The sequence below is a fragment of the Chromohalobacter sp. 11-W genome (assembly GCF_029889905.1).
Classification (GTDB): domain Bacteria; phylum Pseudomonadota; class Gammaproteobacteria; order Pseudomonadales; family Halomonadaceae; genus Chromohalobacter.
In genome coordinates this window covers 172769-288111 of the sequence record NZ_JARANZ010000001.1, presented here as the reverse complement: position 1 = coordinate 288111, position 115343 = coordinate 172769, and the positions used below count along the sequence as shown (strand labels likewise).

The 115343-nt window shown below is 58.6% G+C and carries 103 protein-coding genes, 1 tRNA gene and 2 pseudogenes (2 of these 106 running past the window's edge); 39 read left to right on the top strand and 67 right to left on the bottom strand.

Going from position 1 to position 115343, the window contains the following annotated elements; genetic code table 11:
• The 21 genes from OP494_RS01320 to OP494_RS01220 form a co-directional block, all read right to left on the bottom strand.
• A protein-coding gene (locus tag OP494_RS01320; protein WP_280538945.1) for a P-loop NTPase fold protein crosses the window boundary here: on the bottom strand, positions 1–2788 show its 5' portion. Its footprint begins 563 nt before the window's first position; 2788 of the gene's 3351 nt are visible here — the first part of the coding sequence; it begins with the start codon at positions 2786–2788; its stop codon lies beyond the left edge, outside the window.
• A gap of 863 nt (positions 2789–3651) precedes the next feature.
• Positions 3652–6852, bottom strand: coding sequence for a DEAD/DEAH box helicase family protein (locus OP494_RS01315; RefSeq protein ID WP_280538944.1), 3201 nt, complete (start codon positions 6850–6852; stop codon positions 3652–3654).
• 436 nt (positions 6853–7288) lie between these two features.
• The gene (locus OP494_RS01310; protein WP_280538943.1) at positions 7289–7927 is read right to left on the bottom strand and encodes an SOS response-associated peptidase; all 639 of its coding nucleotides are present in this window, start codon (positions 7925–7927) and stop codon (positions 7289–7291) included.
• A gap of 53 nt (positions 7928–7980) precedes the next feature.
• A complete protein-coding gene (locus OP494_RS01305) occupies positions 7981–9141 on the bottom strand; it encodes an HNH endonuclease (protein ID WP_280538942.1) in 1161 nt (386 codons plus the stop codon).
• Between the two features lie 18 nt (positions 9142–9159).
• Complete coding sequence (locus OP494_RS01300) at positions 9160–10092, bottom strand: GIY-YIG nuclease family protein (protein WP_280538941.1); 933 nt, start codon at positions 10090–10092, stop codon at positions 9160–9162.
• Positions 10093–10107: 15 nt separating this feature from the next.
• Positions 10108–11505 carry a restriction endonuclease subunit S gene (locus OP494_RS01295; RefSeq protein WP_280538940.1) on the bottom strand — a complete coding sequence of 466 codons (1398 nt, stop codon included), beginning with the start codon at positions 11503–11505 and terminating at the stop codon, positions 10108–10110.
• Between the two features lie 2 nt (positions 11506–11507).
• On the bottom strand, positions 11508–11690 hold the full coding sequence (locus OP494_RS01290; protein WP_280538939.1) for a hypothetical protein: 183 nt from the start codon (positions 11688–11690) through the stop codon (positions 11508–11510).
• Entirely contained in the window at positions 11687–13666 is a 1980-nt protein-coding gene (locus tag OP494_RS01285) for a class I SAM-dependent DNA methyltransferase (RefSeq protein ID WP_280538938.1), read from the bottom strand. Before OP494_RS01285 ends, OP494_RS01290 begins: the two co-directional genes overlap by 4 nt.
• A 116-nt stretch (positions 13667–13782) precedes the next feature.
• Positions 13783–14451: a GntR family transcriptional regulator gene (locus OP494_RS01280; protein ID WP_035410873.1), complete on the bottom strand. Its 669-nt coding sequence runs from the start codon at positions 14449–14451 to the stop codon at positions 13783–13785.
• Positions 14452–14514: 63 nt separating this feature from the next.
• Positions 14515–15714, bottom strand: a complete 1200-nt coding sequence (locus OP494_RS01275; protein WP_280538937.1) for an alpha-hydroxy acid oxidase — start codon at positions 15712–15714, stop codon at positions 14515–14517.
• Positions 15715–15728: 14 nt separating this feature from the next.
• Entirely contained in the window at positions 15729–17009 is a 1281-nt protein-coding gene (locus tag OP494_RS01270; protein WP_280538936.1) for a TRAP transporter large permease, read from the bottom strand.
• Positions 17006–17524, bottom strand: coding sequence for a TRAP transporter small permease (locus tag OP494_RS01265; RefSeq protein WP_280538935.1), 519 nt, complete (start codon positions 17522–17524; stop codon positions 17006–17008). The genes OP494_RS01270 and OP494_RS01265 overlap by 4 nt, the downstream gene beginning before the upstream one ends.
• A gap of 72 nt (positions 17525–17596) precedes the next feature.
• Positions 17597–18601, bottom strand: a complete 1005-nt coding sequence (locus tag OP494_RS01260; RefSeq protein WP_280538934.1) for a TRAP transporter substrate-binding protein — start codon at positions 18599–18601, stop codon at positions 17597–17599.
• 333 nt (positions 18602–18934) lie between these two features.
• A complete protein-coding gene (locus OP494_RS01255; protein WP_280538933.1) occupies positions 18935–20461 on the bottom strand; it encodes a tripartite tricarboxylate transporter permease in 1527 nt (508 codons plus the stop codon).
• A gap of 5 nt (positions 20462–20466) precedes the next feature.
• A complete protein-coding gene (locus OP494_RS01250) occupies positions 20467–20988 on the bottom strand; it encodes a tripartite tricarboxylate transporter TctB family protein (protein WP_280538932.1) in 522 nt (173 codons plus the stop codon).
• Between the two features lie 75 nt (positions 20989–21063).
• The gene (locus OP494_RS01245; RefSeq protein ID WP_280538931.1) at positions 21064–22044 is read right to left on the bottom strand and encodes a tripartite tricarboxylate transporter substrate binding protein; all 981 of its coding nucleotides are present in this window, start codon (positions 22042–22044) and stop codon (positions 21064–21066) included.
• Between the two features lie 521 nt (positions 22045–22565).
• Positions 22566–24308: a sodium:solute symporter family protein gene (locus OP494_RS01240; protein WP_280538930.1), complete on the bottom strand. Its 1743-nt coding sequence runs from the start codon at positions 24306–24308 to the stop codon at positions 22566–22568.
• Between the two features lie 332 nt (positions 24309–24640).
• Entirely contained in the window at positions 24641–24832 is a 192-nt protein-coding gene (locus OP494_RS01235) for a hypothetical protein (RefSeq protein WP_247619666.1), read from the bottom strand.
• 260 nt (positions 24833–25092) lie between these two features.
• On the bottom strand, positions 25093–25530 hold the full coding sequence (locus OP494_RS01230) for a type II toxin-antitoxin system VapC family toxin (RefSeq protein WP_280538928.1): 438 nt from the start codon (positions 25528–25530) through the stop codon (positions 25093–25095).
• Positions 25531–26190: 660 nt separating this feature from the next.
• On the bottom strand, positions 26191–26598 hold the full coding sequence (locus OP494_RS01225; RefSeq protein ID WP_280538927.1) for a VOC family protein: 408 nt from the start codon (positions 26596–26598) through the stop codon (positions 26191–26193).
• 49 nt (positions 26599–26647) lie between these two features.
• Positions 26648–27388, bottom strand: coding sequence for a glucose 1-dehydrogenase (locus tag OP494_RS01220; protein WP_280538926.1), 741 nt, complete (start codon positions 27386–27388; stop codon positions 26648–26650).
• 170 nt (positions 27389–27558) lie between these two features.
• Between OP494_RS01220 and OP494_RS01215 the strand changes: the two genes are divergently transcribed.
• On the top strand, positions 27559–28161 hold the full coding sequence (locus OP494_RS01215) for a TetR/AcrR family transcriptional regulator (protein ID WP_280538925.1): 603 nt from the start codon (positions 27559–27561) through the stop codon (positions 28159–28161).
• Positions 28162–28200: 39 nt separating this feature from the next.
• Here the strand turns inward: OP494_RS01215 and OP494_RS01210 are convergent, their stop codons facing one another.
• Complete coding sequence (locus OP494_RS01210) at positions 28201–29178, bottom strand: saccharopine dehydrogenase NADP-binding domain-containing protein (protein ID WP_280538924.1); 978 nt, start codon at positions 29176–29178, stop codon at positions 28201–28203.
• The gene (locus OP494_RS01205) at positions 29175–29591 is read right to left on the bottom strand and encodes a VOC family protein (RefSeq protein ID WP_280538923.1); all 417 of its coding nucleotides are present in this window, start codon (positions 29589–29591) and stop codon (positions 29175–29177) included. The genes OP494_RS01210 and OP494_RS01205 overlap by 4 nt, the downstream gene beginning before the upstream one ends.
• 187 nt (positions 29592–29778) lie before the next feature.
• Between OP494_RS01205 and OP494_RS01200 the strand changes: the two genes are divergently transcribed.
• Positions 29779–30666, top strand: coding sequence for an AraC family transcriptional regulator (locus tag OP494_RS01200; RefSeq protein WP_280538922.1), 888 nt, complete (start codon positions 29779–29781; stop codon positions 30664–30666).
• A 354-nt stretch (positions 30667–31020) separates the two neighbouring features.
• Positions 31021–32277, top strand: a complete 1257-nt coding sequence (locus OP494_RS01195) for a site-specific integrase (RefSeq protein WP_075369939.1) — start codon at positions 31021–31023, stop codon at positions 32275–32277.
• A gap of 179 nt (positions 32278–32456) precedes the next feature.
• On the opposite strand, the pseudogene OP494_RS01190 reads toward OP494_RS01195, so the two are convergent.
• The 9 genes and pseudogenes from OP494_RS01190 to OP494_RS01150 form a co-directional block, all read right to left on the bottom strand.
• Positions 32457–32757 (bottom strand): annotated as a pseudogene (locus OP494_RS01190) (IS3 family transposase); the annotation flags it as partial.
• A gap of 5 nt (positions 32758–32762) precedes the next feature.
• Entirely contained in the window at positions 32763–34049 is a 1287-nt protein-coding gene (eno, locus tag OP494_RS01185; RefSeq protein WP_075369938.1) for a phosphopyruvate hydratase, read from the bottom strand.
• Positions 34050–34051: 2 nt separating this feature from the next.
• Positions 34052–35563, bottom strand: coding sequence for a pyruvate kinase (gene pyk, locus OP494_RS01180; protein ID WP_075369937.1), 1512 nt, complete (start codon positions 35561–35563; stop codon positions 34052–34054).
• Positions 35564–35565: 2 nt separating this feature from the next.
• Positions 35566–36879, bottom strand: coding sequence for a glycerate kinase (locus OP494_RS01175; RefSeq protein WP_075369936.1), 1314 nt, complete (start codon positions 36877–36879; stop codon positions 35566–35568).
• A gap of 64 nt (positions 36880–36943) precedes the next feature.
• Entirely contained in the window at positions 36944–37834 is an 891-nt protein-coding gene (locus OP494_RS01170) for a 2-hydroxy-3-oxopropionate reductase (protein WP_075369935.1), read from the bottom strand.
• Positions 37835–37944: 110 nt separating this feature from the next.
• Entirely contained in the window at positions 37945–38400 is a 456-nt protein-coding gene (locus OP494_RS01165; RefSeq protein ID WP_075369934.1) for a tripartite tricarboxylate transporter TctB family protein, read from the bottom strand.
• On the bottom strand, positions 38397–39932 hold the full coding sequence (locus OP494_RS01160) for a tripartite tricarboxylate transporter permease (RefSeq protein ID WP_280538920.1): 1536 nt from the start codon (positions 39930–39932) through the stop codon (positions 38397–38399). Before OP494_RS01160 ends, OP494_RS01165 begins: the two co-directional genes overlap by 4 nt.
• A gap of 84 nt (positions 39933–40016) precedes the next feature.
• Positions 40017–40976, bottom strand: coding sequence for a tripartite tricarboxylate transporter substrate binding protein (locus OP494_RS01155; protein ID WP_075369932.1), 960 nt, complete (start codon positions 40974–40976; stop codon positions 40017–40019).
• Between the two features lie 207 nt (positions 40977–41183).
• A complete protein-coding gene (locus tag OP494_RS01150) occupies positions 41184–42245 on the bottom strand; it encodes a tartrate dehydrogenase (RefSeq protein ID WP_075369931.1) in 1062 nt (353 codons plus the stop codon).
• 104 nt (positions 42246–42349) lie between these two features.
• Between OP494_RS01150 and OP494_RS01145 the strand changes: the two genes are divergently transcribed.
• Positions 42350–43255, top strand: coding sequence for a LysR family transcriptional regulator (locus OP494_RS01145; protein ID WP_075369930.1), 906 nt, complete (start codon positions 42350–42352; stop codon positions 43253–43255).
• 135 nt (positions 43256–43390) lie between these two features.
• On the opposite strand, the pseudogene OP494_RS01140 reads toward OP494_RS01145, so the two are convergent.
• The 6 genes and pseudogenes from OP494_RS01140 to OP494_RS01115 all read right to left on the bottom strand — a co-directional run.
• A pseudogene (locus tag OP494_RS01140) lies at positions 43391–43588 on the bottom strand (transposase); the annotation flags it as partial.
• A 79-nt stretch (positions 43589–43667) separates the two neighbouring features.
• Positions 43668–44279 carry a lambda exonuclease family protein gene (locus OP494_RS01135; RefSeq protein ID WP_280538918.1) on the bottom strand — a complete coding sequence of 204 codons (612 nt, stop codon included), beginning with the start codon at positions 44277–44279 and terminating at the stop codon, positions 43668–43670.
• A 42-nt stretch (positions 44280–44321) separates the two neighbouring features.
• Complete coding sequence (locus OP494_RS01130; protein WP_280538917.1) at positions 44322–45083, bottom strand: ERF family protein; 762 nt, start codon at positions 45081–45083, stop codon at positions 44322–44324.
• 12 nt (positions 45084–45095) lie between these two features.
• The gene (locus tag OP494_RS01125; protein ID WP_280538915.1) at positions 45096–45281 is read right to left on the bottom strand and encodes a hypothetical protein; all 186 of its coding nucleotides are present in this window, start codon (positions 45279–45281) and stop codon (positions 45096–45098) included.
• An 84-nt stretch (positions 45282–45365) separates the two neighbouring features.
• Positions 45366–46334 carry a DUF932 domain-containing protein gene (locus OP494_RS01120; protein WP_280538914.1) on the bottom strand — a complete coding sequence of 323 codons (969 nt, stop codon included), beginning with the start codon at positions 46332–46334 and terminating at the stop codon, positions 45366–45368.
• A 142-nt stretch (positions 46335–46476) separates the two neighbouring features.
• Complete coding sequence (locus tag OP494_RS01115; protein ID WP_075369925.1) at positions 46477–46800, bottom strand: hypothetical protein; 324 nt, start codon at positions 46798–46800, stop codon at positions 46477–46479.
• 690 nt (positions 46801–47490) lie between these two features.
• Between OP494_RS01115 and OP494_RS01110 the strand changes: the two genes are divergently transcribed.
• A complete protein-coding gene (locus OP494_RS01110; RefSeq protein WP_075369923.1) occupies positions 47491–48183 on the top strand; it encodes an inovirus-type Gp2 protein in 693 nt (230 codons plus the stop codon).
• Between the two features lie 372 nt (positions 48184–48555).
• Positions 48556–50223, top strand: a complete 1668-nt coding sequence (locus OP494_RS01105) for a YfjI family protein (RefSeq protein WP_280538913.1) — start codon at positions 48556–48558, stop codon at positions 50221–50223.
• A gap of 37 nt (positions 50224–50260) precedes the next feature.
• Here the strand turns inward: OP494_RS01105 and OP494_RS01100 are convergent, their stop codons facing one another.
• The 5 genes from OP494_RS01100 to OP494_RS01080 all read right to left on the bottom strand — a co-directional run bounded on the left by OP494_RS01100 (position 50261) and on the right by OP494_RS01080 (position 53256).
• A complete protein-coding gene (locus OP494_RS01100) occupies positions 50261–50545 on the bottom strand; it encodes a hypothetical protein (protein WP_280538912.1) in 285 nt (94 codons plus the stop codon).
• A 93-nt stretch (positions 50546–50638) separates the two neighbouring features.
• Positions 50639–50905: a hypothetical protein gene (locus tag OP494_RS01095; RefSeq protein ID WP_075369920.1), complete on the bottom strand. Its 267-nt coding sequence runs from the start codon at positions 50903–50905 to the stop codon at positions 50639–50641.
• Positions 50905–51492 (bottom strand): hypothetical protein, encoded by a 588-nt coding sequence (locus OP494_RS01090; RefSeq protein ID WP_075369919.1) that lies wholly within the window; start codon positions 51490–51492, stop codon positions 50905–50907. Before OP494_RS01090 ends, OP494_RS01095 begins: the two co-directional genes overlap by 1 nt.
• Before the next feature lie 101 nt (positions 51493–51593).
• Entirely contained in the window at positions 51594–52106 is a 513-nt protein-coding gene (locus tag OP494_RS01085) for an opioid growth factor receptor-related protein (protein WP_075369918.1), read from the bottom strand.
• A 385-nt stretch (positions 52107–52491) separates the two neighbouring features.
• Positions 52492–53256, bottom strand: coding sequence for a hypothetical protein (locus OP494_RS01080; protein ID WP_280538911.1), 765 nt, complete (start codon positions 53254–53256; stop codon positions 52492–52494).
• A 368-nt stretch (positions 53257–53624) separates the two neighbouring features.
• On the opposite strand from OP494_RS01080, the gene OP494_RS01075 reads away from it, so the two are divergent.
• The gene (locus OP494_RS01075; RefSeq protein WP_075369916.1) at positions 53625–53819 is read left to right on the top strand and encodes a hypothetical protein; all 195 of its coding nucleotides are present in this window, start codon (positions 53625–53627) and stop codon (positions 53817–53819) included.
• 79 nt (positions 53820–53898) lie between these two features.
• Here OP494_RS01075 and OP494_RS01070 read toward each other — a convergent pair.
• A tRNA-Ile gene (locus OP494_RS01070) sits at positions 53899–53975 on the bottom strand.
• Positions 53976–54070: 95 nt separating this feature from the next.
• On the opposite strand from OP494_RS01070, the gene OP494_RS01065 reads away from it, so the two are divergent.
• The 10 genes from OP494_RS01065 to fhuB all read left to right on the top strand — a co-directional run bounded on the left by OP494_RS01065 (position 54071) and on the right by fhuB (position 67815).
• Positions 54071–54679, top strand: coding sequence for a hypothetical protein (locus tag OP494_RS01065; protein WP_280539175.1), 609 nt, complete (start codon positions 54071–54073; stop codon positions 54677–54679).
• Between the two features lie 3 nt (positions 54680–54682).
• On the top strand, positions 54683–55423 hold the full coding sequence (locus OP494_RS01060; RefSeq protein WP_280538909.1) for a 4'-phosphopantetheinyl transferase superfamily protein: 741 nt from the start codon (positions 54683–54685) through the stop codon (positions 55421–55423).
• Positions 55424–55632: 209 nt separating this feature from the next.
• Entirely contained in the window at positions 55633–57726 is a 2094-nt protein-coding gene (locus OP494_RS01055; RefSeq protein ID WP_280538908.1) for a TonB-dependent receptor, read from the top strand.
• A 235-nt stretch (positions 57727–57961) separates the two neighbouring features.
• Positions 57962–59551, top strand: coding sequence for an aspartate aminotransferase family protein (locus OP494_RS01050; RefSeq protein ID WP_280538907.1), 1590 nt, complete (start codon positions 57962–57964; stop codon positions 59549–59551).
• Positions 59552–59579: 28 nt separating this feature from the next.
• Positions 59580–60959, top strand: a complete 1380-nt coding sequence (locus OP494_RS01045) for a lysine N(6)-hydroxylase/L-ornithine N(5)-oxygenase family protein (RefSeq protein ID WP_280538905.1) — start codon at positions 59580–59582, stop codon at positions 60957–60959.
• Positions 60956–63484, top strand: coding sequence for a GNAT family N-acetyltransferase (locus tag OP494_RS01040; protein ID WP_280538904.1), 2529 nt, complete (start codon positions 60956–60958; stop codon positions 63482–63484). Before OP494_RS01045 ends, OP494_RS01040 begins: the two co-directional genes overlap by 4 nt.
• 38 nt (positions 63485–63522) lie before the next feature.
• Positions 63523–64017 carry an RNA polymerase sigma factor gene (locus tag OP494_RS01035; RefSeq protein ID WP_280538903.1) on the top strand — a complete coding sequence of 165 codons (495 nt, stop codon included), beginning with the start codon at positions 63523–63525 and terminating at the stop codon, positions 64015–64017.
• Between the two features lie 85 nt (positions 64018–64102).
• Positions 64103–64870, top strand: a complete 768-nt coding sequence (locus OP494_RS01030) for an ATP-binding cassette domain-containing protein (RefSeq protein WP_280538902.1) — start codon at positions 64103–64105, stop codon at positions 64868–64870.
• 10 nt (positions 64871–64880) lie between these two features.
• On the top strand, positions 64881–65813 hold the full coding sequence (locus OP494_RS01025) for an ABC transporter substrate-binding protein (protein ID WP_280538901.1): 933 nt from the start codon (positions 64881–64883) through the stop codon (positions 65811–65813).
• A complete protein-coding gene (gene fhuB, locus OP494_RS01020) occupies positions 65806–67815 on the top strand; it encodes a Fe(3+)-hydroxamate ABC transporter permease FhuB (RefSeq protein ID WP_280538900.1) in 2010 nt (669 codons plus the stop codon). The genes OP494_RS01025 and fhuB overlap by 8 nt, the downstream gene beginning before the upstream one ends.
• A gap of 129 nt (positions 67816–67944) precedes the next feature.
• Here the strand turns inward: fhuB and OP494_RS01015 are convergent, their stop codons facing one another.
• Both OP494_RS01015 and OP494_RS01010 read right to left on the bottom strand, forming a co-directional pair.
• The gene (locus OP494_RS01015) at positions 67945–70011 is read right to left on the bottom strand and encodes a TonB-dependent siderophore receptor (RefSeq protein ID WP_280538899.1); all 2067 of its coding nucleotides are present in this window, start codon (positions 70009–70011) and stop codon (positions 67945–67947) included.
• A gap of 129 nt (positions 70012–70140) precedes the next feature.
• Positions 70141–71814: a multidrug ABC transporter permease/ATP-binding protein gene (locus OP494_RS01010; RefSeq protein ID WP_280538898.1), complete on the bottom strand. Its 1674-nt coding sequence runs from the start codon at positions 71812–71814 to the stop codon at positions 70141–70143.
• Between the two features lie 264 nt (positions 71815–72078).
• Between OP494_RS01010 and OP494_RS01005 the strand changes: the two genes are divergently transcribed.
• The 3 genes from OP494_RS01005 (at position 72079) to OP494_RS00995 (ending at position 73856) form a co-directional block, all read left to right on the top strand.
• Complete coding sequence (locus tag OP494_RS01005; protein ID WP_280538897.1) at positions 72079–72954, top strand: AEC family transporter; 876 nt, start codon at positions 72079–72081, stop codon at positions 72952–72954.
• Positions 72955–73073: 119 nt separating this feature from the next.
• Positions 73074–73271, top strand: a complete 198-nt coding sequence (locus OP494_RS01000; RefSeq protein ID WP_280538896.1) for a CsbD family protein — start codon at positions 73074–73076, stop codon at positions 73269–73271.
• Between the two features lie 66 nt (positions 73272–73337).
• Positions 73338–73856, top strand: a complete 519-nt coding sequence (locus tag OP494_RS00995) for a PRC-barrel domain containing protein (RefSeq protein WP_280538895.1) — start codon at positions 73338–73340, stop codon at positions 73854–73856.
• Positions 73857–74081: 225 nt separating this feature from the next.
• Here OP494_RS00995 and OP494_RS00990 read toward each other — a convergent pair whose 3' ends face one another.
• From OP494_RS00990 to OP494_RS00980, 3 genes are all read right to left on the bottom strand, one after another.
• On the bottom strand, positions 74082–74477 hold the full coding sequence (locus OP494_RS00990; RefSeq protein ID WP_280538894.1) for a DUF4168 domain-containing protein: 396 nt from the start codon (positions 74475–74477) through the stop codon (positions 74082–74084).
• A 90-nt stretch (positions 74478–74567) separates the two neighbouring features.
• Positions 74568–75899, bottom strand: coding sequence for an aminotransferase class I/II-fold pyridoxal phosphate-dependent enzyme (locus OP494_RS00985; protein WP_280538892.1), 1332 nt, complete (start codon positions 75897–75899; stop codon positions 74568–74570).
• Positions 75900–75954: 55 nt separating this feature from the next.
• A complete protein-coding gene (locus OP494_RS00980) occupies positions 75955–76872 on the bottom strand; it encodes a MurR/RpiR family transcriptional regulator (protein ID WP_280538891.1) in 918 nt (305 codons plus the stop codon).
• A gap of 159 nt (positions 76873–77031) precedes the next feature.
• Between OP494_RS00980 and OP494_RS00975 the strand changes: the two genes are divergently transcribed.
• On the top strand, positions 77032–77472 hold the full coding sequence (locus tag OP494_RS00975; protein ID WP_280538890.1) for a DUF4174 domain-containing protein: 441 nt from the start codon (positions 77032–77034) through the stop codon (positions 77470–77472).
• Positions 77473–77497: 25 nt separating this feature from the next.
• On the opposite strand, the gene OP494_RS00970 is transcribed toward OP494_RS00975, so the two are convergent.
• From OP494_RS00970 to OP494_RS00960, 3 genes are read right to left on the bottom strand one after another with little or no spacing between them, the layout of a single operon-like run.
• Positions 77498–78421: a biotin-dependent carboxyltransferase family protein gene (locus OP494_RS00970; protein WP_280538889.1), complete on the bottom strand. Its 924-nt coding sequence runs from the start codon at positions 78419–78421 to the stop codon at positions 77498–77500.
• The gene (locus tag OP494_RS00965) at positions 78418–79149 is read right to left on the bottom strand and encodes an allophanate hydrolase subunit 1 (protein ID WP_280538888.1); all 732 of its coding nucleotides are present in this window, start codon (positions 79147–79149) and stop codon (positions 78418–78420) included. Before OP494_RS00965 ends, OP494_RS00970 begins: the two co-directional genes overlap by 4 nt.
• Before the next feature lie 4 nt (positions 79150–79153).
• The gene (locus OP494_RS00960) at positions 79154–79906 is read right to left on the bottom strand and encodes a 5-oxoprolinase subunit PxpA (RefSeq protein WP_280538887.1); all 753 of its coding nucleotides are present in this window, start codon (positions 79904–79906) and stop codon (positions 79154–79156) included.
• Positions 79907–80120: 214 nt separating this feature from the next.
• On the opposite strand from OP494_RS00960, the gene OP494_RS00955 reads away from it, so the two are divergent.
• From OP494_RS00955 to OP494_RS00935, 5 genes are all read left to right on the top strand, one after another.
• Complete coding sequence (locus OP494_RS00955; RefSeq protein WP_280539174.1) at positions 80121–80558, top strand: VOC family protein; 438 nt, start codon at positions 80121–80123, stop codon at positions 80556–80558.
• A gap of 75 nt (positions 80559–80633) precedes the next feature.
• Positions 80634–81578, top strand: a complete 945-nt coding sequence (locus tag OP494_RS00950; protein WP_280538886.1) for a LysR family transcriptional regulator — start codon at positions 80634–80636, stop codon at positions 81576–81578.
• Positions 81579–81664: 86 nt separating this feature from the next.
• Entirely contained in the window at positions 81665–82654 is a 990-nt protein-coding gene (locus tag OP494_RS00945) for a TRAP transporter substrate-binding protein (protein WP_280538885.1), read from the top strand.
• Positions 82655–82763: 109 nt separating this feature from the next.
• A complete protein-coding gene (locus OP494_RS00940) occupies positions 82764–83321 on the top strand; it encodes a TRAP transporter small permease (RefSeq protein WP_280538884.1) in 558 nt (185 codons plus the stop codon).
• 28 nt (positions 83322–83349) lie between these two features.
• The gene (locus OP494_RS00935; protein WP_280538881.1) at positions 83350–84651 is read left to right on the top strand and encodes a TRAP transporter large permease subunit; all 1302 of its coding nucleotides are present in this window, start codon (positions 83350–83352) and stop codon (positions 84649–84651) included.
• Between the two features lie 112 nt (positions 84652–84763).
• Here OP494_RS00935 and araD1 read toward each other — a convergent pair whose 3' ends face one another.
• The 5 genes from araD1 to OP494_RS00910 are packed head-to-tail and all read right to left on the bottom strand — an operon-like array spanning position 84764 to position 90216.
• On the bottom strand, positions 84764–85771 hold the full coding sequence (araD1, locus tag OP494_RS00930; RefSeq protein WP_280538880.1) for an AraD1 family protein: 1008 nt from the start codon (positions 85769–85771) through the stop codon (positions 84764–84766).
• A 42-nt stretch (positions 85772–85813) separates the two neighbouring features.
• Positions 85814–86599 (bottom strand): SDR family oxidoreductase, encoded by a 786-nt coding sequence (locus OP494_RS00925; protein ID WP_280538879.1) that lies wholly within the window; start codon positions 86597–86599, stop codon positions 85814–85816.
• Between the two features lie 6 nt (positions 86600–86605).
• Positions 86606–87607: an L-arabinose ABC transporter permease AraH gene (gene araH, locus OP494_RS00920; RefSeq protein WP_280538878.1), complete on the bottom strand. Its 1002-nt coding sequence runs from the start codon at positions 87605–87607 to the stop codon at positions 86606–86608.
• Between the two features lie 52 nt (positions 87608–87659).
• Entirely contained in the window at positions 87660–89153 is a 1494-nt protein-coding gene (gene araG, locus OP494_RS00915; RefSeq protein ID WP_280538877.1) for an L-arabinose ABC transporter ATP-binding protein AraG, read from the bottom strand.
• Positions 89154–89208: 55 nt separating this feature from the next.
• Positions 89209–90216 carry an arabinose ABC transporter substrate-binding protein gene (locus OP494_RS00910; RefSeq protein WP_280538876.1) on the bottom strand — a complete coding sequence of 336 codons (1008 nt, stop codon included), beginning with the start codon at positions 90214–90216 and terminating at the stop codon, positions 89209–89211.
• Positions 90217–90375: 159 nt separating this feature from the next.
• On the opposite strand from OP494_RS00910, the gene OP494_RS00905 reads away from it, so the two are divergent.
• From OP494_RS00905 to OP494_RS00890, 4 genes are all read left to right on the top strand, one after another.
• Positions 90376–91314, top strand: a complete 939-nt coding sequence (locus tag OP494_RS00905; protein WP_280538875.1) for a LysR substrate-binding domain-containing protein — start codon at positions 90376–90378, stop codon at positions 91312–91314.
• A 250-nt stretch (positions 91315–91564) separates the two neighbouring features.
• Entirely contained in the window at positions 91565–92416 is an 852-nt protein-coding gene (locus OP494_RS00900) for a cytochrome b/b6 domain-containing protein (protein WP_280538873.1), read from the top strand.
• Positions 92403–93188, top strand: a complete 786-nt coding sequence (locus tag OP494_RS00895) for a molybdopterin-dependent oxidoreductase (protein ID WP_280538872.1) — start codon at positions 92403–92405, stop codon at positions 93186–93188. The genes OP494_RS00900 and OP494_RS00895 overlap by 14 nt, the downstream gene beginning before the upstream one ends.
• Before the next feature lie 119 nt (positions 93189–93307).
• Positions 93308–94075 carry a hypothetical protein gene (locus OP494_RS00890; protein ID WP_280538871.1) on the top strand — a complete coding sequence of 256 codons (768 nt, stop codon included), beginning with the start codon at positions 93308–93310 and terminating at the stop codon, positions 94073–94075.
• A 97-nt stretch (positions 94076–94172) separates the two neighbouring features.
• Here OP494_RS00890 and OP494_RS00885 read toward each other — a convergent pair whose 3' ends face one another.
• Both OP494_RS00885 and mtgA read right to left on the bottom strand, forming a co-directional pair.
• Complete coding sequence (locus OP494_RS00885; RefSeq protein ID WP_280538870.1) at positions 94173–95102, bottom strand: Gfo/Idh/MocA family oxidoreductase; 930 nt, start codon at positions 95100–95102, stop codon at positions 94173–94175.
• Positions 95103–95160: 58 nt separating this feature from the next.
• Positions 95161–95865, bottom strand: a complete 705-nt coding sequence (mtgA, locus tag OP494_RS00880; RefSeq protein WP_280538869.1) for a monofunctional biosynthetic peptidoglycan transglycosylase — start codon at positions 95863–95865, stop codon at positions 95161–95163.
• Between the two features lie 496 nt (positions 95866–96361).
• On the opposite strand from mtgA, the gene OP494_RS00875 reads away from it, so the two are divergent.
• Together OP494_RS00875 and OP494_RS00870 are read left to right on the top strand one after the other, a co-directional pair.
• A complete protein-coding gene (locus OP494_RS00875) occupies positions 96362–97915 on the top strand; it encodes a DHA2 family efflux MFS transporter permease subunit (protein ID WP_280538867.1) in 1554 nt (517 codons plus the stop codon).
• 77 nt (positions 97916–97992) lie between these two features.
• A complete protein-coding gene (locus OP494_RS00870) occupies positions 97993–99159 on the top strand; it encodes an HlyD family secretion protein (RefSeq protein WP_280538866.1) in 1167 nt (388 codons plus the stop codon).
• Positions 99160–99187: 28 nt separating this feature from the next.
• Here the strand turns inward: OP494_RS00870 and gstA are convergent, their stop codons facing one another.
• From gstA to OP494_RS00850, 4 genes are read right to left on the bottom strand one after another with little or no spacing between them, the layout of a single operon-like run.
• The gene (gstA, locus tag OP494_RS00865; protein ID WP_280538865.1) at positions 99188–99793 is read right to left on the bottom strand and encodes a glutathione transferase GstA; all 606 of its coding nucleotides are present in this window, start codon (positions 99791–99793) and stop codon (positions 99188–99190) included.
• 46 nt (positions 99794–99839) lie between these two features.
• Entirely contained in the window at positions 99840–100649 is an 810-nt protein-coding gene (locus OP494_RS00860) for an MBL fold metallo-hydrolase (RefSeq protein WP_280538864.1), read from the bottom strand.
• Between the two features lie 32 nt (positions 100650–100681).
• A complete protein-coding gene (locus tag OP494_RS00855) occupies positions 100682–101485 on the bottom strand; it encodes an HAD-IIB family hydrolase (RefSeq protein WP_280538863.1) in 804 nt (267 codons plus the stop codon).
• Complete coding sequence (locus tag OP494_RS00850) at positions 101482–102318, bottom strand: DeoR/GlpR family DNA-binding transcription regulator (RefSeq protein ID WP_280538862.1); 837 nt, start codon at positions 102316–102318, stop codon at positions 101482–101484. Before OP494_RS00850 ends, OP494_RS00855 begins: the two co-directional genes overlap by 4 nt.
• 198 nt (positions 102319–102516) lie before the next feature.
• Here OP494_RS00850 and phnD point away from each other — a divergent pair, with 198 nt between their 5' ends.
• The 4 genes from phnD to phnE (OP494_RS00830) all read left to right on the top strand — a co-directional run bounded on the left by phnD (position 102517) and on the right by phnE (OP494_RS00830) (position 106042).
• Positions 102517–103572, top strand: coding sequence for a phosphate/phosphite/phosphonate ABC transporter substrate-binding protein (gene phnD, locus OP494_RS00845; protein WP_280538861.1), 1056 nt, complete (start codon positions 102517–102519; stop codon positions 103570–103572).
• Between the two features lie 81 nt (positions 103573–103653).
• Entirely contained in the window at positions 103654–104445 is a 792-nt protein-coding gene (phnC, locus tag OP494_RS00840; RefSeq protein ID WP_280538860.1) for a phosphonate ABC transporter ATP-binding protein, read from the top strand.
• Positions 104442–105242: a phosphonate ABC transporter, permease protein PhnE gene (gene phnE, locus OP494_RS00835; RefSeq protein WP_280538859.1), complete on the top strand. Its 801-nt coding sequence runs from the start codon at positions 104442–104444 to the stop codon at positions 105240–105242. Before phnC ends, phnE (OP494_RS00835) begins: the two co-directional genes overlap by 4 nt.
• Complete coding sequence (phnE, locus tag OP494_RS00830) at positions 105239–106042, top strand: phosphonate ABC transporter, permease protein PhnE (protein WP_247639307.1); 804 nt, start codon at positions 105239–105241, stop codon at positions 106040–106042. The genes phnE (OP494_RS00835) and phnE (OP494_RS00830) overlap by 4 nt, the downstream gene beginning before the upstream one ends.
• 182 nt (positions 106043–106224) lie before the next feature.
• On the opposite strand, the gene OP494_RS00825 is transcribed toward phnE (OP494_RS00830), so the two are convergent.
• Positions 106225–107946 (bottom strand): thiamine pyrophosphate-dependent enzyme, encoded by a 1722-nt coding sequence (locus OP494_RS00825; RefSeq protein ID WP_280538856.1) that lies wholly within the window; start codon positions 107944–107946, stop codon positions 106225–106227.
• Positions 107947–108248: 302 nt separating this feature from the next.
• On the opposite strand from OP494_RS00825, the gene OP494_RS00820 reads away from it, so the two are divergent.
• On the top strand, positions 108249–108899 hold the full coding sequence (locus OP494_RS00820; RefSeq protein WP_280538855.1) for a hypothetical protein: 651 nt from the start codon (positions 108249–108251) through the stop codon (positions 108897–108899).
• Between the two features lie 65 nt (positions 108900–108964).
• On the opposite strand, the gene OP494_RS00815 is transcribed toward OP494_RS00820, so the two are convergent.
• Positions 108965–109942, bottom strand: a complete 978-nt coding sequence (locus tag OP494_RS00815) for an AraC family transcriptional regulator (protein ID WP_280538854.1) — start codon at positions 109940–109942, stop codon at positions 108965–108967.
• 80 nt (positions 109943–110022) lie between these two features.
• On the opposite strand from OP494_RS00815, the gene OP494_RS00810 reads away from it, so the two are divergent.
• Positions 110023–111243, top strand: a complete 1221-nt coding sequence (locus tag OP494_RS00810) for an MFS transporter (protein ID WP_280538853.1) — start codon at positions 110023–110025, stop codon at positions 111241–111243.
• A 48-nt stretch (positions 111244–111291) separates the two neighbouring features.
• Here the strand turns inward: OP494_RS00810 and OP494_RS00805 are convergent, their stop codons facing one another.
• Together OP494_RS00805 and OP494_RS00800 are read right to left on the bottom strand one after the other, a co-directional pair.
• Positions 111292–112020: a tellurite resistance TerB family protein gene (locus OP494_RS00805; RefSeq protein ID WP_280538852.1), complete on the bottom strand. Its 729-nt coding sequence runs from the start codon at positions 112018–112020 to the stop codon at positions 111292–111294.
• Positions 112021–112370: 350 nt separating this feature from the next.
• On the bottom strand, positions 112371–114674 hold the full coding sequence (locus tag OP494_RS00800; protein ID WP_280538851.1) for a CehA/McbA family metallohydrolase: 2304 nt from the start codon (positions 114672–114674) through the stop codon (positions 112371–112373).
• Between the two features lie 166 nt (positions 114675–114840).
• Between OP494_RS00800 and OP494_RS00795 the strand changes: the two genes are divergently transcribed.
• On the top strand, positions 114841–115343 hold the 5' portion of the coding sequence (locus OP494_RS00795) for a cation transporter (RefSeq protein WP_280538850.1). 151 nt of this gene lie beyond the right edge of the window; the window shows 503 of its 654 coding nt (coding positions 1–503); the start codon lies at positions 114841–114843; its stop codon lies off the right edge, out of view.

The window sequence follows — 115343 nt, the reverse complement described above, 5'->3', positions numbered from 1 at the left end:
AATCCTGAAGATGCCTAGCAATCTTTCCATATAAAACCGCAAGTTTTTTATTATTAATGCAAGGGTACAAATCTATTACAAACGCAGAAGGCACTTTACTGAAGTCTATATCCAGCCTGTCACTAAACCTCTCACCAATATCCCTTATAACATCACTACTCACTTCTTTACCGCAAGCTGCAATAATACTTTTATAGTTATACACCAAGTACAAAGCATTAACCCTTCCAATGCCAGTGGTTAATAGCATATACTTTAAAACAATCTTATACAGACCGCTTCCATTTTTAATAGCATAGCCAGCGATCTTGTTGAAAAAACCGTTATCTCTCGCAAACTCTGATAGTCTTTTTATAGCAGAATCTGGGCATTTTCCTTCAAAAATTCTCGCCGTGTGATCCCATCCTGACTTTGCCCCTGGAACTGAATTTTGAACGTTGGGATTTGGTGCAACGCTAAGCGTAGGTGCCGAGTTTTTATTCAGAACAATCCAAATCAAAGACGCTAATGATTTATCATCTTCCAAATCAGAAAGCTTTTCAATATGAATATAAATTTTCCCATTACTAAAATAACTCTCTAAGGCAGAAAAATCTTTACTATCATCGGACAACTGCCTAACAGCTTCAATCACATCTGCCAGGCCTTCAACATCCTCAGAATTCAGGCGATTTATTAACTTCTTGTAGTCCTCATTGATATTGCTTTCACTTAATACGCTCTCTCGCAACTGATTGTAAGCACTTAGATAGGAGGCAGCATCTTCATCTATAAGACCGGAAAGCTGTTTATGAATTTCATCTTTATTATGCACAAGCTTTAGATCATCAAATGCAAAATATTGATCTTGCTCACAGCAAATCGCCACACCTATCGCGAAGCTTTCTCCCCGGGGAATCTCAACCTTATTTATAGGAAAGTCTTTCAGCTCAGAGCGAGAACATTTACAAGCTTTTTTTATGACAGAAAAAACAAAGCTAGACCATAAAACACCATGATGCACGCCTAGATTTTCCTTATCTATAACGGACCGCCTAAGAGCAAGGAAAAGTATTAAAGACGCATTGAATGGATGCTTACTTGCCTGAACTATTTCAAGCAGGCCTTTGAGCTTATCCAGTCTCTCTAGCGGGCCAAACTGAACTGTGCGCAACGTTTTCTCTAGCTGTAGCCACACGTCCAACTCCAAACTTCTTGAAAGATCAATAGCACTCAAATTTCTAGCCACATTGGACAACACCAAGTCCCCTTCCTCTGCCCAAGACTTTGAGTTTTCATGCACTACGTTAGCAAGTATTTCATCAAAACCCTTGACTTCAGACAAGTCTTTTATTTCAGAGTCTTCATCTTTAACGAGCGCCCCGTTAACGGGATCTGTCAGCAAAACCTCATTAGCATCTTTAGGCTCAACATTAAAAATCAACGCGGCTAGATTCTTTCTCCATTCAGAGTCGTTTGCCACATGTAAAAATCTCTCACTTATGCAACTACTCTTTTCTAAAAACAAGGGGTCATTATCAACTTCACTCCTATGCAACACATATAATGCCATTGTTTCAATGGGTATATTTGAGCCCCACTGAGTATACAATGACCCTATTTCATTAACATAAGAAATAACAACCCTAGGGGTGGGCAACACTGAATCTTCTTGAATTTTTCTTTGCAGAAGTCTAAACAAACGATCAAGAACATCAGAAGGAACTTCTTCTTCCAGCGCATTCGCAACATTAAATGAAAGATATTGCTTCCAGTCAGTAGCCAACGGAGGAGAAACTTTAATGGTTCTATCAAAAGTCTTGTTAAATATATCCTCCTCAACTATGCATTCGGAATTTTGCAAAGCGCTTTTAAACGCATCCATTATCAACTTTTTATCGTAAGGCACGACCGCAACAACATTAACTGGCTCTTTCCCCGGTTCACACACTGTAAATATTGATCTAACCTCTGACCAAACCTCTGGTATCTTTTCCATAGGAAGGCGATCAATATTATCAAAAACCAAAACTATTTGAGTATTTTTAGAGCAGCCAACCAACCAAGCGAAAAGATCGTAAAACTCGGCAGAAGTAGGATCCTTGTCTCTTATGTACTGATCCAAAACCTCTTTATCAACTTCTTTCGAGAAAACGTTGACCGATTTAGAAATCGCCTTTAAAACCCCTTCCTTTCTTTTTGACAAGAAGTTAATAAAGACACTAGAAGCTAGCACCCCATAAATAACATACACAAAACATTCCGCATATTCTGTATATTTGCTTTTGGGGGCTATAGGGTCTTCACTAAAAGCAAACGGACTTAACCACATATATGCTAGCGGTATCAAGGGAACAACAGCTATAAAAAAAGCACCAGCCCAACTATAACTAGACTCTTTTTCGTATACTATCGTCTTAACTTTATCTCTGATCCGCCCCCTTGCATCATCTGCTAAGGAGTCACTAAACCCTTCAACCTTTTCCTGCTGCATCCAAGAAACCAAACTTTCAAGAAAGGATCTTCTAAAATCCTCCGTATAATGTGACCACAAATCAAATGTAAAAACCTTTGCTATATTTCGCTCGTTAGCCAAGCTATTCTCGGCCATCTTTATAACTGATGATTTACCAGCCCCCCAGGGCCCCTCTAAACCGACAGCCCCTCCACTATCTGAAAGCTGAACTATTGTTTCTGATAATGCGTGCGCAGACCTTTTGTGCCCTTTCCCACTAAAAAAATCCTCATCACTTGGTGAATCTTTTATTATTTTAACCTTACTCGTCGGAAATTCGCTCTTCATATTCATATCACCCCCTTACCCAGATTCCATGCATTGCCAAAAACAAACAACTTAATACTTTTTTATGATTTATTCGAATCCTTTTAATAATTAACCTAATGACACAAAGACTTTATTAAGAATCCTGTCACGCTTTTCTGTCTTTTCTCTCATGAGTAGCATCATCGAATTCTAGTGCGAAAAAAGTACCAAAACCTTTTTTAAGCATAACGCAAATCAAGATAGCACTGCTACAACTGTCTAAAAAATTGTATATCCTTTGTTTTTCGAGTGATATTTTGCGCATCTGGCTGAATCAGGTCAACCACACGCACCTGGCAAAAGACATGGTATTTTTCACAACACCTTCCCCTGCTATGAATTTAAAGAATTCTCTTTCGGAGGGGGCATTAGATGAGTTCGTTCAGCATAGGCGTCACCGCGCTCAATTAGTATTTCAGAGTAGTTCTTATTTTTTAATCTCCGCTTATTTTTTTCTGTCTCCCGAACAAGGTTTGCAGCAGTGCCACAGCAATCAAAAGCAGTACACCGTAAATAACATGGGTCACGACTGTTTCGCCTATATCCTGAATGGCTTGGTACATAGCCACGCCCTCCGTGGTTTGTCATCGTTATCCACTTTGTTTGTTCCCTGCTCAAGGCCGACCTCCTATTTTGAGAGCCTGCCACCCTGGTATCACCTTGCAGCTGCCTTTCCGGCTAGTCGGTATCCGTTGTCTACTTGAGCGCCTTTTGCGCCTGCTCTATCTCCGGGCTGATCTGCCCGGCTTCCTCGTTCACCTGATCCGTCATCAGCCACATCGTGCACTGTGGGAAAACTTGGATAAGTTTGTGCATCAGAAACAGCCTCATTACCCTTTGGTCAAGCATCACATATTTGACTGTACTTCTCGTCCGCTCCTCCCCGCCAACAGCTTGAGAATCAACAGCGCAAACTGCCTGCCCGTTTCCTCATTCTCCAGTAGCGGCATGCTGAGCTTTTCTTGATCGCTCATGCTATCGAGTACGGCGTCGGTGACCTTCTTGGGAAATAGGCCGTGCATCACTTGGTCTTCGCTGTGATTGCGCACTTGCGCCATCACCGCTTCGTCGCGTTCGATGCGGTCGGCGATGCCATTGGCGAAGTGCAGCTTGTCGTCGTCGCTGACTTCGGACCCATAAAGATCGTTGAGCCGTTCGATGATCTCGGCGAGGCGTTGTTTCTCAGGGTCATGGGGCTTGCCGGAGCCAACGTCGGTGCCAGGTTTGAGCGGCTTTCCCTCGGCGACTTCCAGCTTCAGTTGTTGTTCGGCACGCTTGGTCATGCGGTAGTGGGTCAGTTCCAGTTCGCTGACATCGACCGGGTCTTCGTCCGTCAGTCGCTCACTGCGCAGTAGCGGCTGGAGGTGCTTGGCGTAAACGCACAGTTCTTCCAGTTCGAGATCGTCGAAGGTGATGATCTGGCTGAGAAACTCGTAGGAGCGTACGAAGCTGGTGAGGTTCTTGCGAAAGAGATCGAGCTCGTCAAGGGAGGTGCCGGCGTCCTTTAGCTCCTGCTCGGCGCGTAGCCGGCCTTTTTCATCGCCGTTTTGCTCGTCCTGTTGGCGTGCCTCGGTCCAGGTGTCGATCTGGTCGAGCAGCGCGCTATAACGCTTCTGAAAACGGTCCTGCGCGGGCTGGCAATGGTAGCTCAGGCTGGAGGCCGGCGCCTTGGGGTCATAGAAAGCCTTGGCGAAAGCATCGACTTCCTCCCAATGGTAGATACCGGCAGCGTCCAGCGTGCGCTTGAGATCGAACACCACCTGAGGGTCGGAGACGCCCTCCAGCTCGGCCTGCCGGTAATACGGCGCGAAGGCATCGAGAATATCCTTGGCATCGTTGTAGAAGTCGAGAACGAAGGTTTCCTTGCCAGGATACAGCCGGTTGAGCCGCGAGAGGGTCTGTACGCAGTCGACACCCTGGAGCTTCTTGTCCACGTACATGGCGCACAGCTTGGGCTGGTCGAAGCCGGTCTGAAACTTGTTGGCGGCGATCATGACGTTGTAGTTATCAGTATCGAACGCTTCGGCCAGATCGCGGCCATTGAGCCCTGGATTGAGTCGCTGACTGGTCTCGGTGACCTCCTCGGGAATCACCTCATCAGGCGGCACGCTACCCGAGAAGGCCACCAGCGGATACACGTTGTCATAGCCTTTGTCGGCGATGTAATCGCGCATGGCCAGTTGATAGCGTACGGCCTCTTGTCGACTAGCGGTGACCACCATGGCCTTGGCCTGGCCATCCAGCAGGTGGCGTACATTGGCACGAAAATGCTCGACGATGATCTCGACCCGCTGGGAGATATTGTAGGGATGCAGACGCACCCAACGCGCCAGGGTTCGAGACGCCTTCTTGGACTCCACCTCCTGGGCGTCGGCCTCCGGGTGGGCCAGTCTCCACGCGGTACCGTAGGTAACGTAATTCTTGAGCACATCGAGAATGAAACCTTCCTCGATGGCCTGCCGCATGGAGTAGAGGTGAAACGGTTCGGGCTTGTTATCGTCACCTGCGGGTAACGTCGGGTCGGGTGGCCGGCCGAACAGCTCCAGCGTCTTGGCCTTGGGGGTGGCGGTAAACGCGTAATAGCTGATGCGCTCACTCGGGCGACGAGCCGCTACGGCGGCATCCATCAGCGCTTCTGAACTCACTTCATCTTCATCTGCCAGGTTTTCTCCCGCTGCCGCCAACAGAGCCTTGAGCTTGCTGGCCGAGCTACCGGTCTGCGAAGAGTGGGCTTCGTCGGCGATCACCGCGTAGCGACCCTCGGCGAGCTTGGGCCGCTTGTCCAGGGCATCGAAGAGCGCAGGAAACGTCTGGATGGTGACGATGATGATCCGCGTGTTGCTGGCCAGAGCCTCGGCAAGCTGCTCGGATTTGCTCTGGCTCCCAACATCACGTGTGATCGGACACACCACGCCGTGGGCATGCTCGAATTGATAAATGGTGTCCTGCAACTGGCTGTCGAGCACAGTGCGATCGGTCACCACGATCACCGAGTTGAAGAGCTTTTTCCCGTCCTCAGCGTAGAGGTTGGCCAGCTGGTGGGCACACCAGGCGATGGAGTTGGACTTGCCGGAGCCGGCGCTGTGCTGCACCAGATATCGCTGGCCGGCCCCCTCCTCGCGCGTGGCGTGAATCAGCCGATTGACCGCTTCCCACTGGTGGTAGCGCGGAAAGATGAGGGTTTCCTTGGTGTGGCGGCGGCCGTGGAAATCCTCGCTGGTCTTTTTCTCCAGGTGCAGAAAACGCCCCAGAATCTTCAGCCAGGCATCCGGTTGAAGCACTTCCCGCCAGAGGTAATCGGTTGCGTAGCGGCATTCATCCTCAGGCAGAGGATTACCCGCGCCGCCATCCTCGGTGCCCCGATTGAAGGGCAAGAAGAAGGTTTCCTTACCCGCCAGCCGAGTCGTCATGGCGACTTCCGACTGACTGACGGCGAAATGCACCAGAGCACCGCGCTTGAAGGTAAGCAGCGGCTCAGCCTTGCGCGTGACCGGGTCCTTTATCGGGCGGTCGAAGCGATACTGACGTTTGGCGTTCTCCACGGACTGCTTGAATGCGCTCTTGAGTTCCAGCGTCGCGGTGGGAATACCGTTGACGAACAGTACAAGGTCGAGGCGGGGATTATAGGCCTGCCCGCCCTTGCCTTGCTCGCGGGCATGCGGGGAATAAGAGACCTCCGGCACCACGCGCAGGCGGTTGGCGCGATAGCGGGCCAGAGAGTCGGGATTCATGGCATGGTCGGGCTTGAAGCTGCACAGATCGAGCTTCACCCCCGGCACCTTGAAGCCATGGCGCAACACGTCGAGCGTATCGGCCTTTTCCAGCTCGCGGACGAGCTTCTGGATCAGCACGGTCTCCGGCGCGCGGGGATTGGCCTGGCAGAACTTTTCCCAGCGCTCGGGCCACGCTTCCCGTTGATAGGCAATCACGTCTTCCGTGTAGAGCGCCGTGGTGCGGTCATAACCATTGGAGGTGCCGACTTGCCACCCCGCTTCGGTCATGGCCTCGATGATGTCCTGCTGGAATCGGTGTTCCCGGCTGTCCGCCATATCATTCCCTGCGTTCGGCGTAATCTTTTGAAACAGCCTAACGGTTTGAGAACATAAGGAGAAGCCTACTTAGGACGATGCATTGCCCATAGAGAGCAGTCTCGCCAGTCTTCAGAGAATCCCATTTCAGCCATATTGATGGCGTGGTGATCGATGAATCCTCAGCCGTTCTCGACAATGGAGAAACTGGGGCTCTTGCTGCCACCGCACAGCTGGAAAAGTAGCCCCCAAGGTGCGCTTACGTGAGAGGCGTGGGGATGTTGTCGACTGAGGTGATAGCTGGACACAGCAACCAAGGTGAATGGATTCCCCTGCACCGATGGGCAGTCCCTAGGCTGGTTTAATTCTTTCTCTGAAAGTGGCCTTTAAGAGCGATTCAGAGCGCATTTCTAAACCACACCTCGCCACCTGGCACCAGAACAGCACTGATGGTGCTTCAGCCCACCGCCTCGATCAGCACCGGATCATCCTCTACCGGCTTATTAACCCGGATGCTCACCGGCCAGTGGTTTAGCCGATCCTGCGGAAGGTGGTGGACGAGGTGGCGGATCGTCTCACGGTCCGTCAGCCAGGGCTCCAGGCTCCATTGACCCAGAATCAGCAGCATGCGCGGGTGGACCGCCTTGGCGACACCGCGGGCAGGCTCGGTAAGGATCGTGCAGCCGGACTTGCCGTCCGGGCGTTCCGTCCAGATGCCGGCGAACCATAGCGGCTTGCCGTCGTGGCGGGTCAGGTAGTGGGGCTGCTTGCGGTCTTCCACAGCCAGCCACTCGTACCAGCCATCAGCAGGTATCGGACATCGGTGATGGGCGAAGGCGCCATGGAAGTAGGGGGAGGTGGCGACCTTCTCCACGGTGGCGTTGATGGGCTGCGGGACCTTGTCGTCAGCCAGTGCGGCTGATAACCCCACCAGAGGGCATCCAGGCTCAGCTCTGTCGTCATGCCTGCACACTGCCGACATCCAGGTGCCGGGTGCGGCGTTGTAGCGAGGCGTCAGCTCGACCTCTGCCAGCGGCAGCTTGAGGGAGCGTGCCAGACTGAGGAAGTCGCTATAGAGGGCGAAGCGGCCGCACATAGCCCCCATATTTTAGAAAGTTAATTAAAAGCCTTTGCATTGAATACAGCCACCTAACCGACTTGGCGCTTAACAAATGTCCTAAAGTGCTGGCTCAACAAATATTTTGAAGCTTTAACTCGCCCTTTTGTAACCTGTAACCCTTCAAGCTCCCCATATTGGCGATCTTTTTTTATGACGTCGCTGAGCCTTACTACGCTGGACTCAGGGTCGATGCTTAGCAAAAATTTATCAAACAGACGGTGAATATCCACTCGCAAGCACAACGAATTATCTAACCTATTTGATTGAGGCCCTGAGTACGGGCTTATATGCGCAGCTTCCAACACCTCAACAACACCACTATTAGTTATGCAACAACCCCCATAATAATTATCAATAACTGAAAGCCGAAATTCTCGCTGACCTTCCCTAACCACATGGATTCTCTGCGCTCGCTTTCTCAGGTCAACGGATGACGCACCTTTACTTTCGACTCTTACATCTTCAAAAAAATCATCTAAACCGGCCTCGACTGGAAGGTCATCTTTTATTTTTTCTATCTCTGGATGGCTCATCACCCCCTGCCAATTACTGACGGCTACGACGCCGGCCCTTTCTCTTAATAATGCAAGAGCTTGGCAAGCTGCTTGAACACTCGAAAAGCTGTTGGGCCTGTTCTTCCAGGCCGCCTTAAGATCATCATTGCCTAGCTCTAAAACCTGAGCTCTTGTCAAAGCGTTTTTTTCAATCACTCTAGCATAGCTTTGCTCGGAATCATCAGATAAAAACGGAGCCTTTAACGTGACAACTTCATCTCTGTTTATATAAGCTTGCCATCCTTGATAGCTTTCCACTACCCCGGCTGAAGCCTCAACAATAGCAAGAGCCTCCGCAGCAGCTTCTTTGGATCCACATAGCTGCTCCCTGTGTTTCCAAACCTCATCAACCTGCTCAATCGACATGCCGTCTAAATCTGCTGGTTCAAAAACCCAAAGAAAATAAACCTCATCATCGGAAGATGGTTCTGAGCCTCGCTTAGCTTCAACATCTACAGCCAAGTCGTCATCATTGTCACTTACATCATCATGGATATTTTCAGCCACCTGCCAGGCCACTCTTTTATCTCGTGTCGTGGCCCCAATTTTATTCTGATGATCCTCAATTCTTCTCCTGATTTCTCCTAGGCGACCCGCTTCCTCTTTTCTTTTTTTGTTTCTTACTTTTTTCGACATGCCATCTCCTCAACATCACTATTCCGGAGCGGTCTCTGCTGCCGCACTCACCTGCTGATCCTGCCAGTCGCCGTAGGTCAGGCCACTATCTTCCGCCTTCCAGGAGATCCGACCATTGGCGCTGCGGCCAGAAACCACCGCGGCGGCGGCGCTGGGGCTGCTGAAGCTCTGGTCCTCGTTGAACACTCGGATGCTGTTGCTGCCTTCCACCAGCACCCCGTCCTCGCAGAGCTGGTTATAGAGGCTCTGATAGCCGCGCTCGGTGCCGACCCAGCCACCCCGGGCTAGGGAGCCCTTGAAGACGTAGAACTCACCGTCGATCTCCTGGCCGGTGGCGCGGATGCCGTGCCGGGGTACTTCCAGAGTGAAGCGTGGTGATGCCTCGGGCTCGGCAGCCGTAGTCGCTTCGGGCTCTCTCGAGGGGCGGGAGGTCTCGCGCAGGAAGTCGAGGCCCAGTACCGGCAGCACGGTGCGGATCTGCTCCAGGAAGAACGCCATGTCTGCGCGGTCCGACTCGGGCAGGTTGATGTACTCATGGGCGGTGCCGTTGATCAGCTTGCAGCGGCCGACCTGGCCGGCGCTCTGAATCAGCAGGCTTTCCAGGTACTTCACATGGGCCTTGGTGAGGTTCTGGTCCTTGCTGGTGACCAGGCAGACCTTCTCCCAGAAGTCCTTGCCGCCCTTCTCCTCGGGGCGGTTATGCTGCTTGAGGCGAGTGCCGACGTCGTCGCTCTCGCCGATATAGACCAGCGGGCGCAGGCTGTTCTCGGGATCCGGCCCCACCAGGAAGTAGATCCCGGTGCGGCCACACTCCGGGCGCTGCACCAGCTCACTAAGCTTGCTGCGCGGCCCGGTGAGCACATGGCCGGTCCAGTTCATGATCTCGGCGGTAAGCAGGCCGTTGGGCGTGCCATCCACCAGGAAAAGCCGGATACTGCGTCCTTGGGTCATCAGGATTCCTCGTTATTAGCCGTAAGTGGCCCGCGCTTCGGCAGCCATCAGCATCTCGGATTGATCAGCTTGTTGATCGGTCTGCCAGCCGCGCACATCGATCTTGCCGGTCACGGCGGCGGAGATCAGAGCGGAGCGGCGTTCGACCAACAAGCGTGAAGCCTTTTGGGCTTCAGCTATCAAACCATCCAGCCTGTCTCGTTCAGCTAACACATAATCGACCACTTCCTTTTGCTCCGGGAGGGGTGGTAAAGGCATGCTCAATGAGCGGACATCTGGCATGCCGATGGTCTTTATCGTTGCTCCGAACGTATAGCGATCAAGCTCCTCTTTCATCGCATAGAAAACCAGGAGAAGATATTCTGAAATAACAGCATCTTCACGACAGACCCATGCAATCAAATGCTGAGAAACCGCCATCTCCTTTGTGGTTATAGCCGAAACCCCTATAGTGGCATCGCGCGTAAAAACCACCGTCCTAGGTGGAAGAAGGCGCGCAGAAGAATTGGAAACACCAAGACAACTAATCGAAAACTTAGTCTCATCAATATAATCGGAACGCGCCAACTCCTTGCTGTCATTTAACGACACCCAAGGTATACCACCATCCCAGTATTCAGCTTTTTCCTTATTAGGAGTATGTCCACTTTCAAGCTTGGCTGCGTGCTTGACCCGCATCACCTCCCAATGCTCAGGCACTTCCCCCAGCCACTCCACCCCGGAGTCCTTCAAAGGCACATCGGGGGCCAGCCCCTTGGTGACGACATGGGAGATCACCGCCTGTCGCTTCTCCTTGAGCAGTTCGATCAGGCGCTGCTGCTCCTCCACCAAAGAGTCGATACGGGCGGTTTCGTGGTCGAGGAAGGCAGCGATGCTGGTCTGCTCTGGGACAGGTGGCCACGCCAACTCGAAGTTACGCAAGAAGTCATCAGGCACACGCTTCTGGCCGCCCGCGCCATACATATGCGACTCTCCCAGCTCTCTAAAAGGCCGCGAGGAGATCACTCGATAAAGATAGCCCCCGGTCACCTGAGAGGTATCTGGGCGTGCAACAGTCAGCTCTGTTGTACCGAAACCGACCCCTTCACAGAGGCCCTGCATTATCGCTCCCTTTCCGTTTTCAAAGCAGGGGGTGATTTTTGCAAAAGTGACATCGCCTTCGCTGAGGTAGGTGTAACCACCAACAACTTCACCTAGAGGGCGGGTCTGGGTGAGATCTAGGGAGCCATCTTCGCCAACGGCCTCCATCGGAATGAAGCTGACTTCAGCTGTGTCAGGCCAGTGCCGAACTTCTGACTTGGAGGGGTTTAGCGTGGCAACAAACCGCATTCGTTTGACTTGCCAATGTGCCGGTACCTCCCCCAGCCACTCGACGCCGGAATCCTTGTATTCGGGATATTTCGGGAAGCTCATGCCTACACTTCCTCCACTTGATTTTCGCCTGCTTCCTTCAAGTGAGAACCAGTTGGCCCGCTGCCAGACACAAAAAAACCGCCAAAGTGTGCATCGATGAGAGGCATGGCGGGTATGTCGTCCATCATGCTGTAGCGACGAAGCCTGACTGTCAACGCACTATTCAAGTGACTATAACTACTCATGCCGACAGATCCTCGATCATCTGCTTGATCCGGTCGGTGCAGGCCTTGAGGTCGGCGTCGATCTCTTCCAGCGGACGCGGCGGCGTGAACTGGTAGAAATGCCGGTTGAAGGGAATCTCGAAGCCGACGATGCCGATGCGGCCATCCAGCGGGTCGCGCTTCTCCTCGTCGATCCAGGCGTCGGAGACGTGGGGCTTCACCTCGCGCTCGAAGTAGTCGAACACCGACTCATCCAGCGGCACGTTCTCGTTATCGCGCAGGCCGGTGTCGGGCTCCGGATTGCCCTTCTTGTCCAGGCAGATATCCGCCTCTAGATCGCGCTCGGAGAGGGCGTTGAGAATGGCCTTTTGTACCGGCGCGCCGACCTTCAACCCGGCTTCCGCCAAGGCGGCTTTCAGTGCCTGGGTGAAGGCGTCGCGGTTGGTATAGACCTGCTCAGGGTCGAAAGTCGCGCAGGCACCCTTGAGCGCTTCGCGCTCTCCCACGTCGAGTTTCTGGATGGCCTTCTCGTCATCGAGTCGGGCCAGGCGCTCGGGGCTAGCCTGGAAGTTGAGGCGCAACGGGCGCTCCACCGTGATGCGGCGGTAGCCGAAGGCCTCGACCGGGAACAGCTTGCTCTCCTCGCTTTCCTGAAAGGCGCCGTAGAGCCGTACGATCTCCTCGATATCTCGGTCGGCGACGAACTGGCGCTTGCTGCCCAGAGACTTGCGCATCTTGCTGGCGCGACCGGTGGCATCGATCAGTTGTACCTGGCCCCGGCGCTCGGCGGACTTATTGTTAGAGAGAATCCATACGTAGGTGGCGATGCCGGTGTTGTAGAACATGTCCGTGGGCAGACCGACGATGGCTTCCACCAGATCATGCTGCAGTAGGTAGCGACGAATTTCGGATTCGCCGCTGCCGGCGCCGCCAGTGAACAGCGGCGAGCCGTTTAAGATGATGCCGATGCGTGAGCCGCCTTCCTGCCGGGGGCGCATCTTGCTCACCAAGTGCATCAAGAACAGCAGCGAACCATCCGAAACGCGCGGCAAGCCAGGACCAAAGCGGCCATCGTAGCCCTTGTGCTTGTGCTCGTCGGTGATCACCTTCTGTACCTTCTTCCACTCCACCCCGAACGGCGGGTTGGAGAGCATGAAGTCGAAACGTTCACCGGCCAGTTGATCATTGGAAAGCGTATTGCCCAGCTTGATCTGATTGACTTCCTGACCCTTGATCAGCATGTCAGCCTTGCAGATCGCGTAGGACTCAGGGTTGAGCTCCTGTCCATGCGGTGAAACGCTCATCCCCCCGCTGACCTGCTGCATGTACTCGTCGCTCTCGGAAAGAAAACCGCCTGTACCCGCCGTCGGATCATAGACGGTGGCGATGCCGCCCCCCTTGAGCTTTTCGTCTTGGCCGGTGAGGACCAGAGAGGTAGTAAGGTGAACGATATCACGTGGCGTGAAGTGTTCCCCCGCCGTCTCGTTGGAGCTTTCGGCGAACTTACGAATCAGCTCCTCGAACACCAGCCCCATGCCGTAATTCGATAAGCTTTTGGGGCTCATGTCGATAGAAGCGAATCGCTGCACCACCTGATAGAGCAGGTTATTGGCCGTCAGTTGCTGGACGAAGCTCTCGAACTCGAAGTGCTCGAAGATTTCCCGTGCATCCTGACTGAACGACCGCACATAGTTCAGCAGGTCATCGGCCGTTTGGGTATCGGACAGCGTGCCCAAGCTCAGCGGTGATGCGTTGAAGAAGGGTTGTTCGGCCACCCGTAGCATCACCTTCTCGCGAACGGCGTCGGACTTAAACTGGTACTCATGAGCGGCGCTCAGCACTTCAGCCTTGGTGGGCTCCAGAACGCACTCCAGGCGCCGTAACAGCGTAAACGGCAGGATAATGCGGCCGTACTGGGACTGCTTGAAGTCGCCGCGCAGTAGGTCCGCCACGGACCAGATGAAGGCGGCCAACTGAGAATGACTCTCCGTATTCAAGGTGCTTCCCCGCGTGCTTGATGCTCATTGGTGGGCAACATCATACACAGGCAGGCACGGTAACGGGGAGGTCTACGGTCCGCCCTCGCTCGATGATGAGCCCAGGCCCTCCCCCCTCAAGACAGATATTCCGAGTAGCTTTCGGCGAGTTTCTGGATGTTCTCGTCCATGTACTGCAAATGCGCTTTCATGGCGCTTTCCGCAGCGTCAGGATCGCGGTTGGCGATGGCGTCGATGATCCGCGTGTGTTCCTCGACGATGGCGGGCACGCGCTGTTCGTTGAGAAACAGCATCCGCACTCGGTTGATATGCAGCTGAACGTGGTAAATGATTTGCCAGACTGAGGGTTGCCCAGCGATGTCGGCAATCTTCTGATGAAGCTCTTCGTCGAGGGTTTCGATCTTGTAGTACTGCCCTTGCCGATACACGAGCCGCTGATGCTCGAGGTTGTCGTACAGATCTCGAGCATCGCGGTCGCTGCACTGCATGGCGGCATCGCGTATCAGGGCGCATTCCAGCACCGAGCGCGTGTAGTGGGCCGCCTTGATGACATCGAGGCGAATGGGCGTCACGAAGGTGCCGCGCTGGGCGAAGATATCGACGAAGCCGTCGTAGCGCAGTCGCATCAGGGCTTCACGAATCGGCGTGCGGCTGATGCCGAACTCTTCCGACAGCGCTTTTTCATGAATCCTTTCACCGGGTTTCAGTACGGTGGTGATGATCTTGTCGCGTATATCGCTATAGGCACGATCACTCGACGACCGTTCCTGCACCCCTTTCATCATGCTTTTGGCTCCTGGCTGACGCGGCAGATTACGCTCTGTTACCGCCCATCCTACCCTGCCGCCCTAGGCGGGGCTAACCGTTTGCGGCGCGCACGCATTGCGTATCAAGGAGCGGTCGAGCTCCTGCAGGTTGCTGCACCCGAGAAGCCCCAGGGTGCGATCCATCTCCTTGTAAAGTAAGCCAAGCGCATGATCGACGCCCGCCTGGCCGCCTGCGCCGAGCCCGTAGAGGGTCGTGCGGCCGAGCAGCACCGCATCCGCCCCCAGAAGCACCGCCTTGAGAATGTCGCTGCCGCGCCTGAAGCCACCGTCCAGCAAGATGGTGAGTGCGTCGCCGACGGCGGCCCTGACCTCGGGGAGGATCTCCATCGGCGAGACGGAGCTGTCCAGTTGGCGCCCGCCATGGTTAGACAGCACGATGCCGTCAATACCGTATTCCACCGCCGTGCGGGCTTCTTCCACCGACAGGATGCCCTTGATCAGCAGGTTGCCGGACCAGTTGTCCCGCAGCCAGCGAATGTCCTCCCAGTTCAGGGAGGGCATCAAGTGCTTGCCTATCTCGGCGGCTGCGCCCTGCACGGAGGAATCCTCGGGCGGCAGGAGGTCCCCCAGGTTCTTGAAGGTCGGCACGCCATGCGGATACAGCACATCCTTCATCCAGCGGGGCCTGCTCAACACATGCAACTTGTTGCGCCAGTTGAGCACGAAGGGGCGCGCGTAATTACGCGTGTCCCACTCCCGGTTGCCGTAAATGGCGCTGTCCGTCGTCACGACGATGGTGTCGTAACCCGATTCACGACAGCGATTGACTAGCTTCTCAACGTAATCATGGTCGCGATAGAAGTAGATCTGCATCCATGGCCGTCCATCGGGGATCTTGGCGATCTCCTCCAGCGGTTCGGTCGAGGCATTGCTCAGCGTGAACGGAATCCCCCGGTCCGCCGCTGCGCGGGCCAACTTGGAGTCCCCATCTTGGGTGACCATGCCATTGAACCCCGTCGGCCCTATCACGACCGGCATGCTCACCCGGTGGCCCAGCAGGTCTCGGCCGAGATCCCGCTGACTGACATCGGTCAGCGTCTTGGGCGTAAACCGGTAGCGGCTGAAGACGGCCCGATTGTTGAGCAGGCTGACTTCGTCGTCGGCGCCACCATGAATGTATTCATAGACGAAGTTCGGAAGCCGTCGGCGTGCAATCTCAGCAAGCTCCGCGATGCTCAGTGCCTGATCGTAGCGCCGTCTACGCGGCATGCTTCTTTTCATGTCAGCTCCATCATTCAACCGTTGTGCAGAATACTTAAGGGATAGGTCACGATCTCAGGGAAGAGAATCAGTGCAAACAGGATCGCCACGTACATCAACAGCATCGGCCATATGCCACGCGAAATGTCGATGATACTGATTCGGCTGATGCTGCATCCCACATAGAGCACTGTGCCTATCGGCGGTGTGATCAAACCGATGGAGAGGTTAATGATCATCACCACACCGAAGTAGATGGGGTCGATACCAAGCTGCTCGACCACCGGGATAAGCACGGGAGCGAAAATCAGCACGGCGGGCGTCATGTCCATCACGCAGCCGAATAGCAGCAGTATGACCATGATGATCAAGAGCATCAGTGTCGGGCTGTCGGTAATGCTCGTGAGCCCTGCCGCGATCTGGGTGGGAACTTGCGCTACCGTGATCGCATATGCCGTGACAATGGCCGCCGAGGCAATCAACATCACGATGGCCGTCGTCTTGGCGGTATTGGTGAGCACATCGAAAAGCTGTGTCAGGCGAATTTCTCGATAGCAGAGGCTGATCAACAGCGCGTATACCGCGGCGACCACGCCCGCTTCTGTCGGCGTGAACACGCCGCCACGCAGTCCGACGATGATGATCAGGGGCAGCAGCAAGGCCCAGAAGGCACGCTTGAAGCTGTGAAGCCGCGCTTGCCAGCTTGCACGCTCGAGCCGCTTGGTATCAGCTTTGCGCGCGACCAGCCACCAGGTGAACGTCATGCCGATCGCCATGATGATCCCGGGCACGATGCCGCCCATGAACAACCCGGTAATCGAGACACCGCCCACGACCCCGTAAAGAATCAAGGGGATGCTCGGCGGAATCACGGTGCCCACGATGCCGACGGATGCCACCAGCGCAGTCGAGCGCTTCTTCTCGTAGCCTTGCGCCACCATCATGGGAATGAGGATCGAGCCCAGCGCCGCGGTATCGGCAACGGCGGAGCCGGATAACCCGGCAAAGATAACGCCTGCCACGATGGCGACATAGCCCAGGCCGCCTTTCACATGGCCCACCAGTGACGAGGCAAAGTCGACGATGCGCTTGGAAACGCCCCCTGCATTCATGATCTCGCCGGTCAGGATGAAAAAGGGAATGGCCATCAAGGCAAAGCTGTTAGCCCCGGTGATGAAGTGCTCAGCCAGGGTCGTGACATTGAACATGTCTTGGGTCCACATCATCACCACGGCGGAGCTAAGCATGGCGAAGGCGATCGGCATGCCGATCAACATCAACGAGAACAGCACGGCGAGGAAGACGACGACCATCATGACACCGACTCCTGGTCATGATCGTATGCCCATGTGGGGCCATTGCGGCCGGTCAGGACAAAGCTCAACGCCTGGTACGCCATCACTGCGGACATCAGAATGGCCGCGATCATGCCAGCATAATAGTAATTGTTGATGGGAATATCGGTGGCGGGCCCGGTAATCCCCACGTTCAGCTCGATCAGGACCAGAAGCCCTTTGACCACGAGGGTCATCACCGCCACGGTCAGGGCCGTCGTCAGCAGGAAAAACAGCTTCTGAAGCCAGCCGGGAATGTGGCGCACCAGGATATCTACGCCCAGGTGGCTATGTTCCACCACCGCAAGGATGGAGCCCAGGAACACGACCCATACGAAGAGGTATCGCGCCACCTCACTGGACCATGTCAACCCGCTGTCGAAGGCATAGCGGAGCACGACATTGGTAAAGACGAACCCCACCATGAGCACCAGGGCCACGGCAATGGCCAGCCTGATGGATGTTTTCAAGAAACCGAATAAGGTCGTCATCGACATGAAACCACCTCTTGTCCACTCGGTATCGCCATGCGAACTCCTGGAGTTCGCATGGCATGCGTATGACGCACCTCAGGAGCCTTCACGTACCATGTTCACCATGTCTTCAGCCCAGTCGTACTGACTGTAAAAGTCGTCATAGATCGGCTGAACGGCTTTCACCATTTCATCGTGAAGTTCTTGGCTCGGCTCCGTCACTTCCAGGCCAGCCTTCTCGAGATCCTTCTTGATCTCAGAGGCGGATTCGCGCATCAGCTGCCACTCCATCTCCATGGATTGACGAGAGGCTTCCTGGATGACGTCTTTCTCGTCATCGCTCAGATTGTCGTAAAACTGTTGGTTCATCAGGTACACGTTGGGGCTAAACATATGCCGACTTTCCAGCACGTTGTTCTGCACCTCGTACCAACCCGAGCGATAAAGCGTGGCGAGAGGGTTATCCTGCCCGTCGATCACCCCCTGTTCGAGCGCCGGGTAGACTTCTGACATCCCCATGGTTTGCACATTGGCGCCTAATGCCTGCCCCACTTTCACGTACAGCTCCAAATTAGGCATTCTCAATTTGAAGCCATCGAAATCGTCCATGCTGTCGATTTTTTCCTTGCTCGAGAAAACCCGGAACCCATTCGCCGTCCACGCCAGGGGTTCTACACCCAGCTCACGGAAATAGGGATCGATCTTCTCGCCGACAGGGCCATTCAGCATCGACTGCGCTTGATCATAGTCTTCGAACAGGAAGGGCCACTCGGGAAATCCGATTTGCGGCTTGGCGGTCTGCAGCCCCATGCCGGCAATCGCCATTTCGATGCTGCCGGTTCTGACGCCATTGGTGTATTGCCGCTCATCGCCGAGCGAGCTGTTGGGGTAGATCTTCACCTGCATGCCGGAATGGCTTTCGACATACGGTTTGAATTTTTCGCGGATAGCCACGTTTTGCGGATGATCTTCCGCGAAGTAACTCGCGACCTTGATGGTCGCCGTGCTTTGTGCGTAAACATGTCCGGCAAACATGGTCGTTCCCAGCAATGCGGAACCAACCAGAGTGCGGCCTATGATGGCTGAGAGTGAGTATGTCATTTGTTGTGCTCCCCGTTAGCTGATACAGGCGCTGGCATCGAAGGCTCTCTATGGAGCCAGCTGATATACTAGTATTCACTATACGGAGCGCCTAGAAAGACTTTTGTCTAAACACCCCCTGTCAAGCCTGTTGAAAGGTCAATCGGGCAGAAGTGGCAAGGCCCATCCTACGACGACAACTCAAGAGACGGGCATTGACCGGTGGAGGGGTGGAGGTAATGACACGAACCTGAACGCCAGCTGCTGCCGCCAGCCGCCCCAGTGCGAACGACGCATACAAAAACGCCGCAATCGCCAGAAATCACGATTGCGGCGTTCCCCTCCGGCAGCGGCTTAGCCAGACGTCGTGTTGAGCGTTTTTTCCCCAGGCTTGCGAATCACCATGAAGTAGAAGAAGACCGCTGTCAGGGCGATGAAAAACAGGCTATCCGGACTGGTCAGGAAGACCATTGGACTGCCGTCATTGATCGAGAGCGCACGACGGCAGTATTCCTCAAGACTTGGCCCAAGCACGAAGCCCAGCAGCAGGCAGACAGTGGGATATTTCTGCTTGCGCAGGAAGTAGGCCAGCACGCCGAACACCAGCGCCAGGGCCATCTGGAAAGTCGAGTAGGTAGCGACATAGCTACCCACCAGTGCCACCACGGCGATGCTCGAGTAAAGAACGTCGCGACGAATCGACACGATCTTCAGAAAGTACGGCCCCAGCAGGAAGAGCGTCAGAGGCACCAGAATCAGTGCACTAACGAACAACGCGGCAAACATCGGAGCGATCAAGTCGAGCTGCTGGGTCATGAACTGAGGCCCGGGCTGCAGGCCATTGATCACCAGCACGCCGAGAACGATAGCCGTCGTTGGATCGCCAGGAATCCCGAAGGTGAGCATGGGAACGAAGGCACCGCCACACATGGAATTGTTGGCACATTCGGCAGATGCAATGCCTTCAGGATGCCCTTTGCCATAGCGCTCCGGGTGCTTCGAAGAACGCATGGATTCTGCGTAGGAGACGAAAGCCGCCATCGAGCCGCCAGCGCCGGGCAGGATACCGACCGAGTAACCGATGAGTGCGCTCTTCAGGTAGCGCAGAATGCCGATTTCACGGACTTCCGACAGCGGTGGAATGAAGTCACGCCGGCGCACCTTGGCGGCCTGCAGCTTGCTGGGGTCTACGGTGCGAGCACTGCGGCTATCAGCTTGAATCAGCAGCTCGCTGATGGCGAACGTGCCGATGATCAGCGGCATCATGTCGATCCCTTGAACCAGCACGCTGCTACCGAAGGTGAAGCGCGCGACCGGCTGCACCACATCGATGCCAATGGTGGCAACCATCACACCGAGCAGAGTGGCCACCATTCCCTTCGTGATCGATCCTCGCTGGGAGATGATAATCACGACGAGGGCAAAGGCAATCAGGGAAAATTTCCCAGGCGTACGGATCAGCAAGGCGACATCGGCAGCCAAGGGAGACAACACCATCAACAGCAGAGCGCCCACGGAACCACCGATCATCGACCCGAGAGCGGCATGGCCCAATGCCTTGGCACCTTCGCCGCGCTGCTGCATCGGATAGCCTTCCAGCGCTGTCATCATCGACGCAGGCGCGCCAGGAATATTGATCGTCGTCGCCGTGATGCTGCCGCTGCACATACCCGCCATGAAGATACTCGCGCATGCCACCAATGCCGTGGTGACATCGAGACTGTAGGTAAGGGGGAGCAACAACGCGATGGCTAGCACTGACGTCAGCCCCGGCACAGCTCCGAACAGAGTGCCGATCAGGAAGCCGCCTACCATATAGAGAAGCGTTTCGGGGTTGGCGAGGGCAGAGAACCCACCCAACAGTCCATATAGCGATTCCATGATCATTAACTCCACAGGGTCGGCAGGCGAACCTGGAAAAAGACTTCGAACATCAAGAATCCGGCTCCGGTGATGATCAGCGTGGCGATCAACTTCATCGGCCACTTCTGCACGGAACCGCTACCGAACTGAAACATCAGCATCAGCACGTAGAGGAATGTCGATACGAAATAACCGATCAAATCAAAGGCCAGCAGATATAAGGCTGTAAGAACAACAACCCTGATGGCACCAAACGAGATACCACCAATGCTCTTGCTCACCTGGTCCGCATCTTCAGCGCCAGCTTCATCGTCAGACTTCTCGACCCCCTTACTGCGTGCTCGACGAACCTCCTGGGTCATCACGCACACCAGGGCTATCAGCATGAGCAGTGCTGCCGTTATAGGAAAGAAAGAGGGAGTCATGTTGCCCTCTTTCATCGGCGGGCCGAGTTGTATCGCCGACAATAGATAGACAAGCGTGATAATCGCCAGCACTGCCGGAACGTAGAACCCACCGCCTAGAGAAAGCCGTTTGGGAGACATATCAGAACCTGTTAGAAAACCGCTGCGCCATGCAATGTGCACGGCGCAGCGACAGCATGAGCACGTAGGGGACTTTTACTTTTCCAACACGCCCTTTTCGACCAGATCATCCATGGTCTCGAAAAGCCGCTGTTGAGTATCGTGCGACCATTGCGTCACATCATCAGAACCCAGCCAGGCGGGGGTCACGCCGATTTGCGTCAACCATTGCTGGAACTCGTCACTCTCATAAGCCTCGTGATAGGTTGTTTCCAGTTTTTCAATCACATCGTCAGGGGTACGTGCAGGGGCCACCAGTGTAATGAAGCTCCCCATTTGCAGATCCAATCCGGTATCGGTTTCCGTCACAGGCGGAACGTTCGGAAAGCCTTCGTTCTGCGTGTCAGAGAACTCGACCAGGCCGCGCGCCTGACCAGACTCGATCAAGGGTGCGAGATCGCCCAGGCTGGTAACAACCGCGTCAACCTCACCGTTGAGAAGCGCCTCTTTCTGAGTGGCCGCACTGTTATCGTAGGAAACTATCTTGAATTCGGCGCCTGTCTGATCCTGGAGTTGCAGCAGCGTCAGATGCGTTCTGGCCCCCATGTTCTGGATGCCGATACGGATACTGCCGGGATTTTCCTTGGCGGCTGAAATCAAATCGCTCAGTGACTGATAAGGTGCATCCTCCGCCACGGTAATCGCATCGGCCTCTTGGGTGATGCGAGCGATCATCTTCATCCGGTCCATGTTGAAGCCGGGCAGCATATCCTTCCAGGGGATTGTGATGATGCTGTCATACGTAATAGCCGCAATCGTTTGGCCATCCGGACGCGCATCCATCAGTTGAAGCAAGCCGGTAGCCGTCATACCGCCCGCGACATTTTCCACGTACATCGAGACCGGTACGGACTCTTCCGCAATATTTGAGATCTTGCGCACGATGGCATCAGTACCGCCGCCGGCAGCAGCGGGGACGATGACGCGAATATCACGATTTGGAAAATCGGCCTGAGCAGTACTGGCAGCAAACGTTGCCATGCAAGCCATTCCCAAGAGTGTTTTTTGTAGCTTCATTATCTCCCCCTTGCTGAGTTCATCGTCTTGCCACATGCCTCCAGACGAAGCACCTTTACTGCATCCATTTGCATCTCGTTCAATCGGTAGAGATGCAAAACAAATTGCAATACTCGACGCTCACATCTTCAGGTTTGACCCTGTAGCTCGAACCGAGTGAATCAGTCTTGTCTGCTTTAATGTCATACATCATACAACAAAGCTAGAGGCCCGTTCCGTGAGGAGCAATACACCGAAGGTCTCATATAGACTAAAGTAACGCATGGCGAGCACTTGGGACGGCGTCAACCCAGTGCCTGGCCGCCGATGACTGGCAATCATTCTGATCAGGGGCGTCCCCGCCAACCAGCACAGGCTACCCTGCTCGGCGGCTAAGTGATCCTACTATTAGGGGATGATGGCTCGGGGGTGATGGCTAGGAAATTATGTCGGATACAGCAAACGATGTTGGGCATGCTGATGGGACTGGCAACGGGCTAGCGCTGGCGATGAGGCTCGATCACCAGCGCTAAGAGGAACACTCAGGACTTCGCCATGCGGGCGCTACCGGCATCCGCACTGCGTGCTCTCACCAGCCAAAAGCCCACGGCGCCAGCGATCACTAGCATGGTGCCGCAACCCGCTGCGAGCAGGTAGGCGCCAGTAACCACGTTCTCAGCCACTCCGAAGCGTCCGGCCAGCGCCGCCAGCGAGCCAGCGTACTGCCACCATAAAAAGGCCCCCACCGCGACGCCGGTAAGCATGGTCGCCACGGCTACCCGTCGGCTGACCGCCGCCCAACTGCGCTCGTTCTCCACCGGGCTGCGATGCAGGAAGGCGCGGTACTCACTCTCTGCCTGGCTGACGCGGGTCAACTTGGAGGAGATCACGATCGCCACCAGCGCCACCAGGGTGCTCAGTATTACCGGGTGGAGATATACCGGCAGCGAGACCCACTCAGCCTGCACCATCAGCGACAGAATCAAGTTGCCGACAAAACCGACCCCCAAGCCCCAACCGGCACCGGCGGCGGTAATTCGACGGCTCCAGATGCTCATCAACGCCACCGGCCCCCAGGATGAAGCGAACAGCGTGGCGGCGAACCACACCACTGCCATCACCGCCGGCGGTTGGAAAAGCGCCAGCAGCAGCGCCACCAGCCCGGCCGCCAGCACGCCGATGCGGCTCGCCCGCATGGCACTGCGCTCGTTGCGCGAAGAAGGCAGGATGTCGTGGGCAAGGCTAAAGCCGATGATCGACAGAAAGGTCGAGCAAGAGGAAAGTCCGGCGGCAAACACGCCGGTGAGGATAATCACACCGAGCCAGCTCGGCAGCACATTGAGCGCCGCCCACACCATGGCACGCTCGCCGTCGAGCGTCGGGTCGTAGAGGTTGATCGCTGCGCCGGTCATCATCATCAGCGCATAGAAGATCGCCAGCACCACGGCGGTGAGCATGGCCGAGCGCATCACTACGTGCTCGTTGCGCGCCATCAGATAACGGCTCGACTGCCAGGGGCTAGCCGCCAGCACCGTGGCCCATACCAGCCCCAGCGTCAGCCCCCAGATGAGCGCTTCCCCGGGCGAGGAGAAGTTCGCTCCCTCGCCTTCGATCACGCCGTGCCACAGCGCGATGCCGGGCTTGTCGGACTGCGCCAGCAATCCCTCGATCACCCCCGACCAGCCGCCGAGATCGTTGATGATATAGAGCGAGCCGCCCACCGCGGCGACAGAGAAAATCACGAACATCACGGTGTCGGTCAGCACGACGCCCTGGGAACCGGAGTAGAGAATGAAGCCCGTATAGGTGAGCCACACCAGCACCAGTCCAGCCCAATAGGGCAGCCCGGTGAGTTCCTCGAACATGATGCCGGCGCCCTGCATCACGCCCAGCAGGTAGGCACCCAAGCCAAATACGGTGGTGAGTCCGGCGATCATCTGCACGCGCTTCGAGGCAAAGCGCTTGCCGAAAAACTCGGGCACCGTCAACGCCTCACTGCGACGCAGGTAGCGGCCGAACACCAGCGCACCAAGCAGACAGCCCGAAGTGCTGATCGCGGCGAAGATCAGCATGACAAAGGGATAGCCATCGTAGGCGAAACCGGTCTCGCCCAAAAAGGCGCTGGTACTCAGGTAGCTGGCGACCAACGTACCGAGAATCATCAGCGTGGGAGCGTTACGCCCGGCGACCAGGTAGTCGTCGAGATCCTTGACCCGGCGGCCAGCCAGGTTGCCGATAATGAAATAGCCGACGAGGCTCAGCACGATGGCAGCGGTATAGACCATGGCGAATGACACTTGTTGTTGAAATTCGCAGTCATGCTAAGCACTTATATATGGATCACTATCTTCTTTGCGACATACACCTCAATCAACGCGACTCGTCCTTGGTATCCAGGGCGATCACGCGTCGAGGACCGGAGCGCGAGGCTTATCAGTCCTGGCTGGCACCTCCAGCCTGACACCTCTCGCTGCCGCAAAGCGCTCCTGTATACGCCTGCTCGACAGAGGGCATGATTGATGTTCTATGACGGGAGATGAGTGGCTAGTGGCAGCCTTTGATGAGTGTCGCGCAAATAGATGCCGACGCGCTGCGAAACTGCACACTTGGAAAGAAATCAGTCCAGTGCCTGGCCGCCAGGTGATTGTCGATCAACCTGATCAGGAGCGTCTTCGCCAACTAACATAGGCTTATCGTCCTGCCAGATAACAGCATAGTGGCCCAAACGCTGCTTGCGCTCCAAGGTTTCCGACACAGCAGCACGGAGGCTATCCAACATTTCCTGAGTATCAGGTGTGAGCTGAGTCATGATCGCGCCTCCCGAGTGAGAACATTAAACAGCATTTCATTAAGAACTTGCCGATCTGCATCGCACTGCTCAAACACAGGTTCCGGCGCCCCACCGCTATTCATGAAGCAGCGCGTGCGGCTAACCAAAGGTGCATACAACGTCAGCAAATATGCAGGCTACGCGGAAATCGACGCTGAAGACGCTGACCGATGAACTGCGACATGAAGCTAGGGCTTTTACTGAAACCTGAAAACAATAACGCGGGAGTGCCCCGGCGTTTAAGATCTTGGCGCTGAGCGATGCTCCCACGGATTGAGTATGTCGATGCCAAGCGACTCGAAGTCCTTCACATTGCGTGTAGCCAGCGTCGCGTGATGCTGTCGACAGATCGCGGCGATTTGAGCGTCAGCGGTATGCACTACCCTGCCTGCACGCTCACTGATTGCTACTTGTTCTGCATAGTGTACCGCCGCAACTTCATCGAAAGGCAGAATGCGGCCTGCAAAATCTTCCTCGAACATCGCTGCTGCCATGGCGGCGAAACGGCGTTGGCGCTTGCCACTGGGCAAGCGCTCGATGCCATAGAGAATTTCCGCCACGGTAATAGCGGTAATAGTCACGGCACTCGCATCCTGGCTATCCAACCAGTCGGCAACGCACGCATCTGGTGTGGGACGCATAAGCTCGGATAGCACGTTGGTATCCAGGACGATCATGCGTCGAGGTCCAGAGCGCGTGGCTTATCAGACCTGGCTGGCACCTCCAGCTCGACACCTCCCACTGTTGCAAAGCGCTCTCGTATACGGCTGCCTAGTCCCCCTTTTTGAGGTTGGCTCAAGGCGCCGCGGAGAATAATACGCACCTCCTCTTCCATGGAGTGGCCATGCCTCGCCGCTTCCATACGAAGCTGAGCCTTTATCTGCTCGTCCAAATTACGAATCGTTATCGATGCCATACTAACCTCTTCCATAGGATCTCAATGCAATCAATGATAGCACCAAGCTTTCAAAAGCGCCTGCTCGACGGGAGGCATGGTCGATGTTCTATGGCGGGAGATGAGTGGCTAATAGCAGCCAAATCCGCTCACCAAGCACCTCCGCGGCGCTTTCCAGCGTTTCGGCACCTACCTCTCACCGCGTACAAACAGCAAGTCTGCCGGCTTCTGCTACGCGGTCATTCGGCCAAGTCCAACGCCAGAAAGCTCGACATTTCACCGGAAACGGTGTGCATGCATCGCAAGAGTTTCTATGCCAAGTTTGCTGTGAGTTCAGGCCGAAAATGCACCATGACAACGCCTTGTGACTTTCTTCACCACACCGCCGCCAGCAAGGCATCTAACGTTTATAGCCTACCCAGGCATAAAGGTCCTCCTGCCGTCACGGGGGGCTGGCAGTAGAGTCCTGGCACACCACTTCCACATTGATACCGTCCGGGTCCAATACGTACGCCGCGTAGTAATGCTCGTGGTAGTGCGTTCGGACGCCGGGCGGGCCGTTGTCGGTCCCGCCCGCTTTTACTGCGGCCTGATAGAAGGCATCGACGATGGCCCGATCCCGTGTCGCGAAGGCAATGTGCGTGCCGGCGCCTGGGGGCTCGTTGTCATGGATCCAGAGGCTCGGGTAGCCGTCCTTGCCGAAACCGTGGCGCGTCCCTCCTGTACGGGTACGCTCGGGCCCGACGGTGATGACCCGGACGATATCTAGCGGCGCGAGGGCAAGTTCATAAAAGCGCCGAGATGCCTCGGCGTCGCGCACGGCGAATTCGATGTGGTCGAGAATGCTCATGGTTTTGCGCAGAGGCTCCAGTGGTATGGATAACCGGCTCGGGGGTTGATCAGACCTGGGACGCCCCACCATCGGCGAACAGCTCGACGCCGTTGATATAGCTCGAGGCATCGCTCGCCAGGAACGCCGCCGCCTTGCCGATTTCGTGTGCCTCGCCTATCCGCCCCAGTGTGCTTTTTTCGCTGAACGCTTGAATGATCTGCTCGGCGTCATCGGCCAGCATGCTCCGCAGGGACTGCGTATCGACAGGGCCGGGACTGAGGAGATTGATCCGCACGCCGGAACCCTTGATATCCAGAATCCAGCTTCTGACCATGGCGCGCAGAGCCGCCTTGGTGGCGCCGTAGACACTCAGGCCAGGGCCGGGGTTCATCGAGGCGGTCGAGCCGATGATGACGATGCTGGAGCCCCTGGGCATCAGGGGCAGTGCGCCCTGGACGGTAAACGTCACCCCTTTCACATTGATATCGAAAAGCCGATCGAAGCTTGCTTCGGTGATCGCACCCAGTGGCGTGATTTCTCCCGTCCCGGCGTTGGCGATCAGGACATCGAGACGGCCATGCAGCGACTCGATACGACCAAAGAGCGAGGCCAGATCGGAGGTGTTCGAAACATCGGCGGCAAACGCGACCGCGTTGTCGCCCAAGCTGGACAAGGCCTCGTCCAGCGCCTCCTGCCGGCGCCCGGTTATGACTACTCGAGCCCCCTGCGCGGCGAACTCCTGCGCAATCGCGAGCCCCAGACCGGATGACCCACCGGTAACCAGCACAACCTTATCTTTGAATGACATGGAGATTTCCCTGTACGAGGAAGTAGACGGGAACAACCCATATAGTGAACGCTATATATCACGATGTGTCACGCACTTTATTTAGTGGTCGATATATAGAGGTCCTTGCTAGAGCGCCCGAGCTCTGATATAGCAGTCGCTATAATGCAACTTTCATCCAGCGAGGTCCCATGAACGCAAAGACTCGGCAACGCCGTCCTGCTTTCGATCGCGAAGCAGGGGTCGCTATCGCCCAGGCGCTTTTTCATGAGCGTGGTTATGACGCGGTCAGCCTTGCGGATCTGACCAACGCCATGGACATCAAACCGCCCAGTTTTTATGCCGCCTATGGCAGCAAGGCAGAGCTGTTCGAACGGGCGATGCTGCGCTACGCGCAGGAAAACGCCCTGCCGCTGGACGAACTTCTGGCACCAGACCGCCCCCCTGCCGAAGCGCTTCCCGCGCTGCTGCTCGCCGCCGCTGAACAGTACGGGCGAGATAGCGTGCTGCGTGGCTGCATGATTACGGAGGGGATGCGAGCGGATGACCCGGCCGCCCGCCAGATGGCCGAGAGTCTTGCCAGCGGCGGACTCCAGGCGATTCGCGCTTACCTCGATCAGGTCCATCCGCAGGGTGCACAGGCCCTGGCCGACTATGTGTCGGTCACCTTGCGAGGATTGTCGGCCTCAGCCTGCAACGGCATGCCCTACGAGTGCCTGACGCAAGTCGCCCGGACCGCCGGCCGATTTATCGCTCGTGAACTGGAAGCCGACGAGCCCACAGTGGCTTCTTGAGCCGTAAGGCCATGCCATCGTGGGGTTTCGCATCTGTTCCTATAGATCCGTGATGGTCGTCCCTTCGATCGTCTCAGCGAATTTGCCACCGAACATTCGTGCCGGGGTCTCGAAACCGGGTCGACGCTCCCCTTCGAGTACCCGGCGCGCGGCCTCTACGGCCGCCAGCGGCGTGTAGGAATAGCCGTTGACGGTTTCGATCATCGATCGAGCCACCGTGCCATCGGCTCCCGTCACCTCGGCCACAGCGCGGGCGCGATGGGCATCGCGATGCTCCGCCGTCGGGCCGTCAGGCAGTTGTGACAAATCGCCCTCGGGAAACGCATCGCCACTGACATGCACGAACATGGCGATATTGGGAATGCCGGCAGAGTGCCAGCCGGTGACCAGATCCCCGAACGACAGTGGCGCGCACGGCACCAAACCCTCGCCGAAATCGAACTCTTGCGGCTGCGCGTCGGGGATTGGTACGAGATGGCCATCGACCCTCGCCATCAGGCCTGCGCCGATGATCTCGCTGACGCTCATGGCGGAGCCTCGCGACATGGAACCGGGAACCTGAAGCGCCACCTTCAGCGACTGTGGCTCATGCACGCGCTGCGCGACGTGCACCGCCAGGCAATCGGTCGGCACCACGTCCCAGCCGACACCCGGCAGCAGCATGACGCCGGCCTCGGCCGCTTCGGCGCCCAGTCGTTCCGCTAGCCGGTAGACGTTAATCTCGGCGGTGATATCCAGGTAATCGACACCGGCCTCGAGGCACACCCGCATCAATAGCTCCGCGGTTTTCGCGAAAGGGCCTGCGAAGTTTAGCAATACATCGATATCGGCCAGAGCTTTCGCTGCCCCATCGAAGGCTTCAAATACCCGCAACGGAACTCCCAACTGCTCAGCGAGGGCGGTTAGCCTTTGCTGATTGCGTCCGGCGATCTCGAAATCGAGTCCCAACGCTTTGGCACGCTCTGCCGCCATGCGGCCGGTGTAGCCGGTCGCGCCGTAGATCAGAAGTTTTTTCATTGGGCGTGCTGCCAGTTCTTGTAGACGAATTCGAGACTGTAGCCATCGGGATCCAGAACGTTGGCGGCGTAATAGTCGGGGTCATAATGCAGCCGTGCCCCGGGCACGCCGTTGTCGATAGTACCGTTGTTGATAGAGCCGTTCTCGATGGCCGCGGCGTAGGCTGCCTCAACCTCCGCCTTGCTGTTCGCCACGAAACCGACGTGAACGGCTTTTCCTTCGACTACACCCTCACGTAGCCAGAAGAACATCCGGCCATTGGCGCCGAAACCCTTGAGATCCGGATGGCCCGGCGGGCCGTCTTTGCCGTCGTAATCGAGCCGCGCCGTGATCCCCAGCGGGGCGAGCACGGCCTCGTAGAAACGGATCGAGCGTTCGATATCGCTGACGGAGAGAAAGAGATGATCAAGCATGGAGTAGCCTCGCGATTCAGACGATGTCGCCAGCTACTACCGTAACCCTTACCCTCATCGCGGGCTCAGCCGTTCCTGCCCGAAACCTGCCCGTTTCTGCTTTTTGCTTGCGCAGACGTGGGGCCAAGATCAGCATATCTCTCCATGAACGACCAACCGCTCTCCATACAACGAAAAACTGCCCGCCATGAACGACCAACTGCTCGAGCTTCGCTCTTTGGCTGCCAAGGCCGAGAACCGCCGTACCGAAACGGGCATCCCACGCGTGGCCATGATTCAAGGCGAGGTCCCGGAGCATATGCTGGCCGCCGTCTACGATCCGATGATCAATCTGATCCTGCAGGGCAGCAAGACGATGACCGTCGGCGAGCGCACGCTGCGTTATGACCCGGCCACGTACTTCGTCATGTCCATCGAGTTGCCGGCGGTGGGTACGATCCATCCTACGGTTTCGGGGGAGCCCTACCTCGCGCTGAGTTTGACGCTCGATCCCACGGTGCTCTCGACACTACTGACCGACCTGCCCTCGCCCGCCGAGCGCAACGAAAGCGACGCTGGCTTTTCGGTGGCGGCTACCACACCAGCATTGATGGACGCGTGGCTACGCATGCTGAGATTGATGGGCAAACCCGACGAAATCGCGGCCCTCGCACCGGTATATGAGCGAGAAATTCTCTACCGTGTCCTGCAAGGCCCTCACGGCTGGATGCTGCGCGACATAGCGGCTCCGGATACCGCCATGGCGCGGGTCAGCCTGGCCATTCAACGGATTCGCCGGGATTTCGCCGAGCCGATCCGAGTGGAGACGCTGGCCGAGAAAGCGTCGATGAGCGTGTCCGCCTTCCATCGACACCTCAAGGCAGTCACCACCCTGAGTCCGTTGCAGTACCAAAAGCGGGTTCGATTGCTTCACGCAAGGATGCTCATGGTGGCCGATGCCAAAAGCGTGACCAACGCAGCCTTCGAGGTCGGCTATGAAAGCGCCACACAGTTCAGCCGCGATTACGCCCGAGTCTTCGAGCTCTCTCCCGCCCGGGATACGTCAAGAATTCTGAAGGAGATGAAAAGCCAGTGAGCTTGATGGGTCGGTAAATGCTCACCGTGTGAGCGTCGCTTGCTCGCTGGATAACTGATTAAGGCAGCGACATTCGCCCCCAAGATCCAGCATGGACAAAATGTGGACACTGCACCGGAAGAAACGAATTCAGGAAGGAAAAAACGAAGCTAAGTGCTTGTTTTAATGGTGGGCCCAGGCGGACTCGAACCGCCGACCAAGGGATTATGAGTCCTGTCAGGTGACGGTGTAAGAAGGTGGCAAACTGAGTAAATAAGGGGCCTATCTACTGGCCTCCAGGGGTATCGATGTGTAACCTAGCATCAACGAGGGATATCCTAACAGCCCCCCATATAGCCCCCTAACGGCCCCCTGATGCTCAACGAGAAACAACTCCGCGCACTCAAGCCCCGCGAACGCGAATACACCATCTCCGATGACGGTCAGCGCGGCACCGGGAGACTCTTCATACGCGTGCGCCCCACTGGAGCCAAAGACTGGGTCTACGTCTACTACCTTAATAAGCGTCGCCGGAAAATCGGCCTCGGCGCCTATCCGGAAGTGGCGTTGAAGGATGCCCGCCAACGGGCCGCAGACCTCGCAGCAAAACTCACCGATGGCGTCGACCCCGGCAAGGCCATGAGGGAGCAGCGCGCCGCTGCAAAACAAGAAGAAATCCATGGCTCGCTGGGCGAGCTCATAATCTCCTATACCAACAGCATGCGCGAGCAGGGACGACGCACCGCTGACGAGGTACTTGAGCGCTGTGAGCGTTACGTCAAGAAGCCGTTTCCCAAACTCTGGAACAAACCGGCCAGGGAGGTGACGAGCGCAGACATACGCGATCTGCTCAGCTTCCACATGCGCAAGGGCATCACCACCACGACTAACCGTATCCGGTCATGGCTGCATGCTGCTTATCAGCATGGCCTGAGCGTCGAGCATGATCCTCGGCAAGCCTCCAACCAGACATGGGCTCTCGAGACCAACCCAGTCTCAGTCATCCCTCGCCAGGCAGATTGGGAGCGCCAGGGCGAGCGCGTCATAACCGCGGAAGAGCTCGCCCACGCATGGCACAACCTACCCTCTTATGACCTGACATCCATGGCGATCCGGCTGGTCATCGCCACCGGTGGTCAGCGCCCACTATCACTGCTGCGGTTGGCGCCAGCTAATATCGATTTCGACGCGGACGTGATCGACATCCCAGCCAGTTCGATGAAGTCCAGTCTGGCACATGTCGTGCCAATGGCCTCGCAATCGCGCGACTTGCTGCGCTACTTGGTCGACCAGGCTGAGCGCAACGAATGGGGCCTATTGTTCGCAAGCCCGAAGGATCGCAGCAAGCATATCTCGATCACTGCCCTCCCCTCTGCGCTTGGGAAGTATCAACGCACCGCCGGCATCGAACGCTGGGCGCCACGAGACATTCGCCGGACGGTAAAAACGGTGCTGGGGCAGGAAGGCGTTGCGAAGGGCATCAGGGATCGCTTGCATGGTCATGCCATGCAGGACGTCTCAAGCCGTCACTATGATCGCTACGATTACCTAAAAGAGAAACGTCAGGCGATGGATGTGTGGGAGAAGTGGCTGGATAGCATATTGCGCAATGGGGATGACGGCGGATTTTGAATCCGTTTTCGAGATAATCCATGGCCGCGCTTGCTCCGGCATCTCCCTTTCAAAACAGTCTTTTAAAGCATTCCACTACACACATAACTTAGGCCGATCACGTCTAGTCTGCGACCAAACTGCGACCACTAGCACCAACCGTGTGAATCGACCCGGATATTCTAAACACCCGTCAGGCTCTAGAAGTAACCTAACTTATACCCAACGGGTGACAGATCATCACTCGTCCCATGAGGGCGCTTTGGGTTGTAAAACATCGCCATATAATCGAACACATCTCTCTTGGCAGATTCCCGGGTCGGATAGATTCGCCGCTTTATTCGCTCACACTTTGAGGATTTGGAAGAAGCTTGCAACGGCATTGCCGCGACGGCTCATGCTGCCCACCAGTTGATTGGTCTTCAGAAAGCTCTGCCTGTCGGTGCTGCTGAACTGACTGCCTTGATCCAAATGCACCATCGCAACCCCTTGCGGCTTTCTGGGTTTCATCCTTGGTCCTTGAGCCCCGGGTAGGCGGCCTTGTCGCCGAGTTCCTGCTCGATCACCAGCAGGCGGTTGTACTTGGCGACGCGGTCCGAGCGGCTCAGCGAACCGGTCTTGATCTGGCCGGCACAGGTGGCCACGGCCAGGTCGGCGATGGTGGTGTCCTCGGTCTCGCCGCTGCGATGCGAGATCACCGCGGTGAAGCCGGCGTCCTGGGCCATCCTGATCGCGTCCAGGGTCTCGGACAGCGAACCGATCTGATTGAACTTGATCAGGATCGAGTTGCCGATCCGTTCGTCGATGCCGCGCTTGAGGATCCGCGTGTTGGTCACGAACAGGTCGTCGCCGACCAGTTGAACCTTGTCGCCGAGCTTGTCGGTCAACGCCTTCCAGCCGTCCCAGTCGGACTCGTCCATGCCGTCCTCGATCGACACGATCGGGTACTGCTCGGTCAGCTCGGCCAGGTAGTCGACGAAGCCGGCGGCATCGTAGGACTTGCCCTCGCCCGCCAGGTTGTACTGGCCATCCTTGTAGAACTCGCTGGAGGCACAGTCGAGCGCCAGGGTGACATCCTTGCCCAGCGTGTAGCCGGCATCGGCCACCGCCTGCTTGATCGCCGCCAGGGCGTCGACGTTGGAAGCCAGATCCGGCGCGAAGCCGCCCTCATCGCCCACCGAGGTAGACAGCCCGCGCCCGGCGAGCACCTTCTTCAGCGCGTGGAATATCTCGGCGCCCACCCGCAGGGCTTCGCGGAAGTTCGGCGCACCCACCGGCTGGACCATGAACTCCTGGATGTCGACGTTGTTGTCGGCATGCTCGCCGCCGTTGAGGATGTTCATCATCGGTACCGGCATGCTGTACTGCCCCGGCTGGCCGTAGAGCTCGGCGATGTGCGCATACAGCGGTACCTGCTTGCTGACTGCCGCGGCCTTGGCCGCAGCCAGCGACACGGCGAGGATCGCGTTGGCGCCCAGCTTGGCCTTGTTGTCGGTACCATCGAGCTCGAGCATGGCGTTGTCCAGGGCGCGCTGGTCGAGCGCATCCAGGCCCTTGAGCGCATCCGCAATCGGGCCGTTGGCCGCCGCGACCGCCTTGAGTACACCCTTGCCCAGGTAACGCGACTTGTCGCCGTCACGCAGCTCCAGCGCCTCGCGGGAGCCGGTCGAGGCGCCGCTCGGCGCGCAGGCCACGCCCTTGGCGCCGTCGTCGAGTGTCACCTCGGCCTGTACGGTCGGGTTGCCGCGGGAATCGAGCACCTCGAGGGCGCGGATTTCGACAATCTTACTCATCGTCAGTCGTCCTTTAATCGGTTTGATTCTTTATCCACGCGAAGGACATTTAGGGAGTTGGTGCCGCCGTGGGCATGCATATTGTCGCCTCGCGTCAAAATTATATGGTTACCTGGCTTGGCGATGCCGCGCTCGATCAGCAGCTCGACGGCACATTGGTTAAGCTCGAGCGGATCCATGCCGCTGGTATCGAAGGGCAGCGAGACCACGCCACGGTAGAGCGCCATGCGCCGCTGGGCGGCAGGGCTATGGGCAAGGCCGACAATGGGCAGGCCCGAGCGTATGCGTGAGGCAATCAGCGGCGTGTAGCCGGTAGAGGTCATGCAAGCGATGGCCGCTACACCGTCGAGGTGGTTGGCGGCGTACATCGCCGATAGCGCCACAGTTTCGTCAATCCGAGAAAAGCCCTCGTGGATGCGGTGCTTCGATTCCTGAATGCTGCGCTCGCGCTCAGCACCCATGCATAGACGAACCATGGCCTCGACAGTCTCTACCGGATAATCACCGGCGGCGGTCTCGGCGGACAGCATGACGGCATCGGTGCCGTCGAGCACGGCGTTGGCGACATCGAATACCTCGGCGCGAGTTGGCAGCGGCGCTTGGATCATCGACTCCATCATCTGGGTGGCGGTGATTACTGCACGGTTGAGACTACGTGCGCGCTGAATGATGCGCTTCTGCACACCGATCAACTGGGCATCGCCGATTTCCACACCAAGGTCACCGCGAGCCACCATGACCGCTTCCGAGGCACGAATGATGTCATCCAGCGTTTGCTCGTCGATCACCGCCTCGGCGCGCTCGATCTTGGCCACCAGACCGATATGCTTGCCGGCCTCGCCAAGCAAGTCGCGAGCCAGCTGCATATCGGCGGCGCTACGCGGGAACGATACCGCGAGATAGTCGACTCCGATGTCGATGGCGGTCTTCAGATCTCCGCGGTCCTTGTCGGTAAGGGCCGCGGCAGAGAGCCCACCGCCTTGCTTGTTGATGCCCTTGTTGTTGGACAGCTTGCCACCGACGCGAACGGTAGTGTGCACACGTGGCGGTTCGACGCGATCGACCACCAGCTCGAGGCGGCCGTCATCGAGCAGCAGGATGTCACCCGCCTCGATGTCTTCTGCCAGCGACTTGTAATCGCAGCCGACCTGAGTGGCATCGCCGACGTCACTGTCGAGGGAAACATCGAGAATGAATTCCCGTTCTTCCTCGAGAGTGACCGAGCCTTCGGCGAAGCGAGCGATACGAATCTTGGGCCCCTGTAGATCGCCCAGGGCGGCGACGGTGCGGCCGTGACGCTCGGCGGCCTCACGCACAGCCTGCAGGCGACGTCGATGGTCGTCAGGACTACCGTGAGAGAAGTTCAGGCGCACCACGTCGACCCCGGCCTGTATTAGCTCGTCGAGGACCCCGTCGCGGTCACTGGCGGGGCCCAGGGTAGCGACAATCTTGGTGCGACGGATGGGAGAATGAGCAAGATCATGCTTAGCATATTGCTTTTCGAACACTCTCATGCTTATTCCTCCTCTCCCTTGCTGGGCGGCAATACCAGGATGGCGCGGAAATCGTTAACGTTGGTGCGGGTGGGGCCCGTGATGATCAAGTCATTCAAAGTCTGGAAGAAGGTGTAGGCATCGTTGCGGGCCAAGTAGTCCGCTACCGATAGCTGGGCCGCTTCGGCCCGCTGCCAGCAATCGGGGGAAATCATTGCGCCGGCATTGTCCTCGGAGCCGTCAATGCCGTCGGTATCAATGGCTAACGCGTGGATACCCTCAGCGCCTTTGAGCATCTCGAATAGGCCCAACAGGTATTCGACGTTGCGACCACCGCGTCCCTCTCCATCTACAGTGACACTGGTCTCGCCGCCAGATAGCAGCAGTAGCGGATGCGAACTTTCGAGTTGCAGGTCCAGTGCCAGACGCCCCTGAGCGCGACCAAGCTGGCGCGCCTCGCCTTCCAGATCATCGCCGAGCAAGCGTACCTCAATGCCCTCATGCTCGGCATATTCGAGTGCTGCCTGCAAGGCATCGGCTGCTCGAGCCAGCATATGTGTCTCGTCTTTTGCGAATCCGTCATCTTCACAGCGCGGGGCGCAGGTATCTGCCACAAAATGATGGCGGACAACATCGGGAATCTCGATGCTACGGGCTTCGAGAATGGTCAGAGCGTCGACGGGTGTGGAGCCGTCAGGCAATGTCGGGCCAGAGGCTATCAGGCTAGGCTCATCGCCGGGCACGTCGGAAATCAGGTAGGTGACCACCTGGGCCGGATGAGCGGCAGCAGCAAGGCGGCCACCTTTGATAGCCGAGAGATGGCGGCGGACAGTGTTGATTTCGCGAATCGGCGCTCCACTATGTAGCAGCGCCCTGGTGAGCGCCTGCTTTTGGCTCAGGGTCAGACCCGGGGCTGGTAGCGACATCAGTGATGAACCGCCGCCCGAGACCAGTGCGATAACTAGATCGTCCTCGCCCAGGCCGCGGACAGCTTCGAGCATGCGTTTGGCTGCCTGCTCGCCGAGATTGTCGGGCATAGGATGCGAGGCCTCTAGCACCTCGATCTGTTGGCATACCTCGACATGGCCATAGCGGGTGACCACGACCCCGGACAACGGCGAGTCGGGTTGCGAGTCCTGCCAAGCGGTCTCCAAAGTTTTCGCCATGGCCGCGGCCGCCTTGCCGGCACCCACCACGACGGTGCGACCGCAAGGAGGCTCGGGTAAATGACCCTGAACCAGATTCGCTGGATGCACCTTTGAAACAGCATGCTCGGCGAGTCTTAGCAGCCAGGACCGAATAGATTCACGACTGGCAAAGGGCGTTTGGTCATTCATGGCGTGGTCTCTCAGCAAAGCATAGACATGACGGGTTAAGATCGGCTGTTAACCGAGGGTTCACTTACTGCTTGGCTATCTCATAATTGGAGAGTGTTTCCAGAGCACGTACCAGACCGGCATGATCCCAGTCACCGCCGTCATGGGCGGCACAGGCCTGGAATAGTTGCTGCACATTGGCCGTTCCCGGCAGGGCGAGGTTAAGGCTGCGCGCACCTTCCAGCGCTAGATTGAGGTCCTTCTGGTGCAGGCGGATCTTGAAGCCCGGGTCGAAGGTGCGCTGGATCATGCGCTCGCCATGTACGTCGAGAATCTTCGACTGGGCCAGACCGCCGAGCAGCGACTCGCGCACCTTGGCAACGTCGGCGCCGGCCCGGGAGGCGAACAGCAGGCCCTCGGAGACCGCCTCGATGGTCAGGGCAACGACAATCTGGTTGGCCACCTTGCAGGTCTGGCCGTCACCGTGACCACCAATATGGGTGATGGTCTTGCCCATGATCTCAAGTAGCGGCTTGGCTCTGGCAAATCCTTCCTCGGTGGCACCTACCATGATGGTCAGCGCGGCGTTGATGGCGCCGCCTTCGCCCCCCGAGACCGGGGCATCGACGTATACACCGCCGGCCTCATGAATACGCTTGGAGAATTGCTGGGTGACCAGCGGGGCGATGGAGCTCATGTCGATGACCAGCGTGCCGGGCTGGAGCCCCTCGATGACACCTTGCTCACCGAACAGCACCTGCTCGACGTCCGAGGTGTCCGGCACCATGGTGATGATCACCTCGCTAGCCTCGGCCACGGCCGCCGGCGAGTCGAGTTCGCGCATGCCCATGTCGGCCAGTTCGCTGACTAGCGGCTTGTCGCGCTTGACGGTGACCAGCTCGTGGCCGGCATCCAGCAAGTGGCCGGCCATGGGGCGGCCCATGATGCCCAGACCGATGAATCCAATTTTTTTCATGATTCGCCCCTTACGGGAAATTTGAAAATTGCTTGTATTAGCGTCTAAAAAATTTGGCTTTAGTAGAGGAAGAGGGGAAGGTTGCAAGCACCGCCTTCCCTCCAAAATGGCTAAAAAAACAAACCTTCAGGTAAGCTGACCTGCAATATATCAGTAAAAGCAAAATAAAAGAGGCCAACTATAATAGCGGCAACAGGGAGCCAAGCTAATATTCTATTAAATGAGACACGCTGCTCTATACTCGCCAAGTACCATACGATGCCAAAGAAAACCACAAAAGTTGAAGTAACAAATCCCAAAACCCCAATTAAATACCACCAAGCGAACAAGACTAATATCATTAGCAATATTCGTTTAGGGCTTCCTTCGATAAGGATCTGTCGCTCTGCTGGAGAAGTGAACGCCTTTATAACTAACACAGCTGACACGACTGCGGTGATAAGCAATATTGCACGAGGAAATATAAGGCTTAGCCTGCCCATCTCTTCACGCGGAAACCAGAGCAAAGAAGCGAATAACAATCCAAATATGCCCGCCGCTAAATCTGTATTGACTCTGAGAATCATTGCCCTGCCCCCTTACCTTGATCTACCTTGGCCATCCTCCCAGAACGCTCGAGCCAGACCGGCAACAAAGTAGTTGCCAAGCTGACAATGACAAGAATTGCCAAAACGATCGATAGCGGATTATCTACTAACCGCAGCCAAGGAATTGGATCGACAACCGCTGCCAGCATGGTTTGCACATAGCCCTTCTCTGCAATTACACCCAATATCAGGCCCAATACAATAGGAGCAGCATGTATTCCAATCAAGCGCATAAAATAACCTGCGACGCCAAGTACAAGCATGATAAGCACATCCAACATGCTATTACGCAGCGCATAGGTGCCTAGAATAGTCACCATCGCAATACTAGGGACAAGAAAATAAAAAGGTGTTTTAACAACAACACGGTGAATCAGGCGCCCACCCAGCAAGCCAACGGGGAGCAGGAATATCGCAGCAACGCCCATTGAAAGAATGAAACCGTTCGTCAAAACGCCAGTCTCCGTAAACAGATCCAAACCAGGCCGCAAACCATGCATGAGAAGCACGCCAAGGATAATGGCATCAGGTGGTGCGCCGGGAATTCCCAATGTAAGTAACGGAACCATGCTGCCGGCGACCATTACATTGTTACTGGACTCTGAAGCTATTACACCGTCGACATTGCCTTTTCCGAACGTCTCCGGTTCTTTCGAAAATCGTTTCGCTTCATTGTAGGCGACTAAGCTAGTCACATTGCCACCTGCGCCAGGTATAATAGCAATAATTTGGCCAATGATGCAGGAGCGAATTAGATTAACGGGCTTTCGAAAGATATGTTTCGTCATTTTTTTGACGGAGGAAAGAGCGCCGTCGCTAAGTTGGCCGCTTTCAGGTAACGTGCCACGCCCTTGGGCTACCATTGAGATAAGTTCAGGTATAACGAATAGTCCAATCAAGGCCACTATCAGTTCTATGCCTCCTTGCAACGCTGGGATGCCGAAAATAAAACGTGTTTCGCCGCCAATTGGTGACACTCCAATGGTGCTTATTAGCATGCCCATGCAACCTGCTAATAGCCCCTTCAGGAGAGAACCACTCGCTAGGCTGGCTACAAGGGTCAACCCCAATAGAGCTACCCAAAACATCTCGGCAGGACCGAACACAACGGCCAATCGAGCCAAGGGAGGTGCCAACATCAGAAGAAAGGCAACGCCTACGACCCCCCCGACGACAGAGGCAATTGTAGCTGCAGCAAGAGCTTCGTAGGCACGCCCATTACGGGCCATCGGATATCCATCGAAAGTCGTCGCGATAGAGGACGGAGTCCCCGGGGTATTAATCAAAATCGCAGTAAATGCACCACCGTAAATGGCACCCATATATACTGCACCGAGTGCCATAAGACCTTGCAGCGGCGACATGGTAAATGTAAATGGTAAAAGTACCGCCAACGCCATAGTAGCCGTTAAACCGGGCAGGGAACCAATAAGCAGACCAGCGGCTACACCGGCCAGTATGGTTAACATGCCTTCAATTGTCATGATTGACATGAAGGCTTGTAACATCATGTCCATATAACACCTCGCCTTTAAAGCCTTAGCTAGCAAGTAATAAACAACCGCCCTGTCTAAATATAGGCAGGGCGGTAAAGATTATTTATTATTCAAGGCTTCTTCAAAGATGGGCTTGTATTCTTCCTGAAGCCTTTTAATCTCCTGATCAATTTCCGACCCAGTAATGTCCGTCATGACAAAGCCAAGCGGCTCTTGCTTTTCAGCAATGCGCTTATTCGTCTCAGCGAAAGCCTGCTGGAGCTTGGTCACGATCTCATCAGGAGTACCTTCAGGAACAGCCACGCCTCGGTAGGCGCCGCCTACGACATCATAACCGAGCTCTTTGAAGGTGGGCACATTAGGAAGTGCAGGAACGCGTTCTTCAGATGCGACAGCTAAGACGCGAGCCGTGTCTTGCATTTGGACACCCAGCATGGAGTAGTTAAAGATGCCAGTAACATGCCCGCCCTGAACGGCTGCCGGAAGCGGACCAGTGCCCGTAAATGGAATGTAAGTAACGTCAATGCCTGCTTCCTTTTCGAAGCGTAGCACACCTAGGTGATTGGCGCTGTACGTCCCACTGCCACCAAGAGTTACCGCCTGTGGGTTTTTCTTCGCATAATCAACAAGGTCTTCAAGTTCCTTGAAAGGACTATCTTTTGATACGATCAAGGCGTTTGGTGTGGAATGAAAAAAAGTAACAATCTTCCATTCATCAGTGTCATATCCCGCCTGTTTCCTCATGATTGGCTGAGCAATAATATGAGGTATATTAACCCCGATCATCTCATAACCGTTTGGCTCTGCATTATTCTGAAATTCGCTCCAAGCAACGGCACCGCCGCCGCCAGGCCGATTTTTTATGACGACATCTGTGCCCAGCAGTTCTTCAAGGTGTTTTTCTTGGAAGCGTGCAGTAACATCAGACTCGCCACCTGGGTCAAAGGGGATGGTATAGGTAATCGGCTTTTCCGGGTAAGCTGCAGAAGCCACTCCGGGCAGGCCAAGCACAGCAACGATAGAAGCCGTGAGTGCGATTTTGTGAGCTGAGATTTTCATTTGGCGTCTCCAATATGTCTTGATTTTATTAGCTTTAATTACCAAAAAGAAATTCTTATTTTTTTTAAAACAACCTCCTAATTATTCACCCATGAGAATACATCTCTTCCTCCACAGAAATTTTCCTATTCTATCGCGATAATATCCAATTATCCTGTGGCACAATTAAACGTCAGACGGACCAATTTTTTATTCACTCCAAACAACTCACTGTCCTTCGATATCTTTGCAAATTGATTCTGTAATATCTCTTGTGGTTGCCTTGCCACCTAAATCGGCTGTTTGGATTCCAGAATCTGTTTGGCGCTCAATGGCAGCCATTAACTGTTTTGCAGCCTTCTCTTCTCCGAGGTGCTCCAACATCATTACAGCAGTCCAAAAGGATCCTATGGGATTTGCAATACCTTTACCGGAAATATCAAAAGCTGAACCGTGAATTGGCTCGAACATTGAAGGGAATTTGCGTTCAGGATTTAGATTTGCGGTCGGTGCTATGCCTAAGCTCCCAGAAAGAGCTGCCGCTAGGTCAGAAATTATGTCTGCATGTAGGTTAGTGGCTACAATAACATCCATTGTTTCAGGCTTAAGGACCATCCTAGTGGTCACTGCATCTACTAACTCACGGTCAATTTCTACTTCCGGATAATCTTTCGCCACTTCAAAAAAAACCTCATCCCATAAGACCATACCGTGACGCTGGGCATTGGATTTTGTCACCAATGTAAGTTTTTTTCTTTGACGTGACATCGCCATTTCAAAGGCAAACCGGTGTATGCGCTCAACTCCTTTTCTGGTGAATACTGAAACCTCCGTGCCAACTTCTTCGGGAAGCCCTTGGTGTACTCGCCCCCCATTACCGGAGTATTCGCCCTCACTGTTCTCACGTATGATAATCCAGTCGATTTTTTCAGAGCCATGTAAACGGCTTTTTACACCTGGTAAAACACGTGCTGGGCGGACATTGGCATATTGATCGTAGCCTTGACAGATGGCAAGCCTGAGATCCCAGAGGGACACATGATCGGGAACTTGCTGGCTGCCTACAGCACCAAAATATATGGCATCAAACCCCGCAAGATGCTGAAGCCCTCCTTTAGGGATATACGAGCCTTTTTCTAGGTACCTATCAGAGCTCCAATCAAAGTCTTCAAAATCAAAGGTAAACTCACCACTTTTCTTTGCTAGCAAGTCAATGACTTGCTTACCAGCCTCGATAACTTCTTTTCCAATTCCATCACCCGGGATCACAGCAATACGATGGTTTCGCATTTTTCCTCCTGTAGCGTTGTATGTGAACATTACAGAACCTAGGTGAAAAACCTTCGCGTATACAATAAGATAAAGGTCATCCCTTCCTTAACCTGGAGGTTAATGTGAGATCTGTCGCGGACCTGGAATTCTTCATAACCCTCTGTAAAGTGGATAGTCTTGCTCAAGCTGGAAGGGATCTCGACATCTCCTCTGCTGCCGTCAGTAAGCGCCTTTCAGGCATCGAGAATGCCCTTGGTTGCCAGCTGATATCGCGTGACAGCCGGTCGATGAGCCTGACCGCCGATGGTCATGTATTTCTCGAATATGCATATTCGATAATTAACTCTTTTGATAAAATGACTGCTGAAATTGGTCGAAAAAAGAACACTCCGGAGGGAGTTATAAGAATAAACGCCCCGTTTGGGTTTGGGCGAAAGCACATGGCCCAATTTATTTCGAAGTTTGTCGAAGAATACCCCAAAATTGAATTTAAACTATATTTATCAGATCATCCCTTAAGCCTGACTGCAAACTCTTTCGATCTTGGCGTCCGGTTTGGAGAATTGGCTGATTCAGGCCTGCATGCACGTAAAGTCGCATCTCACAAGCGAGTAGTTTGTGCTACGCCTGGATACTTAAAAAAGTATGGCACGCCTAAGCACCCCAACGACCTGAAAGATCATTCCTGCATAATGCACAACCAAAATGAAGAAATATATAGCGCCTGGAGATTTGAAAATAACAACGAATACTTCAATATCCGAATCAAGGGAAATTTAGTCTCCAATGATGGCGGAACCGTGCTGGGCTGGGCTCTAAATGGCCATGGTATAGCAATCCGAGCCGAATGGGATGTATATAGTTATATCAAAGATGGCACCTTAATAAGAATTATGGAAGATTTTTCACTACCGAACGCAGACATCTACATTCTATACCCTTATAATAATAAAAACCTACCACTGAGAATAAGAATATTTATTGACTATCTGATAAAAGAAATGCAAGCAATGCCCTTTCTCGACTAAGGAATCGCTGAACAATTCAGCACCCGGTCTATGGAGCTGCCAGAGACGAATTTTCTGCTTCATCAGCTTGGTTCAGGCCACCACAGAGCGACCTCTATGACATGGCAGACTTGCTAATAGGCTGCCATACCAGATTCAGGGCGCACTGGCCCCGTTAACTCGGCCCTTACATCGTGTCGGCAGCACCAAGTTGGCCAGTCCGAACAGACTGAATAGCTGCGCCTGGTTCTTGGCCAGCCCCTTATAACGATCCTTCCGGTAGCCGAAGAGGGTCTTGATGACATGAAACGGGTGCTCCACCTTGGCACGGATGCTGGCCATGGCCTTCTCGATCGCCAGCAGTAGCAGGTAAAGTGGTAAGTGTCGGCGACTTCGCCGGCCACCAGTTTGCAATGCATCATGGTCTTTCTCCTCAGGTGGCCATTACCAGGGCCATGCGCTGTTCCAGTTCCTCGTAGAACGCCTCGACGCGCTCGGCGATAGTGCGAATCATCGCCTCGTCCCGGTAGGCCCGCTTGACGAACAGCGGCATGCCCGGCCAGTAGCTGACGAAATCGATCCACTCCCGCTCGCTGACCCACAGGCCTCCCTGACACTGCGCCACATGCTCCTGGGGCAGCTCATCGGCCAGCAGCAGTTCGATCTGGTACTTGGGCAGCTTGGTCTTGACCTCAATAAGGCCATCGCTGCCCACCAGGCTATCCGGGGAGTAGCCCGCACCGTGATTGAGGATGATCCCGACCTGCTCCAGGTGGAAGTTTCCCGTCGCCTCGCCGTAGAGCTCGCGGGCCACGGGCTCCAGCGCATGGCCACGCTGGGTATGGCTGTTGCCCTGGAAGGCATCACTGGGCTCGCCGGTGATGCGCTCGCCGATCAGCTGGTGCAGGTAGCTCAACGCCCCGGCACCGAAGCCGCTGGGGTCCTTACCCTTCACCAGCAGGGTCTTGAGCTCGGACATGGTGACGATGCCCAGCCTTGCGGCATGCCATTCGGGCGTGCCCTGTTCCAACGTCAGTATCTGCATAACGCTCTCCTGAATGATCAGACGGCATAAAGAGCGAGGGCGCTACCCCTCGCGTGCCGGATGGTGTGATGTTTGCTGAGGATTGGCGCGCTTGTGCAACGACGCGCGCAGCTTGTCGAAGTCGCTGCGGGGAACCTGCTCGGCACTGGCGTACTTACCGACGAACCACTCCTGGGTGGCCGGCGGACACACCGCGATAAGCTGCTTGATCTGTCCCGCCTGGAAGGGCGTGACGAGCTTCACCGTTGCCGCAGCCTGGCCGTTATCGTCCTGACCCCGTGTGGTGATGTTGAGCAGCGCGCACAGCACGTAGCGCTTGCCGTAGCTGGTCGATGAGCCGAAGGCTTGTACGGCATTCTTGTTGCCGCTGACATCGGCGGGCAGCAGCATGCCGGTCTCCTCGCGGTGGCCGTCCTGGTGCATCAGCACACCGGTGATCTGGATGCCGCGTTCCTGGGTCTGGATGCGGAAGCTCACCGCAAAACCGTGCTTCTGCATGATCGGACGTACGGTATCTACGATGTCCTCCAGAGTGGCGTAGTGGCCGTTGTTGCCCTTGCCGCGCTCGGCAATACTCGGCAGCTCGGTCTGCATGGCTGCCATGGCGGCGCTGTAGGCCATCAAGGCCTGACGATCCAGGACGCGCTCCTGCATCTGCAGCAGGCGCTCCATCTTGTCGATATCGACGTCCGGGTTGAGTGCCGCACGCTCGATCACCTGGATGATCGCAGTGCTGTCGTTAATGGGTTGGGATGGCGTAGTTGGCAGATCGGCTACCTGCCGATTCATGGGTTGCGTATTCATAGTGTCGATCTCCTACAGATAGTCCTGCATGACAGTGTTGATCTGGTCAGCCGGGATGGGCTCCAGCACCACAGCGACCCGGTAGACCTGGCCGCGAGCCAGGACGTGGGTCTGTACCTGCGGCTGGTCTGCACCGAGTAGCTGACGAGTCAGGAGGGTCAATGACCGGCAGATCTCCAGCGTGAGGGGTTGTGGCATGGGAAATACCTCCAGAAAAGACAACGCCCGGTCAGTTCATTGCCTGACCGGGCACTATGCTGTTGATGGGTCGAGTCGGCGTGTTCAGGCCACCAGTGCGAGGGCTGCCTCCCGTGCCTTATCCTTGAGATTGGCGCCTTGGCCGAACCACGCGGAATCCAGACGCGTATCGGTACTGCGCGCGCGTTTCTCATGATCGACGTACTCGGTGACGGCATTGAGCAGGCCCCAGGCGGTGTCCCTGGCGGTACACAGATCGGCACCGCGGCCTTCACCGTGGTAAAGCTTCTGTATCCGGTTCAGTGCCCGGTAATTGGGCAGCTTCGAGGGATCGTCCAGGGGCTCGTCCGCGTTGCAGATGACCGCCTGAAAATACGCCGTGGCCTCATCCCGGCTGATCTTGCGCTCGGCCAGGGTTTTCATGCGGTACATGAAGTCATCCCAGAGCGACACGGAGATCCCCAGCTGCTGCTTGACGCGCCGAGCATCGAACTCGGTGCTGTGCGGCACCCTCACGCCCTGCGTCATGCCATCCACGGCGATGGTCAGGGTGTTGTTACAGACCACCCGTACCGTGGTGGGCGTGGCCACCGTGGCCAATGAGCCATCGCACGATGTGGCCAGCAGCAGATAGCCGTTGACCTCGTCCTGCCCCTTGAGCGAGGTACTCAGGCCGCTGCGGGCCAGCGCCCAGAACTTCCTGCCCGATTTCAATATTCCCGCCGTCTCTAATTCGTAACCGGCGTACTCCGTGAGGTCTCGATAGAACTCCAGCACTTCCTGCGGCTGGACGACCTTGTAGCGCTGGGAGACCACCGATAGCGGCGCCTTGGTATCGGAACGATAGAGTACCTTCTGCTCGGGGAAGGAATGGATGCTGCCCAGATGAGACGCAGAATCGGCGATAAAACGCACCGAGGCTTCATCGATGTGCCAGTCCATGCCGGCTTGCTGCTGCCACACCTCCAGCGGTTGATGGGGAGAGAGCTGTTGCCCCAGGCCGTGCCAGGGGGTATCGCCGACGTAAGCCATTTGTTCGACCAGATGTGCCATGGGAAAACTCCTTGTATATCAGTCAGACACGGCATAGCGGCCCGCTACCACCAGAGGCAGCGGGCAGACCGTGTTTATTAAGAGATCAAAACCAGGGGTTTGGCCTGAATCAGGGGAAGCTCAGATGTGAGCGTGACGCGGCCTAGGGACGGAACGTACGGCCACAAGCCCGGCACGCATAGTTATCGAGAACCTTGGTATCCAGTTCCTCGCCTAGCTTGGCCCCGGCAACCCCACCGGCGGTACCGCCGACCAGACCACCGAATACCGCGCCGGCAAGGCTGCCCACGGTGATCCCCACCAGACCCGCCCAGGCCCCGACCAGGGCGCCCGTTTCGGCACCGGCCATCGCACCGGCCGCCCCACTGGCCGTGCCTGCGGCTGCCCCGGTGGCACCGCCCGCTTTCCGGCCATAGTTGCGGGTGATGACGTGATGCGAGCCGCAGCTCGGACAATGCACAGACATAAAACCTCCTTCGGGTAGTGAACTGAGAATGCAATACCGGCTTGCTATCAAGGAGGTAATACAGGTTTGAATTTTCTTTGAATCGGATACAGAACCGTCCCTGACACCTTATAGCCGAGCTGTCCTTAAGCCATGGAAAAGCAGTCTCTACGGCCTACGACGGAGCATTTAGGAGTGATGCGCGAAGGAATGTAATTTTTCACATCGCAGAAGGATGAGATGCAGCGAACCATGGCGTAATTCGTCACGGTGTCTTGTTTCGGTTGGCTAACGGAATTTCTTAATAATCCTGAAGGGATGCTTTCGCCGGGTTTCACTTGGGCTTTTAGTTCACGGAATAGACCTGGCCTGGGGTAATTCCCTGCGTCACTGACGGGGGAGTATTATAGAGATTCCATAGGTTTGCATAATGGGCTCACTGGTGAAGCCCATTATGCATACGAGGGGTCATTGTGAGTATGGGCAAACCCGGCCCACTCACTTCATGGAACCATCACGTTCTCACGACATGATGGACAGCGATGATGGATGTGACCATACCGGCGTTCTGATAAACGCCTGGGATTAATGCATCCTGATCCAGAGTGCGTTGTCACAAACCGCGCTCGACCTTCTCCTGCCTTCTAGCCAACCGTTCGACAAGACCACCGCTGCTAATGATCCCTCTAATCCTTTAGCAAGGTGAATCCCATGTTTGAACAGTTTCCTCTGCGTCATCCCTACAATGACAAGCTCCGGCTTTTTTACGAAGAGATCTACCGAGGCTACTCGGTCATGCAGCGCGCCGATGGTCCGCAAATCGAAAACTTTTTGGAAAGGAGTCTCATCACCCTCAATCTGGCCCAGGAGAAAAACCGAACCACCTTTGCATTTCGAGTGGATCTACGCTTCCCCGATGACATGTCGAGACTCCCCATGCACAACGACAATGGCGTCCTGGCCAGATTCTTTCGTTTCTTCTTCTACGAGCTGGAAAAGGCAAATACCAAGTATCCGGCGATGCCTCGCTACCTGTGGGCCCGCGAGCAGGCCAACAGTGTCAAACCCCACTATCACCTGATGATTCTACTCAACAAGGATGCCTTCGATAGCCTGGGTATGTTTGCACCGAATGATGACGGTATCTACACACGCCAGAACCTCTACCACCGTATGATGCGTTCTTGGCTGAAGGCGATGGGCTATGTGGCCGACGAATCGAGTTTCCTCCAGCTGGTCAATGTAAGCGAGAACCCGGTCACGGAGATTCCCTGGTCACGCATCCTGCATCGTCACGACTGGTGTGCCATGGACGAGGCGATGTACATGGCCAGCTACCTGTGCAAGGCCTACACCAAGCCCATCGGCCAGAACGTCCACGTCTTCGATTCAAGCCGTCGCTGAGATGGAAGGGCCCGTCATCGGCGGGCCTAACCATTTTCATATTCAGGAGGACAGCTCATGATTCCCTTTGCTTTTATCATGCCACCATCTTCCCAGCGGTAGCCATACTCAGTTAATTCTACGGGACATACCAACCCATCAGGCCTGTTTCTTCCCATCTCTCCACCCCGGATATAAACGCCTAGTCGTATTAGAGCGCGACGGACCAATGCATCGTTTGATTCGTGATGCCAGAACCCTACGCAAGCAAAGCAAGCTCGCTCACGCAGCGGCCCCTTGGTCTGTAAATGTGCGGTTAGCTTCTGTGAATCCTGCTATAACCGCTATATACTAGCCGTTATAGCAGAAGCTAGTTATTGTTTAGGATAAAAAATGTACGATAGCAACGGCATGGTAGACGAGCCTGTTCAGGTCCCCTTCGCCAATACCCGCCCCGATCACTGGCCTGAGTATCATGAACAGAGTCGATTCTGGTCAGCGGTAGTAGAAGCGGAGTCGGCGCTTCAAGTGCCGAGAGAAATGGCAATAATGTCGGCACTGGGTGCCATGTCTGTGGCATGCCAAGGCTGGATCGATGTGAGATATCCGACAGGGCCTCGAATTCAGACCCCGCTGATGCTACTGACGCTAGCCGAGTCGGGAGAGCGTAAAACAACCGTGCAAAATCGTTTTTTCGCGGCTATTACAGCGCTCAATCGGAAAGCGGTCGAGGTCGCGGATGAGCGCCTCAACATTTACATGAGCGAGCATGCTGTTTGGAAGCAAGAGGTGCGTGCCTGGGAAGGCTCGTTACGAAAAGCCATCAAGAACGGCGATGACACTACCAGCCAAAAAGCAAAAGAGGCGTTAAAGCAACTGAGAGAGAAGGAGCCCGTTTTCCCTCAGCGTCCTCGATTACTTTACGATGACACGACGCCTCAAGCGCTCGTGCAGTTATTGAACGATTATTCCCCCCATGGCTGCCTGCTCACCAGCGAAGCCAACAGCGTATTTAGCGGACGTGCACTCCAGGAGCTCGATAAGCTAAATACGCTATGGGATGGCGCTGACGTGATCGTGGATCGCATGACACGCCCGAGTTTCATTCTTTCCGACGCACGACTTACCATGGCGCTGATGACACAGCCAAGCGTTATTAGTCGCTTTCTCTCCAAGCGCGGCGAGGAAGCTAGAGGCATGGGTTTTTTAGCCCGTTTTTTAGTCGTAAAACCAAAAGAAATGGCAGGGACTCGTCAAACACGCCGGCTTGGCGTGCTTCCTCGCCTTGACGAATTTAATCATCGTGTCGAAGAACTCTTAACTGATTCTATAATCGGAATTCCCTCAGCCAATCAGATGACCAATGAGAAACAAGTCGTAGTTTTCTCGGCATCGGCTAGCCAGCTGTGGGACGAATACAGCCAAGGCATTGAAAATGCCATGCAGGAAAACCAGCCGTATTTTTATTATAAAGACCATGCGTCCAAACTGATGGAGAATATCAGCCGCATGGCGGCCATTCTGCATTATTTCGAAAAGGAAGAAGGCGATATTTCTTCCGACACCTTGAGGTTCTGCTACGAATTCGTCCTAAAGTGTTCGCAGCATTTCCAACGTTACCTTGCAGGAGAACCGCAAGTCGTCTCCGATGCCAACGAGCTAGCAAAGACCCTGCTCGAGTGGGCAGATAACGACGGGCAAAAACCCTATGCATTCTCAACCAGCCTCCCCCAACATCTGGCTCGCGGTAGAGAGTTTGGATTTACCATGACGGACTTGAAGCAATACGGTCCCTACCGCCTGCGTGGCAGAGAAAACGATCAACGCCTTCGCGAAGCAGTGAGACTTCTCCAAAAAATGGGCAACGTCAAAATCAAAAGGCACAACCAATACACGATGCGTGAAAATATTTACGGCGGCCCTGACCTGCCAGCCTTACGCAACGGCGTAGAGTACCGTGTCGAAGCATTACCGTTTTTTGATGAGCAAGAGTATTATCGAGATCCATACGCTAGGGCGCTCGTGGATGCAAGCGGCTATTATTTGATCAAGCCTGAGTAAACTGAGTCGCTCCTCGCCTCTTGATGTGGACGCCACCCTACTCGCCACCGGCCTGCAGCGTGGCCACCAGGTCGAAGTAGGCCCGCTCCGCGTCGCCCTCTTCGACGTTGGCGTCGATGAAGTCATTCAGGGCATCGCAGATCGCGATGGCTTTCGGCGAGTCGCCCAGCCGCTCGACCCATGCGTCGTACAGAGTACGCAGCGCATCGTAGTCCGGCTGATTCATCGACTCGAACAGCAGGTGCTCGTAGCCTTCCAGCGTGGCCAGCAGCTCAGCGCGGGTCGAGGCAGGGATCGGGATGCGGGTATCGGAGTCGGTCATGGCAAGATTCTAGCAGCCCACAGCGGCCAGTGGGCCGCATTTATGCCGTGGTCAGTGCGGCATAAAACGCCGCATGAGCGGCACAGGCAACCTTCACAGTAACTTCGGCTCGGGTGGGGAGAAGTCAGGCGCTTCGTCGTCCTCTTCACCCACCTTCAGCGTGATGAGCGAACCATCCTTCTGCAGATTCATTTCCACCGCAAAGCCCTCATCGCTCAGACTATCCTGCAGCCGTGCACTCACTTCGGTGAAGAGCGCCACACCGGGCTGTTCCGACGGGTGGTGATGCGGCAACAAGACGCTGCCGTCACGGAGCAGAAAAGTGGTTAGCGCTTCAGGCGAGTCATTGCTTCCAATCACTAGCAATCAGCCGTGTCGGGTTCCAAGGCATCTAGCCGCTTTTGCAGCTTTTCTATCCGCTGCTGAGACTGCGCGAAGCCTGCCGCTGCCGTGTTCATGAACCGAAGCATTTTCTGAAGTAGCTGCTCCATCGAGACATCATCATCAACTTTCTCCAGCTCACGCGCGAAGAATTCCTTGACCGACGGTTGCAGTGAATCTTCCAGGTCGTCGACTTCGGCTTCTAGTAGTTCCTTGGGCACATGGGCCTTGCCTGCTGCCTCGGCAAGTTCCAGTTGTAACGCTTCCAGTTCTCCTTGTTTGCGCTGCTTAGCGACCTTCGCCTGGTGCCTGAGAACCTGCTTGACGTATTCGCCGCCCCAGCCATTCAGCGTTTTCATCTTGGTATTACCGTAAGGCCACTCCAGCGAGAAGATGCCCACGTCAACGGGTTCCCCGAAGATACTCAACTTCCACTGATGGAGGGTCATGTCTCCATCAGCCGGTGGCAGCTTGCCCGGCAGGCTATCTAGTACCTCGGGTTCTGCATCGATCAGAATCCCGTATTTTTTCAGCACCCGGACACGTGGGTCATTCCAGTAAGCCATTCTACCTCCGGATTATTAAAATGTTTCTGCAAAGTCGACGAGCGAAGCCCAGCCCAACCGTGAAGCGGCTGGCCACGCCTTAGGCGACGGGATCAGCCTTCCTACGCCTCAATCGCCGCTCGCCAGTAACCCACCGACTGCTCCGACACGAAGCCCTGCTGCGTGCCGATCCCGATCACGGCGGACTGAAGAGCACGGGCCAGTTCCGGCTGATGACACAGATACAGGCTGCGGATCATGCGCGAAATACGCAGGTGGTTGTGCCCGCCGCGCTTTAGCCAGATATGCTCTCTGGGGTTGAGGTGAGGCAAGGCCACGATACCATACGGTTCACGCACCAAGCCGAAGAAGTCCAGCATCATGTCGAGCGATCTACGCTGGCGTTGCCTGAGTTCGTCAGATTCCGCAAACACGATCTGCGCTTCTTCGTCCAATAGCGGCGCAAAACCATTGAAGCGCCCTGCCTCGGGAATCGGAAACAACCACTGGATGTAATCGTGGGTATGTTCCAGCCAGAAGGATGGCATGGCCCAGATGTCTTCAATGGACCGCCCCTTGTGATCGGTACCCTCTTCGGAATAAAAACGAATCAAAGGAAAGATTACGGCATTCATCGCTGCTCCTTGGATCACAGTCTCTGCTAATTCTGATAGCCACGTCTACCCCACACGGCCCCGGTTGTTCGCGCCGATTTCGAACGTCACCGCATCACCGGCTTTGAACGAGCGGCAAGTTTGCGCAACTGCGTAAAAAAATACATTAGGCAGTGATGTTCGAATTCTCACTGGGTCATCTTATCGTGACAAGGACCAGACACATCGCCCAACCAAAATGAGAAGGAGACACATCATGCAGCTTTCACCAATCGACCACGGTTTCGACGTGCTGTCTGAGCCAAGAGATGCGGGCAACCCCCGAATCTCCGGCTCCCTACTTGGCATATCTACCAAGATATACAGCACAAGCGAGTGCCTAACTGCTAAGAAAATAATCCCGCCTCTAGTGGCTACTGCCTCTGTTTACCAAGTAAGCCTCTTTGATAGATTTATTATCCTCAAAGAGCTTATTAACCATATCACAGAGAGCGGCAAACTGATCAGGCAATGGAAACTTAAACTCTTCGATAAGAGGAAGCAGGTTGCCGGTTACTTTTTCTACAGTAGCCGGTTGATTAGACCAACCGCGCCGCGGCGCGTTATTTATAAGCTGGTTTTTGACGAGGCAGGAAAGAAGGACAACCGCTTCATCCACTTTTTCCGCCCTCTTCTTGCCACCTTTAGCAGAGCGCTGTGCAGTAGGTGACCCAGATGTGTAGGTTGCCGCTTCAAAATAGCCCGAATAATAGCTGGCGGACGCCAAGGCTTCCCACGCGAGCTCAGCAGAGCCCTCTTTGAGTGCACGCTTAGCAAGAGCGAGTTTTATTACCGATAAGTTCCAAGCGAGCTGTGCTTTTTCTTCAAGCTTCCATGGACCATTAGTGAAGTCAAACGCAAGGTCAATCACAAGCGACCGGGAGAGCTCTGATTTGTTGAGCCGATCTTCACAAACCAACAAGCCTTCACTGAGTTCTTTGGTCTTTTCGTCAGCGTAGGAGGAAAGATTTTCGAGAAGGGAGCCAATTGTAGCCTCCGGCCCACTAGGGCTTATTAAAGAAGCCAAGGTGGTTTCATCACATTCAACATAACAATCGGAATCAGTAGGCTTAGCCATTGCACTCGTAACCATGAACATTAAAAGAAGAGTACCGACTTTATCACAATCCATAATTCATCAAGCTAACGCTGCGGAAAAAAGAAGGCAGGAGGCTGATATGCCAGATGGGCTACTCGGACCCGAACAGGTCGCCCAGCGCTTAGGCATGAGTGTGGGCTGGGTGTACGGAAACAAGCATCGAATTGGTTACCTGCAACTCGGCACCTCACTTCGCTTTGAGCAGAGCGCAGTGGAGAGGGCCTGATCCCGCTGCTGCGCATGCAGCGCGACAACGCCCTCGGCACTATCGGCGAGTCATCAGGACCACAAGGGATCCGCGAGATCTTCGAGCGCCATCGTCAGATGCGCTAGGAGCAAAAGTGCAAGCGTCAGCGTGACGATTACGACGCCGGCGGCGCCAGGTACTACGGAGAATGAGCATGAAATACAGTGAGAACCAGATCATTCGGATCGGGGAAGGCGCGCGCATCATTGGCGTTAGCCGCAAGACGCTTTACAACTGGTGGGCAAAATACAAGACTTTTCCGCCGCCAACCGAGTACTCTCCGGGCGTGCGGGGATGGAGGAAGGTAGTGTTCGAGCAGGCATTGGAGAAGATGGAATCTGCACGATGATGTTGTACCAACAGCCCCCCATGCAGCCCCCTAGGGGAAAACCATGCGCCCGTTATTTGATATAAACGCTTGATATGTATGGTGGGCCCAGCAGGACTCGAACCTGCGACCAAGGGATTATGAGTCCCCTGCTCTAACCAACTGAGCTATAGGCCCTGACGCAACGGGGCAGTATCATAGCGGATGCCGATAAACGAGACTAGGGGTGATTGGCCCTTGGAGTGTGATTCCATCCCATGGAGGGTTTGGTGATGTATCAAATGAAGCGAATGGTGCGTCGTGTTGCTTGGGCGGCGGCATTGGGCGTGGTCGCGCTGCCTTGCGTGGCGCAGGCGGATTGGCAGTTGGATCCGGAGAAATCTCGCGTCGAGGCGACGATCACCGAGATCACCTCGTCCGGCTCAGAGGTGGCGCATCATCACGCACTGAAGCGCATGAACGGGCATATCGCGGAGGATGGCACGCTACGCTTGCCGGTGCGGCTCAACCAGACCGACATCCTCGATCAGTTGGGTGAGCTGCCGCCGTGGATGTCGAGCCTGTCGGATACCGAGCTGACCACGGTGGTCACGCAACTCGATCCCCAAGTGCTTGACGATCTACCCGTGGGCGAGTCCCGTACCGAGACGCTGATGCTCAGCGTGAAGGATGGCGATGCGTCGCAGCAGGAGCCACTGAAGGTGCGCTTCACGCGGGACAGTGAACACGAGATTCACGTGCGCAATGCCGAATCGGTGTCGCTGGATGGCCGCGCGATCATGCAGAATCAGACCGCACGTACCGTACTCGGGCTACTCGGCTATCAGCAGATCGATGACGAGGTACCGGTCGAGCTGGATGCTGTATTGGTGGACCGCTAAGCAATGCCCGAGGTGTGCGATCTCCCCGCCGGTTGTCAGGACTGGCAAACTCAGTGGCCTTGGCCGCGCCCGCTAGCGGGCGTCGCCTGGCGCGGGGTGAATTTCACGGCGCCCTCGGTGTGCGCAGCGGACTTTGCCACCCGAGGCATCGAATTACCGGCACGGCTGGCCACGGCGATCGCCAAGCGCCGGGGCGAGTTTCTGGCGGGGCGCCTTTGTGCCCGCGAGGCCCTGTACGCCGCCACAGGGCGTGTCGAGGTGCCGGGAATTGCGGCTGATCGTGCGCCTTGTTGGCCCGAGGGCACACTAGGCAGCATCACCCATAGCGGCGGGTTCGCCGCCGCTATGGCGGCGCCGCGTGATGCATGGCAAGGCCTAGGGCTCGATGCGGAAACGCTATTGAGCCCCGCGCGCGCCGAGCGCTTGGCGCCACAGATTCTCACCCCAGAAGAACACGCCTGGTGTAAAAGGCTCGATCATGACGCCCAGGCATTGTTCACCACCCTGGCATTTTCCAGCAAGGAGAGCCTCTTCAAGGCGTTGTATCCCTTGATCGGTGTGCGCTTTTACTTTCAGGATGCCGCACTCATCGACTGGCATCCCGTTACAGGGCACATCACGCTGCAATTGCGTCGTACCCTCTGCGACGGCTGGGCGTCGGGCGTGACGCTCGAAGGTCAATATACCGAGACAGCCTCACGCTTGTTGAGCCTCGTGGCCATTCCTTCGAACTCAGTCCAGTAATCACTTGGCAGCTCGCTACGTTTGGCTTCACTACTGCCTATCTCCTTCTTACGCTCTTCTGTTTCTCTGGCTTCTGGCTTTCTATTGCCTGTCTTTAGCTTCTACCCCCATACAATAATCTAAATAACAATCATTGTTATTGAGTTTTTATCCCTGCTCTGTACCCTAAGCCCTGCTTGAGAACAACTCTCATCACCAAGGGGATACTAATGAAAAAGACGCTTACCTTCGGCCTCATCGCGGCGGCCGGTGGCTCGGCGCTGCATGCCCAAGCACAGGAGACGCAAGACACCATGGTGGTGGTCGGCGCGCGTACGCCCACGGAGATCAGCCAGATCCCCGGCGCGGCATGGGTGGTGGATGAAGCCCAGCTCCAGCAGCAATTAAACGCAGGGCAGTCCTTGAAATCGGCCTTGGGGCGGCTGATTCCTGGCTTCGACTTCGGTTCGAGCACCAATCGCACCAACTATGCACAGAACTTCCGAGGGCGCGATGCGCTGGTGATGATCAATGGCGTGTCGCTGAATAGCTCACGCAGCCTGTCGCGGCAGTTCGATTCCATCGACCCGTTCAATATCGCGCGCATCGAGGTCCTGTCCGGCGCGAGCAGTCTGTATGGCGGCGGCGCTACCGGGGGCATCATCAACATCGTCACCAAGAAAGGCGAGCAAGGTCTCAACTTCGAGAGCGAGCTGGGCGTGACCAGTGGCTTCAACGATTCGGACGATCTCACCAAACGTGCGGCGCAATCCATCTCGGGCGGCAACGAACGCATTCAGGGGCGCCTGGCCATCGCGGTACAGGAGAACGGCTCCTTCTACGATGCCGATGGCGAGATCATCAAGCCGGACATCGCCCAGTCAGGCCTGCAGGAAAACCGTTCCGTCGATCTCATGGGCAATGTCGCCGTGAAGATCAGCGAGAATGAACGCCTCGATGTCACTGCGCAGTATTACGATTCGGCCTACGCGGGCAACAAAGGGCTTTATTACCCGAATTACGATAGCGGCGCGACGTATTCGGACAAGATCCAGGGGAGCGAGGTCCGCGACGGCTACGACTCGGATGTCGATCCCGAGACCGAGCGGCTGTATCTCAATGCTAACTACCATCACCGCGCGCTGTTGGGCCAGGAATTCTACGTTCAGGCCTATCACCGCGAGGAGTCCTCGGTCTTCAATCCATTCCCCGGGGGAAGCGCCTTTACCGTCTCGGAGCAGAACACCGACTTGACCGGCGCCAAGGCGGCGTTCACCGCGCAGCTCAGCGATCCCTTGAGCGTGACCTATGGGCTCGATCTCTCCCGCGAGGAGTTCGATTCCAAGCGTTATACGTTGGCACCTTCCGACGGCGGTCTGGAACTCGACCAGACCAGCGTTCTCGATCCGTATTACCCGTCGTTCCAGGCCGATACCCTGGCCGTATTCGCCCAGGCGGACTATCAGCTCACTCCGAACTTGCAGCTCTCCGGCGGCGCGCGCTTCGAGCAAACCGATGTCGAGGTCGAACCGCAGGGTGGCAACGACGGCGGCTCCAACAGCTACGATGTCTCGCTGTTCAATCTCAAGGCCCTTTACGACTTCCACAACGGCCACCAGACCTGGCTTTCGTATACTCAGGGCTTCGAGATTCCCGATATCGCCAAAGCCTATCGTGGAGTCAGCTTCGACATTTCGGACAATCCTGTGGACGGCATCAAGACTCAACAGCTCGAGACTGGATGGCGCTTCAACGGTGGCAACTGGCAGACGCAGGTTGCCGCCTACTATAGCTGGTCGGATAAAGCGATCGATTACCTCTACAGCAACGACGGTAATCTCGAGATCGGCGTCACCACCATCGACAAGGACGTCAGAACCTACGGAGTGGAAGGCAAGGTCGAGCGCTTCTTCGGTCAACACTGGACGCTCGGTTCGACGTTCAACGCCGTGACCTCCGAGGAAAAGGTCGGCGGCGAATGGGTGGATAGCAGCGTCACCGACGCCAGCATGCCCCAGGCGACCCTCTACGGCGAATGGTCGGACATCGATACCCGCGCCCGCTTGCAAGTTAACCGCGCTTTCGATCTCGACGATGCCTCGGGCAACGAGCTCGACGGCTTCACCACGGTCGACGCCACGGCCAGTCAGGACACGGCCTTCGGCACTTTCAGCCTGGGCATCGAGAACCTGCTCGATGAAGACTACGTGACGATCTGGGGCCAGCGTGCCGCCGTCTTCTATGAAGCCTATGGCGCCCAGTCGCTGTGGGACCTCAAGGGCCGTGGGCGCACCTACACATTGCGCTGGTCCCACGCTTACTAACCCTGCCCTTTCGACCGGCACATCGACAGCGGCCTGCTTCCCAAGCAGGCCGTTTTTCATGGCACGCCAAGCATCACTCAAAAAAATGCGTCTGCTCGGTTCAGAAACCGGGGCCGGCATCGTCTTCCTGTAGGCAACACTGATTTGTTAACGATTATCATTAACATAAGGAAGAAAGTCGCAACCTCATGATGTCCGTTGCGACCTCTTACGCCACCAGGACATAGGTGATGCCATGAGTCAAAACGCTGCCATTCGGATGGCGCCGCTTTCTTCCCGGCCGCTCGCATCTCGGGCGATGAGCGAAGACGCGAACCATGCCCTGTTCATGCCGCGCAATGCCGATGTCTATCGTCAGGGCATGCAGCGCTGCATCGAACTCGTGCAACGCAAGTTGACCGAGACCGGCCAGCCGTTCTCGGGAATTCTGCCCAGCGAGATGCAGCGACGCTTCGAGGGGCTGGATCTGAACCATCGGCTCGACGACCTCGACGCCGTGCTGGCGGAAGTCGAACGGCTGTATCTCGACGATGCGGTGTATTTTCATCATCCGCGTTATGTCGCGCACCTCAACTGTCCGATCACTTTGGCGTCGATCCTCGCCGAAGCGATCGCCACACCGATCAACACCGCCGTCGAGACCTGGGACCAGAGCGCCGGCGGCACCTTCATCGAGCAGGCGCTGATCGACTGGACGGTCCGCCGTATCGGCCTGGGCGATGACGCGGACGGTGTCTTCACCAGCGGCGGCACCCAGTCCAACCTGATGGCCCTGTTGATCGCGCGCGATCATCGCTGCGCAGCCCTCGACGGGCATCAGAATCGCGAACACGGCCTGCCCGCCGACGCGGCCAGGTTGCGCATCTTCGCCTCCGAGGCGAGCCACGTCAGTCTGCAAAAGGCCGCCGCGTTGCTGGGGCTGGGACACCGTGCCGTGGTGCCGATTCCCTGCGACGACCGCTACCGCATGGACACCGGGGCGCTGGCACGCGCCCTGGCCGAGAGCCGGCAAGCAGGAACGATTCCGATGGCCGTGGTCGCCACGGCCGGCACCACGGATTTCGGCAGCATCGACCCGCTGGCGGATATCGCCGCGCTCTGCCGCCAGCATGGGGTGTGGCTGCACATCGATGCCGCGTACGGCGGCGGCCTGCTGACATCGCCACGGCACCGCCACTGGCTGGCCGGTATCGAACAGGCGGATTCGGTCAGCGTCGACTACCACAAGTCCTTCTTTCAGCCGGTCAGTTGCAGCGCCTTCATGGTCGCCGAACGCCAGAGGCTCGGCTATGTCACCCATCACGCCGATTACCTGAATCCTGCCGGCCGGCACGACGACGCGCCGCCGGACCTGGTCGACAAGAGCCTGCAGACCACGCGCCGCCTCGACGCCCTGAAGCTCTGGATGACCTTGCGCCTGCTGGGGCCGGATGCCCTGGGCGAGTTATTCGATCGCGTCATCGCGCTGACCCGCGAGACGTACGACCTGCTGCGGACCGCGCCGGACATCGAGGTGATCACGGCACCACAGCTCACCACGCTGGTATTTCGCTACCGGCCGCGTGGCCACGACCTGGACGACGCCAGCCTGGATGCGCTCAACGCCCATATCCGACAGGCCCTCTCGCGCCACGGCGAGGCAGTCGTCGCGGCGACGCGTGTCCGGGGGCGCCGATACCTCAAGTTCACGCTGCTCAACCCGGAGACCGGCATCGACGATCTGGCCACGATCGTGGAGCGCCTTCAGGCCCATGGTGCCGACTTCCTGACGCGCGACGATGCCGCGCCACCCAGGCGACATGACCTCGCCGCCGCCTTCTCCTGATCCCCGGTCTTCAACGATGAGAGCCACCATGCCAACGCCGATTCACGACTTTATCGCCATCGGACTGGGCCCTTTCAACCTGGGCCTGGCCTGCCTGACGGACCCGCTCGAGGACGTCAACGGCCTTTTTCTGGAGCGCAAGGCCGGCTTCGACTGGCACCCCGGCATGCTGCTGGAAGACGCCACCCTGCAGACGCCCTTCCTGGCCGACCTGGTCACCCTGGCCGACCCCACCAGCCGGTTCAGTTTCCTCAACTACCTCAAGCGCCAGGACAAGCTCTACGCCTTCTACATTCGCGAGAACTTCTTCCCGTTGCGACGCGAATACAACCATTACTGCCAGTGGGCCATCGATCAGCTCACGTCGATCCGCTTCCATCACGAGGTGCAGCGCGTCGACTTCGATGCCGACGACGATTGCTACGTCGTGCACTGCGTGGATACCGCCCGCGATACCGCGACGAGCCATCGGGCCCGCAAGCTGGTACTCGGCACCGGCACGCAGCCCGACCTGCCCGCGTGCTGCCGCCCGCATGCCGAGCGGATCATCCACAGCGCCGACTACCTCGCGCACAAGGCCTGGCTCCAGCAGCAGCCGGCGATCACGCTGGTGGGCAGCGGCCAGAGCGCCGCGGAGATCTACAAGGACCTGCTGCAGGACATCGACCGCTACGCTTACACCCTGAACTGGATCACCCGCTCGCCGCGCTTCTTTCCGCTGGAATACGGCAAGCTGACGCTGGAAATGACCTCGCCGGAGTACATCGACTACTTCCACGCCCTGCCGCAGGCCACCCGCGATGACTTGATGTCGCAACAGGCGAACCTCTACAAGGGCATCGATCTGGCGCTGGTCAACGAGATCTACGACCTGCTGTATGCCAAGCGGCTCGATGGCCCCGTCGACACGCACCTGCTGACCAACGCCGAGCTGCAGGACTGTCACTACGACGCGGCACGCGCCACGTTCGAACTCGACCTTTACCAGACCGAACAACGACGGCCCTACCGCCATACGACCCCGGCGCTGGTGATGGCCACCGGCTATCGCTATCGGGAGCCAGGCTTCCTGTCGCCCATCCACGAGCACATTCGCCGCGACACCGCCGGGCGTTTCGCGGTGGACCGCTTCTACAGCATCGATCATGACCGCTCGCGTCTCTTCGTGCAGAACGCCGAGCGACACACGCACGGCTTGGCGGCGCCGGACCTGGGCATGGCCTGCTATCGCAACGCCTGCATCATCCGCGAGTTGACGGGAATCGAGCATTATCCCATCGAGCGTCGCATCGCCTTCCAGACGTTCGGCACGCCCGACGACGCCGTCTTCCGCCCCGCGCCCCGGCCGGCCCATCGCCAGCCAACCGCCGACGAGTCAGTCCCGTTGACCTGTGAGGTGCCGAAATGACGACATCCGCCTTTCTCAGCCCGCTGTACGATCCAGGCAATACCTACACCGACGCCATTCCCGGGCTCGGCCGCTTTCATCTGCGCGCCATCCACTGCGATGCGGACAGCGCCCTGATTCATGACTGGGTCAGCCGCGACTACGCTCGCTTTTGGGGCATGCGCGGCGACAGCCGCGAGCAGGTGGCGGCATTCTATAGAGGGCTGCACGAAAGTCCGCACAGCCAGGGCTATCTGGGCTTTTTCGAAGGCCGCCCCGCCTTTCTGGTCGAGTGCTACCAGCCTCAACACGATCCCATCGGCGCGCATTACGACGTGCGCCCCGGCGACCGGGGCATGCACGTGCTGGTGGCACCACCGGAAACGCGCATCCCCCGCTTCACCTGGGGCGTGCTCAGCAGCGTGATGGCGCTGATGTTCAGCGATCCCGCCACAGACCGCGTGGTCGTCGAACCCGATGTCCGCAACGAACGTATCCATCCGCTCAACCGCCGGGTGGGCTTTCGCTACGACCGCCAAGTGCGTCTGCCGGAGAAAACCGCGCATCTGGCGTTCTGCACCCGCGCCCAATTCCACGCCGCCTATCACCAGGCGCTGGCAGCGCTCTCCCGCGAAAGTCTGCCAGCCAGAGAACCACTGCCATCCATGGAACAGGAGACCACCGCCATGGAGACGCCTCCGGCAATCGACGCGCGCCTCGCCCATCTCGACCCCGAGCGCTGGGCCCGGGCCAGCCGTCAGTTGATCCGCAAGGCCATCGCCGAATTCGCCCACGAACGCCTCGTGGCGCCCCGCCGGCTCGACCGGCAAGGCGATTGGGGCGACTACACCTTGCCCATTCCCGGTGCGAACGGCCATTACCGCTTCCGGGCACGTCGCATGCAGCTCGATCACTGGTGGATCGCCCCCGGCTCCCTCGCGAAGATCGTCGACGACGAGCCCGCCGAGCTGGATGCGCAGCGTTTCATCATCGAGTTCAGCGCCGTGCTCGGCCTCGACGACGAGACGCTTCCCGTGTATCTGGAGGAGATCGGCAGCACCTTGTCCGGCAGTGCCTACAAGCAGGCGCATCAGCGACTCACGGCGGCCGAGCTGGCACATGGCGACTTCCAGACCATCGAAAGCGCCATGACCGAGGGCCACCCGAGCTTCGTCGCCAACAACGGACGCATCGGGTTCGACGCCGACGACTACCATGCCTACGCCCCCGAGGTCGGCGCCGACATCCATCTGGTGTGGCTGGCCGTGCATACGCAGTGTGCCGAATTCAGCAGCGTGAGCGATCTGTCCTACACCGAACTGCTCGAACAGGAGCTGGGCCGCGACACCGTGGCACGCTTCCACCGTCACTTGCAGGCATGGGGACTGGACCCTCAAGCCTACCTGCTCATGCCGCTGCATCCCTGGCAATGGCACAACAAGCTGGCGATCGGCTTTGCCAGCGAGATCGCCAACCGGCGTATCGTGTACCTGGGCACCGGCGACGACCGCTACCGCGCCCAGCAATCGATACGTACGATGTTCAACACCTCGCAGCCCCGGCGCCGGTACGTGAAGACGGCGCTCTCGATCCTCAACATGGGCTTCATGCGCGGCCTTTCGCCTTACTACATGCAGGCGACGCCGGCCATCAATGAATGGCTCAAGACACTGCTCGACGGCGACGCCTTCCTGGCCGACAACGGATTCACCCTGCTGCGCGAGGAAGCCGCCATCGGGTATCGCAACGCCTATTTCGAGGATGCCGTCGCCCGTGACAGCCCTCACAAGAAGATGCTCGCCTGCCTGTGGCGCGAAAGTCCGCTCAATCATCTGCCGCCCGGTCAGCGCCTGATGACCATGGCCGCGCTGCTGCATCGCGATAAGGACGGTCAGGCACTCCTCCCGGCGCTTGTCGAGGCCTCGGGGCTCACGCCCCGCGACTGGCTACGGCGCTATCTCACCGCCTACCTGACGCCGATCCTGCACTGCTTCTACGCCCATGACCTGGTCTTCATGCCCCACGGCGAGAACGTGATTCTGCAGCTCGATGCGCACGTGCCGGTGCGCGCGATCATGAAGGACATCGCCGAGGAAAGCGCGATCATGGACCCCGACGCCGCGCTTCCCGAAGGCGTGAAACGCCTGGCCGTGGCCGTGCCGGAACACCTCAAGGTGCTGTCGCTGTTCACCGATACCTTCGACTGCTTTTTCCGCTACCTGGCCCCGATCATGGTCGAGCATGGCGAGGCACGGGGCGATTTCACCGAATCCGATTTCTGGCACTGCGTCGCCGATTGCATTCTCGATTACCAGCGCCGCCATCCCGAATTCGCTGATAAGTTCGCGCGTTACGACCTATTCGCGCCAAGCTTTGCGCGCTCCTGTCTCAACCGCCTGCAACTGGGCAACAACCGGCAGATGATCGACCTTGCCGATCCGTCCAAAAATCTGCAGCTGGTCGGCGAGCTGGACAACCCCATCGCCCCCTGGCGACCACCCGCGCATGACACGGACGACGCTCGGCGCCACGCCGAGACGGCATGACGCCATCACGCGACGCTACCCACGGACGGACCCGACATATGGTCGATACACTCGATAGACTGTTCATGGAGCATTCCCGGGAGCTTGTCGGCTATCTGGCCGGCAAGCTGGATACGCCGGAGCTGGCGGCCGACCTCTGCCAGGAGGTGTATCTGCGCCTGCAGCGCGCGAGACTCACTCAGCCGCTCGCCAATCCTCGCGCCTACCTGTTCCGCATTGCCCGCAACCTGCTGATCGATCATCAGCGCCAGGCCAGGGCGCGGCCCGAGACGATTCCCCTGGAAGACACCACCACCGGGCTCGCCTGTGCACGGCATTGCCCCGAGGCAGATGCCTGCCAGACCCAGCGCCTGGCGTGCGTACGAAAATGCCTGAACGACCAGCCGCAGCACATTCGTCAGGCGTTGCTTTGGCATCGTCTCGAGGGAGTGCCGCAACGCGAGATCGCCACACGCCTCGGCGTCTCGGAGCGCATGGCCGGTCGCTACATCGCTCAAGCCGTTCAGGCCTGCCACCAAGCCGTCGACGACTGACCTCGGCGCCCCGGGAGTTTTGATAACCGTTCTTATTTGAATTACGATTACGCTCTAAGATTCTCCCGCTTGGGGTTCACCTGTAATGTTCAACGTCGACGCTGCCAGCTTCGAGGTCAACGGCCAGTGCCTATTGCACCCCACCGACCTCACCTTCGAAGAAGGCAAGGTCTATGGACTGATCGGCCACAACGGCTCGGGCAAGTCGACCCTGCTCAAGCTGCTCGCCCAGCAGCAAGCGCCGAGTCGCGGTCATATTCGCCTCGACCGGCGTCCACTCGCCGATTGGGGGACGCGTGAATTCGCCCGCCACGTGGCGTATCTGCCCCAACATCTGCCCAGCGCCGACAACCTGACCGGTCGTGAGCTGGTGGGCTTCGGGCGCTATCCCTGGCATGGGCTGCTGGGGCGTCTCAACGGCAAGGACAAGACGCAGATCGATCGTGCCATCGCACTGACCCATACCGAAGCCTTCGCCGACCGCCTGGTGGATACGCTTTCCGGCGGCGAACGCCAGCGTGTGTGGCTGGCAATGCTGCTCGCCCAGGAAAGCCGCTTCCTGCTGCTGGACGAACCCCTGGCGGCACTGGACATCGCGCATCAGGTCGAGGTGCTGGCCCTGGTGCGGTCACTGTGTCGCGAGCTAGGGCTAGGCGTCGTCATCGTCCTTCACGACGTCAACATGGCGGCACGTTACTGCGATCACCTGATCGCGCTGCACAGCGGGCAAGTCCTGGCCCAAGGCGCGCCCCGCGACTTGATGTGCGATGCCACCCTGGAAGCCATCTACGGCATCCCCATGCGGGTCATGTCCCACCCCGGCGGCGAGCACCCCATCGCCGTACTGCATTGATGGAGTCGCTGTGACGCCATTGTCGATGCGCGGAGACAATCTCCGCTTTCACCTCCTTGCCCTGGCGTTGCTGGTGCTGCTCGCCGGGCCGCTTACCGCCAGCGCCGCCGATACGCCACGTATCGCCACCGTTGACTGGACCATCGCCGAAACGCTGCTGGCACTCGGCGTAACGCCTGTGGGTGTGGCGCAAACGGATGCCTACCGCGAATGGGTGGGCGCCCCGTCGCTGCCCGCCGAGGTGGCCGATATCGGCCTGCGCGCGCAGCCCAACCGTGAGCTGCTGGCCCAGCTCGATCCCGACCGCATTTTGCTCTCGCCGATGTTCAGTACCCTGGCCCCCAGCCTCGAACGCATCGCCCCGACTGACACCGTCGCGCTCTATACCCCGGGTAGCGATCTGTGGACGCGACTAAAAAACGCCACCCGCGAGATCGCCGCCATTGCCAACCGCGAGGCGGAGGCAGACACGCTGCTCGCCTGGCTGGATGCCCACCTCGCCCTTTTACGGCAATCGCTCGCTAGCCGGGAGATCGGCGACCGCCCCTTGCTCGTCGTGCAGTTCATCGACGACCGTCATGTGCGCGTGTTCGGCGAACATAGCCTCTATAACGCTGTCATGCAGCGCCTGGGGCTGGAAAACGCTTGGCAGGACGCCACCAATTACTGGGGCTTCGCCACCGTGGGCCTGGAAGCATTGGCCAAGCTCGATGATGCACGCTTGGTCGTGATCGAGCCGATGCCCGTCGGCGTCGACGAGCGCCTCGCGTCGAGCGCCCTGTGGCAGCATTTACCTTCCGTGCGTCGCGACGACGTGCTCACGCTGCCACCGGTATGGAGTTTCGGTGGCGCGCCCTCGGCGGCGCGCTTCGCCGACCATCTGAGCCAGGCGCTCATCGACGCGGCCGCAACACCGCCGACCCACGAGGCGCCCGATGCGTGACTGGATCTCCCGTTCTTTGCCGTTCCCGCATTTTGTGCTGACCCCCGCGCGCCTCTGCACACTGCTCGCGCTGGTGTGTCTCGCCCTGAGCGGTCTCTCGCTGGCGACGCAACTACCCGTCGCGCAGTGGGCACAGGCGCTGTTCGCCCCCGATGAAGGCAACATCGACCAGTTGCTGACGCACTACAGCTGGCTGCCACGCTGGACCATCGCCCTGCTGGCCGGTGGCGCTCTGGGGATCGCCGGGGTCTTGATGCAGCAAGTGTTGCGCAACCCCTTGGCCGCCCCCACGACCCTCGGCGTCGCCACCGGGGCACAACTTGCCTTGTTGCTCGCCACGCTGTTCGCCCCTGGCCTGCTCCTCCTCGGCCGCGAATGGGTGGCCGTAGTGGGCGGCAGTCTGGCCATGGGGCTGGTATTCGCATTGGCATGGCGACGCGGCCTCGCGCCCATGGTGGTCGTACTCGCCGGATTGGTGGTCAATCTCTACCTTGGGGCGGTCAGCACGACGCTAATACTCTTTCACCAGGAAGAGCTACGAGGCCTGATGGTGTGGGGTGCGGGTTCGCTTTCGCAGAATAGCTGGGACGGCGTGCTCTACCTGCTCCCGCGTCTGGCCATCGCGCTGGTGCTGGCCGGGCTCATGCTGCGCCCGCTGGCGATCCTTGAGCTCGACGACGTCAACGCCCGTAGTCTGGGAGTCTCGCTCAAGCATCTGCGATTGATGAGCCTCGGCCTGGCGGTTTTCATCACCGCCTGTGTGGTCAGCGTGATCGGCATCATTGGCTTCATCGGCTTGGCGGCACCGGCCATCGTCCGTTTATTGGGCGCGCGCACGCTGCCCCAACGCTTGCTGTGGGCACCGATTTTAGGCGCCTTGCTGCTGACCACGACCGATCAGCTTTTGCAGCGCTTTTCCGGCTCGCTACCCACGATGATTCCCACCGGCGCGACGACCGCCGCCCTAGGGGCACCACTGCTGTTATGGCTGATTCCGCGCCTCAAGCTGGGGGGCGACCGTCCGCATGCAGCGCCCATGCTGACGGCGCCACGTCGTCGCCACCCCGGCCGCTTGCTGATGGCCTTGGGGCTGGCACTCACGATCGCGCTCGCGGCTTCCTTGTTGCTCGGCCAGAATAGCGAGGGCTGGGCCTGGCCCTCGTGGTCGGTGTGGCACGCCACGCATGAATGGCGCTTGCCGCGCACGCTAGCGGCGGCGGGCGCCGGCACGCTGTTGGCCTTGGCCGGGACCTTGATACAACGCGTGACCGGCAACCCCATGGCCAGTCCGGAAGTCGTGGGGATCAGCGGTGGTACCGCCATCGGCCTGATCGGCGTGGTGCTGTTCGTACCCGGCGTAGGCCTGCCGATGCTACTGCTCGCCGGCACCCTGAGCGCGTTGGCGACGTTAGGCATCCTGCTACTGATCAACCGTCGCAGCGGTTTTCAGCCGGAGCGCGTACTGTTGACGGGCATCGCCATCACCGCGCTATTCGATCCGCTACGCAGCATCGTGCTCGCCAACGGCGACCCTCGCACGCAGCAACTTCTGGCCTGGATGTCGGGCTCGACCTACTACGTCGACACTTCACTGGCCATCGTGGTGGTCGCCAGTGCCGTGGTGTTGACGCTGGCATTGCAATGCCTGGCCCGCTGGCTTGATCTATTGCCGATGGGCAACTCCAGCGCCCGCGCGCTGGGGGTCAACGTCAACCGGGCGCGCCTTTCCTTGCTCGGCGTCGTCGCCCTGCTCACCGCCGCCGCGACATTGGTGATCGGGCCACTGTCCTTCGTCGGCCTGCTGGCACCGCATATGGCACGCCTGCTGGGTGCGTCACGAGCACGCGCACACCTGCTCGCCGCCGCCCTGCTGGGGGCGCTCTTGATGGTGCTGGCCGACTGGCTGGGGCGTCAGTGGCTGTTCCCGCAGGAAATTCCCGCCGGCTTGATGTCCTCGCTGCTCGGCGGCGCCTACTTCATGTGGTCGCTGAGGAAGCTGTAGAGAGAAGATGGAAGATGGAAGATGGAAGAAAATAGTCTCGGCATGTGAAATATGACAATCAATCAAAATGGCCCGGGGATTCCCGGGCCATTTTCTTACTCTTCTTTCTGGCTTCTTATAACGTGACGCTTACCAACGATACTTGAGGCTGCCGATTACACTGCGCGACTCGCCGTAGTAGCACCAGAAATCACAACTAGCGACATACTCTTCGTCGGTGATGTTGTTGACGTTAACCTGAGCGGTCCAATGGTTGTTGAAAGCGTAACTCGCCATAGCGTCTCCCACGGTGTAGTCAGGCACGGTGATACTGCCATCGACCGACTCTCCTACATGGCGAATCCCGGCACCGACTGCCAGCCCATTCAAGGCGGTCCCTTCGAAATCGTAGTCCAACCACGTGGATGCCATATGGCGTGGAATCAGCGCCGCACGGTTGTCATCTTCATCACGTGCATCCGTATAAGTATAAGCGGCTGTCAGCTTGAGTGAATCCGTGAGATAGCCCACACCTTCTAACTCAAAACCGGTAGAGGTCTTCTCACCTTCCTGCGTTTGATATCCTGCAGGCGTCGTAGCAAAGGAGTTGGACTCTTTAATATCGAACACTGCGGCCGACACATAGCCATCCCAGCTCGAAGGCGCGTACTTGACACCCGCTTCCCACTGTCGGCCCTCAATCGCTTCGAAAATCGCGCCGTTGGCATTGCTAGTATTGGCACTTGGTCTGAATGATTCGGTATAACTGATATAAGGACTCACACCGTTATTACCCAAGTACATGATACCACCGGAGAAAGATGTCTCGGACTGAGTCTCGTCGACCGTGACATCCGTGCTCCCATCAACATTTTTCACATCAGCGCTATCATGCCGGACACTGCCCAACAGCACCCAGCGGTCATCAATGCGCAGTTGGTCCTGCACATAAACGCCAAGTTGTTGCTTATCGATCTGTCTGCCGGTCAATTGACTATCAGGCACCGGCGTAATGCTCGTGTCAGGCTCGAAGATACCGACGGTGTCATAACCACTAAAATCACTATCATATTCCTTGCCATCGAGACTGAGATCTTGATAATCCACCCCGACTAGCAAGGTATTTTCCGTACGATCGGTGTACCACTTACCGACCATTCGGTTGTCGATGGTAACGCTGTCTATATCTCCATCACGCTGCAGATGGCCACGAGTAGCTGTGCGCTCATCAACACGTGACAAGATGTAGGTACTACGCAGGTCTAGATCGAGATGGCTATAGCGGAGATCCTGCTCGAATTTCCAAGTGTCATCGAGTTGGTGCTTGAATTCGTAACCAATGGCCGTCTGGGTATGCTCGTCCTTGTCGTAGTCAGACGCCCCGTAGTTGGTCTCCGGATCCACCTTGCCGAACGGCGTGTCCTGCACCGTGCCATAGGCAAGCTTGAAGGGGTTTTCGGGAACTCCATCGTCCTTCTGGTAGCTGGCCAGCACGGTCAGTTGAGTGTCATCGGAGATATCCCACTCGAGACTTGGCGCGAAGTAGACCCGCTCATTATCAGTGCCATCCAGAACGCCATCACGTTCCTTGTAAAGTCCCACGAAACGGTAGCGCACATCGCCGCTTTCGGTTACGGGTCCTGATGTATCGATCCCGAACTGGCGATGATTGCGGTTACCGGCTTGGATCTCGATCTCACCTCGTTTCTCAGCGGTGGGACGCTTGCTCACGGCATTGATGATCCCCCCCGAGGGCGCTTCGCCATAGAGGATCGACGCTGGCCCTTTGAATACATCGACACTCTCCAAACCATAGGGCTCGGGCAACCACTGATAGTAACCAGTTCGATAAATACGTAGGCCATCTTGGTAGGTTGCCTGATCAAAGCCCCTGACCTTGAACCAATCCGTGTTGTTGTCCGAGCCATACATGCCAGACAGTACACCGGCCCGGTAGCGAAACGTCTCGTCGAGGCTCTGGACGTTACGCGCTTCGAGTTCTTCTCGGCTCACGCTGGAGACCGAACGCGGCGTCTCGGCAAGCGGCATCGCCACCTTGAGTGCCGTCGCGGTCACGACCACCGTATCGGTCTGGGGCGCGTTGTCTTGTGCCTGCGCCGCTAGCGGGCAGCTCAGCAGCAGCGATGCCATGGCCAGGCGACGTGCCGTGGACGACAACACGTTGATCGGCTGCGATGGGGAGAGGGAGCGGGACATGAGGTTTCCTTGTGAAATTTTATTAGCAGGCGGCTGGGAGCGCGCGTCAAGCAAAGCCTATCGCATATGATAAGAATTGTGATTTGTTTTCACAATGGCGAGCCTTCAACGCTGACCTCTTCTTCCCTCTCACACGTTGCCTGATGTGTCTTCGAGCCGTGCCACGGCGTCGCGACTCACCCGCTCACGCATATCGCCAGTCAATTCGCTCAACTGCCCCGCGCGCATTTCCAATAGCCTGTCGGCGTGCTGGAAGTAGTGATCGTCGTGGCTAATGGCGAAGACGGTCTTGCCGTGTTCGCGCAGCAAGGGCAGCAGCTCGCGGTAGAAAATGCGCCGGAACTGCGGGTCCTGGTCCGCCGCCCATTCGTCGAGCAGTAGGATATCGCGCTGTTCGGCCACCGCCAGCAGCAACGCCAGGCGCTTGCGCTGCCCTTGGGAAAGCTGCGTGTCGGTGACCCGCCAGCCATCGAAATGCAGCTTCTCGCCCATGCCCAGGCGCGCAATCCAGGCTTCGGTCAAAGCCGTATCGGGCGCCTCGCCATCAGGGCCGATCACCTGATCGAAGAGATGAAAGTCGGTGAATACGGCAGCGAAGCGGCTACGAAACGCCTGCCAGCCAGCCTCGTCCACGGGGGTACCATCGATGAAGATCTCGCCAGCATATGGTTGATAAAGCCCGGTCAGCAGGCGCGCCAGCGTCGATTTGCCACTGCCGTTGCCACCGATCAGGAATACCAGCTCACCGCGCGATAAGGTGAGATCGACCGGGCCCACTTCAAACCCTCGGCCATGCTCGCCCGCTGCATAGGCAAAGGTCACGCCGCGCAGTTCCAGTGTCTGCCAGTCGCCATGCGCGGCGTTCTCGCCGAACTCGGCACGATACTCGGTCAATTCCAGTGTCTTGAGCTTGTCGAAGGCGACCTGGGCACTCAACAGCGTGGGCAATGCCCCGACCGCCTGGATCAAGGGCGTGCGCAGGAACAACAGCGTCAGCGAATAGGTCGCCGCCACATTGGTGTTGGCCCACCCCAGGCCATTGGCGAGGAAGAACACCATGCCGATGGCGCCCAGCATCATGATGTTCGACCAGTTCACCGCGCTCAGGTGGAAGGTATCGGAGCGGATGATGTGATGCCGATAGGCCTTGGCATCGCGCTCGTAGACATCCTCGTAAAGCGCCCGGGCACGGTCGCGATTGAGCGCCAGTTCCTTGCGGCCGTCGATCACCGCCTCGTAATCCTTGTAGAGCCGGTCCTCGGTATCACGCACCTGCCCCAGATGGCGGTACACATGCGACACCAGATACCAGCCCCCCACCACGGTCACCGCCACCCAAAGCGCGGTGATGAACAGCATCCCCGGCGAGAGCCAGGCCAGATAAGCGGCCGAGCCCAGCGTCAGGATCACCCCCTGCACCAGTTCGGGAAGTCGCACGAAAGCGATGGTGATATTACGAATGTCGCTGGATAAACTTGCCAGCAGGTGCGCGCTCCCCAGACGCTCGAGCCGTTCGATGTCGGTATCCAGAATCCGCTTGATGAGACGCCCGCGCAGTCGATAGACGAAATGGTGGCCAAGCACGGTCAGCGCCAATTGCGAACCGAGCGTGACCGCCAGCAGCAAAGCGATCAGCCCCAGGAACTGAGGCAGTACCAGAAGCGGGTCGCCTTGGGCCTCGATCAAGTACTGGTTGATGAAGGCGATGACCCCGATACCGAGCCCCGCGCTGGCCAGGCTCAACACCATGACGCCGATGAACGGCCAGCGGTAATCGCGATAGACGACGCGCAAAAGTTCCATGCAGTTCTCTAAACGTTTTTTGAAGGTGGCGACGCGCCGCGTTATACGCGACGCCGATGAGTGTCAGTGTGGTCCACGATTCTTGCCAATTCTCGCGCCACGTCAAGGTAAAGGATTCTCGTTTTCGTATGCACGTTGCAACGATTCACCACGATTGGCGACAATAGCACCCCATATGGCACTTTCCGCGACCCTCATAGTCGCGTTCAACATCGTCCCGTCCACCTCCGCACCGTGGACGCAGACCCTGAATCAGGCTCGCGCATGCTCGCCCAACTCTTCGCTGTCATGGCTCCCGTGTTCGTGGGCGCCAGTATCGGATTTTTCTGGATACGCCTGGGATACGCGTATCCCACTGACTTTGTCACCAAACTGGTCTTCAACGTCGGCACGCCATCGTTGATTCTCGCCTCGCTCTCCGGCGCCAACATCGATGCCCACACCTTCGGGCGTACCATGCTGAGTACGCTGGGCGTGCTTCTGATCATGGCGCTGGCTACCTGGCTGATGGCGCTACTGCTGCGCAAGAACTGGCGCGTGCTATTGGCGCCCATGATGTATCCCAACACCGGCAATATGGGCTTGCCGGTGGCGCTGTATGCGTTTGGCAGCGAGGGCTTCGCCTATGCCATCACCGTGATGGTGACGGTCGCCCTGGTGCAGTTCACCTTCGGCGTGATGATGATCAGCCGCAGCAATCCGCTGAAGAGCCTGCTGCGCACGCCTACCGTGTATAGCATTCTGCTGTCGGTGGCCATCCTGCTGACGGATACCGACCTGCCGTTGTGGATCGACAACACGGTAGAGCTGATCTCCGGCTTCACCGTCCCCTTGATGCTGATCACCCTCGGCGTCTCGCTGGCCAACATCCAGGTACGCAGCCTGTCCTCGGGGCTCGCCTTCAGCCTGCTGCGCACGGCGCTCGCCGTGTGCGTGGCCTTCGGCGTGGGCTGGCTGCTAAACCTCCCGCCCTTGGCGCAGAGCGTGCTCGTGCTGCAAATGAGCATGCCGGTAGCCGTCTACAACTATCTCTTCGCGCAACGTTCACGGCGCGAACCGCAATATGTTGCCAGCCTGGTGTTCTGCTCCACATTACTAGCCTTCATTTACGTGCCGCTGCTGCTGGCGCTGTTCATGTAGCGTGTGTGTCCTGGCGCATGGCATGTAATTGTCAAAGCACACATCTCTGTTATTCTTCGTAATGGACGCGACGCGCAGGAAGCGCTCGCGTTGTTGGCAAACGTTCAGGAGGAACCGCCATGAATTGGGATCAGATAGAAGGCCGTTGGACCGAGGTCAAAGGCAAGGCCAAAGCGTCCTGGGGCGAAATGACCGACGATGAACTCGACCAAGTCGCCGGCAAGCGCGATCAATTGATCGGCAAGCTGCAGGCCAAATACGGGATCACCAAGGAAGAAGCCGAAAAGCGCGCCGATGACTGGGCTCGTTCGATCTAAGTACCCATCTCGCCAGCGATTCGACATCCGTCGAATAGATAGAACCGACGAAGAAGGAGCTTCTCAATGCGCCACTCACTGCATCGCATGACGCAAACCGCCATTCTCATCGGGGGTATCGGGCTAACGGGATTGGCCGTTGCCGATTCGCAACCCCAAGGGCTCTACTCAGGCGATGAGCTGATGGATGCCGATGTTTTCCTCTCGGAAAACCCCAACGAAGACGTGGGTGACGTCGAGGACGTGCTGCTGGGCGAGGACATGAGCGTCCAAGCCTTGGTCATCGAAACCGGAGGCGTTCTCGATCTCGGCGATACGCATCGCGTTGTTGATCGCGACAACTTCACCCTCGACACACAAAACGCCGACGATCTCGACGACTTGGACTATCGCGTCACGCTCGACATGACGCGCGATGATGTCGCCAAGCTACCTGAGTACGATAACGACTGGTGGCAGGATGCCAAAGGGCAGGCCCGCCAAGCATGGCAAGATACCAAGCAAGGCGCCGAAAGCGCTTGGCAGAGCACCAAGTCGGCCACCGCCGATTTGCTGGACGATGCCAGCGATGCCATCAGCGACTGATCGTCAGGTTCTGCGCCCATAAAGGGTGAAAGCATGAGAAGGCCCGCCATCGTGGCGGGCCTTTTTCATGTCGACTTGGCGGCGCATATGAACTCACGAGCCGCTCTCGAGACCTCCTCGAGAACGCTCAACACGAAAAAGACCACCCGAAGGTGGCCTCTTTTGCGAAACTCGTATCACTTGGCATCGACGCTAAGCGCGACGATACTGCAATATCCGGCTCGCTTACTGCTGGCCTTGGACCATGCCCTGAACGCGCTTCATGAGCTCGGGATCCTGCTGGATCGCCTGGCCAATCGAGTTGAACTCTTCAACGCTCATGCCGCTGTCTTCGACAACGCTGACCATCTCTTCATTGGCTTTTTCACGAAGCTCTTTCTGCTTGGCTTCGTCATCCGCATTCTGAAGCTGCTTGGTATACTTCTGGGAAACTTGCGCGATTTCCTCAGACGCATCGGCGAACTGCTGAAGTTGTTCGTCAGAAAAATCTTTAGAGGACGCACCCTGAGTCTGGGTTGTCCCGCTTGCTGCCGGGTCTTCCTGCTGTGCCATGGCAGTCTGTGCCGCTACCAGTCCGGTCGTCAGCATAGCCGCTGAAACAAGAGCAGTGATCCTTTGCATGAATACCTCCAGGTTATTACGTGTGCGTGGCCATTGTGACGCCAGCGTAGTGGGTGAGTTCACATTTTTTATGTAACAGAGTGTGAACATTCAAACAGCACCCAACCAGGCCGTCAACGCCTCGAGCCCATGACGCACCGTGGCAAGCTCAGGCGCGGCCATCGCCGATTCGGGATCGTCGGGGCAGTCGCGCTCCAAAAGCGCCGCGCCATCGAAGTCTACATAGGCCAAACGCGTCGTCAGTTGCGTCGCTTCGCAGCCAAACGCACTGCCCGGCAAGAGCGCGATACCTGCCTCTTCGAGCAGCGTCGCGGTCAGCTCGGAACTAGTGGTAATCCCACGCGCTCGTAGTGTCTCGCGGTATGCGCTGAAATCGGGGAACAGATAGAAGCCGCCATCCGGCGCATGCGTGCGAACCCCGGCCGCTGCGAGGCGTTGCGCGCACCATTGCCCGATCGTGCTCAGCCACTGCCGCTGGGCCTCGAGATACGTCTCCAGCGCTGGCGTGATGCTATACGCAGTGATCGCCGCCGCCTGGACCGGACTCGCCACGCTCGACCAGGTTTCCGAGGCGATACCCAGCAAGCGTGTGAGCAACTCATCGCCCAGCGCCTCGGGCACATTCAACACGCCCAGGCGCCAACCACCCGCACCACACCACTTGGAAAGCCCGCTGGTCGTCAGAGTGCCGTCGGGATAATCGTGTGCAAATGGGCGATGTGCCCCACGATGATCGAGCGGCCCGTAGATCTCATCAGAGAGCACCAACACACCGTGTCGCTTGGCTACCGCGGCCAGCTCACGCTGCATCTCAGGCGCATACGACAGGCCGGTAGGATTGCCCGGCGCATTGAGGATCAACAGCCGCAGACCGGGGCCATGCGCGCGGCAATGCCGGTCAAGCTGTGCCGGTGTGACCAGCCAGCGGCTATCGAAGCTTGTTTCCAGACGTACCGCCGGCTGCCCCGCGAGTCGCGCTTGTGGCGCATAAGAGACCCAGGCCGGCGCCGGAATGAGCACTTCGGCGCGTGGCAGGGCCTTCATCAGCGCAAACAGCAGCAGTTTGCTCCCCGGGGCGATCAACACGCGTTCGGCTCGCCAATCGGTGCCCTCCAGGTGGCGATGGAAAGCCGCCACCTGTTCGCGCAACGTCGCCATACCCTGCACTGGCAGATAAGTCTTGTCGGCGGCGTGTTCGGCCAGCGTCTCCACCGCCGGGGCGAAGACCGGAAACGGCGATTGGCCGAACCCGAACTTGATGATGCGCCGCCCCTGCGTTTCGAGTAGGCGCGACTGCTCGTTGATCAAGAGCGTATCCGAGGCGGCGGTGGCGTTGTGATCATCGGCATAGCCCCGGCCCAGCCATTCGGCAGCGCTGGGTGCGGGCCCGGAGACATTAGGGGAAGTCATGTAAGTAGGCATGGCGATCTCCTGGGAAGCGGCAGAAAAGGGCAAAAGAGCGGTGTAAGCGAATATATCACTCGACGTGCAGACGCGAGATCAGCGCCTCGCGCTGGCGCAGGGCGAGCACCGCGTTGTGCCCCAACTCGCGGGCCACGCGGGACAACAACAGCTCGACGAGCATGAATAGGCTACTCATGGGATTGAAGAAAAAGGCGCCCTCGGCCGGCGCGAGCAAGGTCGATTCGCCCAATGCGGCCAACTGTGAGCTGGGATGGTTCGTCAACGCCAGCAGCGAAGCGCCCTGCTCCACCGCCAGCCGGCAGTAGTCGATGCTCATCCGCGACTCAGGCCTAAAGGCGATGCCGATCACTAGATCATCTTCACCCAGCCGCAAGGCCTGCTCGACGCTGACGCCAGCGTGCCCCGAGACCAGGTGTACACCATCGCGCAGATAATCCAGGTAATACGCCAGGTAATGCGCGGCTCCGAAGCTGGCCCGCAGGCCGATGACGTGGATACGCCGCGCCCGCTGGATGCTAGCCGCTGCTGCGGCCAGTTGCGTCGTATCCAGCGCCTCCACGGTGGCCGAGAGATTCTGCATCTCTTGCTGCCAGAGCGCGCGGTCGTCCGCCAGCGCGTCGCCCTCGGCCCGGGGCGTCTCACCAAAATCCAGCAGGCGCTGGGCACGCGTGGAATAGAAGGCGCTATCGCTAAGATCTTCACGAAACAGTGCCTGTAGCGCCTTGAATCCCTCCAGGCCGAGGGCATGCGCCAACCGCGTCAGGCGCGAAGGGTTCACGCCGTGGTGCTGCGCCAATTGCGAGATACTTGAGAGGGTCACTGTCTCGGGCTGGGCCAATAGGGCTTCGAGCAACGCAAGCCCCTTGGCGGAAAGCTTCAGATCGGCGGCATCACCGCGTCGAGCACGCAGCGCCAACAGTTGCAGATCGGCATAGCGTCGAGGTGGTAAGTCGGCATTGTCGGCGGGCATGGCAGGCTCCTGACGCTTTCTACTGCAAGGATTCTGCCTCAAGACTAAGCATCCATTTCCCGTATTGCAAATTAATTTGCAATACGGGAAATGAAATATCGAAACTACCCAGCCCGCAGGCCTCTGCCATACTGGCACTACTTTCAAAGGAGTGATGCCATGCGAACCGCCTTGCTTGCCTGCTGGATGCTCGTGCTGCTTGGTCCGATGAACATCGCCCATGCCGCCGATCCCGCCAATCCCTTGATCACCGATCACGGGCTTTTTCGTCCGCTGGTGATCGTCTCCCCGCAGCGCGACAACGACGCTTACCAACGTATGAGAGCCCAGCTCAGAACCAGTCACGCCAAATTCCAGGCGCGTGACATGGTGCTCTATCGGGTGGAAAACGGGCAGGGATATCGCAACGACGAGCCGATGACCCGCTTCGAGACGCGGGCGTTGATGAAGGCGCTGGCGCTAGACGATGACGCCCCGTTCACCACGGTGCTCATCGGCAAGGATGGCGGCAAGAAAATGCAGCTCGAAGGCTTCGTCGCGCCGGAGACGGTGTATCACATTATCGATCAGATGCCGATGCGGGCGGCGGAGCGCGACTGATCGCTCCGCCTCGCCATTTCACGCATCAGCGCCAACATGCCAACTGGTGCAGATGGGCGTCACGCGCCTGCCCCGCCGCCACCGGCGTCAGCCATACTTCAGTGCCTGGCTGGCATTGCGCCAATCGCGCGCAGGCCAGCGGCGTCAACGCGCCGAGGCGCGGATAGCCGCCGATGGTCTGACGGTCGTTGAGCAAAATGATGGGCTGGCCATCGGCCGGCACCTGGACGGCGCCCAGCGGAATGCCCTCGGAGACCATCCCCTCGCCCAAGTAACGCAGCTCAGAACCGGTCAGGCGCACGCCCATGCGATCGGCACGCTGATCGATCTGCCACGGTGTATTGAAGGCCTCGAATACGCTGGTACCGCTGAAATCGGCGATCTGCGCGCCGCTCACCAGCGCCAACATCACGCGTTCTCCATCTCCCGGTAACGTGCCCATGCTCGAGGGCAGCGTGCGCTCGGCTCCGGCAGTGCCTGCCCATGTCAGGCAATCGCCTTCGGTCAGCACCCGCCCCTGGCCATCGAGCCCGCCCAAGCTTTCGCGCACCGTGCTGGCCACGCTGCCCAGCACCGGCGCGGCATCGAGCCCGCCCGGGAAGGCTAGATAGGCGCGCAAGCCCGCTCGTGGACTCTCAAAGGCCAGGCGTTGACCGGCAGCGACAGTGAAACGGCTCCCTGGCGTCAACGGTTCATCATCAAGCGTCGCGCCCAGATCTGCCCCCGTCAGGGCCAACGTGACCGATGTCTCGGCGTATAGGGTCAAGCCGCCCACGGTAATTTCCACGCCGGGGGCTTGCGGCGCGTTACCCAGCAGCCAATTGGCCCATCCCAACGACACCCAATCGGCGGCACCGCCCTGGGTGACACCGAGATGGCGTACCCCGAAGCGTCCGCCATCTTGTATCAGCGCCAGCGGCCCCGCGCGTTCGACGATCAATCCCTTCATGTCTGGGCCTCCGTGGGGGTGTCGCCGCGCTCAGCCAGCGGCGACGGATCGCCGCCTTGTGCGATGAACGCATCGCGGGAGATTGCCTCGAAACGCACCTTGTCGCCAGGGCGAAATAGGCTGTAGCCCTCGCGGTCGCGCCCGAACAGCGCCACCGCCGTACGTCCGATGATGTTCCAGCCGCCCGGCGAGAGCGTGGGATAAACCGCCGTCTGGCGTTCGGCAATGGCCACGCTGCCGGCGACGACTTTCTGGCGCGGTGTCTTCAGGCGCGGCGTGGCCAACGCATCGTCGAGACGCCCCATGAAGGCGTAACCCGGCGCGAAGCCCAGCGCGAAAACGCTGTAATCCCGCGCGCAGTGCCGCGCGATGACGTCCTCGTGGTTGACGCCAAGACACTCGGCAATGCGCTCAAGCTCCGGGCCGACACTCACGTCGTACCACACCGGAATCACATGCCGCTGGCCTTCGCCACTCGTCGCGGGCGCCAAGCCCTTCAGCGCCTCGCTCACCCGGGCACGAGCGGCCTGCAGATCAAGGCGTTGGATATCATAATGCACCAGCAGCGTGGTGTAGGAAGGCACCAGATCAATCAGCGCCTCGCCGAAGGCCTCGCGCAGGGCCCGGTCGGCGGCCAGCATCCACGGCATGTTCTCTTCGTCGATGCTGTCGAAGAGGCGCACGATGAGACTGTCCATACCCACCGTTTCGATACTTGGGTCGCTCACCGGCTCACTCCCGTGCCAGGCCATCGAAGGCGTCACGAATGGCGCGCACGGCAGCCACCGACTCGGCATTATCGCCGTGGACGCAGAGCGTATCGGCGGCCAGACGCAGCGTGCTGCCGTCGTTGGCGGTCAGCGCCTCGCCCTTGGCGAGCCTCACCGCCTGCGCCACGATGATCTCGCGATCATGATGCACGGCGCCCGGCTCGCGTCGCGAGACCAGCCGCCCCTGCGGGTCGTAGGCGCGGTCGGCGAATGTCTCGAACCACAGTGTGACGCCCATTTCCTCGGCCAGCGCCCGCATCGGCGCCGGATCCGCCGTGGCCATGGCCAGCAGCGGCAAGCTGCGATCATAGGCCAGCACCGCACGCATGGCGCCGCGCAAGAGCTCTGGATCGCGGGCCATGTCGTTATACAGCGCGCCATGAGGCTTGACGTAACTCACAGTCGCGCCCTCGGCACGGCACATACCCTCCAGCGCGCCGATCTGATACAGCATCATGTCTTCGACTTCGCGCGGCGAACAGGCCAACGAGCGACGCCCAAAGCCTTGCAGGTCGGGATAGGCGGGATGCGCACCGACGCGTACGCCGTGTTGCACGGCCAACGCCACGGTACGCCGCATGATGTCGGGGTCGGAGGCATGAAAGCCACAGGCTATATTGGCGCAATCGACATAGGGCATGACCTCGTCGTCGAGGCCCATTTTCCAGTTGCCGAAGCTCTCTCCCATGTCGCAGTTGAGAAGCGGAAGGGGCATGAACGTGACCTCTTTTATTGTCGTCGGCTTTCACGGTTGCGGCATTTCACTCTAAGAAAGCCCACGTGGCCCGGTCCAATCGTTTTTCGTGATGCGCGATATCGGTGGAACCTTTCACCGCACCGCATGGGAAAACGAGTTGACGCCGCACAGCACCGGGCTAAAGAATCAAGGCTCACGAATGCCAATCACCACCGATCCCGAGGAGGCCGCCATGGCCGTCAGCGATCCTTTCCATCTTGCCGTGCAGGTCCGCGATATCGACGAAGCCCGGCGTTTCTACGGCGACTTCCTGGGCTGCCCCGAAGGCCGCTCATCGGAGAGCTGGGTCGATTTCGACCTCTTCGGCCATCAGTTCGTCTGCCACCTCAACCCCGCACTGAAGGATACCGCGGTGGCCAGCCACAAGAATCCAGTGGACGGCCATGGCGTGCCGGTGCCGCATTTCGGCGTGGTCCTCGAGATGACCGCTTGGCAGGCCCTGGCCGACAAGCTGCGCGCGCATGACGTGGCCTTCGAGATCGAACCCTACGTGCGTTTCAAAGGCGAACCCGGCGAGCAAGCCACCATGTTCTTCTACGATCCCTCAGGCAATGCCCTGGAGTTCAAGGCCTTCAAAGATCGCGAGACACAGCTGTTCAAGAAGGCATAGCTTTTCAAGAAGACTACTCACCACCGCTTCCCTTCCGCCGCGCGGGGGCGCGCGGCGACCTGTGCAGGATCACCGATGTTCGATTTCAAGGAACTCGAGGCGTTCGTCTGGGTGGTGCGTCTGGGCTCGTTCCGCAAGGGCGCGACCAAGCTGCACCTCACCCAGCCGTCGATCTCGGACCGCATCACCCGGCTCGAAGACAGCGTTGGCGAGTCGCTTCTCGACCGCTCGGCGCGCCCCGTACAACCCACGCTTCGCGGTCGCGAGTTCTTCACCCATGCCGAGCGCTTGCTCGAGGGTCGCGACGAGGCCATGCGTCTGTTCCAGGACGAGGAATCGTTCTCCGGCACGCTACGCCTTGGGGTTATCGAGACCATCGCCAGCAGTTGGTGCCCAACCTTCATGCGCCGACTGGCAGAGCGCTACCCGCAACTGACCATCGAGTTGATGGTCGATATTTCCCCCTTTCTACATCAACGCCTGGCCGAGAACGACCTCGACATGCTGTTCGCCATGGACGGCCTGGCGCCGGGACTCTCCGCCATCCAGACGCCGCTTTGCACCTACGAGATGGGCATGTTCGCAGCCCCCGAGCTGGCCGCAACACTACGCCATGGCGATATGGCGACCTTCGCCGACACGGCATTCATCTCCTTCAGCAAACAGGCGCGACCCTACAGCGAGTTGGTCGCCTACCTCACCGCGCTGGGCATCGACACGCCACGCATTCACTCCACCAGCACACTGATGACCATCATGCGCATGAGCATCGAGGGGCTGGGCATCGGCGTATTGCCGGTCGCTACGGTACGCGATGCCGTAGACGCCGGTAGCCTGGAGCGTCTGACGCTGGACGAACCCCTGCCACCGATGATCTATGACGCCATCTGGCGCCGTTCCAACTACCCGAGCTTCTGCGCCAGCGTGGCTCGCCTGGCCAAGCAATGCGCCGCCGATTACGCCCAGGATCACGGAAAGCTTTCATCACCGACCACTATGAAAGGCTACGTCGATACTTGACATCAGAATTAACGATTTGACGCCAACGCATCGCCACTTGAAGAATGAATTCGTCTTCCAAGTTCAATAACAATGAGGAATTGAACATGCGTACGATGCACTCCTTCGCCTGGCTCGCGGCAATCGGCTCGCTCGGCATTGCCAGCAGCGCCATGGCCGCACAATGGAACCTCGCCACGCCCTACGGCGATGCCAGCTTTCATACCCAGAACACCAAACAATTCGCCGAGGACGTCGCCGACGCTACCGACGGCGAACTGGACATCAACGTGCACAGCGGCGGCTCGTTGATCGCGCACTCGGAAATCAAACCTTCCGTGCGGCGCGGCACCGTGCAGGCGGGCGAAGTATTCCTGTCGTCGCTCTCCAACGAATCGCCGATCTACGAAGTGGATACCTTGCCGGGACTGGCCGGTAGCTACGAAGACGCCTACGATCTCTGGCAAGCCTCCAAGCCGATCATCACCCAGATGTTCGCCGATGAAGGCCTGATGCCGCTGTATGCCGTGCCGTGGCCGGCGCAGGGTATCTATACCGACTTCGAGCTGACCGATGCTTCACAGTTCGAGGGGCTGCGTGTGCGTGCCCCCAACATCAACACGCAGCGCTTCGTCGAGAATCTTGGCGGCACGCCCACGGAAACCGAAGAGGCCGATATTCCCACCGCGTTCAGCACCGGACGCGTCGATGCCATGATCACGTCGGTCTCCACCGGCAAGTCGATGTCCGCCTGGGACTACGTCTCGCATTACAGCGACGCCAACCTGTGGCTGCCCAAGAACATCGTGTTCGTCAATAAGCGCGCCTTCGACCAACTCGATGACAAGACACAGCAAGCCGTGCTGGATGCCGCTGCCGAGGCTGAACGGCGTGGCTGGCAGGCCAGCCGCGAGGACAGCGCCGAGAGTGCCAAGGCCTTGAAGGAACACGACATCACGATTTCCAAGCCCAGCGGCCAGCTGGCCGAGGATCTCGAGGCCGCCGGCGACTCGCTGTTCGAGAACTGGCAAGAACGTGCCGGCGATCAGGCCAAGATGCTGATCGAGCGCTATCGCGAGCGCCAGGCCGACGACTGACGCGTCACATCCGACCCAAGACGACACCTGACTCTTCGTGATCGCCATTCTGCATGGCGGTCGCGAATGGGAGATGACGTCTTCGCCCCCCGATTCGTGAGTGACCGACATGACCTACCGACTCGACAGACTCTATCGCCTCGGCGCTTGGGGCGCCGCGGCTTGCATGCTGGCGATCTGTGCCATCGTCACCTTCCAAGTGCTACTGCGCTGCCTGGATGCGTTGCTGGTCCTGGCGGGCAACGCGCGCCTGGGGCTCGAAATTCCCGGCGTCTCGGAAATGGCCGCTTATCTGCTGGTGGGCGCCACTTTTCTAAGCATGGCCTATACCTTCACGCACCACGCACATATCCGCGTGACGCTGGTCATTTCACGTCTGCCGCCGCGTGCTCGCGTATGGGTCGAGACGCTCTGTCTGCTGGTGGCGCTAGCGCTTAGTGTACTGCTCACTTGGGAACTGGTGGGCTTGGTGCGTGAAAGCCTCGAATACAACGATGTCTCCTCGGGGTTGCTCGCCATTCCACTATGGATACCGCAAAGCGTTCTCGTCGTTGGCATCGCTCTGATGTGCGTGGCGCTCCTCGAAACCTTGTTGGGTACCCTGCGCGCGGCTTTAACAGCCCCTGCTTCCTATGTGGCACCCGAGCCACAGGACGGTGACTCATGATCCGCCATACGCGAGAGGATGCCTTGTCATGCTGACCCTCAGTCTCGTCACGATCCTCGCCCTGGCGCTGCTGCTCGGCAGCGGTGTATGGATCGCCTTTGCCCTGCTGGGAACCGGCTGGATTGCCCTGACGTTCTTCGGCAGTTTCGAGCCCGGGCCCATTCTGGCGTCCGACTTCTGGGGCGCCAGCTACGGCTGGGATTTGACCGCTCTGCCAATGTTCGTATGGATGGGCGAGATTCTGTTTCGCTCGGGTCTTGCGGACAACATGTTTCGTGCCCTGGCGCCCTGGCTCAACCGCCTGCCGGGACGCTTGCTGCATTCCAATATCATCGGCAGCGGCCTGTTCGCCGCCGTATGCGGCTCTTCGGCGGCAACCTGCGCCACGGTCGGCAAGATGACGTTGCCCGAGCTGGAACGCCGCGGCTACGACAGCAATCTTGCCATCGGCACGCTGGCCAGCGCCTCGACCCTGGGCCTGCTGATTCCACCCTCGATCATGATGATCGTCTACGGCGTGGTGACCGAGCAGTCCATCTCGCGGCTGTTCATCGCCGGCATTCTGCCAGGCTTGCTATTGCTGGGTCTGTTCATGACCTACCTGATCGGCTGGTCGTTGCTGGTCGGCAACCGCCAAGGGCGTGCCGGCGAAGGCGCGACCCACATGCCGCTCGGAGAAAAGATTCGCAATAGCGCTCAGTTGATCCCACTGTTGGCGCTCATCGGCGGTATCCTGGGCAGCATCTACGGCGGGCTCGCCTCACCGACCGAAGCCGCCGCCGTGGGCGTGGTGCTGTCGATGCTGATCGCACGAGGTAACGGTCATTTCAACAAGACCATCTTCCTCGACTCGCTCTTCGCGGCACTGCGCACGGCCTGCATGATCGCTTTCATCATCGCTGGCGCCTCGTTTCTTTCCTCGGCGCTGAGTTTCACGCAACTGCCCATGCAACTGGCCAACCATATCGCCGATATGGGCCTCTCCCCCACCATGCTGCTGGTGGTGCTAACGCTCTTCTTACTCGTGCTGGGCTGCTTTCTCGACGGCATCTCGCTGATCCTGCTGGTCACGTCGATCATCATGCCACTGATCGAAGGCGCGGGGATCGACCTGATCTGGTTCGGCATCTACCTCGTCATCGTGGTGGAAATGTCGCAGATCACGCCGCCGGTCGGCTTCAATCTGTTCGTCATTCAGGGCCTCACCGGCAAGGACATCATCACCATCACCCGCGCTACCCTGCCGTTCTTCCTGCTGATGATCCTCGCCGTGGTGCTGTTGCACCTGTTCCCCGAGATCGCGTTGTATCTGCCGCAGGCGATGAACTAACCAACACTCTCTTCGCCATAACGCCAACGGCCGCTGGAGCATTCCAGCGGCCGTTGGCGTATCGGGTCGAAAGGCCCCGAGAAGCTGACTCGCGGGGCTTATCTTGCCAGACTTACAAAGGTTTGACGCTCGGCACGGGCGCAGTGGCATCCTTGGCCAGCGGGTTACGCAGCGGCAAGGCGAACGGCTTGGCGTCGATCTCGAACACATCTCCCGGCTGGGCACTGATGCCGTCGCTGAAGCTCAGTGTCGCAGTGCCGAAGAAGTGCACGTGCACGTCACCCGGCCGACAGAACTGCGCGTACTTGAAATGATGCGCCTCGAGATTGGCGAGGCTGTGGCACATGTTATCTTCGCCGGAGATGAACGGTTTCTCCCATAGCACACCGCCGTCGCGCCGGATGCGTGAAGTGCCCTGCACGTCGTCGGGCAGTTCGTCGACGAGCAGCGTCGGCCCGAAGGAACAGGCGCGCAGCTTGGAATGCGCGAGATACAGGTAGTTCTCGCGCTCGGTGACATGATCCGAGAACTCGTTGCCCAGCGCATAGCCAATGCGACGCGGCGCGCCGTCGTTGTCGATCAAATACAGCCCGGCGATTTCGGGCTCTTCGCCGCCATCCAGCGCGAAATGCGGCATACGCAGCGCCTCGCCTGGAGCCATGACGATGCCGCCATCGCCCTTGTAGAACCACTCCGGCTGCACGCCAAAATCATCGCCGGTCGGCTTGCCGCCATCGAGCCCCTTGCGGAACATCTTCATCGAATCGGTGAGCGGCGCTTCGCTCTGATCTGCCTCGTTCATTTGGCGGTGCATCTTGTCGCGCCCCTCGGCACTGCCGAGATGCGTCAGCCCGGTGCCGGTGACCAGCAAGTGCGCCGGGTCGGGATGGTCGAGCGGCGCCAATAGATGGCCTTGATCGGACAACGCCACGGCGTCGATACGGGCCTCTCCCGGCCACTCGGCAACCAAGGCGGCAAGCCCGACATTGCGATCGAGCGCCGTGAGTGCCAGGGCAAGCACGCTATCCACGTCGTCTAGACGACGCGCCTGTGTCGGATCGTCCTCAATGACCAGGACGAAACGCTCGCCATTGTCGCTTCGAGCTTGTGCGAGTTGCATGTGATGGGCTCTCCTGAAGGCCGAGTCGAAGGCATGGCGGGCTCAATCGTGATAGACCACGCTACGCCCGCCATCGATGGTGATACAGCTTGCGTTGATGAACGGTGCCTCGTCGGAGGCGAGGAATACCGCTGTCATGGCAACCTCGTGTGGCTTTCCCAAGCGCCCAGGCGGCAGCAGCGTCTCGATTCGCTGCCTAGCCGCCTCCGGATCGTCGAACCGTTGCCAGTGTGCCTCGACCGCAGGTGTGGCGATATACCCCGGCGCGATGGCATTGACGCGAATACCCTGCCGAGCGTACTCGATCCCCAGCGACCGCGTCAGCCCCATCAAGCCGTGCTTGGCCACCGCATAGGGAAAGCATCCTGGCAGAATGGAAAACGCATGGGTCGAGGCCACGTTGATGATGCTGCCGCTCGCCTGCGCGAGCATATCCGGCAATACGCCGCGCGCGCAGTGCCAGGCGCCTTCCAGATCCACCGACATACAGCGTTGCCAAGCGGCTTCGGGCATTTCCAGCGGGGCGTGGAAGACGTTACGCCCAGCATTATTGATCAGCGTCGTGACCGGCCCATGCGCCTCGCGTGCCGCGTCGAGCGCCGCGTTCACAGAAGTGGGATTGGCGATATCACAGGCCACCGCCAGTGCCACCCCACCGGCATCGCGCAATTGCCGTGCGATGTCTTGCGCGCCTTCGAGGTCGATGTCGGCCAGCGATACGCGCGCGCCTTCCTCGGTACAGGCCTCGGCCATGGCCCGACCGATGCCGGCCGCGGCCCCGGTGATGAAGACATGCTTAGCGTGCAGGCGCGGCGCTCTTTCCGGCATCGCACGTCACCCCTTGGCGCGGCGCGTTTGCTTCCAGCGGTCGAACATCACCGCCAACAGCAGGATCGCCCCACGCACGAGATACTGATAGAAGGTGGGCACGTTGAGGAGCCCCATGGCGTTCTGCACGCAGCCCATGATCAAAACACCGACCAGTACACCGGTGATCGAGGCGACGCCGCCGGACAACGAGACGCCGCCCAGCACACAGGCGGAAATTACCGCCAATTCGAGCCCCATTGAGGTATTGGGGTCGCCAAGTCCCATGCGCGAGGCCAACAATACCCCCGCGATACCCGCGACGACGCCCTGCAGGGCGAACACGGTAATCTTCAAACGCCGAACATTGACCCCAGCCAAGCTCGCCGCCTCGGCATTGCCGCCGGTCGCCAGAGTGTTGCGCCCGAACGCCGTCATGTTGAGCACGATGCCGAAGACCACGAAACACGCGATCATGGTCCATACCGGCAACGTCAGCCCCAGAAATGAAGCACTGCCCAGGTCGAAGAAGCTCGGCACCGTGACCATGACCGCATCACCGCCGGAAGTGATGTAGGCCAACCCGCGCACGAACTCCATCGCTGCCAAAGTGGCAATCAATGAATTGATGCCGAACTTGGATACCACGAAGCCATTGAAGGCCCCCACCGCGCCACCGGCGGCTACCCCCACCAGCACGCCGATGAAGACGCTTCCCGAGGTCGAGGTCACCACGGCAGCCACCACGCCGGTAAAGGCGACAATGGAGGCTACCGACAAGTCCACTTCGCCGAGAGCCAGCACCATCATCATCGTGGTCGCGATGGTCCCGATCAATGTCACCGAGAGCAGCAAGCCAACGATATTGCGGCCGGTCAGAAAGTCCGGCACGAATACCGACAAGGCGATAAAGAGGACGAAAAAGATCGCAATCAACCCGGAGGTATCGAGCAACGTACGCAATGCCTTGGCCCGGGGTTTTGGAGCCGTCGACGAGGTCTCGGAAGCGGCCAGTTTTTCTGTGCTCATGTGGTCAATCTCTTCATGTTGTTAGCGGTGAGCAACGTGATTGGTCGGAAACTCAAGCCGGAAGCGCCAGTCCCAGCAGACGCTCCTGGGTCGCCTGCTCGCGCGGTACGATATCGATCAGGGCGCCATCGCGCATGACGCCGATGCGGTCGCAGATCGAGCTGACCTCGGCGAGGTCGCTGGAGATCACGATCACGCCCTTGCCCTGTTCCGCCAAGTTATACAATAGGGTGTAGATATCGCGTCGCGCTCCCACATCAATGCCCCGCGTGGGCTCGTCCATTACGAATAAGTCGATCTCTTCCGCCAGCCAGCGCCCGAGAATCACCTTCTGCTGATTCCCCCCCGACAGGGTATTGATTGGCGTACGGTGGTTCGGTGTCTTGATACTCAAACGCTGGATATAAGTCTTGGCGTTATCGGCTTCGCGACCAGCATGACGAAACACGCCCCAGCGCTTGAAGAAGCGTCGGCAACTGATATTGAGATTGTCAGCGACACTCGCCACGGGAAATATCCCCTGAGATTTGCGATCTTCGGGGCACATGGCAATGCCCGCACGAATCGCCTCGCCCGGCGAGGTAAAGACGCCGGTCTTGCCGCGAAACGTCACTTCTCCTTGGGTGGCCGTTTCCACGCCGCATACCAGGCGCATCAGCTCGCTGCGTCCGGCGCCGACAAGTCCAAAGAGACCGAACACTTCGCCGCGTTTCACTTCCAGGCTGACCGGCTCGTTCACACCGCGCCCCTGGAGACCGTCGATACGCATCAACACATCGCCCATGGCGCGCTGTCTAAAGCCATATACGTCTTCGATCTGACGCCCCACCATCTCCCCGACCAAGGTGTCCTGATCGACGCCTTCCAGCGTCTCGTGCGTGCGGATATGGCGCCCATCGCGAAACACCGTCAGCGCATCGCACATCTCGAAGACTTCTTCCATGCGATGCGTCACGTACAACACCACGCGTCCTTCCTCGCGTAGCCGCGCGACGATGCGCTTGAGCTGCCGTGTCTCCTGCACGGAAAGACTACTGGTGGGCTCGTCGAAGGCGATGATCTTGGCGTCACGTAATAGTGCACGGCCGATTTCGATCATTTGCTGTTGGCCGATGGACAGCTCTCGCACCTTGGTGGCCGGGTCGATCCCTCCCTCGCCGAGATCTTCGAGAATCTCCCGAGCACGCGCTTTCATGGTGCGCCGGTCGATGAAGCCGCGACGCTCCGGCAACTGTCCCAGCAACAGGTTCTCGGCCACCGACAAGTTGGGTGACAACGTGAGTTCTTGATAGATGATCGCGATGCCGTGAGCCAACGCCTCGCGGGCGTTGGTAAAGACATACGACTGGCCGTCGATCCACAACTGGCCCGAGGAGGGACGATTGACGCCGCTGAGCACCTTGAGCAAGGTCGACTTCCCGGCACCGTTCTCGCCCATCAAGGCATGCACCTCGCCGGCTTTTGCAGCAAAACTCACACCGTCGAGTGCCCTCACACCGGGAAACTCGACGGTAATATCGTCGAAACGAAGAAAAGCCTCGGACATACGGCACTCCTGAAGGAAAAAAGCATGCCCGCGCCCCGGGGCGCGGGCATCGATCTTACAAACCCAGCTCTTCCCGTACGTCTTGCCAGTTGTCGCGCGTCATCAGCTTACCGGTAGTTTCGGTATTGGCCTTGGGCTTCTCGCCTTCGGTAATCCACTGGTAGAGGTTGTCCGCCGACTGGCGCCCATGCATGGTCGAACTCACGGCGACAGTACCGTGGAAGCCAGTAGGCGTCTCACGCGAGAATTCTGCGAACGCCGCGCCGGAGCCGTTGATGCCCACGCCGATGACCTGTTCAGGGTCGAGTCCGTACTGTTCACTCGCGCGTACGCCGCCCAGCACGCTCTCTTCGTTGAGCGCGTAGATCACCCAGTGCTCGAAATCGCCACGCTTGGAGAACACCGGCGATGCCGCCGAAAAGGCGCTGCTGGTATCGGTATTCTGCTGCGGCGCATCGAAAATGTTGTCCTTCTTGAAACCGGACTCGAGCAACGCAGCCGTGGCACCATCGGTACGCTCTTTTGCGGTAGGCAATTCATAGTTGGTGATACGCAGTGCCGCGACCTCGTCCGGATCCCAGCCGCGATTGTCCATCTCTTCGGCGATGGCGTTACCGACTTGCTCACCGATCTTATAACCGGACATCCCCAAGTGCGGCACGTTCTCCATCGGCTCGCCATCGCTGCCGATAAAGCGGTCGTCGACGGTCACCACTTTCATGCCATATTGCTTGGCACGGTTCATGATCGCTGGCCCCAGCCGCACATCCGGCGGACAGATCACGAAGCCCTGAGCGCCTTGCGAGTTGAGGTTATCAATGGCACTCAGCACTTCCTGGCCGTCCTCGCCCGACAAGCGCACCACTTCGAAACCCTTCTCTTCACCCAATGCGGTTGCGGCCTCTTGCTCATTGATGAACCACGCCTGCTCGGGCTTCTTGACGATGAAGCCCATCTTGACGTCCTCATCGCTCTGGGCTTGTGCCGTCAACGGTCCAGCGCTCAGCGCCAAGCCCACGGCCATTCCCAGTAGCTTGCGCGTCATCGGTGTTGTGAATGACATTCGGCGTCCTCCTGGATCCCTCAAAGGGGTTGTTGTTGTGTTGCAGAAAAGGTTTCTTAACAGTCTGAACAATAGGCATCAGCGAAATAACCTACTAATGCCACTTGACAGAAATACTGATATCCATTTTGTTATTGTTTTCTCCTGAGGCCAGACACCATGAGCTCCTTGCCCACTGACTGGTTCATGAAGGTGCGACTAAAGTTGCGCCATTTGCAGTTGTTCATCGCGCTAGATGAGCTGCGCAACCTGCACCGCGCCGCCGAGCGACTGGGCATGAGTCAGCCGGCGGCGTCCAAACTGCTAGGGGAGCTAGAAAACCAGCTCGGACTCGTGTTGTTCGACCGTCACCCACGCGGCATCGCCCCCAACTGGTACGGCGAGACGGTGATTCGACACGCGCGCGGTATCATGTCGTCGCTTCACCAGGCGGGCGAAGAATTGAGTGCATTGCATGCGGGCAGCGCAGGGAGTGTCTCGGTGGGCACGGTGATGGCGCCCGCCGTCACGCTGCTGACCAGTGCGGTGGAGCGTGTGCATCGCGACCGTCCCAACCTCAAGGTCAGCATCGACGTGGATGTCAGCCACGCGCTGATTCCGCGCCTCATGGAGGGCGAGTTCGATTTCGCCATCGCGCGAATTCCCTCGACGCTTCCGGCGGGCGATTTCGTCTTCGAGGAGATCGGCGAAGAGGCGCTGTGCTTCGTATGCCGCGCCGACCACCCGCTCGTTCAACGCGAGTCGCTGAATCTGGCGGCGATGGTCGACTACCCTTGGGTATTGCAGCCGCCCGGCGCCTTGATGCGCCAGCGGGTCGACCATCTATTCCTGCATCACGGCGTGGCGTTGCCGCGTCAGATCGTCGATACGCCGGACATCCTGGTGGCCCTGGCGATGGTCGATAAATCGGATACCGTGACGGTCACCACACGGCAGGTCGCCGAGCTGCTCTGCGACCAACCCCGATTTCGCATCCTGCCGTTTCCGGAGGCGCTGAGCGTGCAACCCTACGGCCTGGTCAGCCTGCGCGAGCAGCGGCTTTCGCCCGGCGCTGCGGCATTGATGTCGACCCTGCGCGAAATTATCGGGGGACGCTAGCCGCCTCCTTTAGCGAAAAAACCCCTTGGCCAAGTAAGCAGACAAGGCCAGCGTCGATCCCGAAGATCAATAGCCAACAAGCGGCGTAACCTCTAAAGTAATGAGAGGTACTCAGCAACTATACTGACCTTTCGAACCGGCCTAGCATTCCAAGTAACTGACCGTTTCATACTTTGGCATACATGCAGTGCCGGGTAGCCGACGTATCAGAACAGACTCCATCGTTCATTACCGCCAAGGATACTGGCCCATGACGGATACCCTTGAGCAACCCCGTTCGCGCCTCAAACATCGCCATCGGTTACCCGTTCGCCTTTGGCACTGGCTCAATCTTTGGTGCCTGATCGTACTGTTGATGAGTGGGCTGCAGATTTTCAATGCGCATCCGGCGCTTTACTGGGGCAGCGCCTCGAACTTCGACAACCCCTGGCTAGAGATGTATGCCATTCGCGGCACGGACGGCGACATTCAGGGTCAGACAGCGCTCGGCCCTTGGGTCTTCGATACCACCGGTGTTCTGGGCTACTCCAGCAGCAATGGTCAATCCACTGTGCGCGGTTTTCCCGACTGGCTCACTCTGCCGAGTTACCAATTCCTGACTATGGGGCGGCTTTGGCACTTCTTCTTTGCTTGGCTGTTCGCTGGCGCCGGGGCGCTGTTCGCTCTTTATGCACTCTTCAGCGGCCATCTGAAGCGCGATTTATGGCTGCCCGCATCGCAGTGGCGTGGTTTGGGCCGAGATGTCCTCGATCACCTGCGCCTACGTTTTCATGGCACCCGTGGTGGCTACAATGGGCTGCAGAAACTCAGCTATCTAGGCGTGCTGTTCGTTGCCCTGCCGATGATGGTTGTCACCGGTATGTGCATGTCACCCACCGTCAACGCGGCAGCACCTTGGTTACTCGATCTGCTCGGCGGTCGTCAGAGTGCGCGCTCGATCCATTTCATCATCGCCGGTTCGCTAGTGCTGTTCGTCATCATTCATCTACTGATGGTGATATTGAGCGGCCCGATTCGGCAAATCCGGGACATGCTGACCGGAGGCCGATGCCAGACACCTGCGGCAGAAACGCAACGGAGTGCTTACCATGAAACGAAGTGATGCTTCTTCCGCCGACCGCCGCGGGCGCCGCCGCTTCCTGAAGCGAGCATCATTGGGGATGGCGACGCTGGGCCTGGTCGGTTGCGATCGTCTATCGCAGAACGAGCAGGTCGTCGACACGCTCGATCTCGCCGAGCAACTCAACCTGCGCGTGCAGCGCTTTCTCGCCGGTGAGCGAGGATTGGCGCCGGAATACCCGACGTCAATGATCGACCAGACCTTTCGGCCCAACGGCTCCACCGACCCGCAGGCCTCGCGCTATCGTCAGCTCGCCGCCGGCCAGTTCCGCGACTGGCGCTTGGGGATCAATGGCCTGGTCGATAACCCGCTCTCACTCTCTCTGGACGAACTCCGGGCGATGCCCGCACGCACCCAAATCACGCGTCATGACTGCGTCGAGGGATGGAGCGCCATCGGCCAGTGGCGTGGGCCGGTACTAGCCGACCTACTCGACCGTGCCGGCGTCCAATCTGGTGCGCGCTACGTCATCTTTCACTGTATGGATCAGTTGGGCGGCGAAGACTTCTACTATGAGAGTCTGGATTTGAGCGAAGCGCGTCATCCGCAGACGATTCTCGCCTATTCGCTCAACGATGCTCCGCTACCGATCGCCAACGGCGCGCCGCTGCGCCTTCGCGCAGAACGCCAGCTTGGCTACAAGATGGCGAAATATCTTTCCTCGATTACACTCGCCACCGATTTTGACGACATCGCTGGCGGTAAAGGAGGATTTTGGGAGGATCGTGGTTACACCTGGTATGCGGGGATCTGACCGAGCCGAAATACCACCCTCGCTTGACAATTCATTACGATCAACTGCACTCAACCGAGCGGACTTATCAGAAAACTTAGCCTGATACCGCTCACCACACGCAAGAAGAAGGATTTTTCATGCAAACCATCAACGCAACTCGCACGCTCCGCATAGCGCTGTTCGGTCTCACCGTGGGCTGTTTCGCTGCCAATGCCGTCGCCGATACACCCAACAACCTACGCGGCACTATCACGGAAGTCAGCGATGAAGGCTTCTCTGTCGAGTCAACCTCCGGCGATAGCAATCATCGCGTGGTGCTTGGCGAAAATACCCGGCTCGCCGCTGTCAGTGAAAGCAGTCTCGATGAGATCGAAAAAGGTACCTTCATCGGCACCGCCAACGTGGCTGGCGAAGACGGCCAACCCGCCAAGGCTCTAGAAATGGTCATCTTTCCGGAATCAATGAAGGGGACTGGAGAGGGTGACTACCCGTGGGACACACCGCGCGGTGCGAGCAATGGCAACGCGAGCGGTGAGAAACTGGGCGGCAGCGGCAGTGGTTCCACCGTGACCAACGGCACCGTCAGCTCGACCGGCAGTGATGACGCCATGGGCAACAATGCGGAGGGCAAGATAGGCGGCGCCTCGAGCGGTTCGACCATGACTAACGGCACCGTGGACAGCACTACCGACGAGAACGGCATGATGACACTGACCGTCGACTACGGCGATGGCAGCAAGCAGATTCGCGTCCCTAGCGATGTGCCGACAGTCATGGTCAGCAAAGGCTCCATGGACGACCTCAAGACTGGCGCAGCCGTCTTCGTCGCCGGCAACATCACTCAGGATCCGGTCCAAGCCAAGATCGTGATTGTCGGTCGTGATGGCACCATACCGCCGATGTAATGCGGTTCTCGATCCATGAATCGTCACGCCGACAGGAACACGCGTTCGGTCGGCGCTGGAGCCAGTTTCACATAGCGCCGAGCCGGCGTCGCATCAGTCAGTCGTCGTGGAAGGCACTGACGCTGACGCGCTGGCCAAGCAGGAAGGCATCAGCAACATGCCGTAGCGGCGCGACATCGACATCGCTCTCGCCATTGGCGATGAGCTCGGCGAAACGAGCGTAGAGCCCGGGATACTCGACATCGCCGCCCTCCAGCAGCACCTCATCCCCGATGGTCAAACGACTGCCGCCCTGGGTAAGCGACAGCGGCCCGGCATCGGTCTCGATGTAAATGTCCCAGGTCTGCGGCCCCGTCTGGCGCCAGTCGAACTCGGCCCGAATATCGGCATCATGCGCATCGCGAAACGCCAGCGTCGCCGCGATCGGTCCCTGGCGATTGGCCGGCACTTCCAGTTCGCCCTGGGTGAGAAAGAAGGGTTCGGGCAGAATCGCAGTGATGATCGACAGCGCGTTGATGCCGGGGTCGAACACGCCCAGACCACCGGCTTCCCAGATCCATTCCTGGCCGGGATGCCAGCGCCGTACGTCTTCCTTCCATTGCACGTTGACCGAACGCACGCGACGCTCACTCAGCCACTCACGGGCCTGGGCGACCCCCGCCGCGTACCGCGAATGCCAGGTCGCGAACAGCGTCACGCCGGCACGCTCGGCCTGAGCACGCAGATCTTCCACCTCACTCAGCGTCGCGCCCGGCGGTTTTTCCAGCATCACATGCTTGCCTGCGGCGATGGCCGCACGCGCCTGTCGATAACGCACTTGCGGCGGGGCACATAGCGATATCGCCTGGATATCCGGGCGCTCATCGAGCAGGGTCTGGATATCGCGAAAATGCGCGACACCCTCAAGCGACGCATTACGGCTAGCCACGGCATCGAGCGTAAACGCCGCGTTGTCACGCAGGGCGGGCACGTGCTGATCGCGTGCGATCTTGCCGAATCCGACGATGGCCACGGAAGTGGAATTCATGAAGGCTCCTTATCTGATAAAAGCGACTGCGATGACAGCGGCGAGCAGATGCCAACGCTTACAGGCGCTCGAGGTAGGCGCTGCCACCCAGTTGACGCATTTGCTGCCGAATCCACTGGCTGCGCTGCTGAATGTACGCCGAGGGCCGCGACGCACTCCACTCACGCGGATTGGGCAGAATCGCCGCTAAGCGGCTGGCCTGCGCTGCGCTGAGTTGGCTGGCGCTCACACCGAAGTAATGCTGCGCGGCGGCTTCCAGGCCGAACACGCCTCGGTCCCACTCGACGATATTGAGATACACCTCGAGGATCCGCTCCTTGGGCCACAGCAGTTCGATCAAGACCGTGAACCAGGCTTCGAAGCCCTTTCGCACCCAGGTCCGGTCGGTCCACAGGAACAGGTTCTTGGCGGTCTGCTGGCTGATGGTACTGGCGCCGCGCAGGCTGTCGCCGCTGAACCAGGCGTCGAGTGCCTTCTGCATCTGGTTGAAATCGAATCCGTGATGCATGGGAAAGCGCTGGTCCTCTGAGGCGATCACCGCCAGCTTGGCATTGTCGGAAAGCGACGCCCATGGCCGCCATTGCTGGTGGATCGAGACCGGCTCGCCACTCACCCACGACTCGATCTTGCGCTCCAGCATCACCGTCGAGCCGAACACCGGTACCACGCGAAACACCAGCACCAGAAGCACCGATAGCCCCACGAAGCCAAGTATCACGAACATCAAAAAGCGCAGTCCCCTGCGCAACCAATCCCGCGTCATGCGTTAGCCTTATTGAGTCGCAGCATCATGACGAAGGAGTATATCAGGCCTGCTCGTTAACAGACTGCCGCATAGTCAGACACCAACCTAATGCGTGTACCGATAGCCATCTAATGTGTTTTGTGGCTAAAAGTGATAGCGATTCAGTCATGAGACCCGCACGCCTCCGCAAGATCGGGCGCCGCCCCCTCACCCCGCGACCAAAGACGCACGACCAAAGTCTTAAGACCGACGTGAGATGACCTCGGCGACAGCGATGGCCGCTTCGGGGCGTGTCTTAGTCTCATCCCCGGCACGTTGAAAGACGTCATGCAAACACGCCATAATCGCTTAGCTAACAAAATATCGTCACGTTATCGATTTGCCTGCTTGCGGTTTTCATGACAGCACGCCTGGCATGGGTAACGCTCACGACTCACAAGGACAAAGCTTTGCATTCTCTCTCGTTCGCGTCCTCGTCACGATGTCGCCGTTCCTGCTATATCGGCGGTCGTGCATGACGCAGGTCGATCAACTTTTCGAACGTTATGGTTCCCGCTACCGCCTCTGGGTCACCCTGACCGTGATGCTAGGGCTCGTGGCACTCGGCATGTCGATCACCATCGTCAATGTGGCGATTCCCTACATCAAGGGCGCCTTCGGCATGAGCGACTCCCAGGTGCAGTGGCTGTCCACCGGCTTTCTGGCCTCGACGACCGTCTCCCTGCTCGTCGCGCCGTGGCTGGTCTCCGCCGTCGGCCAGCGCGCCACCTTCATCGGCTTGTTGATCGTATTCATTGCCGCCTCGATCCTCGGTGGTCTGGGGCAAGGCATGGGCATGCTCATCGCGGCGCGCGTCATTCAGGGCGGGATGACGGGGCTGATCCGCCCGGTGGCCATGCAAGCACTATTTGCGGCTTATCCACCCGAAGGACGCGGCATGGCGACAGCGATGTACGGCATGTGCCTGGGCCTGCCGCTGACGCTGGCCACGGTGATCGGCGGCTGGCTGGTCGAGCATTTCACCTGGCGTTACGTCTTCTTCGTGACCCTACCGATCTGCGTGGCGGCGGCGGTGATGGGCTACTTCTTCCTGCCCTCGCGAGAACAAAAGGGCCCGCGCTCACCCTTCGATTGGGCCGGCGTCGTGCTGTTATTCGTCTCGGTGTTCTCGCTGCTGGCGGCGCTTTCCAACGGCCAGCGTTGGGGATGGTACGACCCGCGCGTGCCGACGCTGATTCTCATCGCCCTACTCTGCGGCACCGCGTTCGTGATCTGGCAGAATCGTTCCCGGCATCCGTTGATGGATCTGGCGATCTTCCGCAACCGCGTCTTCGTGGTCGGAACTCTGGCGATGTTCCTTTTCGGCGGCACCTTCTACGGCATCATGTATTTGCTGCCGCAATTCGTGCAGTCGGTGCTGCATTACAGTCCGATCACCGCCGGACAGATCTTTCTCCCTTCCACTGCCGTGTTGGGCGTACTGGTGCCGCTGGTGGGCTGGTTGAGCGACCGTCATCCGCCGCATCGCCTGACGGTACCGGGGCTCGCCTGCACCATGTATGCGGTGTGGCTGATGACGCAGATGGACTGGAATACTTCGTTCGCGTACCTGGCGACGGCGATGGGCATTCTTTCCATCGGCATGGCCTCGTTTCCCCCGCCGACGCTTTCCAACGCCATCGCCGGGCTGCCCCGGCATTTGACCGGTCACGGCTCCGGGGCCATCAACTTCGCGCTGCAGCTCGGCGGCGCACTGGGCACGGCGGGGCTGGTGATCCTGCTCGACCGACAGACGGCGCAACACGGCCAATCGCTCAACGCCGGCGTCAACGCCGATAACGCTCTCGCCCAGCAGCAACTCCACCAGCTCGCCGACCTGGTCGGCCATCTCGGCGCCTCAGCCACTCAGCAAAGTGCCATGGCCGGGTATCTGATGGAGCGTACCGAGGCTATATGGGCCTCCATCCTCGCCTATCAGGACGGCTTTTGGGTGCTCACGGGAAGCCTGTTCATCGTTGCGATTCCCTCGCTTCTGCTCAGCCGCTGGCGCGCCACGACGCCCAAGTGACCACGAAGACCAAGTGACTACGCAGACTAAGTGACCACGACGCCCACGCGACGCACGTTTCGACCAAGGACACTGCCATGACCGACGACACAACACCTCAGACGACCGACAAACGCCGCTTTCCATCGCGCGGCAAATGGCTGATTCTGGCGATTCTCGTGGTGCTCTGCCTGATCTGGATCGGCTTCGCGATCGCCCATCGCCTGACACACGTCAGTGCTCAGGACGCCCGCGTGATGGCCGATCAAATTACGGTCAGCAGCCGCTTGGACGGTCGCATCACCGACTTCACGCTCACCGAGGGCGATACGCTGAAGAAAGGCGACGCCGTGGCGGCACTCTACAGCAAGCCCGACGAGCGCAAGATGGCATCGCTCGAGGCCAATGTCGCCGCGCAGCAGGCCCAACTCGACTACGAGAAAGCACGCTTGGCGATGGCCCAGAAGCAGCTTGAAGGCGGCATGAACCTGACTCATCAAGACCTCGAGGCCAGCCAAGCCGCCGAGGAAGCCGCCCAGGCACGGCTCACCGAGGCTCAACGCGAGTTCAAGCGCGCCGACACGCTTTACAAGAAAAAGTCAGTCTCCGAACAGCGCCGCGATCAGGATTACTACGCCTACCAAGCCGCCAAGGCCGAGCACGCTCAGGCGCAGCAAGAAGTGGAAGTCAGCCAGGCGCTGGCCGACAACGCCCAAGTGGGCTTCATCAATGGCTCGCAGATGCCACTGCCCAACCCCGACGTGTTGAAAAAACAGGTGGGAATCGCCGAGCAGAATCTCGCCACCGCCCGGGCCAAGCGCGACGAGGAGCGCCTGCGCCTCGACGACCTGCGTATCACCAGCCCCAGCGACGGCGTGATCAACAAGACGTTGGCCGATCAAGGCGAGTACATCAGCGCGGGGCAACCGATCCTGATGATGCACGACCCCGACAAACTCTGGGTCGAGGCTAACATCAAGGAGACCGATATCGGCGAGCTGCGTCAGGGCCAACCGGTCGCGATCACCGTCGACGCTTTCCCGGACGCCACCTTCAAGGGCCACGTCAGCGTCATCGGCCGTGCCGCCACCAGCCAGTTCGCGCTACTACCGGACCCCAATCCCTCCGGCAACTTCACCAAGATCACCCAACGCCTGCCGGTGCGCATCCAATTCGACGATGGGCCGACCGAGCTGGTCGGCCCTGGGATGATGGTCGAGGTGGATATCGACGTCAGCGACGCCAAACCGCGCGATCACGGCTGAGCACAACGGGCCGAGCGCAAGCGATTGCTCACTTCAAGCCTTCGGCCTGCATGGCGCGCTGAACCGAGTCCCGCTCGGCGATGCGCGCCACGAAACGCTGCAGATGAGGCCACGCGTCCAGCGAGACATCCACCACCTGCGCCCAACTGAGCACCGTGAACAGATAGGCATCCGCCACGCTGAAGCGCTCACCCATCACGTAGTCACACGACGCCAAGCGCTCGTTCATCAGCGAGAGTCGCGTCTCGAGATTCTTCTGCGCGATGCTACGCCAGGTGTCGCCGCTGTTAGGCTTGAAGAAAGGACTGAAGTTCTTGTGCAGCTCGGTGGAGATGAATACCAGTTGGCCCAATAGCTCGAAATACGCCTTGCTGCCCGGGGAAGGCGCCATCTCAGCCTCCGGTGCGAGATTGGCGACGTAGAGAAGAATCGCCGCCGCCTCGGTCATCACCTCACCGTCGTCCAACACCAAGGCGGGCACGTACCCATTGGGACTGATCGCCAGATAATCCTCGCCGCTCTCCGTTTTCTTGGCAGCCAGATCCACTTTCTCGATCTCGTAGGTCAACTCGGCCTCTTCCAGCGCGATGTGCACGGCCATCGCGCAGCTACCCGGCTTGAGATACAGCTTCATGTCATGCGCTCCATGATTGTCATCATTGGGTTGTAAAGGTGTGCGTTCACTTCGCCCGAGGCACCTTCAATGCCTGGCAATGACGCGCTACCGACAGCGCCACCACGGCGCTGGCATCGGTGGTGATCTCGCTGCCCCAGAATGCCGCGTAGGCGGCTTCGAATTCCAGTGCGTGCAAACGCTCGCCGATGCGTGCCACCTCGTCGGCAGGCAATGGAATGTTATTGGGATACGACCACATAAACGACGCCATGCGATCTGGCGTTATCAGCAGCGTATCTCCCGTCAACAATAGGCCACGCGCTTCCCAATGCAGTACGCTGGCGCCGGGGAAATGACCGCCTAGGCGGTGCGCCGTTATTCCCGGCAGCACCTCCAGCGTCTCGCCCTCCCACGGAGTTAGCGCTTCATCCGGCACCATGATCCATTCGCGATCCGCTGCGTGCACATAGACCGGGCACTTAAACGCACGGCCCCAGCTCGCCATGGTGGCGTAGTAATGCGGGTGCGAAATGATGATCGCCTTTAGCCCGCCCAGCGCTTCGATCAACGTGACCGTGGCTGTATCCAGCAGGCTCAGGCAATCCCACAATACATTGCCGTGGGGCGTGCGCAGCAAGAACGCCCGCTGGCCGATGGCGAATTTCGGGACCGTGCCCAGCGCCAGTAGACCCGGCGCCATCTCGCGAAAGGTATTGGTATGCCCCGCCGCCAGGGCCGTCGGCGTCGTCCATTGCTGACCCGACGCCGGCACGTACTGCCGCTCGTCCTCACATACCGGACACCGCGACGGCGGCGCCTCGCTCGCGGGATACTGCACCCCGCATGTCGCACACAGAAATCCCGCCGGCAACATAATCCATTTTCCTCCCTCGTGTTAGCGCTTGTTCACGCTCTGGCGGCTAGCAGCGCCTCCGCCATTTCCACGAAGCCGTCGCCATGGCTGGCATTACATAGCCAGCTTGGGGGCCGAGGCAATTGATCGAGGCGCGTGACTATGTTGGCAACGCCCACGCTCAGCGGGTGGCGCTGGAAAAGAGACGCATCATTGGGCGCATCACCGATGAACAAAACACGATCTCGGCGTTCTTCGGGCCGAAGGCCAAGGTCATGCTCAAGCACCCAATCCGCCATGGTGGCTTTGTCATGATCGCCGAACCAGGCATTGACGTGAATTGAACTGGCTCGAGCACTAGCGCCGGCGTCATGAAAAGCCGCGATTAGACGTGCAATCGCATCATCATCAAGGGGTGCTACATCTTGCCCATGGTCGACAGCCACATCGGCCAGGCGGTAACGCTGGTCGGCGGCCAAGCGAGATCCAGGTACGGCGCGCATCGCTTGCTCGGCAATCGCTAGCAGTTGGTGCTGTTCCTCATGCAGTGCTATCAGCGGTCGCACGCTGTGAATGTCCAGCCCACCCGCTTGCGTGCGCCGAAATCGGAAGGCACCGCTTTCGCCGATTACTGCCGCGACCGGCCAGGCGCGAACGAGATGATCGCACCAGCCAGCGCAACCGCCGGTGACCGGAATCACCGTAATACCGGCGGCATCGAGTCGCTCCAATGCGGCCAGCGTTTTACTCGCCAGGCGACCATGGCGAGTCAAGGTATCATCGACATCGGTCAGCACCACCGACACACCGGCCAATGCCTCACGTGGCGCACATTGCAACGGCTGGGGAACGCTCATGCGGTATCCTCGCGGGCAGTAGTGTCCGAGACACGCGCCGATAGCGCGCTGTCGATAGCCTCGAGAGTGGCGATATGTACGGCGACGCCGGCACGTTCCAGACGCTGCGTCATGGCATCGGAGGGCGCTCGGTCGGTGACAATGCCATCGAGTACGCTCAGCGGCGCCACGCGCTCGAGTACGGTCTGGGCGAATTTGGTGTGGTCGACGAGTAGGTAGGTCCTTTCGCTGCGCTCAATCAGCGTGCGCTTGACCCAAGCAGCGTCACGGTTGACGTCGAGAATGCCTTCCTGCGTCAAACCGCTGGCACCGATGAAAGCGATGTTGGCGTGAAAACGAGTCAGGTAGTCGGTCGTATCCTGCCCGAAGATACCGCCTTCACGGGCATTGAAGTCGCCGGGGCACAAGATCAGTCGAGACGCCGAGGACGCCATCGCGCGTGCTACCGGGTAGCTGTTGGTGATTACGGTCAGCGTTTGCCCGTTAGCCGCCAGTTGCCAGGCAAGCTGAGTCGTCGTGGAGCCGGCATCGATCATCACGACCTGACCGGGTTCCACCAGCCGGGCAGCGGCATGGGCAATAGCCCGCCGCTCGTCGACAGTCGCTCGCTCGCGTTCATCAATGGGCGGCTGGATCCCCATCGGGCGCGCCACGGCTCCACCATGGGCACGATCGAGTAGCTCCTGGTCGCTGAGTGCGTCCAGATCACGGCGTATCGTCTCGGCGGTCACCCCAAAGCGCGAGGCAAGCGTCGCAATGCGCACGTGGGGCGTATAGCGCAGAACCTCGAGGATCTGAGCATGACGTTCGTCCTTGCGCGGCTTGCGGCTCATGACGCTAAGACTCCTTAACACATTTAGCAAGACTACCTGGGTCGCTATTTTCCACACTTTAATCTGTGTTTTGCCACATTGTATTGCGACTATTGGCGAACAATGCTGCATTTTTGTTGTAAATACCAATTTAGCTAGGCTAGCCTCCAGATAATCCCACACGAACAATCACAGTCAGGGATACAAGGAGTCCACGCCATGACCCACGATGCTTTTCACGCGCCCGAATACGCGCCCTCCATCAGTTTCACCAGTGCCCTTTCTGCCTTGTTCCGTGGCGTACAGCGCCCGCGCAATCTCTTGGCAACGGCACTATTAGCGGCCCTTCCGCTCACGGTTCAGGCTGCCGACGACTGCTCGCAGCGAGGTGAACTGGCCTCAATCTACTGCGATGGCGACGGCGATCTGGTCGCCGATGCGCCAAGCGACCCCAGCCAGTACATCGATCCCGAGACGCTGATCTTCGCCTACACCCCGGTCGAGGATCCGGCCATCTATGCCGATATCTGGGACCCGTTCATAGAGCATCTCAGCGAGGTAACCGGCAAGGACGTACGCTTCTATGCCGTGCAGTCCAATGCCGCCGAGATAGAAGCCATGCGCAGCGATCGTATTCACGTTGCGGGATTCTCCACCGGCCCAACGCCCTTCGCGGTCAATCTCGCCGGGGCCGTGCCATTCGCTATCATGGGCTCGGAAGAAGGCGAATTCGGCTATACCTTGCAGCTTTACACGCGCAAGGATAGCGGCATCGACACCATGGAAGACCTAGAAGGCAAGCGTATAGCCCATACCTCGCCGACCTCCAACTCCGGCAACCTCGCGCCGCGCGCGCTATTCCCGAAAGAAGGCATCGTACCGGGCGAAGATTACGAGGTGGTTTACTCAGGGTCGCACGATCAATCGATGCTCGGCGTGGTCGCCGGCGACTACGATGCAGCGCCGGTAGCCTCCGAGGTCGTCGACCGTATGGCGGATCGCGGTCTTTACGATCCAGAAGAGGTCAAGATCATCTACGAGTCCAAGCCATTCCCTACTACAGCCTACACCTACGCCCACAACTTGAAGCCCGAGCTGATCGATAAGATCAAGGAAGCGTTCTTTACCTTCAACATGCGCGGCACCGAACTCGGCGAGGAGTTCGAGGGCGTTACCAAGTTCGTTCCCGTGACATATAAGGAAGACTGGGAAGTCATTCGCGATATCCAAGAAGCCAACGGTGTGAACTACACCCCCGACAACCTGGATGGCTAAACCGCACAAGACGTGTACCAGGCTTCCGTGGACACCGACCGCTCGGGCTCTATCGCAGGAGCTCGGGCGAGGAGGATGGATATGTTGCGAATCCAACAGCTCGTAAAGCGCTACGGCCACGACGAGCCTGTATTGAAGGGGCTGGATCTTGAAGTACCCGACGAATCGGTGGTCTCGATCATCGGTGCGTCAGGGGCCGGCAAGAGTACCTTGCTACGTTGCATTAACCGGCTAGTCGAGCCAACCTCGGGCAGTATCGAGCTTAACGGTGCCGAGCTGACCCGTTTGCACGGCAATGAACTTCGCAAGGCACGGCGACGCATCGGTATGATTTTCCAAGGCTTCAACTTGGTAGATCGCTTGACCGTAATGGAGAACGTGCAGTGCGGACGACTGGGGTATATCCCCTACTGGCGCGCCGCGCTACGCAAATACCCAACCGCGGACATCGACCGGGCCTACACGCTCATGGAACGCGTGGGGATTGCCCATTACGCCAACAAACGCGCCGATGAACTCTCCGGCGGAGAACGCCAACGCGTTGGTGTAGTGCGCGCCCTGATGCAAAATCCGGAAATTCTGCTCGCCGACGAACCCACCGCCTCGCTTGACCCTGTCAGCTCACGTCAGATCATGGAATTGCTGCAGACGCTCGCACAGGAGCTGCAACTCCCCGTACTGATCAACATTCACAATGTCGCCGAGGCGCGCGAATATACGCAGCGCATCGTCGGCATGCGTTTCGGGCGGCTGATCTTCGACGGCAAGCCCGAGGATCTCGATCAATCCGCGATGGATACCGTTTACAGCGGCACACCAGCGGAAGACCGCCAACAGGCTGAACAGGACACATCCCGGGCGGTGGTCTCATGAACGACGCCACTCCATCCCGCACTTGGCGCAAACCGCCCTTTATAGCCAACCCGTGGCTGCGCTGGGGACTGACCGTCGTCGCGCTCGTCTACCTGAGCTGGGCAGCTTCCACCCTCCCGTTCGACTGGGCCCGGGTCAGTCAAGGCATGGAGCGTGCAGCGCGTATATTCGCGGGTGCCTTTCCACCCAACTTCTCGCGTCACGACCTGTTGCTCAAAGGCTTCCTGGAGAGTCTCCAGATCGCCATTCTCGCCACCTTGCTGGGGCTCGCGCTGAGTGTGCCGATCGCGTTCATGGCGGCACGCAACATCGCCATCAAGCCGATCTACCTGATCGGACGCGCGTTGATCATCATCACCCGTAGCTTCCATCCGGTGATCGTCGCCATTCTCTTCGTCAAGGCGGTGGGCTTCGGCCCGGTGGCGGGTATCCTGACGCTCACCATTTACTCGATCGGCTTCGTCGCCAAGATGCTTGCCGAGCGTATCGAGGAAATCGACTGGGGGCAGGTTGAGGCACTGCGCGCCAGTGGCACACGCTATCTCACGGTGCTGCAATTCGCCGTGCTGCCGCAAATCATGCCACGTCAGATAGGCCTGTCGATCTATCAACTCGACAGCAATCTGCGTGCTTCAGCCGTCGTGGGTATCGTAGGCGCGGGGGGTATCGGCTCCACCTTGATGAATGCCTTCGGTCGCTACGATTATGACTTCGCACTGGCCATCACGCTGGTGATCATCGCCGTGATTCTAGTCAGCGAGGCCATAAGTGGACGTATCAGGAGGGCGATCTGGTGACACAACCATCCGTGGCCGAGCGCGCCTGGTCGCGCTACACCCCCCAACAGCGTTGGAAACGTTTCGCCGGCCTTATCGTGGTGGCACTGGCAGTCACCTGGTCGGTGGCAACCCTAGATGTCATCTGGCCTTGGGTCTGGGATGCGCCGGTACAGATCGGTGACTTGTTCCGGCGCATGGTGCCACCGGAATTCAGTAACTGGCGGGCGATTTTCTGGGCACTGGTCGAAACACTCAATATCGCCACCTTGGCAACCTTCGTGGCAGTATTCGTGTCGCTGCCGATCGCCTATATCTCGGCGCAGAACACGACTCCTAACCGGTTCACCTTGTGGCTTGGGCGCTTCATCCTGGTTTCCAGTCGCTCAGTGAATACGCTGATCTGGGCGCTGTTGTTTGTCGCGATCTTCGGGCCGGGCGTGCTGGCAGGTATCATTGCCATCATGTTCCGTTCGCTGGGCTTTCTCGGCAAGCTGATGGGCGAGGCCATCGAAGAAATCGATCGCCGCCCGGTAGAAGCCCTGGAAGCAACCGGCGCGTCACGCGCCAAGGTCATCCTCTATGCCATCGTGCCGCAGGTAATCCCGACCTTTTTCGCCGTCAGCATCCTGCGTTGGGACATCAACCTGCGCGAATCCACCGTACTCGGCCTAGTGGGCGCCGGCGGTATCGGCGTGATTCTCCAGGGCGCCATCGACACCTTGGCCTGGCCCACCGTCGCCACCGTGTTGCTCGCGATCATCGTGCTCGTCATCGCCGGTGAAGCTGTCGCCGCCTGGCTACGCAAGAAGGTCATCTGATGACATGTCGCTACGAGATCAGATTGGTCGCGATATCCGTCACCCAGCCTGCCACTCGAATACCGGGATAGCGCCTCACCGGCGCTGGGCACTATGTCTGACACACGACGAAGCCTGCCCACACTACGAAAACCGGGCGCTTGAAAGCGCCCGGCTGAAAGTGAGCATTAACTGTTCCTGGCTTAGCGCTTGAAGAAGTTGCTTTTGACGAGGTCCACGACGTCTTCCATGCGGCCGTTGAGGACGGCTTTGGTGGAGTAGAGCGCGGTAGAAGCAACTTGTCCGGCCTCTACCTTGGGCGGCATGACGAGTTCCATACGGTTGACCTTGACGTCGAGTAGCGCAGGGCCATCGTGATTGAGCCATTCAGTGATGGCAGGCTTGAGTTCGTGGGCTTCCTCGACGCGTTTGCCCCAAATGCCCATGGCTTGGGCAAGCTTGTCGAAATCGGGATTCTCTAAGTCGGTGTAGCTGTCGAGCAGGCCCTCGACCTTCTGTTCGAGTTCGACAAAGCCCAGCGAGCTGTTGTTATAAACGACGATTTTGAGCGGCACTTTCTCCTGCTTGAGGGTGAGGAGGTCGCCCATCAGCATGGTCAGACCGCCGTCGCCGCACATGGCGATGACTTGCCGCTTGGGAAACGCCTTCTGAATGCCGATGGCCTGCGGGTAGGCGTTGGCCATGGTGCCGTGGACAAGGCTGGAAAGCGTACGGCGCTGGCCATTAGCGTGAATGTGACGCAGCATCCAGACCATCGGGCTACCGCCATCCGCCGTGAAGATGGCATCCTCGGCGCCCTGCTCGTCGAGCGCCAAGGTCAGCGCCTGCGGATGGATCAGCGCGTCGTCCTTGGACTCATGAGCATCATGCTCCAGAGCCTCCAGGTACTGCTTGCGGCAATTATCCACCCATTGGGTGTCGGTCTGCTCATCGACCATCTTGGCCAGCGCCAGGCAGGTATCACGCACGCTGCCTACCAGGCCGATATCCACCGGATGGCGCTTGCCGATCTGTTGCGGGTCGATATCCACCTGAATGGTGGTCGCCTTCTCGGGATAGAACTGGCTCCACGCAAAATTACAGCCCAGCAATAAAAGCGTGTCGCATTCGGCCACGGCGTGATAGCCGCCCGCCAAGCCGAACACGCCGGTCATACCCACCTGGAAGGGATTATCGGGTTCGATGAAGTCCTTGGCGCGCGAGGTCCAAGCCACCGGGGCATTGAGCTTGGCCGCCAGTGCCATGACTTCGCTGCGCGCGTGCTCGCAGCCGAATCCGGCAAAGATGGATATCTTGCCCCCCTTATTGAGCTGTTTAACGGCGGGGACGAATTCCTCGGCGCTGGGCCGTACGATGGGATCGAAGCGATGCGCGCGAAACGGCAAGTCCTGGCTCGGCTTCTGGGTGAATATGTCGCCATGCACGACGAGCACCGCCACGCCGTTGTTGGCCAAGGCCGCCTGTGCGGCTAGGGCGGTCATGCGCCGCGCTTGATCGGGATTGACGATCGACTCGCAGAATACGCTGTACTGCTCATAAATGGGCGCGGGATCGACATCCTGCGGAAAGCCGATGCCGGCGTCCTTGGTAGCGACCTGGGAGGCGATCAGCACCACCGGTGAGCCGCTGCGATGTGCCTCGAATAGCCCATTGACGAAATGCAGGCTGCCGGGGCCGCAAGTGCCGGCGCACAATGCCAGCTCGCGCGTCATATAGGCCTCGCCGCCCGCCGCAAAGCCGCCGACTTCTTCATGGCGCACATGCACCCATTCCAGGGCATCGCTGCGCCGAATGGCGTCGGTGAAATGATTGATGGTATCGCCGACGACGCCGTAACAGCGCTTGGCGCCCGCGTCTGCCAGTGTTTCGACGATGATATCGGCCACGTTACTGTGACTGCTCATGCGATTCCCTCCGCATCGGCACCCTTGAGAGGCGCGTAAACGTGATCGCCACGCCGATGCGTGGCGTCCCGCTCCCACTCTATGCCCGACGAAGGTCGATCTCCAAGCCCGGCGGTGTTGCATGACGGTGTCATCGTGTAGACGCGCCGGAGAAGCGCCGCGCCGCTTGTCGTTGCCTTGCCGCAGACAGGCGATGCGTTTCTTTTTGGACGCTACCTCGTTGCGGGTTTGACAGTTGGCCAGGCGGTGCCATGTTGAAGCTCTGTCATCGTTGATGTCCGTCTTCACTTACGGGAGCTAACATGGCCAGTCAAAAACAGATCATCGAGACGTTGATGCAGCGTCACGGCCGCACCTTTGCCAGCGAGCTGGGTGTCGACTTGCGCAAAAATACGCCATCACCGCTCTTTCGGCTGCTCTGCTATTCGTTGCTGACCAGCGCACCGATCAGTGCCGATCTCGCCATGCGCGGTGCAAAAGCAATGGCTAAGGCCGGCTGGACGACGCCGCAAAAACTGAAGACGAGCGATTGGGCAACCCGGACGCGGATACTCAATGAATCCGGCTACGCGCGCGTCGACGAAAAAACGGCGACGCAATTAGCGGACATGAATGATGCGCTGCTGGAAACCTATGGCGGCGATCTGCGCAAGCTGCGTGAAGCGGCGGAGGGCAGCCCGAAGGCGCTACGCAAACGGCTCAAGGCATTCAAGGGAATCGGCGGCACTGGCGCCGATATTTTCCTGCGCGAGATCCAGCTGACGTGGGATGAATGCTATCCCTACGCCGACAAGGCAGCGCTCTCCGCCGCCGAGAAGTTGGGACTCAAGGCCGATGCCGCAAAGCTCGCCAATAAGGTGTCACGGGAAGATTATCCCAAGCTGATGGCCGCCTTGGTGCGCTGCAAATTGGCCAAGGATACCCAAGGCGTGAGGGAAGCGGCCGAGGCCTGACAGCGACCACTGACGCTGTGGGTTGCTCAGCTAGGTCGTGCGAAACATGCCAATCCAGGACCGTTTCACGATACACGCACCGCGCCCGGTGTCTGCCCGGTCGACCGTTTGAAGGCGCGACTGAAGGCGGCCTGGGAGCCATAGCCCAGTCGCCAGGCGACCTGCTCGATCGATAATTGTTTCTCGGCGATCCACTGCGTGGCCAGACGCATGCGAAGCTGGGTGACATAGCCGAGCGGTGACACGCCCAGAGAACAGCGGAAGCGTTCGGCGAATACCGAGCGCGAGCTGCCCATCTCCGCCGCCATGGCGGCGACCGTCCAGTCGCGGCCGGGCTCGCGGTGGACGGCAGCGATGACCTTGCCCAGACGCGGATCGCGCAACGCCTCGATCCAGCCACCGATGTCGGCGCAGCCGCATTCGACCCAGCCACGCACGATGCTAGCGGCTACCACATCGGCCAATCGCGAAAGAATGCCGGCGGCGCCGGCCCGTTCGAGACTTGCTTCGCGCGCCATCGCTTCCAGCATCGGCAGCATCTCGGGATAGCGCGAGAGCAGCGTGCCGACATGCATTACCGCGGGCATCAACGTCAACAGCGGCTGCATGCCGCCCAGATCGAACTGCATGCAGCCGCTGAACAGCCGCACCGGTGGCGTGCCGTCGAGCGTATCGGGGCATTCATTGACGCAACTGAAGTCGTCACATAGCGGCAGCGCGTCGATCTGCTCGATATCGCGACTCTTCACCTCAGGCGAAGAAAGCAGACAGTGCTGGCCACCCCGAGGCAGAAGTACGGCATCGCCAGTCTCCAGTATCTGTTTCTCGCCGCCGAGCAGCAATATGACGGGCCCTTGGGCGACGAAGTGAAATTGCGCGCAGCTGGCGTCGGTATCGAAACGAATGCCGAAGGGCGGTGCTACCTGGACGCGACGATAGTTCAGCCCCGACAGACGCATGCCGAGGAGCAACTCGTTGATCCATTCGCTGGACCTGGCATTTGAACCGGAGACGGCAAAAATTTCGGACTCTTGATCAAACATACCGGATTTCTAGTGATAGATGATCCTACGATAATACTTTAGTCTGCACATCATCCCAAGTCTTGATCGGAAGTATCGAAATGACGACGCAAGAACCTCAACGCTCGACGCACACGACATCGCGCTGGGTCGCCGTGTTTTCGCTGACGATGGGCGTGTTCAGCCTAGTGATGGCCGAATTCCTGCCGGCCAGTCTGCTGACGCCGATGGCCGATTCGCTCATGATCAGTGAAGGCCAAGCCGGGCAGGCCGTTACGGTCACGGCGGTGGTAGCGCTACTTTCTGGCTTGCTGGTGACGTCCGTCACGCAGCGCCTTGACCGGCGCCATGTGCTGCTAGGGTTCTCCGTGCTGATGATCGCGGCCAACCTGGTGGTGGCCTTCGCCCCGCATCTGGCCTGGTTGCTGGTCGGCCGGGTACTGCTCGGTGTGGCACTGGGCGGCTTCTGGGCACTGTCTGCCGCCACGGTGATGCGGCTAGTGGCGGAGCATGACGTGCCGCGCGCACTGTCGCTGCTGTTCACCGGCGTCCCCATCGCCACCATCAGCGCCGCCGCGCTGGGCAGTTATCTCGGCGACATGATCGGCTGGCGCAACGTTTTCCTGCTCGCGACGGCGCTTTCGGTACTGACGCTGGTGCTGCAGTACGCCACCCTGCCGCGGATGACACCTGAGCGCCCGACGCCACTTGGCACGTTAGTGAGCGTGATAAAGCGGCCGGGAATGGCGGTCGGCATCGTGGCCATTCTGCTGGTGTTCTGCGGCCATTTCGCCTTTTTCACCTATGTGCGTCCGTTTCTCGAAGGCGTGTCCCGAATGGGCATCAACGAGCTTTCTTCGACCTTGCTGGCGTTCGGTGTGGCGAACTTCGTCGGCACATTGATCGCGGGTTATCTGCTTGAACGCAGCCTGCGACTGACACTGCTGCTGATGCCGCTGATCATGGGCGTGCTGGGCTGGCTACTGGCCACGCTGGGCGGCATTTCGATGGGCACCGATGTCCTCATGGTGGCCCTATGGGGCTTCGCCTTCGGCGCCGTGCCAGTCGCCTGGTCAACCTGGATCACCCGTGTCGTGCCGGATGAGGCAGAGAGCGGCGGCGGTTTGATCGTCGCCTCGATACAACTGGCAATCGCGCTGGGCGCCGCCGTCGGTGGCGTCATGTTCGACATCAGCGGCGTCTTGGGTGTTTGTGCGACGGCCGGCACGATGCTGTTGACCGCCGCCGCTCTGGTGCTTGTCGGCGTGAGAACGCAGCCGACTGTCTCCAGCGATGGCGATGCTGTCACGGCCTGTCAGTAAAGAAGGCAAGAAGCCGCCAGCCGGGGAACAGCCACGGTTGGCGATATTTTAACCGGCCTGCTGTGCCTGGTGTTCAAGTTCGGCGGCCATCTCTTGGGGTAAATCAAGGGCACTGGCCAATTGATCGAGCCAGGCGCGTTCCATCGGGTTCTGTTCATCGATCACGGCGACGCTGATTAAATACATTTCCCGCGCCGCTTGGGGCGAGTCCGCTTCACGGGCCAGCACTTTGGCATCCAAGGGTGCGTTTAGCTGTTGTTCGACCCAGCGGTGCATCTCGTCGTCGGCCCCTAACGCATCGATCTGCTCGGTGATCATCGCCTGCTCTTGCTCGTCGATATGACCATCAGCACGGGCCGCCATGATCATCGCCTGCAATAATTCCAGACTCCGACGCTCCTGGTACTCTCCATTGAGTACCTCAACACGCTCGCCCTCGCCAGCGTCTTGTGGCTCGCTGCCCGAACTTTTGTTTTGAGCACTTTGCCACGCTTTCCAGGCCAATACGCCGACACCGGCAATAGCACCGTATTTGAGTGCTTTACCGCCCAGTTTGCGGCCGCGCTTGGAGCCGACCAGCATGCCCATGGCACCACCGCCGAGCAGGCTTTTCATATCGAAGCCGCCCGCAGATCCACCGCTGGACTTGCCGTCTGGGGAACTTCCGCCCAGCTGTTTCGAGAGGCCACCCAGCATGCCTTTTACATCGATACCGCTGCCCTTCTGACTGCCACCGGCTTGTTGCATCAACTGCTGCAGGATTTTGCTTGCGTTCATCCCTGGACTCCTTCGGTAGTCACTGACAACGCTGTTTAACGGATCGTTCTTTACGCAATGGCATTCTTTACGTCTAAGGGGGTTTCCCTGGCGACTGCTCACACATCAATACGGACCGGCATTTGCTCTTTGAGTTCGTAGAGCATAGCAAGAACGTAATCAACGCAGCCTCAACGCATCGGAACGTCCTGACATCCGTCGACACAATGGCTTTCAGCGAAATCGCCACTCTGTTTTTCCTTCCACAAAAAAGCCACGCCCGAAGGCGTGGCATTCCCTTGAAGCCCCTTTGAACAGGGGTCTTGACGGCGCGTTATCGTGGTTGTGGTGACGAGAGCCTGATCGCGCGATCAGGCGTCTTCCTCATCATCGCCGTCTTTATCACCGAGATAATCGGCCTTGCTGGAACGCTCGAGCCACAGCGGGTTCGTCCAGGCGGTATCGCCATCGGCATCGTCGACTTCCAGCGCGACCCAGCCGTTGGCGTCGCCAGGAATCTCGAAGGTCAGAGTCGCATCAGTGCCGTCGAGGGATTGCGTGGCAATCACCTCGCCACTCTCGCCGATCAGGCGTGCTTCCTTGAGGCCGTTGACGGCGGTGGCATTCACGGTCCATTCGCCCTTGGCGTCTTCCACCAGGCGCAAACTATCGCCGAACATGTGGTTCTCGGGGAACAGCAGCGGCCCCTGGGTCGCGTATCCGTGGCCGTCCTTGAGAGCACGGGCGAAGGCGCGCGGGGTCAACTCGCCGGGCACGTGACCCATCATACGAATGCGGCCGGTGAGATCATTCCAGGCATCGTGGGTGTCCGTGCCCGCCGTGAAGTACATGCGCGTGCCTTGATCCCACAAGCGATGCGCGGCCTTCAAGGTCGGTTCGTTATCCACCTCGGCATTGAGTTCGAGCAGATCGAAGCCGGTGGTGAAGCCACCGGGCACCTTGCCATCGCCCAAGTTCTGCAGATAGCCATAGGCGTTGTACGGGTGATTCATGGGAATCACCTCGGCACCCAGACGGCGCGCATCGGCGATGATGTCCTGCACGTCATCGGTGCCGGGATCGACCTTGAGCTCACCGTTCATCTCGATAGGGAACGGGTTCATATGGCCCCACGAGGGTGAAATCTCGATGGAGGGAATGAACGGCACGCCACGTTCGGCGGAGAGCTTGCGGAAAGTGTCGTGGTTGGCGGTGGAGTCGTGATCGCTGATGAAGGTCAGGTCGAGATCCGTGGCCAACTGTGCACGCACCACCATGTCCGGCGGCGTGGTGCCTTCCAGCACATTGGCGTGATGATGCAGGTCGGCGCCATACCAGTGTTCGTCGTTGGGTTCGACGAGACGCTCGATCTCGATGGTCTTGTCGATCTCTTCGCCGGTCTCGAGGCTGACCTCCAGCGTTTCCTCGCGGGCAGTGAAACCGGCGCCGGCGTTGACGCCCAGGCGGTAATCGCCGGGCGCCAGCTTGAGCTCGGCATGCCCGGCCGGGTCCAGCTCGGTGAAGAAGGTCTGCTTGCCGAGGAATTCTACCGGCGGCTGCTGACCTTCGAGAATCGTCAGGCGTGCGTCGCGCGGGGTGTCATCGTTGGCGCCGTGAATATCCAGCGACAAGGTGCCGGGGCCGCGCATGCCGTCGAAGGTCAGCTTGCGCTCGCTGCCGTCGGTGACATTCAGTTCGACCGGCTCGGAGTTGGCGAAGCCTTCCGCCGTGGCGTAAGCCTGGTACTCGCCCACCGGCAGCGGCATCGAGAACTTGCCATCGTCGGCCAACGTCCAGGCGTAAGGCGCGCCATCCTTCTCGATCATCACCAGACCGTTGGCGGGCGCCTCGCCGTCACCATCACGTAACCGACCATGAATCTCGCCGCTATCGAGATTCTTGCGTTCAATCTCGTTGGCGACCACCGGCGCCAGATCGCCTTCCGGCACGACCTGCAGCCAGCCTTCGAAACGACGCGACTCGCCGGTTTTCAGGCTGTGCTCCAGGTACATGTCCTGGCCTTCGTAGTTGATGCGGTCGAAATAGGGCGCATGCAGGGCGAAGGCCCAATCCTGGTCGTAGGCCACCATGCGGTCGGTGAGTGCGTCGCTGGCCTCGGTCTCCTTGGCGTCGCCCAGGCCGGGTACACCGAACAGATAGCCGGTATCCGGCCACAGCGTGAAGCCGGAGCGAATGGCTTCCAGCGGCTCGTCACCCTGGTTGTCGAGCACCGTTTCCAGATGCACGCGGTCGCTGTCGGCGTCCAGCGTGTAGGTAGTAGTGACCATCGCCTCGCCGAAGTTGCGGCTGACGCGGATCACCGCACGCTCGGGCGACTTCTCGACGACCTCAACCTTTTTGCCATCGTTGGGCCATGCAGACCAGTTGTTGGGAATGAAATCGGCGAAAGCGACGCGATCAAGATCGACCTTGCCGCCTTTCACCGCCGCCAAGTCGACCAAAGTGCCGCGCGGCACACCCCATGGCGGCCGCGATTCGACGGCCAGCGCGAAGGCCAGCTTGTCGTTAGCGACGGTAATGTCCTCGGCGTGAGTGGCCTCACCATCGGGAATGTCGGTCGCGCCGCGCGTAACGCTGACATCGGCCTGCGCCAGCGAGGCGGCGCCCAAAGTCAACGCCGCCAGCGGCAGGAGGTTCCATCTTGAATGTGTCATGAGATCCCTATGATATTAAATTGTTATCCAAGACTGTCTTTTCCATTATTCATAATTTTTATTGTACGTTCAAATTACGGTAACTACGACTGAACGCTTGCCCTGGAGCCTACTCCAAGGTTGTAGAATGGGAGTACATTGATCGACGAACGATACGGGATCTCTCATGGCATGCTGCTGCGGTTCTTCTTCCCCTTCGCCACAATCGACGCCGCGTTACCGGCGCGTGCTGTGGATCGCGTTGCTGGTCAACGCGGTGATGTTCGGCGTCGAAATGCTAGCGGGGATGAAGGCCGACTCGACCTCGCTGATGGCCGACTCGCTCGATTTCCTCGGCGATGCGGCGAACTACGCCATCAGCCTCGGCGTACTGGGCATGGGCCTGATCTGGCGCGCTCGTGCATCGCTGGTCAAGGCCGCGACTCTAGCCGGGTTCGGTGTCGTGGTGCTGGGCGTGACGCTGCATAACCTGCTGGCGGGGAGCTACCCGGATGCGCCAACCATGGGGGCGGTGGGGCTTGTGGCACTGCTCGCCAATCTTGCGGTGTTGTTGTTGCTGATGCGCTATCGCGAGGGCGACAGCAACATGCGCAGCGTGTGGATCTGTACGCGTAACGATGTCATCGGCAACGGCGCGGTGCTGCTCGCCGCGCTGGGAGTTTTCGGCAG

Bases quoted from the DNA above. Each gene is read 5' to 3' on its own strand.
- phnE (WP_280538859.1), top strand. From the start codon at position 104,442: ATGAACGACGCCACTCCATCCCGCACTTGGCGCAAACCGCCCTTTATA.
- OP494_RS01035 (WP_280538903.1), top strand. From the start codon at position 63,523: ATGGTCGATACACTCGATAGACTGTTCATGGAGCATTCCCGGGAGCTT.
- OP494_RS00900 (WP_280538873.1), top strand. From the start codon at position 91,565: ATGACGGATACCCTTGAGCAACCCCGTTCGCGCCTCAAACATCGCCAT.
- OP494_RS01160 (WP_280538920.1), bottom strand. From the start codon at position 39,932: ATGATGTTACAAGCCTTCATGTCAATCATGACAATTGAAGGCATGTTA.
- OP494_RS01265 (WP_280538935.1), bottom strand. From the start codon at position 17,524: ATGTCGATGACGACCTTATTCGGTTTCTTGAAAACATCCATCAGGCTG.
- OP494_RS01310 (WP_280538943.1), bottom strand. From the start codon at position 7,927: ATGTGCGGCCGCTTCGCCCTCTATAGCGACTTCCTCAGTCTGGCACGC.
- OP494_RS00955 (WP_280539174.1), top strand. From the start codon at position 80,121: ATGGCCGTCAGCGATCCTTTCCATCTTGCCGTGCAGGTCCGCGATATC.
- OP494_RS00855 (WP_280538863.1), bottom strand. From the start codon at position 101,485: ATGAGCGTTCCCCAGCCGTTGCAATGTGCGCCACGTGAGGCATTGGCC.
- OP494_RS01060 (WP_280538909.1), top strand. From the start codon at position 54,683: ATGCCCGAGGTGTGCGATCTCCCCGCCGGTTGTCAGGACTGGCAAACT.
- OP494_RS01150 (WP_075369931.1), bottom strand. From the start codon at position 42,245: ATGCGAAACCATCGTATTGCTGTGATCCCGGGTGATGGAATTGGAAAA.
- OP494_RS01000 (WP_280538896.1), top strand. From the start codon at position 73,074: ATGAATTGGGATCAGATAGAAGGCCGTTGGACCGAGGTCAAAGGCAAG.
- pyk (WP_075369937.1), bottom strand. From the start codon at position 35,563: ATGAGAGTGTTCGAAAAGCAATATGCTAAGCATGATCTTGCTCATTCT.
- mtgA (WP_280538869.1), bottom strand. From the start codon at position 95,865: ATGACGCGGGATTGGTTGCGCAGGGGACTGCGCTTTTTGATGTTCGTG.
- OP494_RS01065 (WP_280539175.1), top strand. From the start codon at position 54,071: ATGTATCAAATGAAGCGAATGGTGCGTCGTGTTGCTTGGGCGGCGGCA.
- OP494_RS01290 (WP_280538939.1), bottom strand. From the start codon at position 11,690: ATGAGTAGTTATAGTCACTTGAATAGTGCGTTGACAGTCAGGCTTCGT.
- OP494_RS00825 (WP_280538856.1), bottom strand. From the start codon at position 107,946: ATGAGCAGTCACAGTAACGTGGCCGATATCATCGTCGAAACACTGGCA.
- OP494_RS00980 (WP_280538891.1), bottom strand. From the start codon at position 76,872: ATGCCCGCCGACAATGCCGACTTACCACCTCGACGCTATGCCGATCTG.
- OP494_RS01225 (WP_280538927.1), bottom strand. From the start codon at position 26,598: ATGAGCATTCTCGACCACATCGAATTCGCCGTGCGCGACGCCGAGGCA.
- OP494_RS00815 (WP_280538854.1), bottom strand. From the start codon at position 109,942: ATGTTTGATCAAGAGTCCGAAATTTTTGCCGTCTCCGGTTCAAATGCC.
- OP494_RS01055 (WP_280538908.1), top strand. From the start codon at position 55,633: ATGAAAAAGACGCTTACCTTCGGCCTCATCGCGGCGGCCGGTGGCTCG.
- OP494_RS00990 (WP_280538894.1), bottom strand. From the start codon at position 74,477: ATGCAAAGGATCACTGCTCTTGTTTCAGCGGCTATGCTGACGACCGGA.
- OP494_RS01175 (WP_075369936.1), bottom strand. From the start codon at position 36,879: ATGAATGACCAAACGCCCTTTGCCAGTCGTGAATCTATTCGGTCCTGG.
- OP494_RS01215 (WP_280538925.1), top strand. From the start codon at position 27,559: ATGAACGCAAAGACTCGGCAACGCCGTCCTGCTTTCGATCGCGAAGCA.
- OP494_RS00850 (WP_280538862.1), bottom strand. From the start codon at position 102,318: ATGAGCCGCAAGCCGCGCAAGGACGAACGTCATGCTCAGATCCTCGAG.
- OP494_RS01275 (WP_280538937.1), bottom strand. From the start codon at position 15,714: ATGAAAAGAAGCATGCCGCGTAGACGGCGCTACGATCAGGCACTGAGC.
- OP494_RS01015 (WP_280538899.1), bottom strand. From the start codon at position 70,011: ATGTCCCGCTCCCTCTCCCCATCGCAGCCGATCAACGTGTTGTCGTCC.
- OP494_RS00960 (WP_280538887.1), bottom strand. From the start codon at position 79,906: ATGCCCCTTCCGCTTCTCAACTGCGACATGGGAGAGAGCTTCGGCAAC.
- OP494_RS00975 (WP_280538890.1), top strand. From the start codon at position 77,032: ATGCGAACCGCCTTGCTTGCCTGCTGGATGCTCGTGCTGCTTGGTCCG.
- OP494_RS00860 (WP_280538864.1), bottom strand. From the start codon at position 100,649: ATGTTGCCGGCGGGATTTCTGTGTGCGACATGCGGGGTGCAGTATCCC.
- OP494_RS01115 (WP_075369925.1), bottom strand. From the start codon at position 46,800: ATGTCTGTGCATTGTCCGAGCTGCGGCTCGCATCACGTCATCACCCGC.
- OP494_RS01245 (WP_280538931.1), bottom strand. From the start codon at position 22,044: ATGAAGCTACAAAAAACACTCTTGGGAATGGCTTGCATGGCAACGTTT.
- OP494_RS00885 (WP_280538870.1), bottom strand. From the start codon at position 95,102: ATGAATTCCACTTCCGTGGCCATCGTCGGATTCGGCAAGATCGCACGC.
- OP494_RS01005 (WP_280538897.1), top strand. From the start codon at position 72,079: ATGCTCGCCCAACTCTTCGCTGTCATGGCTCCCGTGTTCGTGGGCGCC.
- OP494_RS01040 (WP_280538904.1), top strand. From the start codon at position 60,956: ATGACGACATCCGCCTTTCTCAGCCCGCTGTACGATCCAGGCAATACC.
- OP494_RS01230 (WP_280538928.1), bottom strand. From the start codon at position 25,530: ATGATCGTCCTGGATACCAACGTGCTATCCGAGCTTATGCGTCCCACA.
- OP494_RS01075 (WP_075369916.1), top strand. From the start codon at position 53,625: ATGAAATACAGTGAGAACCAGATCATTCGGATCGGGGAAGGCGCGCGC.
- OP494_RS01050 (WP_280538907.1), top strand. From the start codon at position 57,962: ATGAGTCAAAACGCTGCCATTCGGATGGCGCCGCTTTCTTCCCGGCCG.
- OP494_RS01280 (WP_035410873.1), bottom strand. From the start codon at position 14,451: ATGATGAAAGGGGTGCAGGAACGGTCGTCGAGTGATCGTGCCTATAGC.
- araG (WP_280538877.1), bottom strand. From the start codon at position 89,153: ATGTCCGAGGCTTTTCTTCGTTTCGACGATATTACCGTCGAGTTTCCC.
- araH (WP_280538878.1), bottom strand. From the start codon at position 87,607: ATGAGCACAGAAAAACTGGCCGCTTCCGAGACCTCGTCGACGGCTCCA.
- OP494_RS01305 (WP_280538942.1), bottom strand. From the start codon at position 9,141: ATGTCGAAAAAAGTAAGAAACAAAAAAAGAAAAGAGGAAGCGGGTCGC.
- OP494_RS00940 (WP_280538884.1), top strand. From the start codon at position 82,764: ATGACCTACCGACTCGACAGACTCTATCGCCTCGGCGCTTGGGGCGCC.
- gstA (WP_280538865.1), bottom strand. From the start codon at position 99,793: ATGAAGCTGTATCTCAAGCCGGGTAGCTGCGCGATGGCCGTGCACATC.
- OP494_RS00895 (WP_280538872.1), top strand. From the start codon at position 92,403: ATGAAACGAAGTGATGCTTCTTCCGCCGACCGCCGCGGGCGCCGCCGC.
- OP494_RS01045 (WP_280538905.1), top strand. From the start codon at position 59,580: ATGCCAACGCCGATTCACGACTTTATCGCCATCGGACTGGGCCCTTTC.
- OP494_RS01300 (WP_280538941.1), bottom strand. From the start codon at position 10,092: ATGACCCAAGGACGCAGTATCCGGCTTTTCCTGGTGGATGGCACGCCC.
- OP494_RS01010 (WP_280538898.1), bottom strand. From the start codon at position 71,814: ATGGAACTTTTGCGCGTCGTCTATCGCGATTACCGCTGGCCGTTCATC.
- OP494_RS00985 (WP_280538892.1), bottom strand. From the start codon at position 75,899: ATGCCTACTTACATGACTTCCCCTAATGTCTCCGGGCCCGCACCCAGC.
- OP494_RS00950 (WP_280538886.1), top strand. From the start codon at position 80,634: ATGTTCGATTTCAAGGAACTCGAGGCGTTCGTCTGGGTGGTGCGTCTG.
- OP494_RS01100 (WP_280538912.1), bottom strand. From the start codon at position 50,545: ATGACCGACTCCGATACCCGCATCCCGATCCCTGCCTCGACCCGCGCT.
- OP494_RS01235 (WP_247619666.1), bottom strand. From the start codon at position 24,832: ATGACTCAGCTCACACCTGATACTCAGGAAATGTTGGATAGCCTCCGT.
- OP494_RS00870 (WP_280538866.1), top strand. From the start codon at position 97,993: ATGACCGACGACACAACACCTCAGACGACCGACAAACGCCGCTTTCCA.
- araD1 (WP_280538880.1), bottom strand. From the start codon at position 85,771: ATGCAACTCGCACAAGCTCGAAGCGACAATGGCGAGCGTTTCGTCCTG.
- OP494_RS00875 (WP_280538867.1), top strand. From the start codon at position 96,362: ATGACGCAGGTCGATCAACTTTTCGAACGTTATGGTTCCCGCTACCGC.
- eno (WP_075369938.1), bottom strand. From the start codon at position 34,049: ATGAGTAAGATTGTCGAAATCCGCGCCCTCGAGGTGCTCGATTCCCGC.
- phnD (WP_280538861.1), top strand. From the start codon at position 102,517: ATGACCCACGATGCTTTTCACGCGCCCGAATACGCGCCCTCCATCAGT.
- OP494_RS01210 (WP_280538924.1), bottom strand. From the start codon at position 29,178: ATGAAAAAACTTCTGATCTACGGCGCGACCGGCTACACCGGCCGCATG.
- OP494_RS01200 (WP_280538922.1), top strand. From the start codon at position 29,779: ATGAACGACCAACTGCTCGAGCTTCGCTCTTTGGCTGCCAAGGCCGAG.
- OP494_RS00995 (WP_280538895.1), top strand. From the start codon at position 73,338: ATGCGCCACTCACTGCATCGCATGACGCAAACCGCCATTCTCATCGGG.
- OP494_RS01165 (WP_075369934.1), bottom strand. From the start codon at position 38,400: ATGATTCTCAGAGTCAATACAGATTTAGCGGCGGGCATATTTGGATTG.
- OP494_RS00805 (WP_280538852.1), bottom strand. From the start codon at position 112,020: ATGAACGCAAGCAAAATCCTGCAGCAGTTGATGCAACAAGCCGGTGGC.
- OP494_RS00820 (WP_280538855.1), top strand. From the start codon at position 108,249: ATGGCCAGTCAAAAACAGATCATCGAGACGTTGATGCAGCGTCACGGC.
- OP494_RS01155 (WP_075369932.1), bottom strand. From the start codon at position 40,976: ATGAAAATCTCAGCTCACAAAATCGCACTCACGGCTTCTATCGTTGCT.
- OP494_RS01295 (WP_280538940.1), bottom strand. From the start codon at position 11,505: ATGAGCTTCCCGAAATATCCCGAATACAAGGATTCCGGCGTCGAGTGG.
- phnC (WP_280538860.1), top strand. From the start codon at position 103,654: ATGTTGCGAATCCAACAGCTCGTAAAGCGCTACGGCCACGACGAGCCT.
- OP494_RS01120 (WP_280538914.1), bottom strand. From the start codon at position 46,334: ATGGCACATCTGGTCGAACAAATGGCTTACGTCGGCGATACCCCCTGG.
- OP494_RS01125 (WP_280538915.1), bottom strand. From the start codon at position 45,281: ATGCCACAACCCCTCACGCTGGAGATCTGCCGGTCATTGACCCTCCTG.
- OP494_RS01315 (WP_280538944.1), bottom strand. From the start codon at position 6,852: ATGGCGGACAGCCGGGAACACCGATTCCAGCAGGACATCATCGAGGCC.
- OP494_RS00925 (WP_280538879.1), bottom strand. From the start codon at position 86,599: ATGCCGGAAAGAGCGCCGCGCCTGCACGCTAAGCATGTCTTCATCACC.
- OP494_RS00970 (WP_280538889.1), bottom strand. From the start codon at position 78,421: ATGAAGGGATTGATCGTCGAACGCGCGGGGCCGCTGGCGCTGATACAA.
- OP494_RS01030 (WP_280538902.1), top strand. From the start codon at position 64,103: ATGTTCAACGTCGACGCTGCCAGCTTCGAGGTCAACGGCCAGTGCCTA.
- OP494_RS01105 (WP_280538913.1), top strand. From the start codon at position 48,556: ATGTACGATAGCAACGGCATGGTAGACGAGCCTGTTCAGGTCCCCTTC.
- OP494_RS00905 (WP_280538875.1), top strand. From the start codon at position 90,376: ATGAGCTCCTTGCCCACTGACTGGTTCATGAAGGTGCGACTAAAGTTG.
- OP494_RS01135 (WP_280538918.1), bottom strand. From the start codon at position 44,279: ATGCAGATACTGACGTTGGAACAGGGCACGCCCGAATGGCATGCCGCA.
- OP494_RS00910 (WP_280538876.1), bottom strand. From the start codon at position 90,216: ATGTCATTCACAACACCGATGACGCGCAAGCTACTGGGAATGGCCGTG.
- OP494_RS01090 (WP_075369919.1), bottom strand. From the start codon at position 51,492: ATGGCTTACTGGAATGACCCACGTGTCCGGGTGCTGAAAAAATACGGG.
- OP494_RS01260 (WP_280538934.1), bottom strand. From the start codon at position 18,601: ATGACATACTCACTCTCAGCCATCATAGGCCGCACTCTGGTTGGTTCC.
- OP494_RS00935 (WP_280538881.1), top strand. From the start codon at position 83,350: ATGCTGACCCTCAGTCTCGTCACGATCCTCGCCCTGGCGCTGCTGCTC.
- OP494_RS01240 (WP_280538930.1), bottom strand. From the start codon at position 24,308: ATGGTCTATACCGCTGCCATCGTGCTGAGCCTCGTCGGCTATTTCATT.
- OP494_RS01130 (WP_280538917.1), bottom strand. From the start codon at position 45,083: ATGAATACGCAACCCATGAATCGGCAGGTAGCCGATCTGCCAACTACG.
- OP494_RS01110 (WP_075369923.1), top strand. From the start codon at position 47,491: ATGTTTGAACAGTTTCCTCTGCGTCATCCCTACAATGACAAGCTCCGG.
- OP494_RS01270 (WP_280538936.1), bottom strand. From the start codon at position 17,009: ATGATGGTCGTCGTCTTCCTCGCCGTGCTGTTCTCGTTGATGTTGATC.
- OP494_RS01205 (WP_280538923.1), bottom strand. From the start codon at position 29,591: ATGCTTGATCATCTCTTTCTCTCCGTCAGCGATATCGAACGCTCGATC.
- OP494_RS00810 (WP_280538853.1), top strand. From the start codon at position 110,023: ATGACGACGCAAGAACCTCAACGCTCGACGCACACGACATCGCGCTGG.
- OP494_RS00800 (WP_280538851.1), bottom strand. From the start codon at position 114,674: ATGACACATTCAAGATGGAACCTCCTGCCGCTGGCGGCGTTGACTTTG.
- OP494_RS00945 (WP_280538885.1), top strand. From the start codon at position 81,665: ATGCGTACGATGCACTCCTTCGCCTGGCTCGCGGCAATCGGCTCGCTC.
- OP494_RS01080 (WP_280538911.1), bottom strand. From the start codon at position 53,256: ATGGATTGTGATAAAGTCGGTACTCTTCTTTTAATGTTCATGGTTACG.
- fhuB (WP_280538900.1), top strand. From the start codon at position 65,806: ATGCGTGACTGGATCTCCCGTTCTTTGCCGTTCCCGCATTTTGTGCTG.
- OP494_RS01220 (WP_280538926.1), bottom strand. From the start codon at position 27,388: ATGTCATTCAAAGATAAGGTTGTGCTGGTTACCGGTGGGTCATCCGGT.
- OP494_RS01195 (WP_075369939.1), top strand. From the start codon at position 31,021: ATGCTCAACGAGAAACAACTCCGCGCACTCAAGCCCCGCGAACGCGAA.
- OP494_RS01250 (WP_280538932.1), bottom strand. From the start codon at position 20,988: ATGTCTCCCAAACGGCTTTCTCTAGGCGGTGGGTTCTACGTTCCGGCA.
- OP494_RS01255 (WP_280538933.1), bottom strand. From the start codon at position 20,461: ATGGAATCGCTATATGGACTGTTGGGTGGGTTCTCTGCCCTCGCCAAC.
- OP494_RS00890 (WP_280538871.1), top strand. From the start codon at position 93,308: ATGCAAACCATCAACGCAACTCGCACGCTCCGCATAGCGCTGTTCGGT.
- OP494_RS01085 (WP_075369918.1), bottom strand. From the start codon at position 52,106: ATGAATGCCGTAATCTTTCCTTTGATTCGTTTTTATTCCGAAGAGGGT.
- OP494_RS01170 (WP_075369935.1), bottom strand. From the start codon at position 37,834: ATGAAAAAAATTGGATTCATCGGTCTGGGCATCATGGGCCGCCCCATG.